Here is a 113780-nt window from a genome sequence, read left to right on the forward strand (position 1 = left end):
GGGCCAGGCGCCGGAGGCCGAGCCCCCGGTGCTGGCTGTACCGGCGGTCAGGCGTTCCGCCGAGGGGGCGTCCGCACCGTCCCGGGCCGCCGGGTCGCCGGTGCGCCTGGCGTTCGTCGGCGCGGGGAACTACGCCACGTCGATGCTGCTGCCGCACCTGGTGCAGCGCGAGGGCGTCGAGCTCGCGACGGTCGTCACCACGACGGCGCTGTCCGCGGCCAACGCCCAGCGCAAGTTCGGCTTCGCCGAGGCGACCACCGACCTCGACGCCGTGCTCGGCGACAAGTCGATCGACGCGGTGTTCGTGGTCACCCGGCACAGCTCCCACGCCGAGCTGACCCGGCAGGCGCTGCTGGCCGGCAAGACGGTGTTCGTGGAGAAGCCGCTCGCGCTCACCGAGGACGAGCTGGCCGGTGTGCTCGCGGCGGTGGAGGAGTCCGGCAACGACCGGCTGCAGGTGGGCTTCAACCGCCGGTTCTCGCCGCTGCTCCAGGAGGCCCGGAAGCGGTTCGGCACCCGGACCGGTCCGGCGAGCCTGCGCTACCTGGTCAACGCGGGCCGGCTCCAGCACGGCAGCTGGTACCTCCAGCAAGGCACCGAGGGCTCCCGGTTCGCCGGCGAGGGCGGGCACTTCATCGACACGGCGAGCTGGCTGCTGGGCGCCGACCCGGTCTCGGTCTACGCGACCGGCACCGCCGGCAACGAGGACCTCCAGGTCCTGCTGCGCTACCCGGACGGCTCCACCGCCACCGTCAGCTACGTCACCACGGGCGCACCGGGCTTCCCGAAGGAGACCCTCGACCTGGTCGCGGACGGCAAGGTGCTGCGCCTCGACGACTTCGTGCGCGCCTCGGTGTACGGGCCCAAGCGGTGGGTGAGCTCGCGGCTGCCCCAGGCCCGGGACAAGGGCCAGCTCGCCGAACTGGCCGCGTTCGTCAGGGCGGTGCGGACGGGCGGACCGATGCCGGTGCCGCTGGAGTCGTTGGTCGCCACGACGGCGGCCACCCTCGCCGTGCAGACCGGACTGGCCGGCGGGGTGCCCGTGACGCTGGCGGACGCCCGATGAGCATGAGCGCGGGCTGGTACCTGCGGCGGCTGTCCAGGATGGGGCCGCAGGAGGTCGGCGGCCGGGCCGGCGACGCGGTGCGCAGGCGGCGGTGGCGGACGTCCGCGCCCGACGCCCCCGCCGTGAGCGGCGCCCGGTTCACCGCGGTGCTTCCCGCGGGGACCCTGGACGCGGTGCCGCCGGACGCCGCCAAGCGCCTGGTCGCCGAGGCGGACCGGCTGATGGCCGGGCACGGCCGGTTCTTCGGGGTGGACCGCGAGGACCTGGTGGACCCGGACTGGTCGTGGGACCCGAAGACCGGGCGGCGGGCCCCGCAGGTCTACGCCTTCGACGTGCCCTACCGGGACGAGGAGGCGGTCGGCGACGTCAAGCAGATCTGGGAGCCGTCCCGGCACCAGTACCTGACGGTCCTCGCCGCCGCGTACGCGGTCACCGGGGACGAGCGGTACGCCGAGCGGGTGGCCGCGCACCTGCGCTCGTGGTGGGAGGCCAATCCGCCGCTGAGCGGCGTGCACTGGACCAGCGGCATCGAGCTGGGCATCCGGCTGCTGTCCTGGGTGTGGGTGCGCCGGCTCCTGGACGGCTGGCCGGGGGCGGCCGGGCTGTTCGAGGAGAACCCGGTGGCGCGGGACCAGGTCTGGCACCACCAGCGGTGGCTGGCGGCGTTCCCCAGCCGGGGGTCCTCGGCGAACAACCACGTCATCGCCGAGGCCGCCGGGCAGTTCGCCGCCGCCTGCGCGTTCGGGTGGTTCCCCTCCTCGGAGCGGTGGCGGGCCGACGCGCTGCGGTCGCTGGAGCGGCACCTGCGCGGCAACACCTTCCTCTCCGGCCTCAACCGGGAGCTGGCCTCCGAGTACCACGGGCTGGTGCTGGAGCTGGGTCTGGCCGCGCTGGCCGAGGCGGACGCCGCGGGCGTGCAGGTTCCCGCGGCGGTGCGGCTGGTCCTGCTGCGGATGACGGACGCGCTCGCGGCGGTCGTGGACAACCGGCTGCGGCCGCCGCGCCAGGGCGACTCGGACGACGGGCACGGCCTGGTCGTGGACGGTGCGGGCACCGACCGCTGGGGCTCGCTGCTGTCCACCGGGGAGGCCGTGTTCGGCAGGCTCGACTGGTGGCCCGCGGTGACCGGCACCGACGTGCGGACGGCGCTGCTGGCCGCGCTCGTGCGGCCGGGCGCGCCGGCGGTGACCCGTCCGGCGAAGCGGCCGGTGCACTTCCCCGACGCGGGGATGACGGTGCTGCGCGGTCCCGGGGAGCTCTGGGTCCGCTGCGACGGCGGTCCGCACGGCTTCCTGTCGATCGCCGCGCACGCCCACGCGGACGCGCTGTCGGTGGAGGTCCGGCACGACGGGGTCGACGTGCTCGCCGACCCGGGGACGTTCTGCTACCACGGGCAGCCCGAGTGGCGGCAGTACTTCCGGTCCACCCTGGGGCACAACACCCTGGAGCTGGACGGCGCCGACCAGTCGGTCTCCGGCGGGCCGTTCCTGTGGACCCGGCACGCCCAGACCCGCGTCCTGGTCGCGGACACCTCCGACGAGCGGGTGTCGCGCTGGTGCGCCGAGCACGACGGCTACCGGCCCTCCGTGCACCGGCGGCGGGTGGAGCTGACGGGTGCGAGCCGGGAGGTGCGGGTGGTCGACGAGGTGAGCGGCCCGCGCCGGGCCGTGCGGCTGGCGTTCCACCTCGGCCCGGCGGTCAGCGCGGAGCTGGACGGCGACCGGGCGCTGCTCACCTGGAGCGTGGACGGCGAGGACCGCTCCGCGGTGCTCGACCTGCCCGGCCGGCTGTCCTGGCGGGCGCACCGCGCGGAGACCGGCCCGCCGCTGGGCTGGTACTCGGCCGGCTTCGGGCGCAAGGAGCCCGCCACGACGCTGGTCGGCACCGGATTCGCCGACGGCGGCGAGGGGTTCACGACCGTGCTCGGGTTCGGCGTCTAGAGGGAAGGGGGGGTGGTTCTGGTGATGAAGTGGCGGAAGTGGGGGTTACCCGCGGTGGCGCTGGTCGTGCTGGCGGCGGCCGGCTGTGACGCGGAGCAGGGCGCCCCCGAGGGCAAGCCGGCGTCCGGGCCGTCCGCGTCGGCGTCCGCCCCCGTGGCCGCCCGGGTCTGTTCGGCCCCCGCGGCCGGGCCGGCCGCGGCGCCCGCGGGCGCCGTCACGGTCGACCCCGCGGTGGCCGGGGACCTCGCCGCGAAGACCAAGAGCAGCCCCCCGAAGACCACGTTCTGGCTCATGCCGGGCACGCACCGGCTGGATCCGGACCGCTTCGCCCAGGTGGTCCCGAAGGAGGGGAACACCTACCTCGGGGCCCCGGGCGCGGTGCTGGACGGCGGGAAGACCAACCAGTACGCGTTCGGCGGCGGCGCCCCGGACGTGGCCATCCGCCATCTGACCGTGCAGAACTTCGTCGCTCCGCAGGACGAGGGCGTGGTCAACCACGAGTCGGCCGACGGGTGGGTGATCGAGCACACGACCATCCAGGACAACTCCGGGGCGGGGCTGATGGCCGGCGCCCGCCAGCAGGTCCGCGCGAACTGTCTGCGCGGGAACGGCCAGTACGGGATGAACGCGTACAAGGGCGGCGGCCCCCTCGGCGGCCTGGTGGTCGAGGGCAACGAGATCACGGGCAACAACAAGGACGACTGGGAGCGGCGCAAGCCGGGCTGCGGCTGTACCGGGGGCGTCAAGTTCTGGGCGGTCAACGGGGCCGACGTGCGCGGGAACTGGGTGCACGACAACCGCGGGGCCGGGTTGTGGGCGGACACCAACGACAACGACTTCCGCATCGAGGACAACGTGCTGGAGGCCAACGACGGTGCCGCGCTGATCTACGAGATCAGCTACAACGCGGTCATCCGGAACAATGTGATCCGGAAGAACAACTGGGTCGAGGGCCGCAGGTCCGCCGAGCGCGGCGACGACTTCCCGTTCGCGACGGTCTACCTGTCCGAGTCCGGCGGCGAGCCGCGGGTCCCGGCCCGGACGGACCGCATCGAGGTCTACCGGAACCTGCTGGAGAACAACTGGAACGGGATCACCCTGTGGGAGAACGCCGACCGGTTCTGCAACAGCCCCGCCAACACCTCGTCCGGGGTCTGCACCCTGCTGGTGGACCGTCCCGACCGCTGCGCGGCGCCGGCGATCGCGAGTGCACCGCTGTTCGCCGACTGCCGGTGGAAGACGCAGCGGGTGGACGTCCACGACAACCGGTTCGTGCTGGACACGGCCGTCGTCGACTGCACGGCGAAGTGCGACCGCATGGCGGTGCTGGCCAACTACGGCACCTACCCGGACTGGTCGCCGTACCAGGGCGAAGGGGTGGCCGAGGAGATCTCCCTCAAGCAGCAGAACCGCTGGCACGACAACGTCTACACCGGACCGTGGAAGTTCGTCGCCCACGACCCGAGCAAGGTGCTGGACTCCGCCCAGTGGCAGGCCCCGCCGTACCAGCAGGACCAGGGCAGCACCTTCGGTCCGCGGGCCGGTGGTTGAGATGGGCGAGAAGCGGATCGTCGGGATCGCCTGGGGGCTGCTGATCCTCAACACCCTCGGCTCGGCCGGCGCGCAGACCATCATCCCCCTCCCCCGGTCCCTGATCCAGATGGCCACCATGGGCGCGCTGGTCGCGGCCTTCGTTCTGGCTCTCTCGGTCAACCTCCGGCTGCGGGTGCGGCCCAGCGCCTACGTCCTCCTGCTCACCCTGCTGCTGGTGCCGAGCCTGATCTCCAGCGCACACCTGGCGTCCGGGTTCGGCGCGCTGTTCCGCTGCACCCGGCTGGCGCTGTTCGTCGGCACGCTGTGGCTGCTGACCCGCTGGTGGGACGGCGGCCTGACGTTCGTCCGGCACCACATCCGGATGTACCTGGCGGTGCTCGGGTCGGTGGCCGCGGGGCTGCTCGTCTCACCGGGCGCGGCCATGCCCGACCTCTACGGCGGCCGGCTGGTCGGCGCGCTGTGGCCGCTGACCCCGCCGCAGATCGGGCAGTACGCCGCGGTGATCATCGGGCTGACGGTGCTGCTCCTGCTGGGCCGCAGGACCGACCGGAAGAGCGCGGCGCTGGTCATCGTGCCGTCCCTGGTCCTGCTCGCCCTGACCCACACCCGGACGGCGACGCTCGGCCTGTTCATCGGGCTGGCGCTGGCGATCGGTTCGCTGATGCTGACCAGCTCCGCCGCCCGCCGGTTCTTCGGCTGGGCGGTGCTGATCGCCACGGTGGCCGCGGTGGGCTTCGCCTCCGCGCTCCAGTCGTGGTTCCTGCGCGGGCAGAGCCAGGAGAACTTCTCCAACCTCACCGGCCGGGCCAAGGTGTGGGACGCCCTGCTGGCGGCCCCCCGGACGGCCTCGGAGGAGCTGTTCGGCATGGGCCTGGGCGACAAGTCCTTCGGCGGGCTGCCGATCGACAACAGCTGGCTGGCCGTCTACAACGAGCAGGGGCTGACCGGCACCGCGATCGTGGCGGCGGTGTTCGTCGTACTGGGCGGCGTCGCGCTGCTGCGGCCGCCGTCGCTCCAGCGGGCCTGCGCGATCTTCCTGATCAGCTACTGCGCCATCGCCTCCTACACCGAGGCCGGGCTGGGCGACGCCTCGCCGTACCTGCTGCACCTGGCCGTGGCGGCCTCCCTGCTGGCGGCGCCCTCCGGGGCCGCCCCGCTCCCGGCCGCCGAAGGCCCCGCACGACGTGTCCCCCGCTGGATCCCGTACCGGGAGGTGACCTGACCATGCACGTCCTCGTGGTGCACAACCGCTACGCCTCGGCGCAGCCGAGCGGGGAGAACAAGGTGGTCGACCAGGAGGCGGAGCTGCTGCGCGCGGCCGGCCACCGGGTCGAGGTGTTCGAGCGGCGCAGCGACGACATCGGTGCGATGTCCCTGCCGGCCAAGGCCGCGCTGCCGCTGCTGGTGCCCTGGAACCCGGCGGTCCGCAAGGAGCTCGCCGCGCGGCTCCGCGCCGACCGGCCGGACGTGGTGCACGTCCACAACGTGTTCCCGCTGCTGTCGCCGGCGGTGCTGGCCGCCTGCGCCGACGCCGGGGTGCCGGCCGTCGCCACGCTGCACAACTACACCCAGGTCTGCCCGCCCGGCACGCTCCAGCGGGACGGCCGGCCGTGCACCGAGTGCGTCGGGGCGACTCCGCTGCCCGCCGTCCGGCACGGCTGCTACCGGGGCTCCCGGGCCGCCACGGTGCCGCTGGCGGTCAGCCTGTCGGTCAACCGGCGGCGGTGGTGGTCGGGGGTGGAGCGGTTCCTGTGCATCTCCGCGGCGCAGCGCGACGTCCTGGTGCGGGCGGGCATGCCGCCCGGGCGGCTGGCGGTGAAGCACAACTTCGTGCCCGAACCCGGCGTCCGCCGGGAGGGCCCCGGCGAGCACCTGCTCTACCTCGGCCGGCTGGCGGAGGCCAAGGGCGTCCGGCTGCTGATGGCGGCGTGGGACGAGCTGGCCGCGGCCGGCGGTGTGGGCGTACCGCTCGTGATCGCCGGAACGGGGCCGCTGGAGCAGGAGGTGACCGCCTGGGCGGCGGGCCGGGACGACGTGCGCTACGGCGGCCTGTACGACGCCCGGGAGTGCCGGAGCGCCGTCGCCCGGTCGGTGGCCGTGGTGGCCCCGTCGACCTGGATGGAGGCGTTCGGACTGGTGGTCGTGGAGGCGATGGCGGCCGGGGTCCCGACCGTCGCCGCCGGTCACGGCGCCTTCGTGGAACTCGTCGGGGACGGGGAGACCGGCCTGCTGCACCGGCCGGGCGACTCCGCCTCGCTCGCGTCGTGCCTGCGGCGCATCACGGCGGATCCGGCCCGGAACCAGGAGATGGGGCGGGCGGGCCGGCTCCGTTACGAGAAGGGCTTCAGTCCGGAGGTCGGGCTGGAGCGCCTGCTGGACGAGTACCGGGCCGCGATCGCGGGCCGGTCCGGTGGCGGGGAGGTCCCGCCACCGGTTGGGGAACAAGGAACCGGCCCGCGGCGGGACACCCCGCCGCGGGCGGGATGGGGGCAGTAGATGACACGATGCCGACTGTGCGGTTCGGCGGCGCTGGCGAGCGTCGTCGACCTGGGGGCGACCCCGCCGTGCGAGAGCTTCCTCGCCGCGGACCAGCTGGACCTGCCGGAGCCCGCGTACCCGCTGCACCTGCGGGTCTGCACGGACTGCTGGCTGGCGCAGATCCCTCCGCTGATCACCCCGGAGGAGACGTTCAAGGAGTACGCGTACTTCTCCTCCTTCTCGACCTCCTGGGTGGAGCACGCGCGGACGTTCGTCGCCGACGCCGCCGAGCGGGTGGGCCTGGGCCCGGACTCGTTCGTGGTCGAGGTCGCGAGCAACGACGGATACCTGCTGAAGCACGTGGTGGACCGGGGGATCCGCTGCCTCGGCATCGAGCCGTCGGTGAACGTCGGCGCCGCGGCCCGGGAGGCCGGCGTGCCCACGCTGACGGAGTTCCTGGACCCGGCCACCGGTGCCGGGGTCCGTGCCGAGCACGGCCCGGCGGACCTGGTCGTGGCCAACAACGTGTACGCGCACATCCCCGACGTGGTCGGCTTCACCCAGGGACTGCGCTCCCTGGTCGCCGACGACGGCTGGGTCTCGATCGAGGTGCAGCACCTGCTGACCCTGATCGAGGAGAACCAGTACGACACGATCTACCACGAGCACTTCCAGTACTACACGGTGGCGTCCGCGGTACGGGCACTGGCGAGCGGTGGACTCTCGCTGGTGGACGTCGAGCTGCTGCCCACGCACGGCGGCTCCATCCGGCTGTGGGCCCGGCCCGCCGAGGCGGCCGGCGAGCCCAGCCGGCGGGTGGCCGAGGTGCTGGACCGGGAGAAGGCGGCCGGGCTCCAGGAGCTGTCCGGGTACGCCGAGTTCTCCGCCCGGGTGGCCAAGGTGCGCCGGGACCTGCTGGGGTTCCTGATCGAGGCGGCCGAGCGCGGTGCGACCGTGGTCGGCTACGGCGCCCCCGGCAAGGGCAACACCCTGCTCAACCACTGCGGCATCCGGCCCGACCTGCTCGCGTACACGGTCGACCGCAACCCGTACAAGCACGGCAGGTTCACCCCGGGCACCCGCATCCCGATCCTGGCGCCCGAGCAGATCGCCGCCGACCGGCCGGACTACGTCCTCGTCCTCCCGTGGAACCTGCGGGCGGAGCTGGTCGAGCAGCTGTCCTTCGTGCACGAGTGGGGCGGCCGCCTGGTCTTCCCCATCCCGGAACTGAGCATCGTCGAGGTGAAGTCGTGAAGGTCGTACTGTTCTGCGGCGGTTACGGGATGCGGATGCGCAGCGGCGCGGCGGACGACGTGCCGAAGCCGATGGCGATGGTCGGTCCGCGTCCGCTGATCTGGCACGTCATGCGCTACTACGCGCACTACGGGCACAAGGAGTTCATCCTGTGCCTGGGCTACGGAGCCCACCACATCAAGGACTTCTTCCTCAACTACGAGGAGACGACGTCCAACGACTTCGTCCTGCGCGGCGGGCGGACCGAGCTGCTGTCCACCGACATATCCGACTGGACGATCACCTTCGCGCAGACCGGCGTCGAGTCCCCGATCGGGGAGCGGCTGCGCCGGGTCCGCCACCACCTGGACGGGGACGAGATGTTCCTGGCCAACTACGCCGACGTGCTCACCGACGCCCCGCTGCCGGAGATGATCGAGCGGTTCTCGCAGCGCGACGCCGGCGCCTCGATGACGGTGGTGCCGCCCCAGTCCTCGTTCCACTGCGTGGACCTGGGCGAGGACGGGCTGGTCGGGGGCATCACCCCGGTGAGCGAGCTGCCGCTGTGGGAGAACGGCGGCTACTTCGTGCTCCGCCAGGAGGTCTTCGACCACATTCCGGAGGGCGGGGACCTGGTCGCCGACGGCTGCGCCGGGCTGGCCAAGAGCGGCCGGCTGGTGGCGCACCAGCACCGGGGCTTCTGGAAGCCGACGGACACGGTGAAGGAGCGGGCCGCGCTCGACGAGGCCTACGCCCGCGGCGACCGCCCGTGGGCCGTGTGGGAGCGCGACGGCGCCGGGGCGGGGACCGCGTGATCAAGCTCAGTGCCGGGCGCGTGGACCGGGTCGTGGCGGTCGGCGCGCACTGCGACGACATCGCCATCGGCGCCGGCGGCACCCTGCTGACCCTGTGCGACGCCCGGCCGGGCATCCAGGTGGACGCGCTGGTGCTCTCCGGCGGCGGCAGCGACCGGGAGCAGGAGGAACAGGCCGCGCTCGCCGCGTTCTGTCCGGGTGCCGACCTGCGGCTGACCGTGCTCAAGCTGCCCGACGGCCGGCTGCCCACGCACTGGGACGAGGCCAAGGCCGCGGTCGAGGAGCTGCGCGGGCGGACCGATCCCGATCTGATCCTCGCCCCGCGCACCGACGACGCGCACCAGGACCACCGGGGCCTCGCGCAACTGGTCCCCACCGCGTTCCGCGACCACCTCGTGCTCGGCTACGAGATCGTCAAGTGGGACGGCGACCTCGGCCGTCCGTCGGCGTACCAGCCGCTGTCGCCGGAGACCGCCGAGCGGAAGGTGCGGCTGCTGCAGGAGCACTACCCCTCGCAGCGGCACCGCCCCTGGTACGACCGGGAGGCCTTCCTCGGGCTGGCCCGGATCCGCGGCATCGAATGCCACGCGCGCTACGCCGAGGCGTTCGCCGTCACCAAACTCACTCTGAACCTGGGGGATTGAACCTTGCGCGTACTGCTGACCGGACACCAGGGCTACCTGGGAACCGTGATGGCCCCGGTGCTCGCCGCCGCCGGCCACGAGGTCACCGGCCTGGACTCCGGCCTGTTCGCCGACTGCCTGCTGGGTCCGCTTCCCGCGGACCCGCCGGGGCGGCGGGTGGACCTGCGCGACGTCACGGCCGAGGACGTGGCCGGGTTCGACGCGGTGGTCCACCTGGCCGCGCTGTCCAACGACCCGCTGGGGTCGCTGGCCCCGCAGCTCACGTACGACATCAACCACCACGCGTCCGTGCACCTGGCGCGGCTGGCCCGCGAGGCCGGGGTGCGGCGCTTCCTGTACGCCTCGACGTGCTCGGTCTACGGCGCCGCGGGCGGTGACGCACTGGTGGCCGAGGACGCCCCGCTGCGCCCGGTGACCCCGTACGCGGAGTCCAAGGTGCGGGTGGAGGACGACCTGCACGCGCTGGCCGACGGGGACTTCAGCCCGGTGTACATGCGCAACGCCACCGCCTTCGGCTACTCCCCCCGGCTGCGCGCCGACATCGTGGTGAACAACCTGGTGGGCCACGCCCTGCTGTCGGGCGAGGTGCTGGTGATGTCCGACGGCACCCCGTGGCGCCCGCTGGTGCACGCCGCCGACATCGCGCGGGCCTTCACGGCCGCGCTGGAGGCGCCGCGCGAGGCGGTGCACGACCGGGCGTTCAACATCGGCAGCGAGACCAACAACGTCACCGTCGCCGAGATCGCCGAGCAGGTCGCCGACGCGGTGGCCGGCTCGAAGGTGGTGATCACCGGGGAGACCGGTGCCGATCCGCGCTCCTACCGGGTGGACTTCTCCCGGTTCCGGGACGCGGTGCCCGGCTTCGACTGCACGTGGACGGTGAAGCAGGGCGCGCTCGAACTCGCCGACGCCTACCGCGAGCACGGGCTGACCCGGGAGGCCTTCGAGCAGCGCTTCACCCGGCTGGCCGTGCTGCGCGCGGCGTCCGGGTCCGGCGCCGTCGACGACACCCTGCGGTGGCGCCGGTGACCGCGCCCGGCCGCGCGATGCACGCGCTGGTGGAGCGGCTGTACCCGCTGTGCCGGAGCATCACCGGCGACGGGGTGCGCGCCACCCTGGACGTCGTCGGCGAGTACCTCCCGCTGGAGGTGCACGAGGTGCCGACCGGGACGCAGGTCCTGGACTGGACGGTGCCGCAGGAGTGGAACATCCGGGACGCGTACGTCGCCGACGCGTCCGGGAAGCGGGTCGTCGACTTCGCCGCGTCCAGCCTGCACGTGCTCGGCTACAGCGTGCCGGTGTCGGCGACGATGCCGCTGTCGGAGCTGCGCCCGCACCTGCACACCCTGCCCGACCACCCGTCCTGGGTGCCGTACCGCACCAGCTACTACAAGCCGGCGTGGGGGTTCTGCCTGGCGCAGGAGACCCTGGACGCGCTGCCGGACGGCGAGTACGAGGTGTGCGTGGACTCCACGCTCGCGGACGGCCACCTCACCTACGCCGAGCACGTGGTCCCCGGGCAGGTCGCCGACGAGGTGATCGTCTCCTGCCACGTCTGCCACCCGTCGCTGGCCAACGACAACCTGGCGGGGATCGCGGTGGCGGTGTTCCTGGCCCGGTCGCTCGCGGAGCGGAACCCGTACTACACCTACCGGTTCCTGTTCGCACCCGGCACCATCGGGGCGATCACCTGGCTGGCCCGCAACGCGGAGCGGATCGACCGGGTCAAGCACGGCCTGGTGCTGGCCTGCGCCGGCGACCGCGGGCAGCTGACGTACAAGCGGAGCCGGCGCGGTGACGCGGAGATCGACCGGGTGCTGGGGCACGTGCTGGAGGCCTCCGGACGCCCGCACCGCATCAAGGAGTTCACCCCGTACGGCTACGACGAGCGGCAGTTCTGCTCGCCCGGGTTCGACCTGGGCGTGGGCTCGCTCAGCCGTACCCCGTACGCCGGCTACCCCGAGTACCACACCTCGGCCGACAACCCGGACTTCGTCACCCCGGAGGCGATGGCGGACACGCTGGCGCTCTGCGAGGAGGCGTTCTCCGTGCTGGACCGCAACCGGCGGTACCGCAACCTCAGCCCGTACGGCGAACCGCAGCTGGGCCGGCGCGGGCTGTACGACTCGCTCGGCGGCCGCAGCGACGCGAAGGAGGCCCAGATGGCCATGCTCTGGGTGCTCAGCCTCTCCGACGGCGAGCACGGCCTGCTGGACGTCGCCGAGCGGTCCGGGCTGGCGTTCGACACCGTGGCCGCCGCGGCCGGCGCGCTGCACGACGCCGGGCTGATCAAGGCATGACGGCGGTGCCCACCGAGGGGGAGACGGCGGCGGAACCGGAACGCCGGGGCGCGATGCGGGCCGTCGCCGGCCGGCTGTCCTGGGGGCTGGCCGACCAGGCCGTCTGCAGCATGACCAACTTCGCGGTGGGCATCTACGTGGCCCGCTCGCTGGGGCTGGCCGCGTTCGGCGTGTTCAGCCTGGCCTGGGTGACGTACGGCGTGGTGCTCGGCGTCTCCCGAGGACTGGCCACCGACCCGCTCGTGGTGCGCTTCAGCGGTGTGCCCGAGGCGTCCTGGCGGGACGCGGCGGGCCGTTCGTCGGGGACCGCGCTGGGCGTCGGTGCCGTCGTCGGCGCGATGTGCCTGCTGGCCGGGCTGGGTATCGGCGGGACGGTGGGAACCGCTTTCGCCGCGCTCGGCGTCGTGCTGCCCGGACTGCTGCTCCAGGACGCCTGGCGGTTCTCGTTCTTCGCCGCCGGCGCCGGGCGCAAGGCGTGCACCAACGACCTCCTGGGCGGTGTCGCCCTGGTCCCGGCCATGCTGGCGGCGGACCGCGTGGGCACCGTGGCGGCCTTCGTCCTCGCGTGGGGCTCGGCCGCCACGGTCGCCGCGGGGTACGGCTGCCTGCAGTCGGGGATCCGGCCCCGGCTGGGCCAGGCGCGCACGTGGCTGCGCGAGCAGCGCGACCTCGGCTCCCGGTACCTGGCCGAGAACGTCGGCGTCAGCGGCGCGGCCCAGCTGCGCGCGTACGGCCTCGGCCTGATCGTCGGGGTGAGCGCCGTCGGTGTGGTCCGGGGCGCCGAACTCCTGCTCGGGCCGTTCCTCGCCGTGCTGATGGGGCTGTCGCTGGTCACCGTGGCGGAGGCGGCACGTGTCCTGCGGCACGCCCCGCACCGGCTGGGCCCGTTCTGCCTGTTGCTGGGCGGCGGGCAGGCCGTCGCCGCGCTGCTGTGGGGCGGGGCACTGCTGCTGGTCCCGGACCGGGCCGGGGAGCTCGTGCTCGGCGGGGTCTGGCAGGCCGCCTCGGAGCTCATCGTGCCGGCCACCCTCGGCGTCGCGGGCGCGAGCCTCGGCGTCGGCGCGGCGGCCGGGCTGCGCGCGCTCGCCGCGGCCCGGCGCAGCCTGCGCTGCCAGCTGTTCGCCTCCGCCTGTTACGTCATCGGCGGGCTCGGCGGGGCGGCCGTGGGCGGCACCGTCGGCTCGGCCTGGGGCGTCGCCGCCGCGACGCTGAGCAGCTCGGCCGTGTGGTGGCTGCAGCTGCGCGCCGCCCTGCGCGAGCGCACGCATTCGATCCGCGAAGTGAGGACCACATGAACGACCGTCCCAGGCTGAGCATCGGCCTGCCCGTGTACAACGGCGAGGAGTACCTCGCGGAGTCGCTCGAAGCCCTGCTCGGCCAGACCTACGAGGACTTCGAGCTGGTCATCTCCGACAACGCCTCGACCGACGGAACCCGGGACATCTGTCTCAAGTACGCGGCGCGCGACTCGCGCATCCGCTACCTGCGGCTGCCCCGCAACATCGGCGCCGCGCCCAACCACAACCACGTGTTCACCGAGTGCCGCGGCGAGCTGTTCAAGTGGGCCTCGCACGACGACCTGTACGCCCGGGACCTGCTGAAGCGCTGCGTGGAGGCGCTGGACGAGCGGCCCGACGTGATCCTCGCGCACAGCGGCCAGGCCGTCATCGACGGCGACGGCCGGGTGAAGGTCCCCTACGAGTACGGGATCGCCACCGACTCGCCGCGCGCCCCGGAGCGCTTCCGCAGCTTCCTGTTCGAGCCCGGCGGCGACGACTTCTACGGGGTGATGCGGGCCGACGTGCTGCGCCGGGTGAAGCCGCACGACAGCTACCACCACGCGGACCGCACCTTCGTCGCCGAGATCGTCCTGAACGGGCCCTTCCACCAGGTGCCGGAGCTGCTGTACTTCCGCCGCGACCACCCCACCCGCGCCGAGCGGGCGAACCCCGGCAAGCGGTCCCGGTGCGTCAACCTGGACCCGCGCCGGGCGGGCGCCCTGCACCCGACGCCCCGGCTGCTCGCCGAGTACGTCCTCGGGTTCCTCGGGGCGATCGGGCGGGCACCGCTGTCGGCGGCCGACCGCCGGGCCTGCTACCGCCACCTGGCCGTCTGGATGGCCAGCCGGTCCCGGCCGGGCGCCGGTGAGCGGGTCGAGGACCGGGCCCCGGTCGTCCCGGCCCGGCTCGCGGTGTCCGTCGACGACCTGGTGGCCGGCCGCGAGGGGAGGGGCGCATGAGGCCCGCGGACGGATCCCCGGTGCGGGTGGGGGTGTTCGGCCTGCTCGGCTCCGGGAACCTCGGCAACGACGGGTCGCTGGAGGCCGTGCTCGGGTACCTGCGCGAGGCGCACCCGGAGGCCTCCGTGGACGCCCTGTGCGGCGGGCCGGAGGTGGTCGCGGCCCGGTACGGGATCCCCGCGACGCGGCTGCACTGGTACCGCGGGGAGTACCGGACGGCGTCCCGTGCGGGCGCGATCGCCGGCAAGGGGCTGGGCAAGCTCGTCGACGTGTTCCGCACCGCCTCCTGGGTGCGCCGGCACGACGTGGTGATCGTGCCGGGCATGGGCGTCCTGGAGGCCACCCTGCCGCTGCGGCCGTGGGGCTTCCCCTACTCGCTGCTCCTGCTGTGCGCGAGCGGGCGGCTGCTCGGCACCCGGGTCGCGCTGGTCGGTGTCGGCGCCGCCCCGATCGCCGACCGGCCGACCCGGGCGCTGGTGCGCTGGTCGGCCCGGCTGGCCGCGTACCGGTCGTACCGGGACGGCCTGTCCCGCGACGCGATGCGGGAGATGGGCGTGGACACCTCGCGCGACGAGGTCTACCCGGACCTCGCGTTCGCCCTGCCGACTCCGTCGGCGGGCACGCCCTCGGACGCGGAGGCGCCGGGCCCGGTCTGCGTGGGCCTCATGGACTTCCACGGCGGCAACGACGACCGGGCCCGGGCCGAGGAGATCCACCGGCGCTACCTCGACGGGACGATCGACTTCGTCCGCGCGCTGGTGGCACAGGGCAGGACGGTCCGGCTGCTCACCGGCGACGCGTGCGACGCCCCGGTGGTCGCCGCGGTCCTCGAAGCGGTGGACTCGCCGCTGGTCACCGCCTCGGAGGCGGCCTCGCTGGCCGACCTGATGAAGGAGGCGGCGGCCGCCGACTCCGTGGTGGCGACCCGCTACCACAACCTGGTCTGCGCGCTGAAGGCCGGCACGCCGACGCTGGCCCTGAGCTACGCGGCGAAGAGCGACGCGCTCATGGCCCGCATGGGCCTGGACGCGTACCGGCACCCGGCCCGCGAGGTCGACGCCGGCCGGCTGCTCGGGCAGTTCCGGGAGCTGGAGGAGCGCGCGGCCGAGCTGCGCCGGACCCTGGCCGAGCGGAACCTGGTCGCCGCCCGGCTCCTGGAGGACCAGTTCGCCGCCCTGACTTCGGCCCTGTTCCCGGCATCCGGCCGGGCCCGCGGCCACGTCCCTGCACACGCCACACGGGAGACCCCATGAAAGCCACCGAAGTCCCGGCGATCGCCGGCGCGTACCTCTTCGAGCCGACCCCGTACGCCGACGAACGCGGCTTCTTCTGCCGGACCTTCGACGCCGACGTGGTGCGCTCGGTGGGCCTCGACCCGGACGCCTTCCTCCAGGACAGCGTCTCGCGCTCGGTCCGGGGCGTGCTGCGGGGCCTGCACCTGCGGTCCGGCGCCGGTGAGGCCAAGCTGGTGCGGTGCTCGTACGGGAGCATCTTCGACGTGGTCGTGGACCTGCGGCCGGACTCGCCGACGTACCTGAACCGGGCCTTCTTCGAGCTGTCCGGGGAGACGCAGGCGACCCTGTACATCCCCGCGGGGTGCGCGCACGGTTTCCAGGCGCTGACGGAGACCGCGGACACCTCGTACCGGATCGACCGCCCGCACGACCCGGCCGAGGACGTGACGATCGCCTTCGACGACCCGGAGCTCGCCATTCCGTGGCCGCTGCCGGTCACCCTGATGTCCCGGCGGGACCGGGAGGCGCCGAGCCTCGCCGAGGTCCTGAAGCAGATCGAGAGCTGAGGTCGGCGTGGAAACCGAAGAGAACCGAGAGTTCGCCCTGCCCCGGTCGCGGGCGGCGAACGAGCGGCTGCACGCCCTCGTTCCGGGCGGCGCGCACACCTACGCCAAGGGCGACGACCAGTACCCCGAGGGCCTGGCCCCGGTGATCAGCCACGGCCGCGGCGCGCACGTGTGGGACGTCGACGGCAACCGCTACGTCGAGTACGGCTCCGGCCTGCGGTCGGTCAGCCTCGGCCACGCCCACCCGCGGGTGACCGAGGCGGTGCGGCGCGAACTCGACCGCGGCAGCAACTTCGTGCGGCCGTCCATCGTGGAGGTCGAGGCGGCCGAGCGCTTCCTCGCGACGGTGCCGACCGCCGAGATGGTGAAGTTCGCGAAGAACGGCTCCGACGCCACCACGGCCGCGGTGCGCCTCGCCCGCGCCGCCACCGGGCGCCGGCGGGTGGCGATCTGCGCCGACCACCCGTTCTTCTCCACGGACGACTGGTTCATCGGCACCACGCCGATGTCCGCGGGCATTCCCGACGCGGTCACCGAGCTCACCGTGTCCTTCCCCTACGGGGACCTGGCCGCCACGGAGGAGCTGCTCGGCCGGTACGGGGACGAGATCGCCTGTCTGATCCTGGAGCCCGCCACGCACACCGAGCCGCCGCCCGGCTACCTGGCCGGCCTGCGCGAACTGGCCGACCGGTACGGCTGCGTCCTGGTCTTCGACGAGATGATCACCGGCTTCCGCTGGTCCGAGGCGGGCGGGCAAGGTCTGTACGGCGTGGTCCCCGACCTCTCCACCTTCGGCAAGGCGCTGGGCAACGGGTTCGCCGTCTCCGCACTGGCCGGTCGCCGCGACCTGATGGAACGGGGCGGCCTGCGCCACTCCGGTGACCGGGTGTTCCTGCTGTCCACCACGCACGGGGCGGAGACGCACTCGCTCGCGGCGGCGATGGCCGTACAGGCCACCTACGTGGAGGAGGGGGTCACGGCCCGGTTGCACGCCCTCGGCGAGCGGCTGGCCGCCGGTGTCCGCGAGGCGGCGGCCGGCATGGGCGTCGCCGACCACGTCGTCGTCCGGGGCCGGGCCAGCAACCTGGTCTTCGCCACCCTCGACGAGAACGGGCAGCCGTCGCAGGAGTACCGCACCCTGTTCCTGCGCCGGCTGCTCGCGGGCGGGGTGCTGGCCCCGTCGTTCGTGGTGAGCAGTGCGCTCAGCGAGGCCGACATCGAGCACACCGTCGAGGCGGTGGCCCAGGCCTGTGCGGTGTACCGCAAGGCCCTGGACGCCGGCGACCCCTCCGCCTGGCTGGCGGGACGGCCGGTGAAGCCCGTCTTCCGCCGCCTGGCGTGAGCCGGGGCGGTCCGGTGCGGGCGGCGCGGTGCGTCAGCGGCGCTCGCGCCGGCCCGCGCCGGCCGTCCGGTCGACCAGCCAAGCCGTCGCCGGCACCACCGCCAGCGCGGTGCACCAGCCGCCCAGGACGTCGGTCGGGTAGTGGGCGCCCAGGGTGACCTGCGCCCAGCCCATGGCGGCGCCGGCGACCAGCGCCGCGGCGAGCACGAGGGCCGTGCCGGCCGTTCTCCCGAGGCCGAGCCGGCCGGTCGCGAGCAGGGCCACCGCGAGGGCGAAGGCGGTGGCGAAGGCGGTGTGCCCGCTCGGGTAGGAGAGGTTGTCGTCGCCGTGGATGGTGCGGCCCACCACGGGCTTGAGCAGCGTCGCCGTCCCCACGGTCAGGGCGGCTCCGGCCACCACGAGCACCGCGGCGCGCGGCCGCCGGACCAGCAGGCAGCCCGCCGCGGCGGCCGCCACCAGCACCGCCGCCCCCACGGGCTCCCCCAGGAAGTCCACGGCCAGGGCGGCGTACCGCACGGCAGGCCCCGCCCCGTACAGGGCCTCCCCGATCCGGCCGTCCACCGCGCCGGGCTCACCGGTGCCGGCGTACCGCACCCCGAGGACGAGGACCGCCAGGGCGGCGAGGGCGGCGATCAGGGCGAGCGGCGCGCGTAACGACGGGGGCAAAGCCGGGAGCCCCGGCCGGCCGGCCGCGGGACCGGTCGGCCCGCTGTTCTTCTCCAGGATTCCAAACACGCCAAAACCCTAACCAACACCGCGTTTTCCGGGGCGGCATCCCGGAAACCGGCGGTGCGGGACCACGGACCGGCCCGGCCCCCGCGGGGGGCCGGGCCGGCGTCCGGCCGGCGTCCGGCCGACGGCTCGCTCAGGCGGTGCAGCGGATCATGGTCAGCGGGCGGTTGGCGGTGTACTCCGCCCAGTACTCCTCGCCGTACTTCTCGACCCCGGCGTCCGAGACCTCCAGGGTGACCCACTCGATCCCGGTGAAGCCGGCGGCCCCCAGGGTCTGCTCGTACGTCTCCTTCGAGGGGGTGGTGGCCTCGAAGGAGACCGGCGGGTCGAGCAGGGCGGTGAGGCGGATGCCGCTGCCGATCTCGTTGTCCTTGCCGGTCCCCTCGAAGAGGAAGCCGTACTTCTCCAGCGAGGGGCCGTCGAAGTCGTAGGCGGGGTCCTGGACGAACAGGTTGAAGGCGCCGCCGGGCACGAGGCTGCGCCGGATGTTGCGCATCATCCGCTCGATCTCGGCGACGTCGCCCGCGTAGTTGAACGCCTGCACCGCGATCGCCACGTCGAACGGCTCGTCGAACTCGCGCAGGGTGGTCGTGTCCGCGACCTCGTAGTCGATGCCGAGGGGGTCCGCACCCTCGATCGCCCTGGCCGCGTCGACCATCGCGCCGGAGATGTCGAAGCCGAGCACGCGGGACGCGCCGCGGCGCCTGAGCTCGCGGCTGTAGAAGCCGGTGCCGCAGGCGATGTCGAGCACCGACTTGCCGGAGACGTCGCCGACCAGGGCGAGGAAGCCCGGCACCTCGGCGTAGCGGATGATGGGCAGGGTCTTGAAACCTTCGAACGCCTCGCCGATACCGTCGTACAGCTGACCACTCATCGCAGTGGTTCCCCCATCGTTCTGTGGCGTCGGCTCCCATGACGAGCCGCGGCCCTCGGCGGGAAGTCTGGTCGGTCCGCGCGGGGACTTCGTACTGGCGAAATGCACGAACCTGCTGGTGGCGTGACCGAGGTGCGCACAAAGGAACGCGGGCCCAACGGGTGTGCCGGACACGGGGATTGACCAGCGACGATCTTCCGTTTCCCCTCAGGCGATCAAGGAACGCCCCGGGAAACGGGCCGCCCCGGCCCTCCGCTTCGGCGCCGCCCCGCCGCGCCCCCGGGGCGGTCCCGGCCCGGCGAACATACGATGGGGCCTATGGCACAGGCCGTGGAGACGGGGCGGACCGTCATCCTGACCGTGGACGACGACCCGGGTGTCTCCCGCGCCATCGCCCGTGACCTGCGGCGCCGCTACGGGCCCGGGTACCGGATCGTGCGCGCCGAGTCCGGGGAGTCCGCGCTGGAGGCGCTGCGCGAGCTGAAGCTGCGCGGCGACCTGGTGGCCGTGATCCTCGCGGACTACCGGATGCCGCAGATGAACGGCATCGAGTTCCTGGAACAGGCACTGAACGTGTACCCGGGCGCACGGCGCGTGCTGCTGACCGCGTACGCGGACACGAACGCGGCGATCGACGCGATCAACGTGGTCGACCTCGACCACTACCTGCTCAAGCCCTGGGACCCGCCGGAGGAGAAGCTCTACCCGGTCCTGGACGACCTGCTCACGGCCTGGCGCTCCAGCGACTACCGGCCGGTGCCCGCCACCAAGGTGGTCGGGCACCGCTGGTCGGCCCCGTCCTCGCGGGTGCGGGACTTCCTGGCCCGCAACCAGGTGCCGTACCGCTGGTACTCCTCGGACGAGCCCGAGGGCCGGCGGCTGCTGGAGGCCGCCGGGGCCGACGGGCACCGCCTGCCGCTGGTGGTCACCCCGGAGGGCACCGCGCTGATCGAACCGGAGACGGCCGACCTCGCGGCCCACGTGGGGCTGGCCACGACCCCGGCGGCCGAGTTCTACGACCTCGTGGTGATCGGCGGCGGCCCGGCCGGGCTCGGCGCGGCGGTGTACGGGGCCTCCGAGGGGCTGCGGACCGTGCTGGTCGAGCGGTCGGCGACCGGCGGGCAGGCGGGCCAGAGCTCCCGCATCGAGAACTACCTCGGCTTCCCGGACGGGGTCTCGGGCGCACAGTTGACGGAGCGCGCCCGCCGGCAGGCCGCCCGCTTCGGCGCCGAGATCCTGACGGCGCGCGAGGTCACGGGCCTGGAGGTCAGGGGTCCGGCGCGGGTGGTCCGCTTCTCCGACGGTTCGGCGGTCGCCGCGCACAGCGTCATCCTGGCGACCGGGGTCTCGTACCGGCAGCTGGGGGCGCCCGGCTGCGACGAGCTGACCGGCCGGGGGGTGTACTACGGCTCCTCGCTCACGGAGGCGGCCTCCTGCGCGGGGCAGGACGTGTACGTCGTGGGCGGCGCCAACTCGGCCGGGCAGGCCGCCGTGTACCTGGCGCGGGGGGCGAAGTCGGTGACGCTGCTGGTACGCGGGGAGTCGCTGACGGCCTCGATGTCGTACTACCTGGTCCAGCAGATCGAGGAGGCCCCGAACATCGCGGTGCGCGCCCGGACGGTCGTCGAGGCGGCCGAGGGCGAGGACCACCTGGAGCGGCTGGTGCTGCGGGACCTGGACGGCGGTGCCACGGAGCCGGTCGACGCCCAGTACGTGTTCGTGTTCATCGGCGCGGCCCCGCTGACCGACTGGCTGGACGGCACGGTGCTGCGCGACGAGCACGGCTTCATCCTGGCCGGACCCGATCTGACGACGGATGGGCGGCCGCCGCCCGAGTGGGAGCCGGACCGGCTCCCGTACCACCTGGAGACCAACGTTCCCGGCGTGTTCGTGGCGGGCGACGCGCGCGCCCGGTCCGCCAAGCGCGTCGCGTCCGCCGTCGGGGAGGGCGCCATGGCCGTGATGCTCGTCCACCGGTACCTGGAGCAGCCGTGAACGGGGCGGAGGTGAACGGGCAGGGTGAAGGCGGGCAGGTCATGCCCTGCGCACCGCACGAGATCGCGTCCCTGTTCCTGTTCGAGGAGCTGTCCCCGGAGCAGCTGGGGCGGCTGTGCCACGAGGGGCGGGTGGAGCGCTTCGAGTCCGGTCCCGTGTACACCGAGGGCTCCCCCGCCACCTGCTTCTACGTGATGATCGAGGGCACGGTCGTGCTGTCGCGGCGGGTCGGCGCCGACGACGTCGAGGTGAGCCGGACCTCGCAGCGCGGGGTGTACTCGGGGGCGATGCAGGCGTACCTGGGCGACCGGGTGCCCCAGACGTACACCAACTCCATGCGGGTGACGGAGCCGACGCGGTTCTTCGTGCTGCCCGCGCAGTCGTTCGCGGACATCATGCGCGAGTGGTTCCCGATGGCGGCGCACCTGCTGGAGGGACTGTTCTTCGGTTCGCGGAACAGCCAGCGGGCGATCGGCCAGCGCGAACGCCTGCTGGCGCTCGGCTCGCTGTCCGCGGGCCTCACCCACGAGCTGAACAACCCCGCCGCGGCGGCGGTCCGGGCCACCGCGACGCTGCGCGAGCGGGTCGGCAAGATGCGGCACAAGCTGGCGCACATCTCCCAGGGCCGGTACACGCGCGAGGCGATCGCGGATCTCATCGAGATCCAGGAGCGCACGGTGGAGCGGGTCGCGAAGGCCCCGGCGCTGAGCCCGCTGGAGGCCTCCGACCGGGAGGACGAGCTGGCCGACTGGCTGGAGGAGCACGGCTTCCCGGAGGGCTGGCGGGTGGCGCCGGTCTTCGTGCAGGCCGGGCTGGACACGGACTGGCTGGAGCAGGTCGCGGCGGCCGTGGCCGAGGACCTGCTCCCGGCCGCCGTCGGCTGGCTCGGCTACACGGTCGAGACCGAGCTGCTGATGAGCGAGATCGAGGACTCCACGGCCCGCATCTCCCACCTCGTGGACGCGGCCAAGCAGTACTCGCAGCTCGACCGGGCCCCGCACCGGGTGGTGGACGTCCACGAACTCCTCGACAGCACGCTGCTGATGCTGTCCGGCAAGATCGGGCCCGGGGTGCGGGTGGTCAAGGAGTACGACCGGTCGGTGCCGGACGTGCCCGCCTATGCGGCCGAGCTCAACCAGGTGTGGACGAACCTGATCGACAACGCCGTGGCCGCCATTGCGGAGACCGGGGGCGAGGGCACGCTGACCGTCCGCACGGCGCGGGAGGGGGACCGGCTGCTGGTCGAGTTCCGCGACACCGGCCCGGGGGTGCCGCCCGAGATCCGCAGCCGGATCTTCGACCCCTTCTTCACCACCAAGCCGGTCGGCGAGGGCACCGGCCTGGGCCTGGACATCTCCTGGCGGATCGTGGTCGGCAAGCACCACGGCAGCCTCCAGGTCGAGTCCTCCCCCGGCGACACCCGCTTCCAGGTGCTGCTCCCGCTGACCCCACCGGACCCCTCCGAGGAGACCGCATGACCGAGACCGACGGCATCGACCCGACCGCCGCGCCCTCCGGCACCGGCTGCGTGGAGTGCGAGGAGGTGCACGGCTGGTGGTTCCACCTGCGCCGCTGCGCGCAGTGCGGGCACATCGGCTGCTGCGACTCCTCGCCGGCGCAGCACGCCACCGCCCACTGGAAGGCCACCGGCCATCCGCTGGTGCAGAGCTTCGAGCCGGGCGAGGACTGGTTCTGGAACTACGCCACGAGCGCCCTCCACCCGGGCGGACCGGCGCTCACCCCGCCCACCGAGCACCCGCCGACCCAGTCGTCCCCGGGCCCGTCCGGGCGCGTCCCGCAGGACTGGACGGGTCGGCTGCACCGCTGAACGCCTCCAGCCGGGCCAGCTCCCCGCTGCTCAGCGTGAGCTCCGCCGCCCCGGCCGAGTCGGTGATCGAAGCGGGGCGGCCGGCTCCGGGCACCGGGACGACGGTGGCGGAGCGGGTGAGCAGCCACGCCAGGGCGACCTGCTGGGGACTGACGCCGCGCTCGGCCGCGACGCGGTGGAAGGGGGTGCCGGCGGAGGTGGCGCCGGAGGGCCCGTCCAGGGAGCTGCGGGAGATGCCGCCGAGCGGGCTCCAGGGCAGGAAGGCCAGTCCCAGCCGGGCGCTCAGCAGCAGCTCGGCCTCGCTGTCGCGGACGGCGGGCGAGTACCGGTTCTGGACGGAGACGAGGCCGTCGCCGAGGATCTCGTGCGCCTGGCGGATCTGGGCGCAGGTGACGTTGGAGATGCCGGCGGCGCGGATCGTGCCGGCGTCGACGAGGTCGCGCAGCGCGCCGACGGAGTCCGCCCAGGGCACGGCCGGATCGGGTTTGTGCAGCTGGTAGAGGCCGATGGCGTCGACGCCCAGGCGCCGGGCGGAGGCTTCGGCGGCGCGCCTGAGGTGTGCGGGGGTGGCGTCGACGGTCCAGCTGCCGTCGCCGGGGCGGCCGCGGCCGCCCTTGGTGGCCACCAGGACGTCCGAGGTGTCGCCGCCGTAGCCGGCCAGGGCGCGGGCGATCAGCCGCTCGTTGTGGCCTTCCTCGCCAGCGTGCCAGTGGTAGCTGTCGGCGGTGTCGATGAGCGTGACGCCGGCGTCGAGGGCGGCGTGGACGGTGGCGAGGGCCCGTGCCTCGTCGGGGCGGTGCTCGATGGACAGGGGCATCGCGCCGAGGCCGATGGCGCTGACGGTGGCGTGTCCGATGGTGCGGTGGCGCATGGTGGGGCTCCTGTTCCTCAGGCGCTGCTTCTTCTTCAGGCGCGGTGGGACGGATAGGCGGCGAGGGCTTCGGCGACGGCTCCGGGCAGCCAGTCGGCGGTGCGGGAGAAGCGGAAGCCCAGCTCCTTCGCGCGGGAGTTGCTCATGGCGTAGGGGCGGTCGAAGGAGAACGGCGAGGCGTCCGCGCCCGCCGGAACGGTCCGCAGGAGGGCCTCCCGGCCGGTCCGGGCGGTGATGGCGGCGGTGAGGCCGTGCACGTCGAGCGGGCCGTCGGAGCAGGCGTTGACGGGGCCGGTGAACTCGGCGCCGGCCGCCCACGCCAGCAGGTCCGCCAGCTCCTCGTGGTGGATGAAGACCGTGGGCAGCGGCTCCGCGTGCACGGCGATCTCCTCGCCCCGGGCGATGCGCCCGGTGTAGTGCGCCAGCCGGCCGGTGAAGTCCAGCGCGCCGCCCCCGAGCACGTGGGCGCTGCGCACACTGGCGAATGCGAAGCCGCCGGCGCCGGCGAGGACGGCCTCCGCCTGGCGCTTGCCCTCGGCGTAGTGCGCCTCCAGGTACGCCGGGTCGTGCCAGGGAAGGTCCGGGGCCACCCGCCAGGCGGCCGGGTCCACGACCGCTTCCGGCACGGGCGTGCCGGCGGGTACGGCGGGCAGGTCGGCGGTCGCGGGGTCGTAGACCTCGATCGTGGAGGTCATGACGTAGCGCCGGGTGCGGCCGGCGAAGGCGCGGGCGGCGATGGCGGCCTGCACCGGGGTGTAGCAGACCTGGTCGACGACGGTGTCGAAGGTCCGGCCGGCGAGGGCGGCGCCGAGGGCGGCCTCGTCGTTCCGGTCGACGACGAGGTGCTCGACCCCCTCGGGCGGTGGGGTGGAGCCGCGGTTGACCACGGTGACCCGGTGCCCCGCGGCGTGCAGGCGCTCGACCAGGAGCCTTCCGAAGTACCGGCTTCCGCCGATGACGATGATCTTTTGCATGGCCTCATCGTGGGGGCCTAGGGTCATCAGCAGAAGTCCCGATCTGCTGGTTGCGTATGAAGGAAAACTGTTGATCGATGTGCAGCGGCTCCGCGTCCTGCGGGCGGTGGCGGAGCACGGCAGTTTCAACCGGGCGGCCACGGCCCTGCGCCTGACCCCCTCGGCGGTCTCCCAGCAGATCGCCGCCCTGGAGCGCGGTCTCGGGGCGCGGGTCGTCGACCGCAGCACCCGGGGGGTGGTGCTCACCCCGGCCGGCCGGATCATGGTCGGCGCCGCCGAGACCGTCGCGGCCGAGCTCGCCCACGCGCGCCGACAGGTGGACCGGCTCGGCACGGGGCGCACCCAGCTGACCGTGGGCACGTTCACCAGCGGCGGCAGACTGCTGCTGCCGGACGTGCTGGCCCGGCTGACGGCGGAGCACCCCGGCACGGTGGTCCACGTCCGGGAGGGCGAACCCGAGGACACCCTGCCGCTGGTCCGCCAGGGCGCCGTGGACCTCGCCCTCGCCTACCACTTCGACGGCCCGCTGCCCGTCGGGCCGGGCTCCGGCTCCGGGCTGGAGTGGACCCCGCTCCTGGAAGACCCGCTGTACGTGGTCCTGCCGCAGGGGCACCGGTTCGCCGGGCGCGCGGCCCTGGACCTCTCCGAGCTGGCGGGCGAACCCTGGGTGCTCGGCTGCCTGCGCACCGAGGCGTACCTGCGCCGCTACGCCGAGCGGGCCGGGTTCGAGCCCGAGGTGCGCGGGACCACCACCGACTACTTCTTCGCGCGCTCGCTGGTCGCGGCGGGCACGGGGATCTCGCTGATCCCCTCCATCGCGCTCGGCCCGGAGGTCCCGGGCCTGCGCGCCGTCCCGGTCAGCGCGCCGGGACCGGTCCGCCACGTCGGGGTCGCCGTGCTCGCCCGCGGCGGCCGGCCCCACGTCACCGCGCTCGTCGAGGCCCTGCGCGAGCGGGCGGCGCGGCACGCGGGGGGCTGACCGGCCGGACCCGCTAGCGCGTGTACCTGCGGATGCGGTAGCGCAGCCCGGACGTCGAGGAGTGCCAGGCGCCGTCGCCGTCGGCCGTCCATTCCGGACCGGGTACGGGGGCGTGGGTGTCGCCCTGCACCTGCGCGTCGATCTCGGTGACCGAGAGGACCGTGGCGTGCTCCAGGGCGGCCCGGTAGATCTCGCCGCCGCCGATCACCCACGTCTCGGCGGCGCCGGCCGCCCGTTCCAGGGCCTCGGGGACCGAGCCGGCGCGCACCGCGCCCTCGGCCCGCCACTCCGGGTCGCGGGTGACGACGATGTTCAGCCGGCCGGCGAGCGGGCGGAACCGCGGGGGCAGCGAATCCCAGGTCTTGCGGCCCATCACCACGGGGTGGCCGAGGGTGGTGGCCTTGAAGTGCGCCATGTCCTCGGGCAGCCGCCACGGGATCGCGTTGTCCGCGCCGATGACCCCGTCGAGGGTCTGCGCCCAGATCAGTCCGACGGTCATACCGCCACCGGCGCCTTGATCGCCGGGTGGTGCCGGTAGTCGAGCACCTCCACGTCGGCGTAGGCGTAGTCGAAGATCGAGTCGGCCTTGTGCAGGCGCAGCTCGGGGAAGTCGTACGGGGTGCGCGACAGCTGCTCGGTCACCTGCGCGACGTGGTTGTCGTAGATGTGGCAGTCGCCGCCGGTCCAGATGAAGTCACCCGGTTCGAGGCCGGTCTGCTGCGCCACCATGTGGGTGAGCAGGGCGTAGCTGGCGATGTTGAACGGGACGCCGAGGAACAGGTCCGCGCTGCGCTGGTACAGCTGGCAGGAGAGCCTGCCGTCGGCCACGTAGAACTGGAAGAAGGCGTGGCACGGGGCGAGCGCCATCCGGGACAGCTCGGAGACGTTCCAGGCGGAGACGATCATCCGGCGGGAGTCCGGGTCGTTGCGCAGCGTGTCGAGCACCTCGGTGATCTGGTCCACGTGCCGGCCGTCGGGGGTGGGCCAGGAACGCCACTGGACGCCGTACACCGGTCCGAGCTCACCGTCCGCGTCGGCCCATTCGTCCCAGATGGTGACGCCGTGCTCCTGGAGCCAGCCGACGTTCGAGTCGCCGCGCAGGAACCACAGCAGCTCGTACACGATCGACTTCAGGTGCACCTTCTTGGTGGTGACCAGGGGAAATCCCTGAGAGAGGTCGTAACGCAGCTGGTGCCCGAACACGCTTCGGGTACCGGTGCCCGTCCGGTCGGCCTTCGCCGTCCCGGAGGTGAGCACATGCCGCAAGAGGTCTTCGTACTGGGTGTCCGCCACAACCGTCGAGTCTACGAGCCCGCGAGCGGTCGATCTAATCGGGGAGCTCCTCACCTGCGTCGCCACTCCTCCGCGAGCAGGCGGTAGGAGCGGACGCGGTCCGCGTGGTCGTGGGTGATGGTGGTGATCAGCAGCTCGTCCGCCCCGGTGGCCTCCTGGAGCCGCTCCAGGTGGTCGGCGACGGTCCGCGCGGAGCCGACGAACTGGGTCTCCACCCGGTCGGCGACGAGTGCCCGGTCCGCCTCGGTCCAGGGCAGGGCGCGCGCCTCGTCCGGGGTGGGGAAGGGGATGGCGCCCTCGGCGGTGCGGATGCTGCGCACCCAGGGCCCGTATCCGGTGGCCAGCTCGCGGGCGGTCGCGTCGTCCTCGGCGACGACGACGTCGGCGGAGACGGTCAGGTACGGCCGGTCCAGCCCGGCGGAGGGCTTGAAGGCGGCCCGGTAGCCCTCGGCCGCCTCCAGCACCGAGGCGGGGCTGACGTGGTAGTTGGCCGCGAACCTGAGCCCGTTGCGGCCGGCGGTCTCCGCGCTGACCCCGCCGCTGCTCCCCAGGATCCACACCTGTACGTCGGCCCCCTCCCCCGGGACGGCGTGCGCCTCCACCCCGTCCGGGGAGCGGTAGTCGCCCCGCAGCAGCGCGAGGACGTCGTCGACCTGCTCGGCGTAGTCCTGCGGCTGTGCTCCGGGCAGGTTCAGCAGCCGCTGCTGGAGCGCGACCCTCGGGTGGCCCAGCAGGTGCGCGAAGGAGAAGCGGGGCGGGATGCGCAGCCCGTTCGGCGTGTACCCCTCGAAGGGCTCGGCCGCCGCGGGGTCGCGCTGCGGCGGCCGGCCGGCGGAGCGGCCCAGGCCCAGGTCCAGCCGTCCGGGGTGCAGCGCGTCGATCAGTCCGAACTCCTCGACCGTGGAGAGGGCGGTGCGGTGCCCGAGCTGGACGGCTCCGGAGCCGAGCCGGATGGTGCTGGTCGCGGAGGCGGTGAGCGCGAGGACGACCGCCGGGGAGGTTCCGGCGACCCCCGGGTTGAGGTGGTGCTCGGCGAACCAGTAGCGGGCGTAGCCGAAGGCCTCCGTCTGCCGGGCGAGGTCGATGCTGTGGTGCAGGGCCGCGGCGGCGGTGCCGCCGGACGGGACGGGGACGAGGTCGAGGACCCCCAGGGGGATGCCGGACATGCCGGGCTCCTTTACAGGTCTTTACGCGTCGGGGAAGGCGGGGTCGGGGATCTCCCGGCGCAGCACGGGGGCGATCTCCGACTGGAAGAGTTCGAGGGAGGCCCGGTGCTCCGCCGGGGCGAGTCCGCCCGGTTCGGCCTGGAGGTGCAGGGCCGTGTGGCCGAACTCCTCGTGGTAGCGGTGGACCTTCTCGATCACCTGCTGGGGGCTGCCGACGAGGGCGGAGCTCCGCTCGACGAAGTCCTCCAGGGTGGGGAAGACGGGCGCCAGCCCCTGCCGCTCGTGGGAGTCCAGGTAGCGGGCGAAGGCCGGCCGGTACGCCGCCACCGCCCGCTGTGAGGTGGGGGCCGCGTGGTAGCCGGCCGTGCCCGCGCCGACGACGGCGTGCGCCGGGTCGTGGCCGTGGTGCTCCCAGCGTTCGCGGTAGTGGCGGACCAGTGCGGCGTACGGGGCGATCGGGTGGGTGACGTTGGCCGAGAAGAGCGGGTCCCCGTAGCGGGCCGCGAGGTCGACGGACTCCCGGCTGGTCGCGCTGCCGTGCCAGACCCGCAGGGCGGGCTGGAGCGGCCTGGGGAGCACCTCGGCGCCGTCCAGGGCGGGGCGGAAGCGGGGCTCGGCGGTCACCCGGTCCTCGCGCCAGATCCGCCGGAACAGCTCGTAGCCCTCGGCGTTGCGCTCCCACTGGTCCTCGGGGGTCACGTGGAACAGCTCCCGCTGCGCCGTGCCGTTGCCCTTGCCGATCATCAGCTCCAGCCGGCCGTCGCTGAGGTGGTCCAGGGTCGCGTAGTCCTCGTAGGCCCGTACCGGGTCCAGCAGGCTCAGGGTGGTCACGGCCGTGAACAGCCGGATCCGGCTGGTCAGGGCGGCGATGTGGCCGAGCACCACGGGGGGCGAGGAGGAGAGGAACGGCCGCTCGTGGCGCTCGCCGACGCCGAAGCCGTCGAAGCCGAGCTCCTCCGCGAGGAGTGCGGCGGAGACGACCTGCCGGAACCGCTCCCGGGTGGGTGTGGGGGCCCCGGTCACCGGGTCCGCGGAGTCCGTGATCAGGGTGACTGCCAGGAACTTCACGAGGCGGCGGCCTGCCGGGAGTCCGTTCGCGCGCCGGGGACGGAGAGCCCGAGGTGGTCGCGGAGGGTGGTGCCCTCGTACTCGGTGCGGAAGACCCCGCGCTCCTGGAGGAGCGGTACGACGGTGTCGGCGAAGACGTCCAGGCCGCCCGGGGTGATGTGGGGCACCAGGATGAACCCGTCGGCGGCGTCCGCCTGCACCAGGCCGTCGATCGTGGCGGCGACCGTGGCGGCGGAGCCGACGAAGGTCTGGCGGGCGGTGGTCGCGATGACGAGCTCGCGGATCGACAGGTTCTTGGCGCGGGCGAGCTCGCGCCACTGCCGGGCGGTTTCGAGCGGGTCGCGGAACTGGCGGACGCTGGCCCGGCCGAGGGCGATGGTGTTCTCTCCGGGGTCGGGGTCGACGTCGGGCAGCGGCCCGTCGGGATCGTAGGCGGACAGGTCGCGGTTCCAGACGTGCTCCAGGTACTTGATCGCGGTCTGCCCGCTCACCTGGAGGCGGCGCACCTCGTGCGCGGTCTCGTGCGCCTCGGCGTCGGTGTCGCCGAGGACGAAGGTGGCCGCGGGAAGGATCTTCAACTGGTCCGCTGTACGACCGTACTTGGGGAGGCGGCCCTTGACGTCGGCGTAGAACGCCCGCCCCTCGTCGAGGGTCCCGTACCGGCCGAAGATCGCGTCGGCGCCGGCGGCGGCGAACTCGCGCCCCTCGTCGGAGTCGCCCGCCTGGAAGACCACGGGCCTGCCCTGCGGGCTGCGCGGCACGTTGAAGTGGCCCTCGATGTCGAAGTGCCGTCCGCGGTGGGTGAAGGCACCTGCCCGGGCGTCGCGCAGGAAGGCTCCCGACACCGGGTCGGCGACGATCTCGGTGCCGTCCCAGGAGTCGAACAGCTCGGTGGCGGTGGCCAGGAACTCCTGCGCGCGGGAGTAGCGGTCCTCGCGGGGCAGGAACCCGCCCCGCCGGAAGTTCTCCCCGGTGAAGGCGTCCCAGGAGGTCACCACGTTCCAGGCGGCGCGGCCGGCGGACAGGTGGTCGAGGCTGGCGAACTGGCGGGCCACCTCGTAGGGCTCGTTGAAGGTGGAGTTGATGGTCCCGGTCAGGCCCAGGCGTTCGGTGACGGCGGCGAGCGCGGCGAGCACGGTGAAGGTGTCGGGGCGGCCGACCACGTCCAGGTCGTAGATCTGCCCGCCCTGTTCGCGCAGCCTCAGCCCCTCGGCGAGGAAGAGGAAGTCGAACTTCGCGCGCTCGGCGGTGCGCGCGAAGTGGACGAAGGAGTCGAAGTCGATGTGGCTGCCGGCCGCCGGGTCGCTCCACACGGTGGTGTTGTTGACGCCGGGGAAGTGGGCCGCGAGATGGATCTGCTTGAGCGGCTTGCTGCTCATGACGGAGGCCTTCCGGTCCGGGATCAGGCTGCGGGGTGGGTGGCGTACCGGCCCGCCGGGCGTTCCAGGCCCAGCAGTCCGCGCAGGGTGTCCGCCTCGTACGCGCGGCGGAAGGCCCCGCGCCGCTGGAGCTCCGGCACCAGCCCCCGGGTGATCGCGGGCAGGTCGTGGGCGAGGGCTCCGGGCCGCAGCCGGAAGCCCGTCAGGCCGGCCGTCCGCCAGTCCTGGAGCAGGTCCGCCAGCTGCGCGGGGGTGCCGGTGAAGACGGCTTCGCCGCCGTCGTGGGCGCCGCCCGCCAGGGCGTCGAGGCGGTCCCTGCGGGCGGCGGCCGCCGGGCCGTCCTCGTCCAGGTACACGGTGAGCTCCCCGAAGAGGTGCAGCGGCTGCGCCGGGGATCCGGCGGTCTCCCGGGCCCGCCGGATCCCCTCGGCCGCGGCACGGGCCCCGTCCGGATCGCGCAGGGAGAGGTAGCCGATGTCGGCGGCACGGGCGATGAGCCCGTACGAGGGGGCGCCGGCGGCGCCCGCTGCGGTGACCACGGGCTGCCCCTGGGGCGGGCGGGGGGTGATCGAGGGGCCCCGCACGCTGAAGTGGCGGCCTTCGAAGTCGATGTAGTGCAGCTTGTCGCGGTCGACGAACCGGCCGGTGGCCACGTCCCGGATCTCGGCGTCGTCGTCCCAGCTGTCCCACAGCCGCCGGACCACCTCGATGTGGTCCCCGGCCTCCTCGTACGCCTCGTCGTCGGGGAGGGCGGCCGCGCGCCGTCCGAAGTGCCGCAGTTCGTGGGCCGGCTGTGACACCTGGACGTCCAGGCCGGCCCGGCCCCGGCTGACGTGGTCCAGGGTGGCGATCGCCTTGGATATGTGGAAGGGCTCGGTGTGGGTGGCGGTCACGGTCGGGACGAGTCCGATGGTGCGGGTCAGCGGTGCGACGCGGGCGGCGGTGAGCACGGCGTCCAGCCGCCCGCGGACCCGGTCCGTGCGGCCGTCGGGCCCGTCGGCCGAGGAGGACTGGAGGGTCAGTGCGTCGTCGAAGGAGACGAAGTCGAGCAGTCCGGCCTCGGCCTCGGCCACGGCGTCGGCCCAGTACCCGGCCGTGAGGAGTTCGCCGGGCCGGGCGCCGGGCTCGCGCCAGGCGGCGGGGTGCCGGCCGGCGCCGTCGAGGGCGACGGCGAGGTGCAGCGTTCCGGAATCCGCCGGCCGGAACGTGCGGCCGGATGTGGACGGGGACGGGAATTCGGAGGTGAATTCGGAAGGGAATTCGGGTTCGGACACGTCGAATTACGCCTTTCCCGTCGACCCGACGAGGGGGCCGACGCCTGGTGCGAGATCCATTCGGAACGCTACGCCCGGTACCGGGGCCATACAATGACCGTGGTGTGAAGAGAACTTGGCAGCGGTGTTGCCGGGTGCGCCGCCGCCCGCGCCGGTGCTCAGGAGTTGCTCACCGGGAGGCCGGGCGGGTCGACCTCCGAGGTGGTGACGGCCTCGTCGGACAGGTTCCAGGCGGCGAGCAGCTGCGCGTACTGGCCGGTACCGATCAGGTGGTTGACCGCCTGGGCCACCGGCCGGGCGAGTCCGCTGTCCTTCTTGGCGGTCGCGGCGATCAGCCCCTGGAGCGACTCCCCGGCTCCGGAGAAGGTGCCGGCGCTGCGCGTGGCGGCGGCGCTCCCGGCCGTCTGGGTGACGTGGTAGGCGGCGGCCGGGTTGGGCCCGAAGCTGAGGTCGATCTTCTTCCCGCTCAGGGCCAGGTAGGCGCTGTTGACGTCGGGGAAGTACTTGACGGTGACGTCCTTGCCCTCCGCCTGGAGCTTGCGCTGCCACTCCAGCAGGATCCGCTCCTGATTGGTGCCCCTGCTGACCGCGACGGTCTTGCCCGCGAGGCCCCGGTAGTCGCCGCCGAAGTTCCAGGGGTCGTCGTTGCGCGCCTCGAAGGCCAGGTCGTCCTGCCGGTAGGAGGCGAACTCGTACTTCTTCTTGCGCTCCTCGGTGACCGTGACGTTGGTGAAGGCCACGTCCACCTTGCCGCTGTCGATGCCGACGAACAGGTTCTCCCAGGTGGAGTTCTTCACCACCGGCTTGAGCCCGAGGACGGCGGCCACCAGCCGGCCGAGGTCGGGTTCCGACCCGGTGAGGGTCTTCTGGTCGGTGCCGACGTACGCGAGCGGCGGGAAGCCCGCGGGCAGCGCGCCCACGCCGATCACGAGCTCGCCCCGGTCCCGGACCTCCTTCGGCAGCTGGGCCCGCAGCTCCTCCACGGCGGGGACGGTCAGTTCGGCCTGCCGGGCGGCGCCGTTGGACAGCGCGCCGACGGTGACGACGTCCCCGCCCGGCCCGTCGGCCTCGGCCTCGCCCCCGCACGCGGTGAGGCCCGCGGCGAGCGCCACGGTGGCGGTGGCGGCGCCGAGGCCGCGGACGAGTCGGGTGCGCAGGGTGCTTCGGCGGTGCATGGTCGGTGTTCCCTTTCGTTCTGGGTCGGAAGGCGGCGGGGTCACAGGACCCTGCTCAGGAACTCCCGCGTACGGGGGTGGGACGGCCGGTCCAGGACCTGTTCCGGCGGGCCCTGCTCGACGATGCGGCCGTCGTCGAGGAAGACGACCTCGTCGGCGACCTCGCGGGCGAAGCCGATCTCGTGCGTGACGATGACCAGCGTGGTGCCGCCGGTGGCGAGGTCCTTGATGACGGACAGCACTTCGCCGACGAGTTCGGGGTCGAGGGCGGAGGTCGGTTCGTCGAAGAGGATGACTCCGGGCCGCAGGGCGAGGGCGCGGGCGATGGCCACGCGCTGCTGCTGGCCGCCGGACAGCTGGCGGGGATAGGCGCCGGTCCGCTCGCCGAGGCCGACGCGCTCCAGGAGTTCGCGGGCCAGGGCCCGGGCCCGCGGCCGGGGCAGCCGGCCGGTGGCCACCGGGGCCGCGGCCACGTTGTCCAGGACGGTCAGGTGCGGGAAGAGGTTGAAGTTCTGGAACACGAAGCCGATCCGTCCGCGCTGGGCGAGGATCGCCCGCTCGCCGAGCTCCTTCAGCCGCCCGCCGTGCCGTTGCACGCCGATGAGCTCGCCGCCCACGCTGACGTATCCGGCCTCGGGCTTCTCCAGGTGGTTGATGACCCGCAGCAGGGTGGACTTGCCGGATCCCGAACGGCCCAGGACCGCGGTGACCGTGCCCGGCCGGAGCGTCAGGCTCACCCCGTCCAGGACCTGCCGGCCGCCGTACCACTTGTGCACGCCGTGGACCTCGATCGCGGCGGGCCGCGCGGCGGTGGTCATCGTGCCGTCTCCTTCCGGAAGCGGTGCCTCAGGTCGCGCAGGCCCGTCCGGGCCCGCTGGAGGGGGGTGGGCGGTACGGTGCGCAGCGCGCCGCGCGCGTAGTACCGCTCGACGTAGTACTGCACGACCGAGAGGACGCTGGTGAGGACCACGTACCAGCAGGTGGCCACCAGCAGCAGCGGCACCACGTCGCCGGGGTAGGTGGCGCCCAGGCTCTGCACGGAGCCGAACAGGTCGAGCAGCGACACGTAGAAGACCAGGGAGGTCGCCTTGACCAGCCCGACGAGCTGGTTGACGTAGGCGGGGACGATGGAGCGCAGGGCCTGCGGGAAGACGATCCGGGCGAACTGGTAGCGCCTGGGCAGCCCCAGTGCGGCCGCCGCCTCGTGCTGGCCCTGGTCGACGGAGAGCACCCCGGCCCGGACCACCTCGGCCGCGTAGGCCGCCTCGCTCAGGCTCAGCCCCACGACGGCCACGGCCATGTCGGTGGCGAGGCGGGACTCGTCGAAGGTGAAGAAGGCCGGCCCGAAGGGCACGCCGATGCTCAGGGCGGGGTAGAGGGCGCCGAGGTTGTAGAGGAAGAGCAGGACCACGATCAGCGGAACGGAGCGCAGCAGCCAGACGTACGTCCAGCTGACCGACCGCAGGACGGGGTTCGCGGAGAGCCGGCCGAGGGCGAGCAGGATGCCGCCCGCGAGGCCCAGGACCGCGCTGTACGCGGCCACCTGGAGGGTGACGGCCAGGCCCTCCAGGATCACCGGGCGGGCGAACCAGTACGCGAACCGGTCCCACTGGTAGAAGGGGTTGGCGACCAGCCCGTGGGCCGCCTGGGCGGCCAGCACCAGCACGACGGCGGCCGCGGCCCACCGGCCGGGGCGGCGCAGCGGGAGCACCCGCTCCGCGGGCTTCGGCGGCCCCGGGGGTGCGCTGAGGACGAGTGATTCGGTCAAGGGCGCTCCCACGGCATTCGATGGACCGGCGAAACGGTGAAAGGGTGAAACGGCGAAGGGGTGAAACGGCGAAAGGACGGAACGGTGAAATGACGGAACGGCACACGGCAGAACGGCGAAACGGCGCATCGAGAAGCAGCCGTCGTGTACCCGGCCGAGGAGGCCGCTGATGTGGATTTCTGCGGCGTAAGCTAGGCAGCCCGCAGAAGGGCTGTCAACGGCCCTGATATCGGAATGGGCCCCGGCCCGCGGCGATTTCATCGGCCGTACACACAACGCCTTCCGGTGAAACGAATCCGCCTTCCCGGGGCGGGCCGCCGGACGAACTCCCCCGGTCCACGGGCCGCCTGACGGGGGGTCCCGCCGCGCCCGCCTCCCCCGACCGCCGCGAACAGGCCGCTGACCTGTGACGTCTTTCATCGCGAGACCGGCCTGTCCACGATCCGGTCGCCGTCTTGCCGGAAGGTCGCTTCGGGGCGAGTATTCCTATCAATCCGATGGGAAAAGTGGGGATCCGGGCGCCGCCCGTCCTCCACCCCTCGCGCGCCTCCGGGCAACCGGCCGGCGCCACCGACGACGTCCCGGAGCAGCCGACATGACCACCGCCCTCCCCCCTGGCAGCGACCTCCGCAGGCCCCCCGTGCCGTGCCGCGGCGCGCGGGCCTGTCGGTGACCCCCGTGCCGGCGAACCCGAGCACCCCGGCCCCTGCCTCCGAGGCCGCGCGGCGCCGCGCCCTCCTGCGCACCGCCCGCGACGTGGCGGAGGACCTGGCCGCCGACTCCCCGGCCCGTGAACGGGCGGGCAGGCCGCCGGCCGACGAGACGGCCCGGCTGCGCGACGCGGGACTCCTGGCCGCCCTCACCCCGCCCCGGCCGGGCCGCGGGGCGGACTGGCGTACCGGATGCGCCGTCATACGGGAGATCGCCGCGGCGGACAGCTCGCTCGGCGAGCTGGTCGCCCGCCACTACGTCCACGCGTGGGGCGGCCGGTTCTACTCGGCCGACCACCGCGCCACCGCCCTGGAGGAGGAGTCGGCCCGCGAACAGTGGCTGTGGACCGGCGCGGTGCACGCCCCCTCGCCCGACGACGAGGCCGGCCGGCCGGACCTCACGCTGAGGCCGCGCAGCCCGGGCTACGTGCTCAGCGGACGCCGCCCCGTGGACACCGCGGCGGCCGCGGCCGACCAGATCGTGGTGGACGCCGTGTGCGCCGTGACGGGCGACGTCCTCGTCGTACGGATCCCGCCCGGCGCGCGGGGCATGACCGTCGAGCCCGCCCCCGACCGGCTCGGCCAGCGCGTCGCCGGCGCGGGCACGGTCGTCCTCGACCGCGTCGCCGTCGCGCCCGCGCAGGTGCTCGGCCGGCGGCCGCACGACGAGGAGTCGACCGCTCCCTTCACCGCGCTCGCCGAGCCGGCGCTCCGGCTCGCCCTCTGCCACGTCGCCCTCGGCATCACCGAGGGCGCCCTGACCGAGGCCCGCGACCTCAGCAGGGGAGGCCGCGCACACCGGCCGCCCGGCGAGGACCCCGACCTCTTCCTCGCCTACGGGGAGCTCGCCACGGCCGCCCAGACCGCCACGGCCGTGGCCGACCGGGCCACGGAGGTGATGGCCCAGGCCCTCGACGCGGGCGAGCAGCTGGACGCCGAGGAGCCCGCGGCCGTCGCCGCCCTGGTCGCCGCGGCCGAGACCGTGACCTCGAAGGCCGCCCTGCACATCACCGCCAGGGTGCTGGAGTTCGCGGACGCCCCGGGCCTGGACCGGTTCTGGCGCAACGCCCGCGTACTGACGGCCCACCGGCCGGTCGCGCACCGCCTGCGCTCCATCGGCGAGCACTACCTCAACGGCTCCCACCGCGCCGTCGCGGCGGCCTTCCGCTGACGCGGGGCCGCGCGCGACGCGCACCGGGACGGTACGGGATAATGTCCGCATGCGGATCTCAGCCAGGGCGGACTATGCGGTACGGGCCGCGCTGCAGCTTGCCGCGTCGCAGGACGACGGGCCGCTGAAGGCCGAGGCCATCGCCGACGCCCAGGACATCCCGCACAAGTTCCTCGAGGGCATCCTGAACGACATGCGCCGGGGCGGCCTGGTACTCAGCCAGCGCGGCGGCAACGGCGGCTACCGGCTGGCCAGGCCGGCCCGGTCCATCAGCATCGCGGACGTCATCCGCGTCGTGGACGGACCGCTCGTCTCGGTGCGCGGGGTCCGCCCGCCCGACCTCTCCTACACCGGGCCCGCCGAGTCGCTGCTCCCCCTGTGGATCGCCCTGCGGGCCAACGTGCGCGAGATCCTCGACGGCGTCTCGCTGGCCGACGTCGCCTCGTCGGACCTGCCCGCCTCGGTGTCGGCGCTGGCCGAATCCCCGGGCGCCTGGACCAACCCCTGAGCATCTGACCTGCGCTTTCTCGGATCACGAGACAGTAGCGTCCACGATCTGGTCACCCCCTTGGGGCGGGTCCCCCGTTCTGCCAAGATGCCTACCAACCAGGTGGGAAAACTAGGGATTCCGGGAGGGCGACCGTGCGAGCACTGCACCACGTACACCGGATGCCGTCCCTGATCTCCCGTCGGCACATCGATCTGGTCCGTACGTCCAGCGCCATCTGTCAGTCCGTCTGACAGCCCTGACCAGGTCTGATCAGGTCTGAGACCGCCAGGCCCGACCGACCGGCGGAACGCGGCCCCGGCGCCGCGCCGCCCGCTCTCCGCGCCGGCCGTACCCCGTTCCCCGGGGCCGCCCGACGACCCGCCGTTCCCCAGCCTGCGACCGTGATCCGGCCACCGACCGCCGCGCGCGGGTGCCGTGTGTACCGGTGGCTTTTCGAGACGCCCGTCTCGTCCTTCTGAAACCATCCCGTGAAAGGACACCTCCGTGTCTGCCGCAAGATCGCTCACCGCCCTGCGCGCCGTCGCCCTCACCGCCGCGCTCCCGCTGCTGCTCACCGCTTGCGGCTACGGCTCCGAGGCCGAGAAGACCGCCGACAAGGACGCCCAGCCGGCCGCCGCCGACGGCGCGAAGAAGCTCTCCGCCTCCGAGGTCCGCATCGGGTACTTCCCGAACCTGACCCACGCCACCGCCCTGGTCGGCCTCCAGGAGGGCCTGATCGAGAAGGAACTGAACGGCACCAAGGTCAAGCCGCAGTCCTTCAACGCCGGCCCGTCCGAGATCGAGGCCCTCAACGGCGGCTCCCTCGACATCGGCTTCATCGGCCCCTCGCCGTCCATCAACGGCTACGTCAAGTCCAAGGGCTCCAACCTGCGGATCATCTCCGGCTCCGCCTCCGGCGGCGTCAAGCTGGTGGTGAACCCGGACAAGATCAAGACCCTCGACGACCTCAAGGGCAAGAAGATCGCCACCCCGCAGAAGGGGAACACCCAGGACGTCGCGTTCCTCAACTGGATCTCCGAGAAGGGCTGGTCGGTCGACCCCGAGTCCGGCAAGGGCGACGTCTCCGTCGTCCGCACCGACAACAAGGTCACCCCCGACGCCTTCAAGCAGGGCTCGATCGACGGCGCCTGGGTACCCGAGCCCACCGCCTCCAAGCTCGTCTCCGACGGCGGCTCCGTCCTCCTCGACGAGGGCAGCCTGTGGCCCGAGAACAAGTTCGTGATCACGAACATCATCGTGTCCCAGAAGTTCCTCAAGGAGCACGCGGACGTCGTCGAGGCCGTGCTGCGCGGCACCGTGAAGACCAACGAGTGGATCCACGCCAACCAGGACAAGGCCAAGGCCTCCGCCAACGCCAAGCTCAAGGCGGACACCGGCAAGGAGCTGGAGCCCAAGGTCATCGACCCGGCGTGGCCGAGCATCGCGGTCACCGACGACCCGCTGGCGAGCACGCTGAAGAAGCAGTCCGACTGGGCGGTCAAGGCCAAGCTCATCGAGCAGCCCGAACTGGCCGGCATCTACGACCTGACGCTCCTGAACAAGGTCCTCAAGGCCGCCGGCAAGCCCGAGGTCTCCGACGCCGGCCTCGGCGCCAAGTAGGGCCCCGGGCACGCCCGGCACGCCACCGTCAGCGGCACCGGTTCCACCGAGGCTTCGTCCTCCGCGGGGCCGGTGCCGCCGTGCGTGGCGGACGACGGCGCGCAGCCACCCGGCCGGGACGGCGGTCTTGACACCGCCCGGACGCGCGCCGACACTCCAGAACGGCGAATCCTGGTGAACCGGTAGGGAATCATGGGTTGTTCTGCGCTGGACCGCGGTACCGACGGCGTCCGCGACGCCGTCCTGCCGCTGCTGACCTCCCGCCGCCACATCGACCTCCTGCGCGTGTGCAGTGCGGCCAGTACCCCGCACCGCGGCGGCCCCTCGCGCGCCCGCCGCTGACCTGCGCGCACTCGCCCTCCGGGTCCCGGCCGCGCCGATTTCCCACGCCGGCCGCCGTCGTCGCATGCCCCGTGCCCGAGCACTCCCAGGGAGAAGCATGGCCACCACCCGCCCGACAGCCGCCCCGTCCTTCCGCAGCAGGATCGGCCGTGACGCGCACAGCGGCTACCCCGCCGTCCCCCACCGCTACCGGCTCCACCTCTCGCCGTCCGGCCCGTCCTGTCTGCGGATCGCGGTCACGCACGGTCTGCTCGGCCTGGAGGACGCCCTCCCGATGACCCTGCTGCCCGCGGTGCCCGACGCACCCGACGGCGGGCACCTGGCCCTGCGCCCCCTGTACCAGGCCAGCGCGCACCGGTACCCCGGACCGGCCGTGGCGCCGGTGCTCAGCGACCGCTGGACCGGACGGATCGTCAGCACCCACGCCCCGGACATCCTCCAGGACATGGGCAGGCGGTTCGACGCCGACGGCCCCCGGCTGTACCCGGCGGGCGCCGACGAGCGGATCGAGGCCGTCGGCCGGCTCTGCGAACAGGGCATCAACGCGGCGGCGCAGCGCGCCGGCCAGTCCGGCACCGACCCGGAGCTGCGCGCGAGGGCACTCACCACCCTGCTGCGCGCGCTGGGCGCGCTGGAGCGGCGGCTCACCGTCTCCGAGTACCTGCTGGGCGGCGAACTGACCGCCGCCGACGTGCAGTTGTGGACCACGCTGGTGCAGCTGGACACGGTGCACCGCTGGCACCTGGACGCGGCCGCGGTGTACCGCCTGACCGGCCACCCGCACCTGTGGTCGTACGCGCGGCGCCTGGCGGCCCGTCCCGCCTTCGCGGCCCACCTCGACCTGGACGGCATCGCCCTGCGCCACCACGCCCAGTGCCGGGGCACCGAGGCCGCCGGTGCGGCCGTACGCATCGTGGACTGGGCGGGCCACGTACCGGACAGCGGAACCGGAGTGGTCCGCCTGTCCGGGCACTGACCGGCACCGACCGGCACCGACCGCCGCCGGACGGCCCCGCGCGCCCCCCGAGGCGCCGGGGCCGTCCGCCATTTCATCCGCCGTACATGGAACCGGCGTTCCGCTGCCCCTACTGTCGTGGCCATGGCAGCAGGAATCCTCACCTCGCGCCGCCACGTGGACCAGGGGCTCGTGTCCAGCTCCCTGTGTCCGGCCGCGTCGGCGCGCTGAGCGCGCCCCCTCGCCCTCACGGGATCCCCACCCGGCGCCCCCGCCCGGCTCCCGTCCCTCCCCCTCGCGCACCGCGGCCCCGCCGCCGTGCGCCCATGCGCCGAAGCACCCAGGAGGAACAGACACCATGAGCGAGAACAGACGACACCCGGTGAGCCGCCGGGGCTTCCTCGGCGGTGCCGCCGCCGTGGCGGCCACCACGGCCCTGCCCGTCGCCGCGCAGGTCGCCGCGGCCGGCCCGGCCGCCGCCGCAGGCCGTCCGAACATCCTGCTGATCGTCACCGACGACCAGCCCAAGCACACCGAGTGGGCCCTCCCCAAGACGGTGGCCTGGCTCGCCGGCCAGGGCGTGAAGTTCACCAACGGACACGTCACCACCCCGCTGTGCGCCCCTTCACGCTCCAGCGTCTTCTCCGGCCGGCACGCCCACCACCACGGCGTGCGCAACAACAAGGCCTCGCACGCGCTCGACCAGGGCACGACCGTGCAGAAGTACCTCAAGCAGGCGGGCTACCGCACCGGCCTGTTCGGCAAGTACCTCAACTCCTGGGCGCTGGCGGACAGTCCGCCGCACTTCGAGGAGTTCGCCCTCCTCCAGCCCGGGTACGTGGACGCGCAGTGGAACGTCAACGGAACCGTCCAGGCCATCAACGGCTACACCACCACCGTCATCAAGAACCGCACCCTGGCCTTCCTCGACAAGGCCGCCACCGACACCCGGCCCTGGTTCGCCTACGTCACCCCGTACGCCTCCCACGGCCCGCGCACCCCCGAGGCGAAGTACGCGGGCACCGCCGTCCCCGCCTGGAACGGCCGCCCCTCGGTCCCCGAGGCGGACCGCAGCGACAAGCCGGCGTACGTCAAGAACGCCACGGGCACCCTCGCCGACGGCCGGGCCATCCGCGCCGAGCAGCTGCGCACCCTGCTCTCCGTCGACGACGCGGTGCAGGCCTTCAAGGACAAGCTCCAGGCGCTCGGCCAGCTCGACAACACGCTCGTCGTCTACATCGGCGACAACGGGTTCAGCTGGGGCGACCACGGCTGGACCGCCAAGTCGGTGCCCTACCGCCCGGCGCACGAGGTGCCCTTCTACCTCTCCTGGCCGGCCGGGGGCCTGGGGGCGGGGACCCAGGACGACCGGATCGTCGCCAACATCGACATCGCCCCGACCCTCCTCGACGCGGCGGGCATCACCCCGGCCGCGCCCCAGGACGGACGCTCCCTGCTCTCCTCCCACAGCCGCGACCACCTGCTCGTCGAGTGGTGGAAGCAGGGCAACGGCGCGGGAGGGGTCCCGACCTGGTCCTCGTACGTGGCCAAGGACAAGCAGTACACGGAGTACTACGACCTGACGACCGACGCGAACGGCACGGTGTCGGGCACCGGCCAGGTCACGTTCCGCGAGTACTACGACCTGGCAGGCGACCCGCACCAGCTGGTCAACAAGCTGTACCAGGCCACCCCGGCCCAGGAGCAGGCCCTCGGCATCCCCGCGCTGGCCGCGCAGCTCCACGCCGACCGCACCTCCTGATCCGGACAGCCCGCCCCGCACCGCCGGCCGGGCACCCCGCCACCAGGGGTGCCCGGCCGCCCATCGTCCCCACGGAGCCGACATGCCCGCCTGCTGCACCCCCGGCCACGACCACGCCCCGGTGCTCACCCTCGCGCCACCGCCCCCCGCGGCCCCGCCGTCCCGGGTGGCCCGGCAGCTGCTCGCCCTGCCCGGCGGGCGGTTCCTCATGGGCACCGAGGACCCCGACGGCTTCCCCGCCGACGCGGAGGGCCCGGTCCGGGAGGTGGCCGTGGAGCCGTTCCGGATCGCCGCCACGACGGTGACCAACGCCGGGTTCGCCACCTTCGTCAAGGCCACCGGGCACGTCACCGAGGCCGAGCGCTTCGGGTTCTCCTTCACGTTCGGCGCCTTCCTCACCGGCGAGGTCGCCGCCGCTTCCCGCCCGGTGCCGGGCGTTCCGTGGTGGCGGGCCGTGGAGGGGGCGTCCTGGCGCAGTCCCGAAGGGCCCGGCTCCCACGTGACCGACCGGCAGAACCACCCCGTCGTCCACGTCTCCTGGAACGACGCGCAGGCCTACTGTGCCTGGTCCGGCACCCGCCTGCCCACCGAGGCCGAATGGGAGTACGCCGCGCGCGGCGGGCTGGAGCAGCGGCGCTACCCGTGGGGGGACGAGCTGACGCCCGGCGGCCGGCACATGTGCAACATCTGGCAGGGCGAGTTCCCGGTGCTCAACACCGGCGCCGACGGCCACGTGTCCACCGCTCCCGCGAAGTCCTTCCGGCCCAACGGCTTCGGCCTCTACAACGCGGTCGGCAACGTCTGGGAGTGGTGCGCCGACCGGTTCACCCCGGGCGAGGAGGGCGCGCGGGCGATGCGCGGGGGCTCGTACCTCTGCCACGACTCCTACTGCAACCGCTACCGGGTGGCCGCCCGCAGCTCGAACACGCCGGACAGCTCGACCGGGAACATCGGGTTCCGGGTGGCCGCCGGTCCCGCGTAGGCCACCCGGAACGCCGGTTCAGGAGACGGTGACGCGGGCCAGCGCCCAGGAGGTGTGGTCGAAGGAGGTCCGGTCGTTGGCGTCCTCGACCACCAGCCGCAGGACCCGTACGCCGCGCACGTCGAGGTCGACCGCGGCGGGACCGCCCGCCGCCGTGAGGACCGGGGTGGTCAGCAGCAGGCGGCCGTCGCCGTAGACCTTGGCCCGGGTGGCGCCGGCCGTGCTCTGCTTCGCGGAGAAGTCGTCGATGCCGACGAGCGAGGTGAACCGTACGGCGGCCCCGCCGAGGTGGTAGGCGATGTCGCTGGGCGCGTGGACCCCGAGGCCCTTGGGGTACGCGGTGCCGCCGAAGGAGATCGGGGGGCCGTCGCCGGCGGCGTTCTTGCCGTTCGAGGCGTCGCGTTCCACCGGTCCCCAGCCGTTCGCGGCGCTGATCCAGGTGAGGTCGGAGAGGTAGGAGTCGGCCGTCGGGGCCGGCGGCGGGGTCGCCGTGCTGCCCGTCGCCTCGTACCGGACCGGGCCGCCCGGGGCGACGGCGCTGCCCTCCGCGGTGAGCGTCCAGGCGGCCCGGGGGGCGGCGGTCGCCGGCGCGGTGACCCGCCAGGACGTGGCGAGCCGGCCGCCCGCGGCGAGCTGCTCGGCGCCGGTGGGGGACGCGGGCGCCACCGTCCATCCGGCGGGCGCGCGCAGGGTGAGCGCGGCGGCGGTCCAGGGCCGCGCGGAGCCGTTGTCGAGGGTGGCGGTCACGGTGAACGCCTCGCCCGGGACGGCCAGGGCGGGCAGGGTCAGGCGGGTGCCGAACGGGGTGCGCGGGTACGTGTCCTTCCAGGAGGCGCGCATCAGCGCCACCAGCTCCGCGGCACGGGCCGGGTGCGCGGCGGCGAGGTCGCGGGTCTCGCCGGGGTCGGCGGCCAGGTCGTACAGCTCCACCTGCCACCTCGTGTCCGGGAGGTTGCGGTCGCGTTCGGGTGCGAAGCGCACGGCCTTCCAGTGGTCGCGGCGGAGCGCCTCGGCGAGCCAGGTGGCGCGCTTGGCGTCCTGGGCGTTGGCCCGGCTGGTGACGCCCAGTTCGTCGCGGAACCAGTACAGGTGGCCGTGGCGGGCCGCGTCGGGGCTGCCGGCGAGGAGGGGCGCGGCGGACAGCCCGTCCACGTCGGCGGGGGCGGGGGCGCCGCCGAGCTCGGCGAGGGTGGGCAGGACGTCGGTCAGGGGGGTGGGGCGGTCGCTGGTGCCCTGCCGGACCCGGCCGGGGCCCCAGGCGATGAGGGGGACGCGTACGCCGCCCTCGTAGAGGTTGCGCTTGTAGCCGCGCAGCGGCCCGTTGGCGTCGAACAGGTCGGGGTTGACCCCGCCCTCCTCGTGGGGGCCGTTGTCGCTGGTGACGAGGAGGACGGTGTCCTGCTCCAGGCCGAGGGCGCGCAGCCGGTCGACGACCTTGCCGACCAGGGCGTCGAACCGGCTCACCTGGGCGGCGTGCCCCTTGTTGGCGGCGGTCCAGGGGCGGTCGGCGTAGGCGCTGGTGTCGGGGACGTCGCTGGGGGCGTGCGGGACGTTCGGGGTGAGCAGGAGCAGGAAGGGCTGCCCGGCGTTGTCCGTGATGAACTCCAGCGCGCTCCGCTCCAGCAGGTCCGGGGCGTACACCGCCTTCGCACCGCCGGCGTTGGCGGGGACGGGCTCCTTGGCGTCGTTGTGCCAGAGGTATTCGGGGTAGTACTGGTGGGCGTGGCCGTGGTCGATGTACCCGCGGAACTCCTCGAAGCCGCGGGCGGCCGGGTGGCTTTCCTGTCCGGCGGCCTCCGGCCCGAAGCCCCATTTGCCGATCACGGCGGTCCGGTAGCCGCGGGCCCTGAGCACCTGGGCGAAGGTGGTGTCGGCGGCGGTGAGGGAGCCCTGTCCGCCGGAGGAGGGGTTGGCCCGGACAGTGGCGTGGCCGGTGTGCAGCCCGGTGAGGAAGGAGGCGCGCGAGGGCGCGCAGACGGCGGCGGTGGAATAGGCGTCGGTGAACCGGAGCCCCTCGGCCGCGAGCCGGTCCAGGCGGGGCGTGGCGATCAGCTTCTGCCCGTACGCGCCGAGCTCGCCGTAGCCGAGGTCGTCGGCGAGGACGACGACGAGGTTCGGCGGCCGGCTGCCGGAGCCGGCCGCGGTCACGGCGGGAGCGGCCCGGGCCACGGGTACGGCGGCGGCGAGCCCGAGGGCGGCGGTCGAACCGGCCAGGAACGTACGGCGGCTGGGCATGGCGGGGTGCTCCTCGTGTACGGGGGACCGTGCGTGTCCGCCGATCATGAGCGGCCCGGGTCCGCCGGAACCATGCACGGGACATGAAGACCTTGTGACGGCCCCCGTCCCGGGATCAGCCAGCCCGGGTTCCCCCGTTCGGCCCTAGTGCGCCGCGAGCCGCTCCACCAGGCCGATGCCGCGGGCCAGCAGTTCCCGCTCCTCCCCCGTCAGTTCCGCTTCGATCGCTCGCGCGAGCCAGTCGGCCCGGCGACCGCGCTCCTCCTCCAGCAGGGCGTGGCCCGCGGAGGAGAGTTCGACCAGGCTCTTGCGGCCGTCGGTCGGGTGGGCCCGGCGGGTGAGCAGGCCCTGTTCCATGAGGAGTCCGACGGCCCGGGCCATGGACTGCGGGCGCACGCGCTGGTCGGCCGCCAGTTCGCTGGTCGTCATCGCGCCGCTGCGGTCCAGCGCGCCGAGCACGGAGGCCTGGCCGAGCGGCATCTGGTCCTCGAGCTTCACGCGCCGCGTGAGCTTCCCCATCGCGGTGCGCAGTTCGGCCGCGACCGCGGCGGATTCCGGAATGGGCATACCGAACCTTAACGCAGCAGAACTGCGCAGCACGACTGTACAGCATGACTGCGCAGCACAACTGAACAGCAGAACTGCACAGCATTGCTGTAGAGTCTTGTCCTGCCGGGTCGGCCGCCAGCGCCACCGTCGCCGCAGCCCGAGCCAGAACCCGGCACGCACGCGCAACGGGAAGGACTTCCATGACCGCCATCACCGCCGTCACCGGCCGCCGCATCCTCGACAGCCGGGGCAACCCCACCGTGGAGGTGGACGTGGAGCTCTCCGACGGATCCGTCGGCCGGGCCGCGGTCCCCTCCGGCGCCTCGACCGGCACCCGCGAGGCCGTCGAACTCCGCGACGGCGACCCGGCCCGCTGGCACGGCAAGGGCGTCGACCGGGCGGTCGGCCACGTCAACACCGAACTGGCCGCCGCCGTCACCGGCCGCGAGGCCGAGGACCAGGCCGGCCTCGACGCGGCCCTCATCGCCACGGACGGCACCCCCGCCAAGTCCCGGCTCGGTGCCAACGCGATCCTCGGCGTCTCCCTGGCCGCCGCCAAGGCCGCGGCCGCCGCCCACCGCCTGCCGCTCTACCGCTACCTCGGCGGCTCCGGCGCGCGGCTGCTGCCCGTGCCGATGATGAACATCGTCAACGGGGGCGCGCACGCCGACAATCCCCTGGACTTCCAGGAGTTCATGATCGCCCCGATCGGCGCGGAGTCCTTCGCCGAGGCCGTGCGGATGGGTTCGGAGGTCTTCCACACCCTGCGCCGCGACCTCCTCGCCGCCGGGCACTCCACGGGCGTGGGCGACGAGGGCGGCTTCGCGCCCTCCCTGCGCACCGCCGAGGAGGCCCTCGACTTCGTGGTGGCCGCCGTCGAACGCACCGGCTACCGGCCGGGCACCGACATCGGCCTGGTCATGGACCCGGCGTCGTCCGAGTTCTTCCGCGACGGCGTCTACGACTACGCCGGGGAGGGAGTGCGCCGCACCCCCGCCGAACACGCCGACCACCTGGTCAAGCTGATCGACTCCTACCCCGTCGTGTCGATCGAGGACCCCATGGCCGAGGACGACCTGGAGGGGTGGCGGGACCTGACCGCACGGGTCGGTGCGCGCTGCCAGCTCACCGGCGACGACGTGTTCTGCACGAACGAGGCCATCCTGCGCGAGGGCATCGGGTCCGGGGTCGCCAACTCGGTCCTGGTGAAGGTCAACCAGATCGGCACCCTGACGGAGGCCCTGGCCACCGTCGCCACCGCCCACCGGGCGGGCTACACCGTGGTCATGTCGCACCGCTCCGGGGAGACGGAGGACACCACGATCGCCGACCTGGCGGTGGCCACGGGCTGCGGGCAGATCAAGACCGGATCCCTGTCCCGCTCCGACCGCACCGCCAAGTACAACCAGCTCATCCGCATCGAGGAGCAGCTGGGCGACAGCGCCCTGTACGCGGGGGCGGCGGCCCTGCGCCGATAGGCACCGTCCCCGGTACGGGCCCCGGCGGCCCGCCCCGAAAGACCTCCGGTTCGCGGGAACTCCCGCGCCCGGCCGCCCGACTACCGGTACGTGGGCGGCGAGGACCCGTCGTTCCACGCGGCGCGGAACGACGGGAGGGCGCGGATGGGCGGGCTGGACGTGCGCATGAGGGCGGTGGCCTGCCGGCACGGCCGGGTGGAGGCGGTCTCGGAGGTGGACCTGGAGATCGCCGCCGGTGAGCGCGTGGCACTGACCGGAACCAACGGCTCGGGCAAGACCACCCTGCTGCGCGCCGTGCTCGGGCTGCACCGCCAGACCACCGGCTCCATCTCGGTCGGCGGGCGGGAGACCGGGTCCGCCGCCGAGTGGGCCTGGCGGCGCCGCGCCTGCGCCTGGATCCCCCAGAAGCCGGCCGCCGGCCGCTTCCCCCTGCTCGGGCGCGAGCTCCTCGCCAGCAGTACGGCGCCGGGGCCGGCGCACGAGGCCGCCGGCCGGCTGGGTGTCGGGGCCGTGGTCGAGCGGCCCCTGCACACCCTGTCCGGCGGCCAGTTGCAGCGGATGTACCTGGCCCGCGCCATCGGCTGCGTCGCCGCGGGCGCCCAGGTGCTGCTGGCGGACGAGCCCACCGCCGCCCTCGACTTCGACGGTCAGGCGGAGGCGGCGGACGTGCTGACCTCCCTTCCCGTCACCCTGGTCGTGGTCACCCACGACCGGGCGCTGGCCGACCGCTGCGACCGCGTCCTGGAGATGGCCGCGGGCCGGCTGCGGGAGGTCCGGTGACCTCCGCGACCCTCGCCACCGCCGACCTCGGCGCCCTGCTCCAGCTGGCGTCCGTCCAGCGGGCGGGGCTCGCCCTGCTCCTGGCGGCGGTCGGGCTGCCCGTCATCGGGGTGGTCATCGTCGGGCTCGACATCATGCCCGTCCGGTTCGCGATGATGCACGTGGCCCTCCTCGGCATCGCCTTCGGGCTGCTGACCGGACTGGACCCGATGCTGTGCGCGCTCGTCGCCTGCGCGCTGGCCGGAGCGGGGGTCGCCCCGCTCGCCCGCACCCCGGACGGGCTGTCCGGGGCCATGGGCCTGCTGATGAGCCTCGCCATCGCCGCCGCGCTGCTGCTGCTCGCCGTGTCGGGGGTGAACGCGTCGGGCGCCTTCGCCCTGCTGTGGGGGTCCATCCTCTCCGTCGGCACGCCCGACCTGCTCGTGCTCGGGGCGCTGGCCGCCGTCGTGCCGGGCCTGTTCTGGTGGCGGCGGCGCGACGTCGGGCTGCTCCTGCACGACCGCGAGCTCGCCCAGTGCTCCGGTGTCCCGGTACGGGCCCTGACCGCCGCCCTCCTGGTGCTCGTCGCGATCGCCGTCGCCGGGGCCATCAAGCTCACCGGCGCCCTGCTCGTCGACGCCCTGACCCTGCTGCCCGCACTCGCCGCGCGGCGCCTCGGCAGCTCGCTGAGGTCCATCACCCTCTGGGCGGTCGGCATCGGCATCACCGTCAACGCGACCGGGTTCCTGCTGGCCCTCTGGCTGGACTGGCCCCCCGGCCCCGTACTCGTCCTGACCGCGGGGGCGCTCGTCCTCGTGGTGCACTTCATCCCCGAACGGAGAATCAGCTCATGGCGCGCACCCGCGTCCGCACCGCTTCCCTCGTCGCACTGAGCGCGGCACTCGCCCTCGTCGCCGGCTGCGGAAACAGCACCGACCCCGAGCCCGCCGACGCCGCCCCCGCCCGGGCCGGCTCCCCGGCCGCCGCGAAGGGCAGGCCCGTCGTGGTCGTGACCACCACCTGGGAGGGCGCGTTCGCGAAGGCCGCCGGGGCCGAGGACGTCAAGGTGATCGTCCCGCAGTCCGTCCACCACGCCCCGGACTACGATCCCAAGCCCTCCGACCTCGCCGCCGTCGCCAAGGCCGACTTCGTGCTGTACGCGCCCTTCGAGCCGTACGCCGCGAAGATCAAGGAGGCCGCCGGTTCCAAGGCGAAGCTGGTCGAGGTGAACCTCGACAACGACCCCGACAAGGTCAGGGCCGAGGTGGAGAAGCTGGGCGCCCTGTTCGGCACGAAGGACGCGGCCGCACAGTGGAAGAGCGGCTTCGACACCGAGTACGCGAAGCTGAACAAGGAGGTCCAGGCCGCCTGGCCGGGCGGCAAGAGCCCCTCCGCCGTCACCCAGGTGTTCACCGCCTGGGCCGGGAAGCTCGCGGGCACCACCACGGTCGGCAGCTACGGGCCCGAGGCCGTCACGCCCGCGCAGCTGGCCGAACTGTCCGCGAAGAAGCCGGCCCTCGTGCTGGACAACGCCCACATGTCGACCGGGACGGTGCTGCCCGACTCGGGCGCCCGGCAGATCAAGATCGTCAACTATCCGGGCGAGGACCTCGACCTGCTGCCCGTCTACCGCAACGCGGCGGCGGAGCTGAAGAAGGCCATGGGCGCCTCCTGATCCGGACGCCCGCCGAAAGGGCCCGGCAGCCTCGCGCTGCCGGGCCCTTTCGGCCGTCCGGTCGCGGTCATCCCGCCTGGGCGAGGGACTCCGTCCGGGGCAGCTCGTACCGGGCCGCCGGCAGCACCTGCGCCGCGCGCTCCCGCAGGGCGGCCCGGTCCGGCTTGCCCGCGGCCGTCAGGGGCACCGCCTCCAGCAGCAGGAGCCGCTCGGGGTGCTTGCGCCGCTCCAGGCCCCGCTCGGAGAGGTGGGCTCCGAGCGAGTCGAGGCCCGGGGCCTGGGGACCCCTCGGCACCACACAGGCCGCCAGGCGCTCCCCCATCAGCGGATCGGGGACGCCCACGCACACCACGTCGCGGACCTGCGGGTGCGAGCTGAGTTCACGTTCCACCTCGGCCGGGCTGATGTTGGCGCCGCCGCGGATCACGATGTCCTTCAGCCGGCCCACCACGTGCAGGACGCGTTCGGTGTCGAGGTAGCCGAGGTCGCCGGTGCGCACCCAGCCGTCGGGGGTGCGGTAGCGGGCGTCCAGGTCTGGGGCTCCGACGTAGCACAGCGGCGTCATCGGGCCCCGGGAGATGATCTCCCCGATCTCGCCGTCGGGGAGCGGGGCGTGGGTCTCGGGGTCGGCGATGCGGATCTCGGCGACCCGGGGGTCGGGGTGGCCCGCCACGACGCCCGCCGCGTCGGTCGGGGGGACTGTGTGGGCCAGTCCCGTGTGGCAGTTGACCCCGTCGGCGGAGCCGTAGAGGTTGACCACCGGGCAGCCGAACGCCTCCGCCGCCGCGGCGGCGGTGGTCTCGTCGAGGGGAGCGCCCCCGAGGACCAGCGCGGTGGGGGCGGGCAGCCGCTCGCCCGTGGCGTCGAGGCGCTCGATCATCATGCGGACCATGGTGGGCACGCCGAGGACGTGGGTCGGCCGGTGCTCGCGGACCGCCGCGAGGGCGGCGTCCGGCGAGAAGTGGTCGAGGAGGACCAGCGTCCCGCCGTGCCGGGCGAGGGTGACGGCGGTCCCGTTGGAGCCGAAGGCCGAGGCCAGCGGCACGAGGAACAGGCAGCGCGGCGGGGTCGCGTCGGGGATCAGGGAGGCGAGGAAGTTCCCCCGTCCCCCGGCCAGCGCGTTGTGCGAGTAGGCGATCATCTTCGGCTCGGCCTCCGAGCCCGAGGAGACCAGGATCCGGGCGGCGCCGTCCGGGTCCGGGCGGGCCGGGACGAAGCCGGCGGGATCGCAGCGCAGCAGGTCCGACCACGCCGTCGTCCCCGCGGGTGCGCCGCCGGGGCCGACCGCGACGACGTGCCGGAGGGCGGGCAGGGCCCGGGAGAGGGCGTGCAGGTCGGCCGCGTGGTGGAAGCCCCGGTGCTCGGTCGCGGCGATGACGGCGACGGCTTCGGCCCGGCGCAGCAGGCACTCCGCCTCCAGGATGCCGCGGCCGACGGGGAAGGGCAGGGCGACGGCGCCGAGGGCGGCGAGGGCCAGGTCGGCGATGACGGCGTTCCTGGTGTCGGGGAGCTGTACGCCGACCACGTCGCCCTCGCGTATGCCGAGGTTTCTGAGGCCGGTGGCCAGACATCGCACCTTGCGGTCGAGTGCGGTGTAGCAGAGCGTGCCCTTGGCGTCGACGACGGCCGTGTGGTGCAGGTTCGCGATCTGGCGGGCCCGGAAGAGGCTGTAGAGGTCGAGGTCGGGACAGGTGCCGTCGACCACCCAGGAGCGGCGGAGTTCGGCGGGCAGCAGGTCGTGCAGGTCGACGGTCATGCGAAGCTCCAGGGTTCGGGGACGGCGGGGGCGCCGTGGGCGTCACGGCTGATCGAGCCGGTGAAGCGCGCGTCGTGGTGCAGGTCGGCGAGGTCGGTGGTGACGGCGGTGGCGGTGAGGCCGTGGGCGCTCAGCCGGGCCAGGGCGTCGGCCGTGCAGAGGTCGCGCAGGTCGTGCGCGGCCGCGGCCCCCGCGCTCGCGTCGGCGGGGGCGATCCAGCCGTCGGCCGTCGGCAGCGGCCGCCGGAAGCCGGCGGGCCGGCGGGGGTCCTCCCCGGCCGCCGCCCTGCGCAGGGCGGGGCCGGTCAGGGTGTCGGCGGCGCCGAGGAGCGAGGAGTCCACCCGGACGCCGTGGCCGGTGCGTTCGCGCAGCAGCAGTCCCGCGAGCACGGCCTCGGCGCCGTGCAGGCCGCCGAGCACGTCGAGCAGGGTCATCAGGGAGGGGGCCGGGGGCTCGCCGTGGGGGCGCACCGCCTCGCCGACTCCGGTGCGGGCCTGCACCATGAAGTCGGTTCCCATGGGGGCGTCGGGGAGCCGGTCGGCCCAGCCGCTGGTGTAGGCGTGGACGAGGGCGGGGTTGACGCGGGCGAGGTCCTCGGCGTCCAGGCCGAGTTCGGCGGCCTTGCCCGGCGCCCAGTTGTGCAGGAAGACGTCCGCCTGTGCGGCCATCTCCCGGAGCCGTCCGCGGTCGGCCGCGTCCTTGATGTCGATCTCGACCGCCTTCTTGCCCCGGTTGAGGGCGAGCCAGCGCGCCGAGATCCCGGAGCAGGCGGGCGGCATGCCGCGCAGCGGGTCGCCGCCCGGCGGCTCGATCCTGACGACCTCGGCTCCCAGCAGGCCCAGCAGGTGCGCCGCGAGCGGAGCCTGGATGCGGCGGCCCGCCTCCAGGACCGTCAGGCCGGCCAGCGGCAGCCGGGCGTCGGGGGCGGCCGGGGCGCGCGGGGCCGAGGGGGCGGGGGCGCCGGGCAGCGGGTGCAGCGGGTGCAGCGACCAGGGCGCGGCGCCGTCGGTCTCCAGGGCGCGTTCGGCCAGGGTGCGCAGGACGCACACCTCCGCGCCGGAGGCCGCCGCGGCCTGCCGGATCCGCGGGAGGGGATGGGAGCGGGTCACGGCGTGGAGGGCCTGGGGGAAGGGGGCGCAGGCGGTGGCGTAGCGGAACTGGAAGGGCCGCCATCCGGCGCGCAGCGCGTCGGCGGGGGCTCCCAGGGCCCGCCAGAACGCGGCCCAGGCACCGGGATCGAGGGTCTCCAGCTCGAAGAGCACCCCCTCGGCGGAGGTGAAGGGCGGTCCGCCCGGGGCGAGTTCGGCGGCCTCGCCCTCGTCGGCCCCGGCCGCGGCGAGGTACTGGGACACGGCGAGCAGCCCGGCCCGGTCGGCGCGGGTGGTGACGTGGGCGGGCTCGGCGCCCCGGGCCTGCCCGACGAGGCCGGCGAGGAGGCCCTGGACGGTGAGGACGGCGGTGGCCGTCGCCGCGTAGTCGGCGGCCAGGCCGCGCGGGGCGCCGTCGCGGCGGCCGTGGACGGCCATCATGCCGGTGGCGGCCTGCACGGTCGCCTCGTCGACGAGTCCGCTGCCGGGGTCCGCCCAGGCGGCGGTGGCCCGGGCGGGCCCGAAGCCGCCCCCGGAGAGGGTGATGCCGCCGGACGGGCCGCCGGCGGACGGGCCCTCCGGGCTCGCTCCGAGCAGCCGCAGGTGCTCGGTGACGAGGTCGGCGATCTGCGGGGGCCCCGACGCGGTGAAGGCCATCGTGTCGAGCGGCCGGACCGTCTGCGTGGTTGCGGGGGACGCCATGCCTCTCCTCTCCCGGCGCGGCGGTGGCCGTCGCCCAGGTCGAACGGAACGCGGGAACTCGCGGGGGTGCGCACCCGACCAGTTCCTCGGACAGGGAGTCGGACAGCAGTTCCCGTGGGTTCCCGGGAATGAGGAGGAACGCGGTGACGGATTCAGCCACGGTGCACGGGGTCTCGGCTCAACAGGGCGTAGGTGACGCCGAGTTGAGGGAACGGGTCGGCAGGTTCGTCCGTACGCGGGTGATCCCGTCCGAGCCGGTGCTGGACGCGGGCGGGGAGGCTGCCGCGGCCGTCCTCAAGGGGTTGCGGGCCGAGGCGCGGGCGGCCGGGCTGTGGGCGCTGCCGCTGCCCTCACGGCTGGGCGGCGGCGGGCTGGGCTTCCCCGCGTACGCGGCGCTCGCCGAGGCCGAGGGGGCCAGCGACCACGGTCCCGCCGCACTGGGCTCCGCCCCGCTGCTCGACGTCACCATGCTCGACCGCCACGGCGGCGACCGGGTGCGCGCGGAGTACCTGGAGCCGTTGGTCGCGGGCGACCTGCGGGCCTGTTACGCGATGACCGAGCCGGACGTGCCGGGCACCGACCCGTTCCTCACCGGTACGCGGGCCGAGGCCCGGCCGGGCGGCGGCTGGTGGGTCAGCGGGCGCAAGTGGTTCACCTCCGGCGCGGCGGGGGCCGATCTCGTCACCGTGCTGGCCCGCACGGGCGGGGCGCCGGGCGACCGGGAGGGCCTGTCCCTCCTGCTGGTCCCGACCGCCTCCCCCGGGTTCCGGGTCGTGCGCGAACTCCCCGTCCTCGGGGCGGCGGGCCAGTTCGAGATCGAGCTCGACCGGGTGCCCGTACCCGCCGACCACCTCCTCGGGGCGGGCGGCGACGCCCTGGACATCGCGGGCGAGCGGCTGGCGCTCGGCCGCACCCTGCGCTGCCTGCGCTGGCTCGGGCAGGCCCAGCGGGCCTTCGACCTCATGTGCGAACGCGCCGCCACGCGCGGCGGATCGCGGGGACCGCTGGCCGGCCACCAGCTGGTCCAGCAGCACGTCTTCGACGCGCTGCTCGCGCTGCGCACCACCCGCCCCCTGGTGCACGAGGCCGTCGCGCTGATCGCGGCCGGACGGGACGCCCGTACCGAGGTGGGTCTGGCGAAGGTCGCCGCCGCGCGGATGCTCCAGCAGGTCACGGACTCCGCCATCCAGGTCCACGGGGCCGCCGGGCTCGGCCCCGACACCGCACTGCCCGCCCTGTTCCGGGGCGGGCGGGCGGCCCGGCTCCTCGACGGTCCCGACGAGCTGCACATCACCTCGGTGGCCCGCCGGGTGCTGCGCGGGTACGGGAGGGCCGCTACACGCGGGTGAGGTCGACGAGGCCGTCGAGCGCGGCCAGTCCGAGGGCGAGGAAGAAGTCCCCCCAGATCAGTTCGTGGCGCACCGCCAGGCCCTTGGCCGCGTCGTAGCAGCCGTCCAGCAGCATGCCGGCCGGACGGCCACCGTCCGGCTCCGGTGCGGTGAGGTGGGCCCCGGCCAGCCGGCGCAGGACCGCGGCGGCCCGGGGCGCGCAGGCCCCGGCCCGGGGGACCCGCGTCCGGGACAGCTTCAGCAGGGCCACGGCGGTGATCGCGGCGGCCGAGGTGTCCAGGGGGCCCCGCGGCCGCGTCGCGTGGTCGGGCGGGACGAGCCGTCCCGTCAGCACCCCTTGCTGCGAGAGCAGTTGCCGGGCCGCGGAGGCGAGCCGCACCGGCCGGTGGCGGGCCACCTCCGGGTGGAGCAGGGCGTCGGCCACGGCCAGCAGCAGCCAGGCCTCCCCGCGGCTCCAGCCCGGTGCCGGGTCCTCGCAGGGGTGCCACCCGGTCGCCGGGTCGAACCGCCAGGCGGGACGCGGGCGCCCGGGGTGCCCCGCCCCCTCCGCGCCGAGGCAGAGGTCCAGGTGCCGGTGCAGGTGGGCCGCCGCCGCGCCGGGTCCGTCGGGCCCCGCTCCCGCCAGCAGGGGCACCAGCCCCGGTACGGCGTCGGCACGGGCCAGCAGGCGGGGCCCGCCGAGCGCCGAGCCCCAGGGGACGACGCCGGCTCCGGGGTCGTGGTCGGCCAGGCAGGAGCGGGCCGCCGCCGCCCGGACCGGGCCGGCTCCGGAAGCGGCGGGGGCGAGCGCCGTCCCGTACCAGAAGATCAGTCCCCGGGTGGCGGTGTCGGCCCCGGCCCACGGGGCGAGCCGGGCGGTGCACCGCTCCGCGGCCGCCCGGTCGGCGGCACTGCCCGTACGCAGGGCCCGCAGCCACAGCAGTCCGGCCCAGAAGCCGCCGGTCCACGAGCCGCGGCCGGTCGTCTCCCACCGCCCGTCGGCGGGGTGGGCGTACAGCGGGAACCGGTCGCCGACCTCGGCCTCCGTCGCCGTGACCCGGTCGATGACGGCCGCCAGGGCCCGGCCCGCCCAGTCGTCGGAGGTCATGCCGCCTTCTCCGTCCGTGCGCGCCGGTCCCGTACGGCCCACAGGACCGCGACCGCCCCCGCCGCCGCGAACTCGGCCGCGACCAGCAGCCAGCCGGCCCCGTACCGCCCGCTCTGCGCGAGGAGCCCGAACAGCGGCGGACCCACCGCGAACCCGGTGAAGAACCCGGCCGCGACGAGCGCCGAGTCCTGCCCGGCCCGGCCCGCTGCGGAGCGCTGCATGACCAGCACCATCGAGACGGCGTTGCCGGACACGGCGAACACCCCGACCGCGACGGCGCCGGCCCACGCCAGCGGACGCGCCGTCAGCCCCCCGGCCAGCAGGGCCGCGGCGCCCACGGCACCGCCGGCCAGCAGACCGGGCAGCCACTCGGCCCGGCCCGGCCGGGCGGCCCTCGACCACCCGACGCGGCCCAGGACGCCCGCCACGCCGAGGACGGCGACCAGGGCTCCGGCCGTCGTGGGGCCCATCCCCAGACCGCGCACCCCGTACAGCGCGAGATAGGTGTTCACGGAGGCGATCCCGGCTCCCAGGAACACCGAGAACCCCGCCAGCCAGGCCGTCGTCCCCCTCGGCACGAACGACCCGCCCACCGGCGGCGCCGGCCGCACGGGCGGGTCGGCGGGCAGCGCCCGCAGGGCCCACGCCCCGGCGAGGAGGGCCGCCCCGGAGGCCGTCCAGACCGCGCCCCGCCAGCCGAGTCCGCCCGCGAGGGCGGCGAGCGGCAGTCCCGCGGCGAACGCCCCCAGCTGCACACCGGACTGCTTGACACCGGTGACCGCACCCCGCCGGGCGGGCGGGACGACGGCCAGGACCGCCTTGTTGGTGGCGGGGTTGGCCAACGCCTGCGGTACGCCGCCCAGGGCGACCGCGCCCAGCAGCAGACCCGCGCCCGGGGCGGCGCCGATCAGGGCGAGCGCGACGGCCGAGACGACGAGCAGGAACACCAGGGAGCGGCGCGGCCCGATGCGGTCCACCAGCCGGCCGCCGAACGGGGACAGCACGGCGGCCGTCCCGAACCCGACCGTGGTCGTCAGCCCCAACACCGTCGGGGAGACGCCCAGTTCACCGACCAGGCGGGGCCCCAGCGCGCCGAGCAGGAACAGCTGGAGCATCGAGAACGCCATGGCGCAGGTGAGCAGTGCGGTCAGGCGGCGGACCGCCCGGTTCCCCGGGCCCGCCGCCGCGGCGGCTACCGCCGCCGTTCCCTCTGCCGCCACGGAAATCCCCACTCCCCCGATGTTGAACGTCACGACCGACCGGGAAAGGAGTCGGACGGACCGGCGCCGGAGTTCCCCCGCCCCCCTGTGTCCCGCACCACACCGGCGGACGGTTTCAAGGCACGCCACAGGCACGGTCGAGAACTTGTCAGGAAGTGCGCACCCCCCTACGCGTCCCGGAAGGCCGGTGCGAGGATGAACCCGCCATGACGCCAGGTCACTGTTTCCGAGCCGGACGGGCCGCGATGTTCGCGGCCGTCTGCGTCCTGCTCGCGAGCGTGGGCCACGTGCTCATGTCCGGCATGGGCGTGCCCTGGTGGGCGATGTCCGCCGCGTTCGCGGGCACGGCGGCCACCGGCTGGTGCCTCGCGGGCCGGGAACGCGGTCTGCCCGCCGTGATCGCGGCGACGGTCGCCGTCCAGGCCGCGCTCCACTCGGGCTTCTCCCTGGCCCAGTCGGTCCTGAACCCCTCCCTGCCGTCCGGCACGTCCTTCGCCCGCCAGTGGGCCGCGTACCTGATGTGCGGGGAGGGCACCGCGTCGGCGCTGTCCGTCCAGGAGGCCCGCAAGGTCGTGGACGACGCGGGGCTCGGCTCCCTCGTGTACGAACCGCCGCCGGGCACCGCCCTCGCGGACACCGCCGCGCACGCCCACCACGGCATGCACGGCATGCACGACATGCCGGGCATGGCCGACGCCGCGTCCTCCGCCACCGGCGTCCTCCTGCCGGCGGGCGGGCACGACATGGCCGGCATGTCCCCGGCCGGAATGCTCGCCGCGCACCTGCTGGCCGCCCTGCTCTGCGGCCTGTGGCTGGCCTACGGCGAACAGGGCGCCTTCCGCGTCCTGTTCGCCGTCGCGAGCCTGCTCTGGACTCCACTGCGGCTGCTCTTCGGCGGCCTCACCGCGGCTCCCGTGCGCCCGCGCGCCCGCGTACGCCGGGTGCGGAGCGACCACGCGCTCCCACAGCTGTTCCTGGTCCACGCCATCACCTCACGGGGTCCGCCGACGGGAACCGCTGTCCTGTGACAGCCGGTTCCCCGAGCGTGCGCTGACGACCCTTCCGCGGTCCGTCGCCCCTCGGGCATCGGCCGTGCCCTCCGGCCGGCCGTACTCCCTTCACCGGCGCCGCCGCGCGCGGCGCCGGACACCTTGACCCTGAGGACCTGTGGCGATGACTCCTGCCCTGACCACCCAGCACCGTCCCGCCGGCGAAAGGCCGGCCCGACGCACCCCGGACTCCGACGCGGAGGTGACCCGTCTGGCCCTCGCCGCGCGCGACGGGGACCCCGCGAAGGCGGACCGGTTCGTACGGGCCCTGCACCGCGACGTGTGGCGGTACGTGGCGTACCTCAGCGCGGACGCGCAGGCGGCCGACGACCTCACCCAGGACGTGTTCCTGCGGGCCCTCGCCGCGCTCCCCCGCTTCGAGGGCCGCTCCTCCGCCCGTACCTGGATCCTGTCGATCGCCCGGCGCACCGTCGTCGACAGCGTGCGCCACGCGGCCGCCCGGCCGCGGCTGTCGGACCGCCACGACTGGCAGACCGCCGCCGAGCAGAGCCAGCCGCACGACCTCCCCGGCTTCGACGACGGCATCGCCCTCGCGGAGCTCCTGGCCGCCGTCCCGGCCGAGCGGCGCGAGGCCTTCGTCCTCACCCAGCTGCTCGGACTGCCGTACGCGGAGGCCGCCATCGCCTCCGGCTGCCCGATCGGCACGGTCCGCTCCCGCGTGGCCCGCGCCCGCACCACGCTGATCGCCCTGCTCACGGACACCGGACCGGCGGCGGCCGCGACGGGCCGGCCGTCCCCCGACGACCCGGGACGGGTCGGCCCGCCGGCGCGGTCCGCCGCGCTGGCCCCGTCGCCGGTCTGACGCACGTAGGCCGTACGGGGGAGGGACCGGCGACGGACGGTCCCTCCCCCCGCGGCGTCCGGCAACATGGTGTTCACCACAGCGCGCACCTGGGGAAACAACCGCTTCCTAGCGTGACCGGTCGACCGACCACCCTCACGAACAGGGCGGCGTGCAGCGCTTCATGACGATCCGTCACCCCAGTCCGGCAAAGGCGCCACACGGGGCTCCGCACCGCAGCACCCGCATCCTGCACCCAGCCCCACCGGGAGGCGCGCATGAGCACCACCGAGTCACCACGGACCACCGCGGGCACGGCGGGCACCGCCCCGGCCGCGGGCCAGGCCGTCAAGGAGACCCTGGAGGACTACACCCTCCGGTTCGCACCGCGCAGCTACCGCAGGTGGACCCCCATGGTCGTGGCCACCACGGCCCTGGGCGGCATCGCCTACATGGCCGACTTCTCCATCGGCGCCGGCATCGGCCTGGCCCACGGCACCGGCAACGCCCTCGTGGCGATCGCCGTCGCCGCGGTCGTCATCTTCGTCACCGGCTTCCCCCTCGCCTACTACGGCGCGCGCTACAACATCGACCTCGACCTCATCACGCGCGGCGCCGGCTTCGGCTACTACGGCTCGGTCCTCACCGGCGTCATCTTCGCCAGCTTCACCTTCATCTTCTTCGCCCTCGAAGGCGCGATCATGGCCCAGGGCCTCGAACTCGGCCTCGGCCTGCCGCTGTGGCTCGGGTACGCCGTCTCCACCCTCATGGTGATCCCGCTGGTCGTCTACGGCATGAAGGCGCTCAGCAGGCTCCAGGTGTGGACCACCCCGCTCTGGCTGCTGCTCATGGTCGGTCCGCTGGTCTACCTGATCGCCAACGATTTCGGCACCGTCGACCGCTTCCTGTCCTACGCCGGCACGGACGGGGAGGGCGCCGTCAACACGGCCTCCGTCATGCTCGGCGCGGGTGTCTGCCTGTCCCTGATCGCGCAGATCGGCGAGCAGATCGATTACCTGCGCTTCATGCCGCCCAAGACGGAGGCGAACCGGCGCGCCTGGTGGACCGCCGTGGTCATGGCCGGCCCCGGCTGGGTGCTGCTCGGGGCGCTCAAGCAGGCCATCGGCGTCTTCCTCGCCGTCCACGTCATCGCCGAGGTCGGACCGGCCGCCGCGCCCGAGCCCATCCAGCAGTTCCGCGGCGCCTTCGAGGAGATGATGCCCTCCTGGACGGTCGTGCCGCTGGCCGTGGCCCTGGTGGTCATCAGCCAGATCAAGATCAACGTGACGAACGCGTACTCCGGCTCGCTCGCCTGGACGAACGCCTTCACCCGCGTCACCCGGCACTACCCCGGCCGCATGGTCTTCGTACTGGTCAACCTGGCCTTCGCGCTCGCCCTGATGGAGGCCGACATGTTCAGCTTCCTGGGCGGCGTGCTGGGCTTCTACTCGAACTGCGCGATCGCCTGGGTGGTCACCGTGGCCACCGACATCGGCGTCAACAAGTACCTGCTGAACCTGTCCCCGCGCCGGCCGGAGTTCCGCCGGGGCATGCTCCACGCGGTGAACCCGGTCGGCGTCGTGGCCTTCACCACCGCCTCCGGGCTGTCGATCGCCCTGTACTTCGGCCTCCTCGGAGACGCCCTCCAGCCCTACTCCCCCGTGGCGGCGGCGGTCATCGCCTTCGCCGTCACCCCGCTGATGGCCGTGGCCACCAAGGGCCGCTACTACCTCCGCCGCACCGACGACGGCATCGCCGAGCCCCTCCTGGACCCCGAGGGCAACCCGAGCGGGGTCACCCTCGACTGCCACGTCTGCCTCCAGCCGTACGAACGCCCCGACCTCGCCGCCTGCGTCGCCCACGACGCGGTGGTCTGCTCGCTGTGCCTGAGCACGGACCAGGCGGGGGAACACGTGCTGCCGGCGGGGGCGTAGGGGGGTTACGGGGTGCGGGGGCCGGACGGCCGCGGTGCCCCGTAGCGGGTGTAGGTCGGGGTCTGCCGGGTCCGGCCGCGCCTACGCAGTTCCGCGAAGCGCTCGCGCAGTTTCGCAGCCAGCGTGAACGGCGTGTCCTCGTCCCAGGGAGAGACCTCGTGGAGCACCTCCAGCAGCTGGAGGGAGAACAAGCCGCCCTGCCCCGGCACTTCGATCGCGTCGTTCTCCGGCCCGGATGCCATGTAGACGTGCTGATGGCGGCCGGGCCGGAGTCCGTAGGGGCCCGCAGGGTCGGTTGCCCCGGTGGTGTCCGCGTCCTCCGCAAAGGGGGACCTCGGAGAGGCGCAGGCGTCGATGAACCAGAACTGCTCGTCGCACGTGGAGCCCTCCGGCGAGCGAAACCGGCGGAGCAGGTTCGTGAGCGATACACCCGCCCACGCCGGGGCATCGGAGGTCCCAAGATACGAACCCTGCTCGTCCGTGTACCCGTGCCCGCTCCAGAAGACGAGGAGGACGTCCGCGTCAGAGCGCGCCGCCGTCTCCCCGAACAGTGCCGTCGTCACATTGGCGGTGGTGGCTTCGCGCGTCGGGACTCCGGTCTCCGCCACCACCCCACGGTTGTGTTCCACCGGGGAGACGAGCGCCGTGATGTTGCCCGGAGGCACGCCCTGCGCGAGCAGCCAGTCGGTGATGCGGCGGACGTCGTGCGCGGGGCCGTCGAGATCGATGGAGTTTTCGGTGGCATACGTCTCCACCCCGACGACCACGGCGTACGTGCGGCTGCGGGAGGGTGTCGGCGCCACCGGCTCCGGTGCGGCAGCCGTGTACGGCTCCAGCGCGGGGTCGTTCCACACCAGCACCACGGAGGCGAGTTTCTGCGACTCCTGCCAGGATCTCCGGTGGAGGGCCTGCAGGTTCTCGGGCAAACCACCGGCCATGCCGAGCAGGACGCTGACCTCCTCCCTGAACCGGGCCGGGTCACCCTCGTTGCGGTTCCACAATACGACCGGGACGCCCGCCGTCTGGGCGAGCCGGAAGTGAGTGGCGTAGAGTCCGCTGCCGGTCGGGGGGCCGTCGAGCACGGCGCAGAGGACATGGTCCTTGCGTAGATCCGACTCGAACGCCGACGACACGCCTCGACCCAGGCCCCAGAACACATCGGAGGGGCCGACCCGTCCACCGGCCGCGAGCAGGCGGTTCCAGCGCCTGCTCCATGCGGATCGGTCAGGGTCCGGCGGGGGGCATCGGAACACCACGGGGTGGAGCACCGCGTACGGCTCGCCATCGGAGTCTGACCACGTGTCAAGGTGCAGGTCCAGCAGTTCCTGGGGCACCTCGAACGTGATCGTGTACGGAGGCGCCCCCGAGATGTACTCCGCCCGGCCGGAGTACATGGCGCCCGCCACATGCCTCTTGAGCGAGTCGAGTCCCTGGTCGTGGTACGCGACGATCAGCCGTCGGTCGCCGAGCGTCGATGCCTCCAGGGTGTAGGGGTCCGGGCCGGCCCCGCTCCTGCCGATCCTGAGCAGCAGGCCGTCCCGCGGGACCGCCGCGCCAACGACCGGTTCCGCCCCCAGCAGCCGCAGCACCGCCCGGCTCGCCGCGGCGAACGGCCGCAGGCCGTCCGGGATGCGGGCCGGGCCCTGTGGCGCGGCGACCGCGACGGGGTGGCCCGTGCCCGGGGCGGCCTCCGCCTCGGCGAAGCGGTTGAGGGCGAAGTGGACCTGCCAGGCGTCCTCCGCCGACAGGGAGGTGCGGAGCTCCGCGGCCACGCCGGGGCGGAACCGGAGGCGGAGTTCTCCGGACTCCGTACCGGGGACGTGCTCGAAGAGGTCGCTCACGACCAGTTCGGCGAGGACGTCCACCCCCGAGCCGGGTTCCATCGCCGCCTGCACGGCCCGCATGACCGGCAGCGACAGCTCGCTCTGGGGGCTGCACAGGACGGCCAGCCGGTGGGCCTGCGGGGACGAGACCCGGCGGAAGGCGTCCACCAGGCGCTCCGGTTCCTCGGCCGGAGGCACCGGGTACGGGTCGTCGGGGTACGGGTACGAGTCGTCGTCGTCCTCCTGGTCGGGCGGGCGGCCGCCCGGGGGGATCAGGACGCCCTCGCAGGCCGCGTCGCCCACGGCCATCAGCGTCCCGGCCCAGGCCTGCGCCGCCGCGGCCGAGATCCCGGCCACCGGGCAGGGCAGCCAGGGGCCCGTCACCTCCGGGTAGGCGGCCGTCAGGAGCCGCCGCAGCCCGTCGGGGACCCCGGGGGCCAGGTCGGCGGAGCGGGCGCCGCGCTCGCGGGCCGGGAGGGTCACGAGGGGGCCGTCCAGACCGGTGTGGGGCCACAGGGTCCGCGGCAGGGGGTTGAGCAGGACCGTCGCCGTGGACCGCGTCCAGTCGCGCAGCATCAGCCAGGTGTCCGGTTCGTGCCAGCCGTCCGCGACGCAGTCGGAGAGCACCAGGAGCAGCGCCCGGCCCCGCGCGTCCCGGAGCCGCTCGGGCGGCACGGACCCGCCGGCCGGGCCGAGGAGGACGGGTGCGCGGCCGGGCCCGGGGTGCAGGGTCCAGCGGCGGACGGTGCTGAAGGCCCCCAGGCGTTGCAGCAGGGCCTGGAGGTCGTCGGCCACGTCCCGCCAGACCTGCATGGAGGGCGAGGCGTCCACGACCAGGTCGAGCCCGAACCACGGCTCGGGCCGCGGCGCGAACACCGGGGTCACCTCGCCGGTCCGCGCGTACAGGGCGACGGTCGCCTCCACGTCCAGCCCGCGTTCCCGGCCGCCGGGGCGGCGCCGGCGCAGCGGGCGCAGGGCGCGCGCGAGGGCGGGCGCGTCGGGGAGTGCGCTGCCGCGCCGGATCCGGCCCGTGACGGCGGCGAGGGCGCCGGGGCCGTCGGGGCCGCCGCCCGTGTCGTAGGTGCCGGGTTCGGGCCCCGGCGGGTAGGGCCCGGGACCGGGCGGCTCGCCGGGGGCGGCGGGCCCGTCGGCCGGTGCCGGGGCGGGGTCCGGGTCCGGGTCCGGGGCCGCGGTGGGCGGCGGGACCGTCCCGTCGTCGGATTCCGCCATGGCACGGGCCAGCCAGAGGGCGTCGGCGAGTGCGACGGGGTCGACGTCGGCGTCGACCCGCCGCAGTGCGCGGATGAGGGCTTCGAGCACGTCAGGGAGCGTTCAGGTCGTCGAGGAGGAGGTCGACCAGACGGGCGCGCAGCGGGTCGTCGGGGGCGAGGTCGCCGGTGACGAGGTGGACGGCGTTGAGGAGTTGGTCGGTGGCCAGGCTCTCGCGGCGGGTGATCCTGGCCTCGAACTCGGCCAGGACTCCGGCCGCGTCCCGGGCGGCGTCCTCGCCCAGGTGCGCGGCGACGATCCCGGCCAGCCGGCCGTGGGCGGGTTCGGGCATCCGGAAGCGGATGCAGCGGCGCAGGAAGGGCGGCGGGAAGATGCGTTCGCCGTTGCTGGTCATGACGATGAACGGGAACTCGGTGCTGGGGACGATGCCCTTGCTGATGGTGGCGGTGGCGTCCGACCCCCAGAGCCGGACGTCGATGTCGCTCTCCGGGTGCCGGGCGAGCTCGGGGATCTCGAAGCTGCCCGACTCGATGACGTTGAGGAGGTCGCCGGGCAGGTCGATGTCGCTCTTGTCGATCTCGTCGACGAGGAGCATGCGGGGCCGGTCCCACGGCATCAGGGCGGTGCCGAGCGGCCCGAGCTGGAGGAACCGGCCGATGTCGTCGTCCTCGTTGCGGCGGGTGGCGTCCAGGCGGCCGAGGGCGTCGTAGCGGTAGAGGGCTTCGGTGAGGGTGCTGTGCGAGGTGACGTGCCAGTTCAGGACGGGGCCGAGGCTCAGTTCGTGGGCGACGGCCGCGGCGACGGTGGACTTCCCGGTGCCGGGCGATCCGGTGAGGAGCAGGGGGCGGCGCAGGCACAGGGCGGCGTTGACGGCTTCGGGCAGTCCCTCCGGGGGCCGGAAGGTGGCGGCGGCGGAGGCGGGGTCGGCCAGGCGCCAGGTCGGTGGCTGGGGCAGGGCGTCCGTGCGGGCCTCGCCGTCGCCGCGGTAGTAGGGGGTCCAGTTCATCGTCGTCCTCTCGTGCGGGCGTCGGCGGCCGTTCCGATGCGGGCCGTGTGCGTGCTGGTGGTGCGGCAGAAGGCGAGCCAGTGCCCGTCGTCCCAGACGGCGCGGAGCCGGGCCAGGGGCGGCACCGCTTCCTCGGCGCAGTGCCAGGCGGTGCGGTAGGCGTCGGTGAACCCGCCGGGCAGGGTCACCCACCGGTCGCGCACCTCCTCCTCGACGGCCGGCCAGCCGGTCACGGCGCGGTCCGGCCACAGGAGGATCGGGAACCGGGCGAGGAGCACCTCGAACAGGTGGTCCGGGTCGGTGTCGGCGGGTGCGAAGCGCAGGCCGAGGGCGCCGGGGTAGTCGTTCCTGACGAGGCGTTCCTCGAAGTCCTGCCGGTTCTCGGCGGTCTCGGGGTCCACCCAGTCGACGCTGCCGTACACGGCGTCGCCCCGGTCCTCCAGGTGGCGCAGCCGGTACGGGGCCTGGCGGGACAGCCGGCGCAGGTGGCGGGGCGGGTGGATGCGGGCGCCCCAGTGCAGGACGACCTGGTGGTGGGCGCCGAGCCGGATGCCGACGTCGGCTTCCTCGGGGCGCCATTGCAGGAGGGTCCTGGCGGGCAGGGCGATGTCCACCCGGTGCAGCAGGGCGGCGCCGAGGACGCCGTCCGCCCATTCGAGGACGTCGGCCAGGACGTCGGCGAGGTCGCCGGTGCCGGGCGGGCAGGGCGCGGTGGGGCGGGTGTGGGTGGGCCGGCCGCGGTCGTCCAGCAGCCAGGCGTCGGCGGAGCCGGGCCGGTCGTCGGCCGGGGTGGTGGCGCGCAGGTGGACGACGAGCCGCCGCCGGGCGTCGTCGGCGAGGTTCCGGAACCGTCGGTGCAGCAGTTCCGCCGTGGCGAGGTCGTGGCCGGCCCGGCGGCACCAGTCGGCGAAGGCCGCGTCCCCGATGTCCATCCCCGCGGTGGCCGCGAGGCGGACGACGAAGCGCAGCAGGGTCGCGCGGCCGTCGGGGTCGCCGACGGGCCGGTGCAGGGCGGCGGTGTCGAGGTGCTCGGCGAGTCCGTGGGGCCGTAGTCCGCGGGGGTCGGCCACGCAGTCGAGGAGGGCGCGGCGCAGGGCGGCCGGCTGGGCGGCCCGGGGCATCCAGGCCCTGGTGAAGGCGTGGGCGTCCAGGGCCAGGGCGATCACCCCGGCGACCTCGCGCAGCCGGAGGGTCTCCGGGGTGGCGGGCGCGGTGCCGACGGCGTCGATGAGGCGCGCCAGGTCCCCGGGGGTCCGGTGGGGCCGGTCGAGGTGGGCCGCGAGGACCGGGTGGGCCGCGGCGGCCCGGCTCAGGGCGGTGTCCAGGGCGTGCTCAGCGAGTGCGCTGGGCCGCACGGAGCGGTCCGGGCCGGGGGCCGGTGCCGCGCCGGCGGGGTCCGCGGGTCCCGCAGGGGGTGGCGGGGCGGGGACCGCATAGGGGCTGTAGGGGCCGTGGCGCTGCTGGTAGACGATGTCGACGAGGCCGGCCAGGCTCCCCCTCCCGAGGCGGTCCAGCCCTTCGGTGACCGCTTCCTCGAAGGTCCGGTGCGGGGAGGGCGTCCCCGGTCCGCCGTCGGCCGTGACGCCGGTGCATTCGACCAGGAGGTACTCCCCCTCGGCGACGAGCCGCGTCAGGGTGTCCCTGGCGGCCGTGGCGCCGATGGTCCAGTCGAGCAGGCCCCCGTCCATGAAGTGGTGGTCGTGCGGCCCGGGGCGGCCGCGCGGCCACACGGCGTCGAGGTCGTCACGGAGCCAGACCGCCGCCAGGGCGTGGTCCTCCAGCAGGACGACGAGGGTGCGCAGTTTGCTCGCCTGGCACAGGCCGGCGAACAGCAGCGTCAGTTCGAGGCAGTTGCCGCCCTGCGCGGCGACCTCGGCGGGTGTGCGGACGACCTGCTCGGCGGGGTGGAAGCGCCGGAAGTCGATCGCGGCGGTCTCGTAGCGCAGCCCCTGCGCGGCCAGCCGGTCGTAGACCGTCCGGACGGCCTTGCGGCGGTCCTCCGCGCGCTCCGGGTACGTGGGCACCGGCCCCTCGTACGTGCGGGCGATCTCCTCGGAGTCCACGTAGCAGGCGAGGCGGGCCGGTTCGGTCTTCTTCCACTTCTCCCACCGGCCGGGCGGCGGTGCCTGCGTGGTCACCAGACCTCGAAGACGTCGGTGACCGTCCGGCCGTCGAAGGACGCCGTGGCCTCGTGGACGCCGGGGGCGAGGCCGGTGACGGTCCAGCGGGCCGCGCCCTCGTGTTCGTCGAGGGTGACGCGGTCGGGCGGGCAGGGCGGTGAGAGCGTGAGCACGGGCGGGCGGGCGCCCGTGGTGACGCCCCGGCCCCGGCAGGTCACGACGACGGGCTCGCCCTCGGCGTGGACGTCGTCGACGTCGATCCCGAGGGCGAGGGGGTCCGGCCCTGCGGGGAAGGCCCCGCACGGGTCGTCCGTCCCGGGCTCCGGCCCGCCGGCAGGCGCCTGTAGGTCCTCCAGCCCGCTCCCGAGGGAGGCGAGCAGGCGCAGGAGGCGTTCCAGTACCCCGTCCGTGGCGTGGATCGTGGAGTGCGTGGCGTTCTCCCAGCCCCAGGTGGGGCGTTCGGACAGCTCGACGGGGATCGCGGCCACGGCCGGGACGCTGCGGTCCCCGGTGGCGAACCGGTGCCGCTCCTCGCCCAGGGCCTCGGGGTCCGTCGTGACGCGCAGCCGGCTCCCGTCGAACACGGCCGTCTGCGCGGTGCGGTGGCCGTACCCGACGACGGGCAGCAGCGGGACGGCCGGGCCGGGTGCGTGGGCGTCCATGCGGAGGTGGAAGTCCTCGTAGGCGGCCTTCGCCCGCGCGGGGTCGAGCGAGCCGAGGCGGACCGGGGAGCGGTGGACGTGGAGGGGGGCCTGCCCGGCGGGTGTGCCGGGGCGCCGGTCGAGGAGCACGGGGTAGCGCGGGAGGAGCTGGTGGACGGAGGTGAAGGCGCCGAGGACCTCGGAGACGGCGTCCAGGCGGACGCCGGGGGCGCGCACCCCGTTGGCGAGGACGTCCAGGGCCGCGAGGGAGCCGCGGAAGGGGGCGCCGAAGGTGATCGCCGTCCGGCAGTGCTCCCAGCCGCCGAGGACGTCGAGGTAGTACTTGGCGACGAGGCCGCCCATGCTGTGGCACAGCAGGACGACCTTGGGGCGGCCGTAGGGCAGGGTCCGGGCCCATTTGGGCAGTTCGCGGTCGACGAGGGCCTTCAGCCGCAGTGCGGAGACCCGGTTGTCGCGCCGCCAGTCGTACGCGAACTCGAAGAGGTTGGCCGGGCCGCCGTCGACGGCGCAGTCGCCCGGGACGAGGTCGAAGCAGCCGTGGAGGGCGCGGCGCAGTCTGCCGTACTGGTTGAGCTTGGCGAGGCCCGGGATGGCGACGGGGAGGCCGATGAGGCCCGTGGGGACGATGCCGTCGTCGTGGTCGGGGTCGTCGAGGAGGCGGGGGTCCCCGGCCAGTGCCTCCAGGGCCCGGCCGGAGCGGCGCAGCAGGCCGCCCAGGGCCAGCGGCGGCTGCCACACCGGGACACCGTCGCGGTGGAGCGTGCTGCCGCCGATCCCGGGCAGCACCACGATGAGGTCGTCGAAGCGCAAGCGGCCGTGCACGGTTCCCCCCAGGTACTCCGCCGGGCGCCCATCATGCCGTGCCCGGGGGTGTGCGGGCAGGTCCTTCGCCGATCCGGCGGCGGCCGGACCCCGGTGTTCCTCAGGACCGCAGCCAGATCGGGTTGGTGAGGGCGGCCGGTGCTCCGGGCAGGGGCGGCGCCTGGGGCGGGTGGCGGACCTCCGCGCGGACGTAGGCCGTGCGGGCGGGTGTCGTGCGCCATTCCAGGGAGGTCGCCGCGGGCACGGTGAGCACGGTGCCCTGGTCCGTGACCAGGCGCAGCTCGCCGCCCTCCGCGCCGGTCACCGACAGGCGTACGAGGACCTCCGTGTCCGGACCGGCCGCCTCCAGGGTCTCCCCGATGCCGGCGTGGGCCCCTCGGGGGGTGACGGCGGTGAAGTCCACGGAGACGGCGGAGGATTCGGCGGCGTAGGCGCGTCCGGCGCGCAGCCCGGCCAGGATCGCCCGGCGGGACAGGTCGTCGGCCAGGACGACGGTCTGGGGGCCGCCGATGCGGTCGGGGTCGCGGTGGTAGTCGCTGTGCGCCAGGGCGGGCAGCCAGCGGCCTCCGTCCGCGGCGCACAGGGTGGCGTCCCAGGAGGCCAGGGACACCTCGTCGTCGGGTGTCCAGGGGCCGTTCCACACCTCGACGGCGTCGGCGTCGGCGAGGCCGAACTTCCAGGCGCAGCCGATGCAGGTGGCGTGCGGGTGGGCGGGGACGACGAGGCCGCCCGCCTGCCGGACGGCGCGGGCGAACCTGCCGAAGCGGCCGTCGCGGGCCCGGTAGCGCCAGTCGACGAAGGTGCCAGGGTCGGTGCCGACGGCCAGGACGTGGCCGGTCCGGGTGGTGATCTCCTCGCCGGTGAGGACGAGGAGCCCGCTGTCGGCGGCGCCCGCCCAGGCGGTGTGGGAGCTGTGGGTGTTGTGCTCGGAGGTGTTGACGAAGTCCAGGCCGGCGGCGCGGGCGAGGGCGGTGATCTCGGCGGGGGTGCGGCGGCCGTCGGAGTGCACGGAGTGGACGTGGCAGTCCCCGCGATACCAGGCCCGGCCGCGGCCGGGGATCCGCTCGGGCGGGTAGGCCGCCGGGGCGGGGGGCGCCGGTTCCCCGTACGCGAAGGTGACGGTGATCTCGTAGGGCAGACCCTGCGGGGCGACGGTGTAGGGGCCGAGGGCTATGTGCCAGCGGCCGCGCTCCAGCGGTCCGGGCAGGTAGCCGGGGGTGGCCCCGTCCGTCCGGAGGAAGAACTCGCTGCGGGCGCCGCCGGACCAGCCGCGGAAGCCGCGGCCGCCGAGCGCGGTGCCGCGCTGGTCGAACAGGCCGATGTCGAGGGCGTTGCCGGGCGTGCCCGGCGGGGTGGGCGGCTTGTCGTAGCGGTAGGAGACGCGCAACTCGCGCACGCCGGACGGGACGTCGACCGGTACGTACACGAAGTCCGGCGCTCCGGGCGGGATCGTGCCGCGCAGGGTGGTGGTCGTGGTCGGCTCGGGTTCCCCGGCCGCCCCGGCGGCGGGTGAGGGGGGAGGGCCGGCGACGGCGCCGGCCGACGCTGCCGCCTGTGCCAGGAGTGCTCGTCTGCTGAGGGCCATGGGCCCAGGGTCCCGGGGGCAGGTGAATCCTCCGTTAACACCGGTGTGCCGGTCCCCGGCCCGCCCTCACGTCACCAGCCGTGACGGAATGGTGACGCTCCGGTCACGGCGGCTCGTCAGACTGGGCGGGAGACGACAGTGAGAGGGGGGCCGGACGTGCCCGTCAACCCCACCTTCCCGGGTGTGTACATCCACGAGGTCAAGAGCGCCGTGCACACCATCACCGGGGTGCCCACCTCGGTGACCGCGTTCGTCGGGGCGGCCGTCCGCGGGCCCACCGACCGGCCGGTGCACATCACGAGCTTCGCCGACTTCCAGCGCCTGTTCGGCGGGGTCGTCCCGCGCAGCCCCCTCGGGTACGCCGTCCACCAGTACTACGCCAACGGCGGCAGCGAGGCCGAGATCGTCCGGCTCGTCCACACCGGGGACGGCGACGACACCGAGAACGCCAAGGCCTCCGTCATCGTTCTTGGCGGACCCCGGACGGTCACGCTCGTCGCCCGGGGCGAGGGACGGTGGGGCGACGCCCTGCGGGCCCGGGTCGACCACGACACCGGCGAGGTGCCCGCGCCCGGCACCACCCGGACCCGGTACAACCTCACGCTGTTCGACAAGGGCACCGGGACGGTGGAGCGCCACCTCAACGTGAGCTCCGACCCCGAGGACCCGAACTCGCTGGACAGGGCGCTGAGTTCCTCGGCCCTGGTCACCCTGCCCGCCACCGGCCCGGTGCTCGACGCCGTACCGGCCGCGCACGAGGCGGTCGCACCCGCCGACGCGAGCCAGGATCCCTTCGACGACGCCAGGCCGAACCGGTACGAGCAGGCTTCGGGCGGCGCGGACGGAGCCGTGCCCGCGCTCGCGGACTACCAGGGCGGGCCGACCGGCCAGGCGTCCAAGACGGGCCTGTACCAGCTCCTGAAGACCGACATCTTCAACCTCCTGTGCCTGCCCGGCGCCCCGCAGTCCGCACTGGCCCCCGCGGCGGCCCTGTGCGGGGAGCGGCGGGCCGTCCTCGTCGTCGATCCGCCCGCCGGCTGGACGGGCGTCGACGCCGCCGTCGCCGGGATGGCCACTCCCCCGGTGACCGGCGACGCGGCGAAGAACGCCGTGCTGTACTTCCCGGACCTGGTCATCCCCGACCCCGCGGCCGGCGGCGTCCCCACGACCGTTCCGCCGTGCGGCACGGTGGCCGGGGTGATGGCCCGCACCGACGTGCAGCGGGGCGTGTGGAAGGCACCCGCGGGCACCGACGCCTCGCTGGCCGGGGTGAGCGCCCCCACGGTGGCCATGACCGACCTGGAGAACGGCAGGCTCAACCAGCTCGGCGTGAACTGCCTGCGCTCGTTCCCCGTGCTGGGTCCGCTCGTCTGGGGCGCGCGGACGCTGCGGGGCGCGGACCGGCTGGCCGACGAGTGGAAGTACCTGCCGGTGCGGCGGCTCGCCCTGTTCGTCGAGGAGAGCCTCTACCGCGGTACGCAGTGGGTGGTGTTCGAGCCGAACGACGAACCGCTGTGGGCCTCGATCCGGCTCAACGTCGGCGCGTTCATGAACGGCCTCTTCCGGCAGGGGGCCCTGCAGGGCGCGACGGCCCGGGAGGCGTACCTGGTCAAGTGCGACCGGGAGAACAACCCGCAGAACGACATCGACCGGGGCATCGTCAACATCGTCGTCGGCTTCGCGCCGCTCAAGCCGGCCGAGTTCGTGATCGTCCACATCGAGCAGCTCGCCGGGCAGCTGCAGGTCTGAGGAGCGAGACGATGGCAACGACCGCGCGGGTCGACCCGCTCAAGAACTTCCGCTTCCGCGTCCGGTACAGCGACAGCACCGTTCCGTTCCTCGGGGTGCACAAGGTCTCCGGGATGAAGCGGACCGTCGAGGTGGTCAAACACCGCGACGGCGGCGCCCCGTCGAACAGCGCCAAACTGCCCGGACGGGTGGAGTTCGACCCGATCGTCCTGGAACGCGGGGTCACCGTGAACGGCCACGAGTTCGAGAAGTGGGCCAACAAGACGTGGAGCCACGCCAATGCGGCGGGCGGGCGGGAGACCTCCCTGAAGGACTTCCGCCGGGACCTCGTCATCGACGTCCACGACGAGACCGGCCAGAAGGTGCTCTCCTACCACGTCTTCAACTGCTGGGTGTCGGAGTACCAGCCCTTCTCGGACCTGGACGCCAACGCGAACGCCGTGCTCGTCCAGCACGTCAGGCTGGAGAACGAGGGCTGGGTGCGCGACATCGCCCTGCCGCCCGCGGCCGAGGTCTCGTTCGACGACCCGGCGGTGTGACGGATGCCGGCGCTCACGCAGGCCCGGCTCCTCCGGGAGTGGGAGGGCGCCGCCGGGCAGGGGCCGGTGGCGCGGGCCGTGACCCTCGCTGCCGCGATGGGCGGGCACTCCTTCGACGAGGCCTGCGCTCTGCCGCTCGGGGCGCGCGACGCCCTGCTCGTCGGGCTGCGGGCGGCGTGCTTCCGCGGTGATCTGGCATGCCTCGCCGACTGCCCCGGCTGCGGGGAGGAGCTGGAGGTTTCGGTTCCGCTCTCGGACCTGTGCCCTCCCGCCGGAGGCGCGGACGGGGCCGGCGAGGGCGAAGTGTCCGTCGGGGGGCGCCTCGTACGGTTCCGGGCGCTGACGAGCCGGGACGTCCTGGCGGTGGCGCCGGACGGTGCGACCCGCCCCGACGCGCGGCGGCGGCTCGTCGGCCGGTGCGTGCTCTCCGTCGACGGGGAGGCCCGGGAGGACGAAGCCCACGAGGACGACGAGGAGGACGAGTTGCTCGCCGCCGTCGCGGCCGCGCTGCCCTCCCTGGATCCGCGGGCGGACATCCGGCTCGACCTGACGTGCGCCGCGTGCGGGCACGCCTGGGCCGCTCCGTTCGACGTCCCGGCACACGTCTGGGCCGAGGTCGACGCCTGCGCCCGGGGCCTGCTGGCCGACGTGCACGCGCTGGCCACGGCGTACGGGTGGCGCGAGGGCGACGTCCTCGCCCTCGGCGCGGCCCGGCGCCGCTACTACCTGGAGGCGATCGGGACATGAGGGACTTCGTCGACCGCGTCCTCGGCCTGCCCGATCCGTCGGCGGTCCGGCCCAGGACCCCGTCGTTCTTCGACGTGCCGCCGGTGCTCGACCCGCCGCCGCCCGGACCGGACGGCGAGGACGGCGAGGACGGCGCCGGAGCGCCGAGGCCCCGGGAGCGGCACCGCGCAGCCGGGCCGGAGGCGGTCGCGGGCCGGTCCCCGGAGCCGACGTCGGCCCCGGCTCAGGCCCCGGCCCCGGCCCCGGCCGGGATCCCGTACGTGCCCGCTCCGGCCGGCCGGCGCCCGGAGCACGTCCCGGCGCCGGACCCCGGCCGGGAGGCCGGCCACGAGCACGGCCCCGGCCACGGCTCCGGCCGCCCGCCCGGTGCGGGACCGGCGCGGGAGCGCGGCGGCGGGGCGGCCGCCCCGCCGCCGGTGCCCACGGCCGCCCCGGCCCGGCCCGCCGGGACCCGCGCCCCCGCTCCCCCGCCGCCGCAGCCGCCCCGCTCACCGGGGGAACCGGCCGGCCAGGCGCCGCCGGCGCCCCGGGCGCAGCGGCCCCGCGGGCCCGCCGCCGCGCCGGCGCAGGGGACCACCGTCCACATCACCATCGGCCGCCTGGAGGTCCGCTCCGCCCCGCCGCCGCGCGCCGCAGCCGCGGAACCCGCCGTCACCCGCAGGCCGCCTCGCGAGCCCGCCGTACCGCTCGACGACTACCTGCGGCGCCGCTCGGGCGGTGCACGATGAGCGACGCGCGGGCCATCGAGGCGGTCACCGAAACGCTGCGGGCCCTGGTCGACGACGGGATCAAAACGGTCCTGCCGGGGGCCACGGCCGTGGTCCGGCCGCCGGACCAGGTCAACGCGACCGCGCAGGAGGCGCAGGTCAACCTGTTCCTGTACCAGACCGGGACGGCCCCGGAGCTGCGCAACGAGCCGCCGCCGCAGCTGCTCCCCGGGGAGAGCGCGGAGCCCGCGCTGCCGCTCGTCCTGCGCTACCTGCTGACCCCGTACGTGCCGGACCACGACGACCTCGTGGCCCACCGGCTGCTCGGCGCGGCCCTCCGCGCGCTGCACACCCGGCCCGTGCTGGCGCGGGGCGAGCTGGCCCGGACCGCGCCCTACAGCGACGTCGCGCGGCAGGTCGACACCATCCGGATCACCTGGCACGCCTTCGAGGAGAAGGACATCTTCTCGCTGTGGAGCGTCTTCCAGACGCCCTACCGGCTGACCACGGCCTTCGAGGTGCGGGCCGTCCTGATCGACTCCGGGCGTCCCGCGCGCACCCCGGCCCCGGTGCTCACCCGCGGTGCGGACGGCCGCGGCCCGCGGGCCGCCGCCGACGTCCGCTCGACGGCGCCGCGGATCGACGGCGTGCGCTACCCCGGCGACCAGAGCGCCGCCCGGGCCGGGGACTCCGTGGAGCTGCACGGTGCGAACCTGTCCGGGGTGGGCACCGTCCGGCTCGCCCATCTGACCTCGCCGCTCGCCGTCGACGTCCCGGTACCCGCAGCGGCCCGCTCCGCGCGGGGCCTGGTCCTCACCCTCCCGTCGGGGCTGCCCGCGGGCATCTGCGCGGTGACGCTCAAGTCCGGTTCCCCTCCGGCCGAGCTGCCGGCCGGCCCCTGGTACCTCGCCCTCGCCCCGCGGATCACCAGCCCGATGCCCGCCGCCGCGGTGCGCGACGCCCGGGGCGACGCCGAGGTCGTCGTCCGTGCCGACCCGCCGTTCGCCGCCGGACAGCGGGTGGCCCTGCTGCTGGGCGGCGATGCGCACGCCGCCCGCGAAGTCGCCGGGGACACCGCCCGGTTCACCGTCGTACGGGCCCGCCCCGGCCGGCACCTGATGCGGCTGCGGGTGGACGGCGTGGACAGCCTGCTCGTCCTGGACCGCGCCGCGAACCCGCCCGTGTACGACCCCACCCAGCTGCTGACGGTGACCTGATGCACGCGACCGACGGTGACAACGCGCGGTTCCTCACCGCCTCCCTGGAGTGGCTACGCCTGGTGCTGCGCCGGTACGCCGAGGACCTGCCGCGCCCCGGACACCCCGCCCCTCCCCCCGGCCCGCCCCCGGAACCGGAGCCCGTGCCGGCGGCTGCCGGCCGGCGGACGGCGTCGGCGTGGGTGCGCGGGCACCGTGCCGCTCCGGCGCCCGTCCCCACCGGGGCTCCGGCACCCGCGGCCGCGCGGGCGGACCGCGGGCCCACGGCCGAGGAGGTCGCCGCGGCCGCCGCGCGGGTCGCGCATGCCGAGGCGGCCGTACCGGCGCCCCCGCTGGTGGCGCTCGCCCGGCAGCTGGGCCTGAGCCGGTTCGAGCGGGACGTCCTGCTGCTGTGCCTGGCCGAGGAACTCGAACCTGCCATGGGGGCGCTGTTCGCGGCCGCGCACGGCAGCGGGGCGATGGCCTTCCCCACGTTCGCGCTGGCCCTCGCCGTGCTGCCCGAGCCGTCGTGGGAGGCCCTCTCCCCGCACGGCCCCCTGCGGTTCTGGCGGCTCGTCGAGATCGGCCGCGCCGCCGGGTCGGCGCTCGTGACGAGTCCGGTCCGCGCCGACGAGCGGATCGTCGACCACGTCAAGGGCCTCCGGCACCTCGACGAGCGGCTGTCCGTCCTCGTCACCCGGCTGCCGCCCGGGATGCGGGCGGCGCTGCCCGCGTCCCAGCAGGCCGCCGTCGCCCGCTGCGCGCGGGCCTGGGAGGGCTCCCCCGCGCCCGTCGTCCACCTCGTCGGGGGCCGGCCGGACAGCAAACGGCTCGTCGCGGCCCGCGCGGCCGCCTCGTTCGGGCTGACGGCCTACCGGCTGCCGGCGCCGCTGCTGCCCGAGCGGGCCGCGGACGCCGACCGGCTGGCCCGGCTGTGGGAGCGGGAGGCCGGGCTCATACCCGTGGCGCTGTACGTGGACGCCGACGACGACCACGGGCACGGCGGGTTCGACCCCGCGGTGCTGGGGCGGTTCCTCGCCCGGCTGGACGCGCCCGTGTTCGTCGCCTCCCGGGACGCGGGGGGCGGTCTCGGAAAGGCAGCCGAGGTCGTCGACGTCGGGCCGCCGACCCCGGGCGAGCGGGCCGCGGCCTGGCGCGAGGCGCTCGGTCCCGCGGCGGACCCCGTCCAGGTCGGGCTGCTCGCCCGGCAGTTCGAGCTGGACGTGCCGGCGATCGTGGAGGCGGCCGGGACGGGCGGACCGGACCGGGTCCGGGAGGCGTGCCTGGCCCGGAGCCGGCCGCGGCTCGACGGCCTGGCCCGGCGGGTGCGCCCCGAGGCGGGCTGGGACGACATCGTGCTGCCGGAGCACGCCGGGGCCCTGCTGCGGCAGATCGCCGGCCAGGTGGCCCGGCAGGAGACCGTCCACGACACGTGGGGCTTCGGCGAGCGGCAGACCCGCGGGCTCGGGGTGACGGCGCTGTTCACCGGGCCCAGCGGGACGGGCAAGACCATGGCCGCCGAGGTGCTGGCCCGGGAGCTGGGCCTCGACCTGTACCGCACGGACCTGTCCGCCGTGATGAGCAAGTACATCGGCGAGACGGAGAAGAACCTGCGCCGGCTGTTCGACGCGGCCGAGGCGGGCGGCGCCGTGCTGTTCCTGGACGAGGCGGAGTCCCTGCTCGGCCGGCGCAGCGAGGTCAAGGACGCCCACGACCGGTACGCGAACGTCCAGGTCGACTACCTCCTGCAGCGCATGGAGTCCTACCGGGGGCTGGCGATCATGGCGACGAACATGCGCTCGGCGCTCGACGCCGCGCTGGTGCGCCGGCTGCGGTTCGTCGTCGAGTTCCCGTTCCCGGACGTGGCGCAGCGCCGGGAGATCTGGCTCAGGGCGTTCCCGGAGCGCCTGCCGGGCCGGAACGGGCTGGACTACGAGCGGCTCGCGCGGCTCGACGTCAGCGGGGCCACGGCCCGCACCATCGCGCTCAACTCCGCCTTCCTCGCCGCGGCGGAGGGGGGCGGGATCACCATGCCGCTCGTGCTGCGGGCGGCACGGGAGGAGTTCCGCAAGCTCCAGCAGCCCGTGCGGGAGCGGGACTTCGTCTGGCCGCGGCCCGCCGATCCGGACAGTGAGGTGCCGTCATGAGGGTGGAAGTGCACATCGAACGGCTGGTGGTGGACGGTGCGGAGCTCGGGGAGCGTCTCCCGGGGCCCGGGCACCGGCTGCCGGCGCACCGGGAGGAGGCCTTCCGGGCCGCGCTCGTCGGCGAGCTCTCCGCGCTGTTCGCGGCGCCCGGCGCGGAGCTGCCGCGGGCCCCGCGGGCGGCCGGTCCGGTCGTGGTCGCCCTGGCCCCGCCGGAGGGCTCCGCCGGGGCCGCGGCGACCGGCAGGGCGGTCGCCCGGTCGGTGTACGCGGCGCTCGTGCCGGGCGGCGGGCGGGGGCGGGCATGACCGGGTTCCCCGGAGCGCCCCGGGTGGTCCGCGGCGGCTTCGTGCTGCTCGACGCGGACACGGGCCGGCCGCTGCGCACGGTCCCCTTCCAGTTCAACCCCGACGCGCTGACGCGGACGGTGCAGCCGCAGGGCATCGGCCCCGAGCCCGGGGACCGGCTGGAGGCGTTGCGGCTCAAGGGACCGCCGCACGAGACGTACAAGTTCGAGGCCGAGTTCGACGCCGCCGAGCAGCTCGGCGATCCCGACGCGCATCCGGTGGAGGCGCGGAGCGGGCTGTTCCCCGTCCTGGCGGCCCTGGAGAGCGGCATGTACCCGAGCGTCGCGCAGCTCCTCGCCGAGGACCGGATGGCCGGCCTCGGCATGATCGAGGTGGCGCCGGTCGAGGCTCCGCTGACGGTGCTCGTGCTCGGGCGCAGCCGGGTGCTGCCGGTGCGGATCACGGAGTTCACGGTGGCCGAGGAGGCCTTCGACGCGGCGCTGAACCCGATCCGGGCCAGGGTCTCCGTGGGCGCCCGGGTGCTGACCGTCGACGACCTCGGCTTCCGCCACAAGGGCGGGCTGCTCTACCTCCAGCACCACCGGGCCCGCGAGCTGTTCGCCGCCCAGGTGACCCGTACCCCCACCGACCTCGGCCTGACGAGTCTGTGAAGGAGCCGGCGTGTTCTCCGCCACCAGCCGTTACCGGAACGTCCCGACCGCCGGGTTCACGCTGCCCGGCGGCCGCACCGTCAGCTACGTGCGGCGCCGGTTCCCGCCGGACCCGGACAGCCTCACCACGCTCACCACGCACACCGTCGCGCCGGGCGAGCGCCTGGACCACGTCGCCGCCCGGGAGCTGGGCGATCCCGAGCAGGCCTGGCGGATCGCCGACGCGCACCGGGTCCTGGCCCCCGGGTCGCTGACGGCGGTGCCGGGCCGGCGGCTGCGGATCACCCTGCCCGCCGGGATGCCGCAGGGCTCCGGTGTGCCCGACGCGGGCGGGGGCCTCGGTGGCTAGCGACCTCCGGCTGATGCTCCTGATGGGCCCGGTGCTCGCCGTCCCGGTGCCCGCGCCGCTGGCCGACGCCCTCCAGTCGGTCCGGGTCACCACGTCCTCGGGGCGGGCGAGCGGCTTCCAGCTGGCCTTCGCCGTGAGTGCCCGCTCGGTCGTCCAGCGGTCGCTGCTGCCGCTGGGCTTCTTCGACCCGGGGATCCGGGTGGTGCTGGTCGCCGTGGTCTCCGGCACCCCGACCGTGCTCGCGGACGGGATCGTCACCCAGCAGGAGCTGTCGCCGAGCGCCGAGCCCGGGGCCGGCGTGCTGACCGTCACCGGCGAGGACCTGTCCGTCCTGATGGACGTGCGCCACGAACGGGAGTGCTTCCCCGGACTGCCGCACCAGGCGCGGGTCGTGGCGATCTGCGCCAAGTACGCCGCGTACGGGATCGTGCCGGCCGCGGTGCCGCCCGTGCTCGCCGACGTGCCGGACCCGCTGGAGCACATCCCGGTCCAGGCGGGCACCGACCTGGAGTACCTGAGGGCCATGGCCTCCGAGGTCGGTCACGTCTTCTTCCTGGAGCCCGGCCCGGTCCCGGGGAGCAGCCTCGCCTACTGGGGTCCCGAGGTCCGCACCGGGCCGGTCCAGCCGGCCCTGACGCTCGGGGCGGGCGCCGCCGCCACCGCCGAGTCGCTGTCGTTCACGTACGACGGGCTCTCCCGCACCCAGTACGCGGTCGACGTCACCGAGCCCGTGAGCAAGGTGCGGATCGGCCTGCCGGTCCCCGACGTCAGCCTCCTGCACCCCCCGCTCGCGGCCCGTCCGGCGGTGGCGCTCAAGCAGGAGCCGGTGCCGGACCTCGGCGGCCGGTCGGTGGCCGAGGCGCTGCTGCTGGGACTGAGCCGCACGGCCTCGTCGGCCGACGCGGTCCGCGGCAACGGCAGGCTCGACGTGCTGCGCTACGGGCACGTGCTGCGGGCCCGCCGGCTGGTGGGCGTGCGCGGGGCCGGCCCGGCGTACGACGGGCTGTACTACGTCTCCAGCGTCACCCACGACATCAGACGCGGCGAGTACAAGCAGAGCTTCACCCTCACCCGCGACGGCCTCGGCCCGCTGACCCCGGTGGTGATCCCGTGACGAAGGACGCGAAGAAGTACCACGGCCCGTACCAGGGGGTCGTGGCCTCCAACCTCGACCCGCTGCGGTCCGGACGGCTCCTGGTGCGGGTCGCGGACGTGCTCGGCGACGACCCGTGCATCTGGGCGGATCCGGCGACGCCGCTCGCCGGACCCGCCAGCGGGATGTACGTCGTCCCGCTGGTCGGTTCCGGTGTCTGGGTGCAGTTCCTGGACGGCGACCCCGACCGGGCCGTGTGGACGGGCTTCTGGCGGGGCGGGGCCGGCGAGGTGCCGGCCGCGGCGCAGGCCGCGCCGGACGGCGTGCCGCAGGTCGTGATCGGGACGCCCGCCCAGAGCTGTCTGCTGATCTCCGACTTCGCCGGGCCCACGGGCGGCATCCTGCTGCAGCTGAAGGGCCCGGCGGGTCCGTACATCCGGCTCTACGAGGGCGGGATCGAGATCGGCGCCTCCGCCGCCGGACCGACGATCAAGGTGACGCAGGCCGGGATCGACCTCGGCAACGGCGCGCTCACCGTGCTGCCGGGGTGAGCGCGGTGCCCGGTGTGGTCGTGACGACCGCGACGGCGGTCACCTGCGGGCACCTCGCCCCGGTGCGGAACACCCCGGCCCAGACGCGGGTGCTGGCCGGCGGCGCGCCGCTCGCCACCTCCCTGGACCAGCTGGTCGTCACCGGCTGTCCGGGCGTGTCCGGTTCGCCGCCCTGCACGAAGGTGCTCTGGACCGGGCTCGCGGCGCGGGTGCTGGCCGGGGGGCGGCCCGTCCTCGTCCAGGAGGTCCCGCCGGCCGGTCCGGTGCCCGGTTCGGGCGTGTGCGCGGGGCCGCCGCCGACGACGCCGGTGGTGCTCGCCGGCCAGCTCCGCGTGACGGCGGGGTGAGGGCGGTGGACGTCGGCTTCCCGTTCGGGATCGCCGGTACCGGGCGCACCCGGCTCACCGGCCCCGAGGACCACGTGCGCGACATGGTCGAGCAGGTCCTCTTCACCAGCCCCGGCGAGCGGGTGAACCGGCCCGACTTCGGGTGCGGTCTGCTCGACCTGGTCTTCGAGCTGAACGGCCCCGACCTCGCGGCCGCGCTCCGGGTGACCGTCCAGGGCGCCCTGCACCGCTGGCTCGGCGACGTCATCGCCGTCCGCTCGCTCGACGTCACGGCCGGGGAGGCCGTGCTGCGGGTCGAGCTCTGCTACGTGCTCCTGGCCACCGGCGGCGTCCGGACCGAGACCTTCGACAGCGGGGTGACCAGGTGAGCGGTGAGCGCGCCTTCGCGGTGCGGGCACGGGACGCCCGCGCCGCCGGTCTGGGCGGGATCGAGGCCGTGACGGTGGACGCGAGCCGGACCCGGCTCTCCGTCTCCCTGTTCGGTCCGGCGCCCGGGGGGCTGGGGCCGGCCAACTTCCGGATCGACGGCGGGGTCGCCGCCCGGGACCTGCGGGTGGTCTCGGTCTACGCCGGCCCCGATGCCGGTGCGGATGCCGGTCCCGGTCCGGAACCCGGAGCGCCCGGCCGGCTGCTGCTGGAGCTGGACCGTCCGGGGGACCTCTCGGCCTACCGCCTCCGGCTGGTGCGGACGGACCCGTCCGGACGGCCGGGCACGGAGCCCCTGCCGGGTTTCGACCCCTTCTTCGCCTCCGCCGAGTTCACCTTCGGCCAGGACTGCCCGGCACCGGTGGACTGCCGGCCGGGACCCTGCGGGCCCGCGGCGTTCCCCGAGCCGGTCCTGGACTACCTCGCCAAGGACTACGCGAGCCTGCGCCGGGTCCTGCTGGAGCGGCTCGGCCTGACCGTGCCCGCATGGGGCGAGCGGCACGCCGCCGACCTGATGGTCACGCTGGTCGAGCTCCTCGCGTACGCCGGCGACGAGCTGAGCATGGAACAGGACGCCGTGGCCGCCGAGGCCTACCTGGACACCGCCCGGCTGCGGACGTCGGTGCGCCGGCACGTGCGGCTCGTCGACTACCCGATGCACGACGGGTGCGCCGCGCGGGCCTTCGTGTGCCTGTCCGCGGACGCGGAGGTCACCCTGCCCGCCGGGACCTTCCGCTTCCGGGCCGGCGGGGAGGTCTTCGAGCCCGTGCGCGCCGAGCGGGTCACCGTCCGCCCCGCGCACGCCCGGATCCGGCTGTGGTCCTGGGGGGAGCCGGAGTTCTGTCTTCCGGCGGGGGCGACCTGCGCGGCCCTGCGCGACGGGGAGGCCGGACGGCGGCTCTCCCTCGAACCGGGTGACGTCCTCGTCTTCGAGGAGGTCCTCGGGGCGGCGACCGGGCTGCCCGCCGACGCCGACCGCAGCCACCGGCAGGCGGTGCGGCTCGTCGCGGTCCGGCGCCGCACCGACCCGCTCTACGGACAGCGGCTGCTGGAGGTGGAGTGGGCGCAGGAGGACGCACTGCGGTTCCCGCTGCGCGTCAGCGCCGTCGGGGGCCCCCGCTGCGCCCCGCTCGAAGTCGCCGTGGCCCGGGGCAACGCCGTACTCGTGGAGCACGGGGCGAGCCGCACCTGGTGCGGGGCCGACCCGGAGCGGGTGGTGTGGCCCGGGGCCCCGGCGGGGGTCCCGGGGTGCCCGTGCCCGCCGGAGGACGGGTGTGCCGGGCCCGGCGGCCCCGCGCTGCTGCCCGCGTACCCGCCGCTGCCGGACCGGTTCACGCCGCGGGTGCCGGGCGACGGCACTGCCGGGCCGGTCACCTGGACGGTGCCCTTCCCGCTGCCGGCCGACGTCGCGCGGGCCCAGGCCGGACGGCTGGACGGGGTCGCGGTCCGGGCCCGGGAGCGGCTGTCGGCCCTGCTGCGCGCCGCCGAGGAGGGCCGGGTCCCCGACGAGGCGGCGCTGGCCTGGCTGACGGCCGTGTTCGGCGCGGCGGTGCTGCGCCGGGTGCGGCTCGGCACCGACCCGGCCGGCGCGCTGCGGACCCTGCTCTCCCGCTTCGACGAGCTGCTGGCGCGCAAGCTGGCCCGGCTGGGTGAACTCGCCCGCCGGGCCCGCGCCGGGTACGTGCTGGCGGCCGGTGACGAGGGCTGGGAGGTCGGTCAGACCTGGGGCCCCGCCGAGGGGGACGCGCTCGATCCGGGGCGCGCCGTCTTCTCCGGTCCGGCCGCCAGGGCGCTGGCGCCCGATCCCCGGGAGGCGCTGCCCGCCGTGGAGGTCACCGCGGACGGCGACGGTGCGGGGGCCTGGCTGCCGCGGCGCGACCTGCTCGACTGCGGGCCCGCCGACCGCGCGTTCGTGGGCGAGCTCGACGACGAGGGCGTGCTCGGGCTGCGCTTCGGCGACGGCCGGGCGGGTGCGCGGCCCGCCCCGGGCTCGGTGCTGCGGGTGCGCTGCCGGCTCGGGAACGGTACGGCCGGGAACGTCGGCGCGGAGGCGGTCGACACCGTCGAGCTGTGCGGGGTGGAGGGCGTGCCGGTACGGGTGCGCAACCCGCTGCCCGCCACCGGCGGCGTCGACCCCGAGCCGCTCGCCCTGGTGCGCCGGCGCGCCCCGGGGCACGCCGCCCGGCGGCTGCTGCGGGCCGTCACCGAGGCGGACCACGCGCAGCTGGCCGGGGAGGTGCCGGGGGTGCAGCGGGCGGGCGCCCGGCTGCGGTGGACCGGGTCCTGGTACGAGGCGCAGGTGGCGGTGGACGCGCTGGGAGCGGGCACGGCGCCGGAGCGGCTGCTGGACGAGGTGCGGGAGCGGCTGCACCGGGTGCGGCGGATCGGGTACGAGGTGCGCGTGGGGCCGGGCCGGCAGGTGCCGCTGAGGCTCGCCCTGTGCGTCGGGGCCGAACCGTCGGCGGTGGCCGGGCACGTGCGCGCGGCCGTGTCCCGGGTACTGGGCTGCGGGCTGCTGGCCGACGGCACGCCGGCCCTCTTCCACCCCGACGCGCTGACCTTCGCGACGCCGGTGCGGGTGAGCCGGATCGTCGCGGCGGTCGCGGGGTTGCCGGGGGTCCTGTCGGTGTCGGTGACCGCGCTGGAGCGGCTGTTCGAGCCGTCGCCGGACGCGCTGCGCGACGGCGTCCTGCGGCTGGGGCCGGACGAGATCGCGCGGCTCGACGCCGATCCGGCCCGGCCGGAGAACGGCGTACTGGAACTGCGGATCGGGGGCGGGCGATGAGCGGGGACGGCGCGCACGGGGGAAGTCCCGGCGGCGGGAGCGGCGGGTGCGGGTGCGGCGGGTGCGGCCGCCGGTGCGGGTGCGGCGGCGGGTGTGCGGGCGGCGGCGGGTGTGCGGGCGGCCTCCCGACACCCGCGTCCACGTACAACCCGCCGGGCCTGTCCGCGCTGGAGTACCGCACCGGCACGCACGGGCGGTTCATGGCCTCGATGCTCGAACGGCTGGCGAGCCGGCCCGAACTGGCCCGGCTGACCGCACGGACGGCCGACGACCCGGCCGTGGCCCTGCTCGACTGCTGGGCGGTGGTCGCGGACGTCCTGACCTTCTACGGGGAACGCCACGCCCAGGAGGGCTACCTGGCCACGGCCGTCGAGCCGGAGTCGCTGCTGCTGCTCGGGCGGCTCGTCGGCCACCGGCCGCGCCCCGCCCTCGGCTCCGGCGCGTACCTCGCCTACACCCTCGCCCCGGGCGCGCGGGCCGTCGTGCCCGCCGGGTCGCAGGCCCGGAGCGTGCCCGCGCAGGGACAGCTGCCGCAGGCCTTCGAGACCTCCGAGGACCTGCCGGCCGACGCCCTGTGGAACACCCTCGCGGTACGCACGACCGCGCCGCCCCGGCTGGAGGCCCGGACGGCGGACCTGACGGGGCGGCTGACCTTCACCGGTTCCGCGCTGGGCATCAGGCCCGGCGACCGGCTCCTGCTGCTGTTCGGCACGGCCCACGCGCCGGCCGTCCGGGTCGCGGCGGCCGCCACCGCCGACTACGCGGCCGCGCTCACCGTCGTCAACCTGGTCCCGGTCTCCCCCGCCGCCCCGGCCGGGGCGGCCCGGGAGGCGCTGGAGACCGCCTCCGTCACCGGCCCGGCGGTACCGGCCGCGGCCGTGCTGCGGGCGGCGCTCGCGGCGGCGCTCGATCTGGTCCCTTCCGGCGGGGACGGCGCGGGCCCCTCGTACCGCGGCCTCGCCGAGGCCTCCCGGCTGCTCGGCGAGGCCGTCTCCTTCACGGCCGCCCGCCCGAACGCGGCCCTGGCCGGGTGGCTCGCCGGGGAGGTCGCCGCCGCGGTACGGGCGCTGCGCGCCGCGCTGGTGGGCCTGGCCGCCGCGCGGCGCCGGAGCCTGCCCGAGGTCGAGTACCTGCGGGCGCTCGCGCACGCCCTGGCCTGCCCGGACCTCGGCGAGGGCCGGGCCGGGGAACCCCGCGGGGCCGAGGACTGCGGCGAGGCCGGCTGCGACCGGGCGACGGCCCTGGTCGCCACCGCAGCCGTGCTCCCCGCCCTGCGCCGCACCCCGCCCCGGCCCCCGGCGGCGGGGCGCGACCTCGCGACCGGGCTGTGCGAACTGTGGGACCCGTCCTCCGACTCCGTGCCGGGGCTGCTCGCCGCGGCCGACCCCCGGCTCGCCGGCGCCGTCCACCGGGCCTGGGCCACGCAGCGGATCGCCCGCCCCCGGCAGAACGCGGGGGTACAGGTGCTCCGCGTCAAGGCGCGTCCCGTGGACCCGGCGGTCGACCCGGACCGCGGGACGCCTCCCGAGGGCACCGAGCTGCTGTACCTGGAGGGGCACCACGACGGTGTGCTCCCCGGCACCCTGGTGGTCTGCGAGCAGGCCGGCACGACGCCGTCCCGGCACGTGGCCGGGGTGGTCGGGGCGGCCCAGCTGAGGGTGCCGTTGCCCGCACCGGCCGGCACGCCGCCCGTCTTCGTGCCCGTCACCCGGCTCGTCGTCGACGGCCCGTGGCACGCCGGCGGTGACGGCTCCGTCCCGTACGGGGAGATCACCGTGTGGGGGGCCGGCGAGCCCCTCGGCCTCGCCGAGGACCCGGTCACCGACGACGTGGGCGGCGACCGGATCGAGCTCGCCGGGGTGTACCCCGGGCTGCTGCCCGGCCGCCGGCTGGTCGTCTCCGGCGAACGCACCGACGTGCCGGGCACCACGGGCGTCCCCGGCAGCGAACCGGCCATGATCGCCGCGGTCCGCCAGGGCATCGGCCCGGACACGGGCGGGGACACCGTGCACACGACGCTCCTGCTCGCCGCGCCGCTCACCTACGCCTACCGCCGCGACACCGTGACCGTCCACGGCAACGTCGTGCCCGCCACGCAGGGCGAGACCCGCTCGGAGGTGCTCGGCAGCGGGGACGCCACCCGCGCCGGGCAGTCGTTCGCACTGCGGCAGGTCACCGCGGCCGCACCGCTGACGCACCTGCCGGCCGGCACCCCCGGCGGCGCCGGACCCGCGCTGACGGTACGGGTGGACGCGGTCCGGCGGCACCCGGCCGAGGACCTCTCGCTGCTCGGACCCGCGGACGGCTCGTACGTCCTGGAACGGGCAGCGGGCACGGGGGCCGACGGCGTGGCGGTCACCTTCGGGGACGGGGTGCACGGGGCGCGGCTCCCGACCGGGGTGGAGAACGTCACCGCCGTCTACCGGGTCGGCGCGGGCCCGGAGGGGAACCTGCCGCCCGGCCGGATCACCCAGACCGTCAGCCGGCCCCTCGGGGTGAACGCGGTGACCAACCCGCTGCCCGCCACGGGCGGCACGGCCGCCGACGGTCCGGGCGACACCCGGGCCGGGGTCCCGCTGCGCACCCGGGCCCTGGACCGGCTGCTGTCCGTGCGCGACCACGCCGACTTCGCTCGCGGCCGGGCCGGGATCGGGCGGGCCGCGGCCACCCGGCTGTTCGACGGGCGGCGCGAGATCGTGCACGTCACGGTCGCCGGTGCGGGGGACGCTCCGCTGTCCGCCGGGGATCCGCTGACGGCCGGTCTGGCGGCCGCGTTCACCGGCTTCGGGGACCCGCACCTCCCGGTCCGCGTCGACGTCCGGGAGCTGGTCCTGCTGGTCCTGTCGGCGGGCCTGAAGGTACTGCCGGACCACGCGTTCGAGACCGTGGAGCCGGCGGTGCGGGCCGCCGTGCTCGGCGTCCTCGGCTTCGCCGCGCGGGACCTCGCCGAACCGGCCCGGCTGAGCCGGGTCCTGGCGGCGATGCAGGCGGTGCCGGGGGTGGACTACGTCGACGTCGACGTGTTCACCGGGATCACCGCGGCCACGGACCCGACGGCCCTGGTCGGCCTGGCGGACCGCCTGCGGGGCGCCGCGTCCGCCGTGGAGGCGGTGCCGGCCCGCACCGCACCGCAGGTGCACGTCGTCGGCCACGACCCGACCGGCGCCGCCGACACCCTGACCTCGATCGCCGTGCGGTACGGCGTACGGGTGGAGGAGATCGTCACCCTCAACCCGGGCCTGCGGTCGCCGGTGCTGGAGCGGGGCCGGCGCCTCGTGGTCGCCACGGCCGTCCGCCCGGCCCAGCTCGCCGTCATGACCCCCGACCTGCCCGAGACGCTGATCCTGCGGAGGCTGCCGTGACCACCGGTGCGGAACGGAACCTGTACGAGCTGCTGCCGGCGGTCCACCGGCGCCGCGACGCCGAGGAGGGCTTCCCGCTGCGGGCGCTGCTGGCCGTCGTGGAGGAACAGCGGGCCCTCGTACGGGATTCGGTGCGCGGGCAGTACGCCGACTGGTTCGTGGAGACCTGCCAGGACTGGGTGCTGCCCTACATCGGCGCGCTCGTCGGGTACGAGGCGCTGCCCGGCCACGAGGAGGCGCTGGCCCGCGGGGGCGAGGAGGCCGCGCGGCTGGCCGCGGTGGTCGCGCCCCGGCGGGACGTCGCCCGTACCTACGCGAGTCGGCGCCGCAAGGGCACCCTCGCCGTGCTGGAGGACCTGGCGCGCGACGTCGCCGACTGGCCCGCCCGGGCGGTGGAGTTCCGTACCCGGCTCGGCCGGGACCAGCCCGTGCGGCGGTACTCGGCGTACCCGCCGGACGCCGGGGACCGGCTGCGCGAGGGCGGCCTGGCGGACCTGCGCCGGGGAGCGGAACTCGACCTGGTCGACGGGCCGTTCGACCGGCTGGCGCACACGGCCGGGGTGCGCCGGGTCGCGTCGGCGTACGCCCCGGGCCACGAGGGCGTCGCGGGCGTCGGGTTGTTCGTGTGGCGGCTCGGCGCGCACCCCCTGACCCGGGCGCCCGCGCACTGCGTCGACCGCGACCGCGGCCACTACACCTTCGGCGTCCTCGGCAACGACACCCCGCTGGTGACCCGGCCGGTGCGGGAGCCCGCGCCGACGCACGTCGCGGACGAGACGAACGTGCCCGCCTTCATCCGGCGCCGCGCCTTCGAAGAGCGCACGGCGCACTACTACGGGCCGGGCAAGAGCCTGTGCGTCTGGACCGACGGGGACGCTCCGGTGCCGCTGTCGGCGATCGTCGCGGCGGACCTCTCCGACTGGGGCCGGGTGCCCGGGCGCGGTCAGGTCGCCGTGGACCCGGTCCTCGGCCGGATCGCCTTCCCGGCGCGGTCGGCCCCCGAGTGCGGGGTGCGGGTGAGTTACCACCACGCCTTCTCGGCGCCCATGGGCGGCGGGGAGTACCCGGTGGCCGCCGCGCCCGCGGGTCCGGACGCGGCGCACTACCGGGTCGGCCCCGGGGAGGAGTTCGTACGGCTGACGGACGCGGTCGCGCGCTGGTACGAGGAGAAGCGGGCCCGTCCGGCGCGCCGCGAGGCGGTGATCGAGCTCGTCGGGTCGGTGGCCTTCCAGGAGCAGGTCGAGATCCGGCTCGACCACGGCGACCGGCTCACCGTGCGGGCGGAGTCCGGGAGCAGGCCGGTGCTGCGGCTGCTGGACTGGTACGCCGACCGCCCGGACGCGCTGCGGCTCACCGGCACGGGCCGGGGCCGGGGTCCGCTGCCCTCGGTGCGGCTCGCCGGACTGCTGGTGACCGGCCGGAGCGTGCGCGTGCGGGGTCCGGTCGGGCGGGTGGAGGTCAGCCACTGCACGCTCGTGCCGGGGTGGTCGCTCGGCGGGGACTGCCGCTGCGAGCACCCCGGGGAGCCGGCCCTCGAACTCGTGCGGACCCCGGCCTGTCTGGAGGTCCACCACAGCATCGTCGGGCCCGTCGTGGTGGAGGCGGACGGGGCCCGCACCGGGCCGAACCGGATCTTCGTCGACGACTCGGTCCTCGACGCCACCTCGGAGCGGCTGCCCGCGCTCGGCGGCCCCGGCGGCGGGTGCGCGTACGCCGAACTGTCCGCGCGGCGCACGACGGTGTTCGGCTCCGTGCGCGCCCACGAGGTCGGGCTCGTGGAGAACTGCCTGCTGACCGGCCCGGTGCACGTCTCGGTACGCGGGCGCGGCTGCGTACGGTTCAGCTACCTGCCGCCCGGTTCGCGGACGCCCGCGCCGTTCCACTGCGAGCCTGCCGCTTCCGGGGATCCGGCGCGCGTCGTGCCCCGGTTCACCAGCACGGCGTACGGCACCCCCGGGTACGGGCAGCTGTCCGCGGCGTGCGCGCCGGAGATCCGGCGGGGGGCCGACGACGGGTCCGAACTCGGCGCGTTCCACGACCTGTTCCAGCCCCAGCGGGAGGACGGGCTGCGCCGGAGGCTGGCGGAGTACACCCCGGCCGACGCGTCGGCCGGGGTCCTGTTCGTCACCTGACCGCCCGCCCCGCCCCCGCGGCCCGCCCGTACCGTCCCACGTCGTGTCACCGAGGAGGCACCTCTTGTCCGTCGACATCTCGCGCGTCTCGTTCGACCCGTTGAAGCACTACTCCCGGATCGTCCACCAGCAGGGCCGCGTGACCCTCGACGCGGACGCGAACGAGCAGACCGCCGTCCTGCTGCACTACCTGCGCACGGTCGTCGCCGACGTGCTCGGGCCGGCGGCGGCGCCCCTCGGCGCGCCGGGGTTCACGGTGACCCGGATCGCCCGGGACCCGGACCGCGACCTCGCGATCGGCGCCGGGCGCCTGTACGTGGACGGCGTGCTCGTGGAGAACGACGCCCCGACCACCTATCTGACCCAGCCCGAGGGGTACGTGGACCCGGAGACGGCCCCCGTGCCGGAGGGACCGGCACTCGCCTACCTGCGGGCCTGGGAGCGGGACATCACCGTGATCCAGGACCCGGCGATCCGCGAGATCGCCCTCGGCGGCCACGGCCCGGACACGGCCGCCCGGGCCAAGGTCGTCTGGCAGGTGGCGCTGCACGCCTTCGGGGAGCAGGAGGATCCCGGGGGCGCCGAGGCGACCGTCTGGTTCCGTTCCTGGCTGGACGGTCTGTACGCGCCGCGCGGGCTGCTGGCCGCGCGGGCCCTGCACGAGCCGGAGGCACCGGCGGACGCGTGCGTCACCGCCCCCCGGGCCCGGTTCCGGGGGCCGGAGAACCAGCTCTACCGGGTGCAGATCCACACCTCGGGGGTCGGCGCGTTCCCCGGGGACGACGGGCGGCGGGTGGTGCGGCCCCGCCGCAGGGGCGCCGGCCGGGACCTGCGGCCCGAGGCGCCGCAGGCCACGTTCGTGTGGTCGCGGGAGAACGCCTCGGTGGCCCTGCCGGTGGCCTCGGTCGCCGGACCGGTGGTGACCCTCGCCTCGTGGGGCCGCGACCACCGGCTCGGGGTGGACGTCGGGGACCTGGTCGAACTAGTCGACGACGCCACCGCGGTGCACGCCGCGGACGAGGTGCCGGGCACGCCGCCGCAGCGCGTCCACCGGGTCGTGGCGGTCGACGTGCCCGGCCGCACGGTGACGCTCGACGCCGATCCGGGCGCCGGCCCGCCCGGCGGGCGGCCGCCGCTCGGCGTCGGCGGGGACCCGGAGCTCCACCCGTACCTGCGGCGCTGGGACCACCGTCCGCAGGGGGGCGCGGGCGCGCTGCCCGTCGTCCTCGACACGTGGATCGCCCTGGAGGACGGGGTCGAGGTCCGCTTCGGCGTTCCGCAGGACTGCGGCCCGGCGCGGGAGGGCTCCGGGGAGCGGGCTCCCGGGCGCTTCCGGCGGGGCGACCACTGGCTCGTGCCGGCCCGGACCGTCCCCGGCGACGTCGTCTGGCCGCAGGACGAGGAGGGGCCGGCCGCGGTGGCCCCGCACGGCGTGGTCTACCACTACGCGCCGCTCGCCTACCTGCCGGGCGGGGCGGGCGACCCCGTCCCGCTCGTGGCCCGGTTCGCACCGCTGCCCCCCGCGGCGGGGTGAGCGGTGGCCGCGCGCGAGGCGCCCGCCGTCACCGCCCGGCCCGGACCGCGGGGCCTGTGGCGCGCCCCCGGCCCGGAGGGGCCGGCGGCCCCGGGGCCCGACGAGCGGCTGGAGGCGGCGGCCGACCGGTTCGCCGAGGGGTACGAGTCCCTCGCGCGGGGCAGCGTACGCCCGATGCCGCGGCTGGAGCCGGCGGTCTCCCCGACGGGTACCGCCGGGGAGCCCCTGGACCCGGCGACCCGGGCGGCGATGGAGCCCCGGCTGGGCTGGGACCTGTCACAGGTACGGGTGCACACCGGGCGCGGGGCTGCCGACTCGGCCGCGGCCCTGGGCGCGCGGGCCTACACGGCCGGCCGGCACGTCGTCCTCGGGGAGGGCGTCCGGCCCGGTTCGGAGGCGGGGCGGCGGCTGCTGGCGCACGAGCTGGCCCACGTGGCGCAGCAGGCCCGCGGGGAGGGCCTGGGCAGGCTCCACCTGAAGCGGCTGCCGCCGGCCGGGACGAAACCGAAGGCCAGGGGCGGGGGCGAGCCGTTCTGGGTGAAGCTGACCCGGGAGCTGGACCCGGCGGAGCTGCGGAGCGAGTTCGTCGCCCAGTACTACCAGGACCGGGACCCGGCGGCGGTCGCCCGACGTCTCCCCGCGTGGCAGTGGAGCAGGCCCGGCGGGCTGTCGGCGACCGCCTCCGACGTGCGCAGCGGCGGGATCTGGCTGACCGTCACCGACGCCACCCGGGCCGCACTGGACCGGCTCCCGCAGGCCGAGCGGGAGCAGATCGACGCGGAGGCCGACCAGCGGTTCCGGCAGCAGCACGGCCTGGCGCCGGGCACGAGGCTCGGCACCGGTCCCGAGGACGCCGTCCTGCGGGCCCGGTGGCGCGGGACCCGTGCCGACGTGGTGGCGGAGCACGAGCTGCTCCGGGAGATCCAGGCCCTGCCCGAGGACGTCAGGGCCGTCCTCTTCGCCGGGCCGGACCCGCTGGTCCCGGCCGACTACGAGGACGTGCTGCGCCTCGGCCGCAGGTTCGCCGCCCTGGCCCCGGACCGGCGTGCGGCGTACCGGGACAGGATCACCGGGGCGACGGCGGACCTCCGGGAACTCGACGCGTCCCTCAGCCGGTTCGAGGCCGAGGAGCGCGTGCGCGAGGCCGGCGCGGAGGCCACCGAGGCGGCCGCGGGCGCGCTGTTCGGGTCCGAGGAGCCGTACCGGCTGTGGAAGCGCAGGAACGCCGCGCGCCTGGAGAGCGCCCGCACCGCGCCGTACCACGCGTACGTGCCCGGGGCGGCGCGTGCGGCGGCGGAGGCCGGCGCCGCGTTCGACGCGGCGCTGGCGCGTCAGGGGTTCGCCGACGAGGCGGCGTTCCTGAACGCGGTGGAGGCCTACCGGGTGCGGTTCCGCGAGGAGGCCGTCGGCATCGCCCTCGACGTCCTCGCCCACTACGACCGCCTCCTGTACGTGGAGCGGGGCAGGCTGCGCACTCCCGGCTACGTGGCCGGCCTCGTCGCCCGGATCGCGGGGTCGGGCGCGGCGGGCCTGTACGGGCGGGCCGCGCGCGCCTCGCAGATGGCGGACACCGTCCGGGCCGGCGCGGACCCCGAGTCCGGGACCGAGCGGCTCCGGGCCGCCGCGGAGGCCGCCGCCCACCGCAGGGAGGCCGCCGGCCTGCGGAGTTCGGCCGAGACGGCGGTGGTGACCGCGGGCGGTGGCGATCCGCTGATCGATCCGGGGAAGCTGGGCCGGGCCACCGACCGCGAGAAGCTCTCCGGGCTCGGCGAAGGCGCCGCGGCGCAGTACCTGTTGGAGGTCCTCGACGCGCGGCTGGCGGACACGGCCCGGGCCCGCCGGGAGTTCACCGACGACCCCGAGCGCGTGTTCAGCCTGCCGGACCTGGTGGAGGCGACGAAGCAGGTCCAGGGGGCCGAAGCCGGCACGGTGTACGGCGCGATCGTGGACGACCACGTCGAGGCCGTGCGCAGCCGGCACGTGTTCACGGCCGTGGCCCTGACGGTCATCGCCCTGGTCCTGGCGGCCCTCGTGCCCGGCGGCGGGTGGGTGGCGGCGGCCGCGCTGGTCGGGAACACGGCGCTCGGCGTCCACCAGGCGGTGAAGGCGGTGGAGGAGTACCGCGAACAGGCCGTCGACCACCGGCTGTCGTTCCTCCGGGAGAGCCCTTCGCTGACCTGGGTCGTGGTCGCCGTGGCGGCCGCGGCCCTGGACGCGGGGACGACGACGGTCGCCCTGCTCAAGCTGTCCGCGAAGGGGCTCACCTCCCTCGAAGGCCCGCTGCGCGAGTTCGCCGCCGCGTCGGACGCGGAATCGGCCGCGGCGCGCTTCGAGAAGCTCGCCGCGCGGATCGACGAGGCGGAGGGGCTCGACCGGAGGGTCAAGGAGGCCCTCACGACGCACGCTTCGGCCACCGCGGGCCTGCAACAGGCGATCGGCACGTTCTTCGGCAGGCCCCTGGCCTTCGCCGGCGCGGTGGACGTGCCGCTGCTCATGCGGGGCCTGTTCCACCTCGTCCGCAAGGGCGCGAGTTCGCTGACGAAACTGCGCAAGGAGAAGCAGCTCCTCGACCTGATGGGCGACGTGACCCGGCTGACCGGCGCGGGCAGGGCCGAGCTCGAAGCCGCGTTCAAGGAGGTCAGGGAGATCGTCAAGATCGGCCGGGCCCGCCGGATGGACGAGTCCGCGATGCTGGGGTTCGTGGACCGGGCCGCGGCCGCGCGGAAGGTCGGCGCCACGGGCGAGTTCGAGTCGATCGTCGCGGACATGCGTGCCTGGCAGGCCCCGGTGCCCGGGCAGGAGGCCGCGGAGAAGGCCTACGTCAAGGCCTGGGAGGAGCTCCAGGCCCTGCGCCGGGACAAGGAGGACGTCCGGGCCGAGCTGAGGGCCGGGCCGAAGACCGCCTCCGGGGCGACGGACCACGCGCGGGTCAAGGAGCTGAACGACGAGCTCAGGACGTTCGACGACGTGGTCCGCACGGACCGGCACGGCAGGACGTGGACGGAACCCGGGCGGATCGCGGCCGCGCGGCGGGAGCTGCTGGCCGCCGAGGCCCTCGCCGACGCCGCCCGGGTCAGCCCGGTCAAGCGCATGCGGGTGGTCTTCAACGGCTCCGCCGAGCGGGCCGAGGTCGCGGCGGCGCACACGGTCGACCAGGTCGGCACGCTGCGCAGGTCCTCGGGGGCTCTGCAGGTGGACCACGTCGTCTCGCTGGACCGCATGTCCCGGATGGAGGGCTTCGGGAAGCTCAAGCCGCTGGAGCGACAGCAGCTCGCGGTCCGCAGGGACAACCTCGTCCTGATGGACGCGTCCGCGAACTCCTCCAAGGGGCCCCGGAGTTGGTCGGCGTGGGAGTACGCCTCCAACTACTACCCGGATCCCGCGGAAGTCGCGAAGTGGACGGCCCGGGACGCCGAGCTGACCGCGACGATCCGGAAGTGGATCCTCGACACGGTCCGCGGCCGCTGAGACCTGCGGGAACGTCCGCCCGCGCACCGGGACACCACCCGGACGAGTGAGTTGGGCCGCCCGGGCGCGGGGAAGGGGAAGGGGGGCACAGGGAGGGGGGACCGATGCCGTACGACACGTCGCTGCCGACGCCCGTACTGCGGCTGCTGGGCACGTTCCGGTTCGAGGTGGCGGGTGGCGCGGTCGCCGTCGAGGCCCCGGGGCAGCGGTTGCTGGCCTTCCTCGCGCTCAACCGGGACGTCAGCCGCGGGAGCACCGCCGGGACGCTGTGGCCGGAGGCCGGGGAGGTGCACGCACAGGGCAGTCTGCGGACCGCGCTGTGGCGGCTGCGCCGGGGCGGCCACCACGTCGTCGACAGCCGCGGCGAGATGCTCGCGCTCCGCGAGGAGGTCACGGTGGACGTGCACGCCTTCCTGCGGACGGCGCTGCGCGTGGTGGACGGCGACGGCGACCCGGGCGAGGACCCCTTCCCGGGCCTGCTGTTCGCCGGGGACCTGCTGCCGGGCTGGGACGACGAGTGGGTGCTCGTCGAGCGGGAGCGGCTGCGGCAGTTGCGGCTGCACGCGCTGGAGTCACTGAGCGCCCGGCTGACCCGGTGCGGGCGCCACGCCCTCGCACTGGACGCGGCCCTCACGTGCGTGGGCATCGAGCCGCTGCGGGAGAGCGCGCACCGGGCGGTGGTGGCGGTGCACCTGGCCGAGCACAACGCGGTGGAGGCGGTCCGCCAGTACGGGGCCTTCCGCCGCCTGGTGCGCGCCGAACTCGGCCTCGAACCGTCGGCCCGCTTCACGGCGATGCTGCCCCCGGGATCACTCGGCGCGTGACGCCGCCCGGCCGCGCCGGGCGGGGCGGGACCCGGAGGTCACCTGCCCCGGCTCCGCATCACGAGCGCACCGCACAGGCCGCCGATCACGAACATGATGAGCAGCGCCAGGTACAGGGGCATCGTGACCACCGGAACGACCAGCCTGATCGTCACCTGCTGGGTGTTCTCGACGATCAGGACGATCGCGAGCGCGACCAGCAGCAGGGTGGTGACGCGCGCACGCGTCAGGGCCGAACGCCCGCCGGAGCCCCCGTGCGACCGGGACCGGCCGTCCTTGCCTGTCATGCGGCCATCATCCGCCGGACCGGCCGGCCGCACCCCGTGGAGGCGGCCGAACGGACCACCGCGGGCGGTGGCGGCCCTGCCTCGCGGGGCACCGGCGTGCCGCGCATGCTGGGAGGAGGCGCCGTCGGCGCGAGACGTGTCCTCGTCCTTCCAGGAAGCCGGAACCGGCGCCTGACGGGAGGAGAGCCATGCATGCGCGAAAGCTGGGCCTGGCCCTGGCCGCGGCGGTCCTCGCGGGCATCAGCGCCCTGGGTGCCGTCGGCGCCCAGGCCGCCTCGTCCCCGGACATCACCAGGGACGAATGCACCGCCGCCGGCGGGCAGGTCAAGTCGGTCCCCTACGGCGGCGACGTCTGTACGCTGCCGGACGGGACCAGGGAGACGATCACCTGACGGGCGCGACGTCCGGCTCCGGGCCCTGTTCCACGGGCCCGGAGCCGGCCATCGCGACGGACCGTGTCCGTTCCGGTCCGGTCACCTCGGTTCGAGCGCCGCGAGCCGGCAGGCGCCGCCGGCCGCGCCTCCCGGCACTCCCGCCTGGGTCAGCCCGTCCACGCAGCCCGTGAGGTCGCCGGACACCCCGCGGGTGCAGGCCGCCGTGACGGCCTCGGTGGCGCCGGCTCCCGCCTGCGCCGCCATGTTCACGCAGGCGGGGATGTCGGCCCGCACGGCCGGGGCGGCGACCGCCGTGACCGCCGCGCCGCCCAGCGACAGGGCCAGGCCGGTGAGGACACCGGCGATCCGGGTGGGCGTACGCATGGCACACACCTGCTTCCGTGCGGCTACCGGGACTGGACGGCGAACAGTTCGACGGCGAACTGGCCGTTCGTGCCGATCCCGGTCTCCTTGTACTGGCAGTTCAGGATCGTGGCGCGGTGGCCCCGGTCGCTGGCCATCCAGCCGTCGACGTGGGCCTTGGACGAGTCGTAGCCCGGCCCCGAGACGTTCTCGGCCGACGGGCCCATCGGGTCGTAGCCGGCCCGCTGCATCCGCGAGAGGGCGGTGGAGCCGTCCGAGCCGTCGTGGGCGGTCAGGTTGTTGGCCGCCATGTCGTCGGCGTGGGCCTGGGCGGCCTGCATCAGCCTCGGGTCCTCCTTCAGCGGTTCGCAGTTGGCCTTGGCCCGTTCCGCGTTCACCAGCGCGAGGATCTCGCCGGGCGAGGACTGCTGGACGGCTCGGGTGACGGTGGCGGTGTACGGGGCCGCGTGGGCGGCGCCCGCGAAGGCCACGCCGCCGAGCAGCAGCAGCGGGGCCGTGCAGGCGGCGGCGCACACGCGGCGCAGCCGGGTGTTCCTGGTACCCATGGGTCATCCCCCTCGTCAGGGGTCGCGAGGAGCCGCCCACGTCACCCGGCCCCCGTCGGCGCCGCCCTGGGGCGGCCCACGAGGTGGCGCGCGGCCTGTGGCGGGGCGAACGCCGCCGCAGGGGTCTGCGCGGCCGACGCCTTCCGCTGCCTCCACCGTACGACCGGGGCGCCCCCGCCACGACCGGACCGCCTGCCTCAGCCGTCCGGCCCATCAAGCGCACCGGCCACCGCGCCGAAGAGGATCGGGCGGAGTCGTCTCCGTGCCCCCGCAGCCGGCCGCCCAGGCCCGGAGGAGACCCCGTATGCGCGCCTTCGTTCCGCTGACCGCCGCCGCGGCCGCCGCCGTCCTGCTCGCCACGGTCACCGCCGCGGCTCCGGCCTCGGCCGACCCGGGCGGCGGCTCCGGCGGCGCGCCCCTGGTCAGGGTGTCGCACGGCGATCCGTACGCGGACTGCACCATCGGTGCGGTCTCCCCCGACAGCGTCGTCTACCCGGGCAGCGAGGTGGAACCGTACCTGTCCGTCGATCCGCACGACCCGAAGCGCGTGGTCACCGTCTACCAGCAGGACCGCTGGAACGACGGCGGGGCCCGCGGCCTGGTGGCCTCCTGGAGCACGGACGGCCGCACCTTCCGGCAGAGCACCCTCCCGTTCAGCCTGTGCGCCCCCGGCGGCGCGGACTTCGAACGGGCCACCGACCCCTGGGTCTCCACCGGACCGGACGGCATCGTCTACGCCGGCGGGGAGGGCGTCGACTTCGTCAAGAGCACGCGCACCGGCCTCCTCGCCGCGACCTCCCGCGACGGGGGCCGCAGCTGGCAGAACGTGACCACCACGCACGTCGACGAGCAGCCGTTCTTCAACGACAAGCCCTCCATCACCGCCGACCCGGTCCGCAAGGGCACCGCCTACCAGGTCTGGAACCGCCTCGACAACGATCCGCCGGGGCCCGGCTCCCTCGACGGCCCGGGCTACATCTCCCTCACCCGCGACGGCGGCCGCACCTGGAGCAGGGCACGGAAGTTCGTCGACACCGCCGCCGTGCCGAACACCCAGACCATCGGCCACCAGATCGTCGTGAACCGGCAGAGCGGTGCCCTGTACGACTTCTTCGACCGGATCACCTACTCCGCCGACCTGGGCACCGTCGTCGAAGCCCACTACCAGGTGGTCACCTCGGCCGACGCGGGAGAGACCTGGAGCGCCCCCGTCACCGTGGCCCGGGACACCTCCGTACCGGAGGTCGACCCGAACGACCCCGGCAAGCCGCTGCGCGCCGGGTCCACCCTGCCCAGCCCGGCCGTCGATCCGAAGACGGGCACGCTGTACATGGCCTACGAGGGCGCCGACTTCTCCGGCGGGAGCTTCAACTCGGTCCAGCTGGTGCGCTCCCGCGACGACGGCCGCACCTGGACGGCTCCGGAGCTGATCAGCCCCGGGGCCGTCCCGGCCTTCTCCCCGTCCATCGCGGTCGACGAGCGGGGCACCGTCGCGCTCACCTACTACGACCTGCGCTTCCTCAAGCCGGGCGACACCACGACCCTGCCCACCGCCTACCAGCTGGCCACGCTCCCCCACGGGGACCCGGGCCGACGCACCGAGCGGCGGATCTCGCGCGTCTTCGACTGGCTGCAGGCGCCGTTCGCCGGGGGCTACTTCCTCGGCGACTACCAGGGCCTCGTGGCATCCGGCAAGGGCTTCCGTGCGGTCCTGACCGAAACCCGCGCGAACGCCCCGCAGAACCGGACGGACGTGTACACCACCACCCTCGGCCCCGACACCGACTGACCACGGCGGTGGCCCGCCAGGGAACCCCGGGGCGTCAGCCCAGCGGGAGTTCCAGCCTGGCCTCGCTGCCGCTCACGGAGCCGACCGTGGTCGTGGTGAGGACGGGGAGGTCCGAGCCCGCGTAGGAGTACAGCGGGTCGCGGCTGTTGACGACCAGGGCGAGGCGGTGTCCGACCGGCAGGTCGTAGGAGGCGGCCTGGAGGTCCCAGGTGACGGTGGTGTTCACCTGCGGGGTCAGGTCGGTGACGGTGTACGGCTCGTGGGTGATGATCCGGGCGGTGCCGTTCGGGGCGACGTCGTACAGGTACGCGACCACGGTGGCGGCGTCCACGCTGCTGCGCACGCCGAGCCGCACGGTGGCGGCGCCACGGATCCGGCGGGCGACCTCGCCGGGGCCGGTCAGCGGGTCGGTCGACCAGACCAGCAGCTGGTCGCGCTCGAACTCCGTGAACTTGTAGGTGCCGGGGTTGCCGAACCACTCCCGCTGCCCGGCCTTCAGCAGCTCGCCGGCGACGGAGGAGGTCAGGGCGCCGGCCTCGAACTCCCGCGACCAGCCGACGGCCGGCTTGTCGGCCAGCGCGCCGTCGCCGGTGTCGCCGGCCCCGGTGAGGTACCAGGTCTCGCTTCCGGTGGTGGCCTCGTGCCACGACGGGTGCGCCTCCCGGCGGGCCGGGACGGTGATCAGGTTGGTGCCGCCCGGGATGGCGACCGTCTGGTAGCTGAACATGCTCTGGCTCTTCACCGCGGCCCAGTCCGGCACCTCGTTGGCGATGCCGAGCAGATGGTGGTCCAGCCACGCGTAGGCCTCCCGGGTCGGCTCCGCCAGCCCGGGGAACGGCACCCCGAGCACCAGCCCGGCCAGGCCGGGGCCCTCGGGGGCGCCGTGGTCGCCGATCCACAGGTTCAGGCGCTTCGGGACGGTGAGCCGCTCGAAGAGGTCGAGCACCGGGTTGACCGGGAACAGCGTCTCGTGCCAGGTGTTCGAGATGAACGTCGGGATGCCGCGCGCGTTGGTCCGGTCGACGTACGTCTCCGGGGAACGCCTGGTGCCCCACTCGACCACCTCGTCCAGGTTGCGGCCGCTCAGGAAGTCCTTGAGGAACTGCTGGGTCTCCGCGTCGAACTTCTGCTCCATCGGGCCGCCGGTGAAGGCGATCAGCGCCTGCACGGCCTCCAGGTGACGGGTGCCGTTGTGGTAGAGGCTGGTGGCGAGGTTCCCCCAGGTGCTCAGCGCGACCACGGCGTCGACCCGGGCGGCCGGGTCGTGCGCGGCGACCAGCTGGCTGATCCCGGAGCCGTAGGATTCGCCGAGGAAGCCGATCCGGCTGGGCTCCAGGGTCTGCTGCGCGTAGTCGATCACGCACGTGCCGTCGGCCCAGTCGTTGGGCCCGGCCACGTCGACGAAGCCCTCGGAGGTCGACGGCCAGCCCTCGATGCCGATGCCGCGCGGCGAGTAGGCGAGCACGTGGTAGCCGCGCTGGGCCAGCCTGAGGTACGCGTAGAGGAAGGGCAGCCAGCCGTACGGGTTCCAGCCGGCGGGCACGATCACCACGGGGTGCGGGGCGTCGTCGTTCAGCTTGATCCGGAACGACGAAAGCCGGACGCCTTCGTGCCCCGTGATGCGGGGGAGCCCGATCGTGCCGATCCGCCGCACGTCGGCGACCAGCTCGGCGAGCTCCTGCGGGAGTTCGACACCCTCCTCGCCCTGGAGGGCGGCGAGCAGCGCCCGGGACACGTCGACGACGGCCTGGCTGACACTGTGGCCCGGGCCCCAGATGCCGTTGGTGGCGATGTCGGTGAGCGTCGCTTCGGTGACCGACGGAGTCGTTTCACTGGTCATTCGGGACCACCTTCTCTGTGAACGGATATCGATCGGCATCATGATCAGCCCAGTCGGGAGCAAACTGACATGCCATCAATCTTCATCAGAATCGGTGGTGTTGGGGTGAAATGCCCGCACCCGCGCCCCACTCGAGCTAAGGAGCCCGAGCGGGGACGGGCGAGGGCCGCGCATCGCGGAGGATGCGCGGCCCTCGTGGTGGTGCGGGGGGATCAGGCGGCGGAGAGGGAGACCTCGGTGGCCTTGATCAGGGCGACGACGGGGGTGCCGGCGGACAGGCCGAGGGCCTCGACGGCGTCCTTGGTGATCGCGGCGGTCAGTTCGCCGCCCGCGACGGACACCTTGACGGAGCCCATGGCGCCGCCGGTGGCGACGTCGGTGACGGTGCCCGCGAGCTGGTTGCGGATGGAGATGCCCTCGACCGGGCCGGTCGCCAGCGCGACCTCGGTGGACTTCACGAGCGCCTTGACGGCGGAGCCCTCCGCCAGGCCCAGGTCCTTCACCGCGTCGGCGGTGATCGCGGCGGTGATGTCCTGGCCGCCGGCGAGGCGCACCTTCACCGAGGCCATGGCCTCGCCCGTGGTGACAGCGGTGACGGTGCCGGCGATCTGGTTGCGGATGGACAGGCTCATGGAAAACACGCCTCACAAAGTCGGAAACGAAACAGCAGGCACTCCTGTGACCTGCGTCATGTTCGACATTACCCGACGGGAAATCGCGACCGGTCCACGCCGGTCGTATTCTCCAGCCGAATGGCCGCAATGGTCCGGCATATTCGAGCAAGGCCTGAAGGCCTCGGATTCCGACGACCGATGACCGTACTGACCTGGGGCTTTCGACCCATCCGGCGGGGCGTCCCGCCGGATGGGACCGCCTTTCGCATTAGTGCAGATGCAGTGCCAAGGGTGGTCGAGCGGTGGCAGATGCCCTGCCGATTCCGCCCCTTCGCCCGGCATTTACACGAGGGGGGGAGAACCCGATCGGAGCGGCGTTTTCGCCCCGTGGAATCCCGGTCACCGGGCAGCGGGCGGGCACTCAGTACGATGGGCCGCGATCACCGGCGGGCAGGGCGCCGGGTGCACAGGAGGTCGACGGGTGGACGTGCGCAGCGGGGGCGGTGACGACCGGCAGTCGCGCAGACGCGGACAGGGCGAGCTGGAGGTCCAGGTGCTGGCGGCTCTCGGGGACGCCCCGGGACCGGTCACCGCCGCGTGGGTGCAGGAGCGGATCGGCGGCCCGATCGCCTATACGACGGTCATGACCATCCTGACCCGGCTGCACGCCAAGGGCGCCGTGGCCCGTGAGCGCGTCGGGCGGTCGTTCCGGTGGACGCCCGAGGCCGACGGCTCCGGGCTGGCGGCGCTGCGGATGAGGAAGGTCCTCGACGGCGAGGCGGACCGGCAGGCGGTCCTCGCGAGCTTCGTGACGGCGCTCCCCCCGGGTGACGAGCAGCTGTTGCGCGATCTGCTGGCCCAGGCGGCCGAGGAGGAGGAAGACTGACGCCATGGGGGTCTTCGTCTTCCTGCCGCTGGTCCTTCCGTTCACCGCGTGGCCGATCGCCCGGCTCGCCGAGCAGCACCTGCACCCGCGTACCGCCACCCGGCTGCTGACCGTCATCGCCGCCGTACTGGCCTGTTGCAGCACCCTGTGCCTCGCCCTGGTCATGGTGGTGGGCACGGCGCAGCTCCCGGGCAACCCGCTGCCGGACGGCTGGTCCGACCCGGAGGTGCGGGAGGCCGTTCCGTACGACGAGGTCGCGGGCCGGCTCGCCATCCCGGCGCTGCTCACCGTGCTGGTGTCGTGTGCCGGCACCACGTGGCGCCACCGCCGGGTCCGCCGCCGGGCCGAGGAGGCGCTGGGCACGGCCCGGCCGGGACCCGTGGTGGTCCTGCGGGACGCCGCCCCGTACGCGTACGCGCTGCCCGGTCCGGCCGGACGGGTCGTGGCCAGCACCGGCATGCTGTCGGCCCTCACCTCGCGGGAGCGGCGGGCCCTGTTCGCCCACGAGCGCGCGCATCTGACGGGGCGCCACGACCGCCTGCTGCTGACCGTACGGCTGGCCGCCCGGGCCAACCCCTTCCTGCGGCCCCTGCGCACGGCGGTCGCGTACACCGCCGAGCGGTGGGCCGACGAGGTGGCCGCGACGCAGGTCGGCAGCCGGAGGACGGTGGCGCGGGCCATCGGCAAGGCCGGTCTGGTCTCCCGCGGAGCGCCGGTGTCCGCGCTCGCCCACTTCGCGGTGGCCGGCCCGGTTCCGCGCCGCGTCGCCGCCCTGCTCGCGCCCGCCCCCGCCGCACGGGCCTGGCCGCCGGCCTGCACCGCAGCCGGGCTGGCCGTGTGGACGGCCGCGGGCGGGGCGACGGCCTCGGCCCTGTCCTCGGCCAACGCGGCCGTCACGCTCGGCCTCATCCTGCACGCGGCGACGTTCTCGCCCTGACGGTCCGGGGCGAGGGCGGCGGCCCGCCCGTCGGGTTCAGGCCCCCTTGGCGAAGACGAGCACCTCCGTGGTGGCCACGCCCATGGGCGCCAGGAAGCTCGCCTCCAGGGTGCAGCCGAGGGTGCCGAAGAGGTCCACGCACGTCCCGCGCGGGATGGGGGTGGGATAGGTGTCGTGGCCGGCCCCGCCCCGGGTCGCCCAGGTGCGCACCGTGGCCGGGTCCAGACACCTCTCCGTCATCACGTCGAAGACGATCCGGCCGCCGGGCCGGGCGACGCGGGCCATCTCGAAGAAGTACCGGGAGGCGCAGAGGAAGGTCACGGTGTTGAAGACCTTGTGGGCCTGGACGAGGTCGATGCTGGCGTCGGGTGTCGGCGCCAGGCTGGATCCTTCCGCCGGCCGGGCGACCGCCCCGAACGTCTCCACGAGGTAGCCGGCCCAGGGTGCCGCCGTCTCGTAGATCTCGTAGCGCTCCGGCGAGCACTCCTTCAGCGTCTTCTCCAGGTACCGCCCGGATCCGGGGCCGATCTCCAGCACCGTGCGCGGCCCGGCGGCGTAGACGCCGAGGGACCGCAGTTCGTCGATGGTGAACTGCGTGGCGCCGGGCGTCCCGTTCATGACCGCGTCGATGTGGTCACCGACCGACAGGCCGCTCGCGCGTGCGGCCCGGATCGTCGCCTCGAACGGGATGAAGTCGTCGACGCCACCCCTGTTGTCGGTGCTGCGCACGATGTCGAACCCCGTGCGCCTCACGAGCCGCCTGACGCCCGCCTTCAGCGCCGACGATCCCCTGCTCACTGCCCCCATGAGGCGTGCCCCCTCAAGCCGTCTCCCCCTACGGCGTCAGCTTAGGATCGACGGCCCGGACCCGCAGGGAGATGGCCGAATCGCCCGCCTCCTCCCCTCCGTTCCGTCAGGACTCGTCCTCGTCGCCCTCGAAGAAGTCGCCGATCTCGTCGACGGCTTCGGCGGCCACCATGCCGCCGACCACGCCGACGGCGAGACCCGCGGCGCCGGCCGCGATCGCGGTGCCGGCACCGGGGCCGGAGCGGTGGCCGCCGGGTCCGTGACCGTGCTCGTCCCCGTACGGGGCGTGGCCGTGCGCGGTGCGGGTCGCGTGGGCCTCGGCCAGGGCGCGGATCCAGGCGTCGACCTCGGCGTTCCAGTCCGTGTGGGCGAGCTGGTCGTGGCGGACCGTGTGGCGGGCGAGGGCGTCGTGCCCGCCCGTGAAGGGGCCGCCGCGCCGGTCGGCCTCCAGGATCACGTCCATGCCCGCGGGGTTGGCGAGGAAGGTGACCTCGATCTCGTTGACCCGGTCGGCGTACCGGGCGGCGGGGGCCAGTTCGATCTCCTGGTGGAAGGGCAGCTCCTGGCCGGTGCCGCCGATGTGCCCGTACTCGAGATCGGCGGACCTGAAGGCGAAGCCGAGCTGCCCCAGGGCCTCCAGGACCGCTTCCTGGACGGGGAGGGGACGGACGGTGAGGGCGTCGAGGTCGCCCTTGTCCTTGGCGCCGGCCACACCGAGTTCCGTGCGCACGCCGAGGACGATGCCGAGCGGCCGGCCGTGCAGTTCGGTGACGGGGGTCTCCCAGGGCAGGTCCACCGCGAACGGCACGGTGCGCTTCTCGCCCTCGTCGAGGCGGAAGCCCCCGCCGACGGTGAAGCGCTCGAAGGCGACGGTGCCCTCGTGCTCGCCGTGCCCGGTCTCCGCCTCGACGCGGGCGACGAGTTCGAGGGTGATGTGCTCGATGTCGAAGGCCGCGCGGCCGCCGGTGAGCCGGACCTCGCCGGTCAGGCTGCCGCCGGGCACGGCACCCGCGGGGTCGAGGACCGTGTCGACGCTGGGACCACCGATGCCCATCGAGCCGAGCAGTCGCTTGAACACCATCGTGGCGCTCACTCCTTCAGTCATGGTTCGCGAAACGAAGATCAGCCTGGCAAAATCTACACACATGTAGAAGCATGGCCGCAGCACCCCCGCCGCACGGCGCCGCCGCCTCCGGGCGACGGAACGATGCACGCGGCACTTTGCTTGCCCTTTACCAAAAAGTCGCGGATACTGTCCGTGACCGAACAACAGTCCGGGCCCACGGCCCGCCGAGCGCGAAACGGAGCAGCAGACCCGCAATGGGTGAACCTCCCAGTCCCTGCCGTGCCACGACCTGCCCGAAGATCCACGAGCCGGGAGCGGGGGTGGCACGGTGACCGAGTTCCTGCTGCTGCTCGTCGCGCTCGCGCTGACACTGGCCTGTGCCGTGTTCGTGGCCGCCGAGTTCTCCCTGACCACCGTGGAGCGGAGCGAGCTCGAACGCGCCGCCGCGGCCGGTGAGCGGGGCGCCGAGGGCGCCCTGAAGGCCGCCAAGCGGCTCACCTTCCAGCTCTCGGGCGCCCAGCTCGGCATCACGGTGACCTCCCTGGTCATCGGCATGCTCGCGGAGCCCTCCGTGTCCGTGCTGCTGCGCGGCCCGCTGGAGGCCGCCGGCCTGCCGTCCGGCGCCGTGTCCACCACCGCCACCCTGCTCGGCGTGGCGCTGTCGACCATCGTCCTCATGGTGGTCGGCGAGCTGGTCCCGAAGAACTGGGCGATCTCCCGTCCGCTGGCGGTGGCCAAGGTCGTCGCGGGCCCCCAGCGCGCCTTCACGGCCGCCTTCGCCCCGCTGATCCGGCACCTGAACAACACGGCCAACCGGCTCGTGCGCCGGTTCGGCCTGGAGCCCGCCGAGGAGCTGGCCTCCGCGCGCACGCCGGAGGAGCTGGTGGCACTGGCCCGGCACTCGGCCCGCGAGGGCGCCATCGAGGCCGACTCGGCCGAGCTGTTCGTCCGTACGCTCCGCCTGGGCGAGCTGACCGCAGAGAACGTCATGACCCCCCGCGTGGACGTACAGGCCCTGGAGGCGCACGCCACCGCCGCGGACGCCGCGAACCTGACGCTGGCGACCGGCCTGTCCCGGTTCCCGGTCTACCGGGACACGCTGGACGAGGTCGTCGGCACCCTGCACATCCGCGACGTCCTGGACCTCGACGAGGACAAGCGGATGCTGACCCCGGTCACCGAGCTCATGACCTCGGCCCTGCTGGTGCCGCACTCCCTGCCCGTCGACACCCTGCTGAGGCGGCTCCGCAAGGCGCGCACCATGGCCGTCGTCATCGACGAGTACGGCGGCACCGCGGGCGTGGCGACCGTCGAGGACATCGTCGAGGAGGTCGTGGGCGAGGTCCGCGACGAACACGACCCGAAGGAAGTCCCCGACCTCGCGCCCTGCGCCCCGGCCCCGGACGGGCGCGCGGTGTGGGAGGCCGAGGGCAGCGTCCGCACGGACCAGCTGGAGGAGATCGGCTTCGCCGTCCCCGAGGGCCCGTACGAGACCCTGGCCGGCCTGGTCGCCACCCGCCTGGAGCGCATCCCCACGACGGACGACCGCGTCGACGTCGAGGGCTGGCAGCTCGCCGTCCTGCGGATAGAGCACCACCGCGCCGACCGCGTGCGCATCACCGCACCCGAGTCCACCCCCGCCGACGAGACCGAGGAGGAGAACCGATGACCACGATCCAGCTGCTGATCGGCGCCCTGACCCTGGTCACCAACGCCTTCTTCGTCGGCGCCGAGTTCGCGCTGATCTCCGTGCGCCGCAGCCAGATCGAGCCGGAGGCCCTCAAGGGCAACCGGCGGGCCCGGACCACGATCTGGGCACTGGAACACCTGTCGGCGATGATGGCCACCGCCCAGCTCGGCATCACCGTCTCCTCGCTGGTCCTCGGCGCGGTCGCCGAGCCGGCCATCGCGCACCTGCTGGAACCGCCCTTCGAGGCGATCGGCGTACCCGAGGCGCTGATCCACCCGATCGCGTTCGTGATCGCGCTCACCCTGGCGACGTACCTGCACATGCTGATCGGAGAGATGGTCCCGAAGAACATCGCCCTCGCCGCGCCCGCGCCGACCGCCCTGTTCCTCGGCCCGCCGCTGGTCGCCCTCACCCGGGCCCTGCGCCCCGTCGTCTTCGGCATCAACGCCTTCGCCAACGCCCTGCTGCGCCTGCTGAAGGTCGAGCCCAAGGACGAGGTCTCCGCCGTCTTCACCGACGACGAGCTGGCCCGCCTGGTCAAGGACTCGCGGGACGCCGGACTCATCGACCCCGAGGACAGCGAACGCCTCCAGGACGCCCTGGAACTCGGCACGAGGAACGTCGGCGAGATCATGATCCCGCGTGCCGGGTTCGTCACCGTGGACCGGGACGTCACCCCGCGCGGACTGGAGCGGACCGCCGCCGAGCACGGCTACTCGCGCCTGGTCGTCACCGGCCCGGACGGCGCGATCCTCGGCTTCCTGCACATCAAGGACGCCCTGGCCGCCACCGACCGGACCGCGCCCTTCCCGACGGAGGCCCTGCACACGGTCACCACCGTCGCGCTGGACACCCCTCTCGACGACACCATGACCGCCATGCGGACCGCCGGCACGCACCTCGCCGCCGTGACGGACGCCCAGGGCGCCGTCGTGGGTTTCGTCACCATGGAGGACGTCCTGGAGGAACTGGTCGGCGAAGCCGCCCCCGACCCCGTCTGACCCGCCGGCGGCTGCGGGGGGGCCTCGCGCTCCCCCCGCAGCCGCCGCCCCCGAGCGGGACCGGATACCGTCTTTGTCATGAATCCGCACATCTCTTCACTGCTTCACCGGGAGAATCCGTGACCGACAGCAAGAACATCAACAACCCCGTGGGCCAGGGCGGCGGCCAGCGCAAGAGGCAGTCCCGCGCCGAGCGCCAGAACAACGGCCCGCACCGCAACCTCGACCGGCAGGGTGCCGCCGACCGCAAGGCCGAGCTGGTGCGCAAGATGCGCGCGAAGGCCCGCCCGGCCGAGGAAGCCGGCCAGACGGGCGACGACACCGCGCAGAGCTGACGCGCCGGCCCTCGGCGTGCGGGGCCGGGTCAGTCCTGCGGGGGCGGCAGGAGTCCGGTCACGCCCAGGCCGGGGTCCGTCGGGAGGTCCAGGGCAGGTCCGCGGTAGGCGGCTCCGCCGCGGACCGGGGAGGCGCCCAGCCACAGCGGCGCGTCCAGGTCGACGTAGGTGACCGCCGAGCGCGCCGAGACCACGCTCGCGGCGGCGGTGACGGAGATCTCCGTCTCCAGGGAGCAGCCCACCATGCAGCCCAGACCGGCGGCCTCGGCGATGGAGATGATCCGGAGCACGTTGCGGATGCCGCCGCACTCCTGGAGCTTCAGGCTCAGCACGTCGGCGGCCTCGTGCCGTACCACCTCCAGGGCGTCCCGCGCGGTCTGCACGCTCTCGTCGGCGACCACCGGGGTCGCGACCCGTTCCCGTACGAAGCGGAGCGCGGCGAGGTCCCGGGCCGCGACCGGCTGCTCGATCAGCTCGATGTCCGCGCCGCCGTCCTCCAGCCGCCGGACCGCCCGCACGGCCTCCTTGGCGGTCCACCCCTGGTTGGCGTCCAGGCGCAGCCGGACGCCGGGGCCCACCGCCTGCCGGACCGCCTCGACCCGGCGGACGTCGAGTTCGACGGCGTGTCCGACCTTCAGCTTCAGGGCCGTGAAGCCGTCCGCCACCAGTGCGTGCGCCCGGTCGGCCATCTCGTCGGCCGTGCCGAGCCCCACCGTGATGGCGGTCTCCAGCTCCTTCTGCGATCCGCCCAGGAGGCGGAAGACCGGGATCCCGAGCATCTGGGCGAAGGCGTCGTGCAGGGCGATGTCCACCCCGGCCTTCGCCCCGCCGTTGCCCGCCACGGAGCGGTCGACGCGGGCGCAGTTCTCCCCCAGGTCCTCGACCCGCCGGCCGACGACGGCCTCGCGCAGCGGGCCGTGCAGGAGCGCCGCCGCGCTCTCGGGCGTCTCACCGGTCACCGCGGGCATGGACACGGCCTCGCCCCATGCGGAGCGCCCGTCCCCGTAGACGAGTTCGACCAGGGTGACCCGGGCCTCGCGGACGGTGCCGCGCACCACCGACTTGTAGGGGACGCGCAGGGGTACGCGGCGCGGGTGCACGACGAGGTCGTGAATGAGCATGGTCTCTCTCCTGTGAGGGCTTGCTTGTCGCTACGGGTGACCGGGCTTGTTCCGCACCGGGCGGGCCAGCGCGTGGTATCCGAACTCGCGGCGGGCGGCGGCCAGTGAGCGGCCCGCCAGGGCGGCGGTGACGATCCGCTGCTCGCGGTCCCGGATGTCCGCCGCCAGCTCCGCCACCCGCTCCGCGTGCCGGCGGTCCACCACGACCACGCCCGACTCGTCCGCGCAGACCAGGTCCCCGGGTGCGACCGCGACGCCGCAGACCTCGACGGTGGCGCCGACCGCGCTCAGCCGTACGCGGTTCTTCCCCGAGCGCATGAAGACGCCCCGCGCCCAGACCGGGTACCCGGTCTCGCGGGAGCCGCCGATGTCCCGGCACACGCCGTCGATGACGGTCCCCGCCACCGCCCGGTGCCGGGCGACGCGGCTGAGGACGTCGCCCCAGACCGTGGCCCCGGTGCGGCCCGCGTTGGCGATGACGACCACGGACCCGGGGGGCACGTCGTCGAGGAAGTCGCCGGCGGGCCCCGGCTCGCCCTCGTCCACGGGCTCGTAGCGGAGCGTGAAGGCGGGCCCGGCCACGAACCCGCGGCCCGACAGGTGGCTCAGGCCCGGGAGGCAGCCGTCGAGCCCCAGCATGTCCAGGGCGTCGCTGACCGCCGCCGTGTCGGCGACGGCGAGGCCGGCCGGTACCGGGCTGCCGGATCCGGCCGCGGTGGGTCCGGTGGTTCTGGTCACGGCTGGTCTCCTGACACGCGTACCGACAGTTTCCGTCCGCCCTGGAACACGTTCACCCGGTCCGAGGTCGACGCCTTGGAGCCGAATCCGACGAAGCGTCCCGCCCAGACGAACGAGTCCAGGCTCACGGCCATGGGCACGGTCCGGCCGTCCTCGCGCAGGACGGGGACGCCGACCGGGGGCACGTACTCCTGGAGGAGGAACCCCTCCCGCCCGCCCAGCGCGACGGCGGCGGCCCAGTGGTCCGCGCGGGCCGAGCGGCCGACCAGGACCCCGTCGCCCCTGATGTCGTAGGGCTCCTTGATGACGAACTCCGGGGCGCGGGCGCGGATCTCCGCCTCGTCCGGCAGGTCGGTGCGGGCCCGCAGGGAGCGGGACCACGGGAGGAGTTCGGCCACCAGGGCGCGCTCCGCGGGGTCGAAGTGCCCGGCGAAGGCCGGGGTCTGCACCAGGGCGAGGGCGGTCTTGTTCTCCGCCACGTAGCGGGCGGCCATGGGGTTGAGGTGCAGGAACCGCTCGGAGGCCAGCGCCCGGCACCAGAGGTCGACCAGACCGGGCGAGGACTCCACGAGCCGCTGCCACAGCACGGTGTTCACCTTGTTCCAGCACAGGTCGGCCCGGCGGCCGGCGAAGGACACCTGCCGGCCGTCCACCTCCAGGTCCCGGGGGTCGGCCAGGAAGGCGGTGGCGCCCAGGGAGGACAGCTGGGCGACCAGCTCGACGGATTCGACGCCGGCGGCGTCCCGGGGCTGGAGCACCGCGATCCGGGGGGCCGCGACGGAGGAGCCGTGGCGCCGGGCCTCCTCCAGGAGGAGCGAGGCGAAGGCGCGGTCGTCGCGGAAGGGGTACGCGGCGCCGGCGTCCCCGTCCAGGCCCAGCCTGCGGTGGACGGCGGCCACCGCGGTGTTGATGCGGGGGGTGAAGACGGCTCCGGCCGGGGCGTCCGCGTTGTTCTCCAGGACGCGCAGCCGGCCGGACTCCAGGTCCAGATAGCCGTCGATCCGCGCGACCGTGACCCGGTCCAGGGACTCCTCACCCGCGCGTACCAGCCGCTCGGCCGCGGCGGAGAGGCCGAAGAACTCCCGCACGCGCGGGTCCGAGCGGTACAGGGCGAGCAGTTTGTCCAGCAGGGCGACGTAGGACTCGACCCGCGCAGCGTGCGCTCGCGCGCCGGATGCTTCGAGGAAGAGGGCGGTGGGCGACAGGGCGAAGGGCCGGTTGCGCAGCGGCGGCGCGGCCGCCACCTCCTCGGCGGTGACGGCCAGGGCGTGCTGCGGGTCCCCCGCCAGCACCGCCGTCGCCGTGCCCGTCCGGATCCAGTCAATCAACGGAACTCCAGCCCACCTCGGTGCCCCGGGTCTCGCCCCGGGCCTCCGCGAAGTACTTCTCGGCCAGCCGGGACATGACCGGGCGGCGCTCCCAGTCCGGGACGGTCACCGTGTCGACGGCGCGCACCGGGGCGAACTCCAGGCCCGTGCCGCACAGGAACACCTCGTCCGCCGCGTGCAGCCGCGCCACGTCCGTGCTGCGCGGCCCCGCCGCGATCCCCAGGTCCCGGCAGGCGGCGAGGACCCAGGCCCGTGTCACGCCGGGCAGTACGCCGTCGGTGAGGGGCGGGGTGCCGAGCGTGCCGCGGTGCACCGTGCACAGGGTCGCGGTCGGAGCCTCGGCCACGTTGCCCTCGGGGGTGGTCAGCAGGCAGCCGTCGTACCCGGCGGCCTTCGCCTCGGCCAGCGCGATGCGCGAACCGGCGTACTGGGCGATGCTCTTGGCGTGCGTCGGCAGGGTGGCGGCGGGCGGCCGCTGCCACCGGCTCACGCCGAGCCGCATGCCCTCGGCGCCGCTCAGCCAGCGTTTGCGGCCCATGGGACGCAGGGTGACGCTCAGCACGGCTGCGACCTCGTCACCGATCGTTCCCGGCCCTTCCGCGCTGACGCTGATCCGGCAGTAGGCGTCGTCCGTGATGCCGTTGCGGGCGGTGAGTTCCGCGATGATGCCGGGAACGGCGTCGATCCCCGGGTCGGGCAGCAGCATGGCGGCCAGGGACGCGCGCAGCCGGTCGAGGTGCTGGGCCGGCAGCCAGGGGCGGACCCCGCCGGCGGTCTGGCGGTAGACCCGGACGCCCTCGAAGACGGACAGTCCGTAGCGCAGGGCCATGCTGTCCACCCGCAGGGTCGCCTCGTGGGCGGGGACCAGGCGCCCGGCGTGGAAGACGGTGTCCGGGGGCGGGGTGCCGGGCGGGACGTCAGACGGTGGCATGCGCGGCGTCCGCTTCGTATCGGAAGGGCTGGTCGGCGGAGTCGTACGAGCTCGCGAGGATCATGTCGAAGTGCCGGTGGCGCAGTTCGAGTGCCCGGGCCAGTGCCTCGCGTGCCGCTCCGCGCAGTTCGTCGGTCGTGCAGTAGCGGCGCAGCAGTTCGCGCGCCGCCTCGGCGTGCTCGTCCTCCAGCTCGCTCACCCCGTCCGCCCCTTCGTCGGCGGAGGCGTGGTGGACGAAGAACTCCAGTGCCTCGGCGGGGAGCCGGTACACGTCGCGCATCACCGCGAGCATGCTGCCGCCCTGCTCGTCGACGATGGGGGGCTGGCCCTCCATGAGCAGCAGGACGGAGGCGACACCCGCGGTGAAGTGCGCCCGGGAGGAGTTGCACACCGAGATGTTGTGGTCGACCACGGCCCTGGTCTCCGGCCGGGGGTCGTCCGTGGTGAGCGAGTCGCGGTCGACGCCCACGGCGGTGCCGAAGTCGGCGAACGTCTCCAGGTGGCGCTTGCTGCGGCTGAGGGCGCCGGTCTCCTCCTCGTACACGTTCTCCACGAGCAGGGCGCGCAGCCGGTAGTCCTCGACACCGGAGGCGATGCCCAGGATGTTGCGGGTCCACATGCTCTTGATCGGCCAGCGGTGGCGTACGAATCCTTCGAGGAGCGGCTGTGACGCCCGGCCCGCGAGGATCGTCCGGTACAGCGGGCTGGTCATCTTGCGCCGGGCGCGGATCATCTGGTCGAGGTCGTCCACAAAGTCGGTCATGTCAACTCCGATACGGGGAGGGGTCGGGGGGTGGGGTCGGGAAGGTGGTGGCAGAGGGGCGCGGCCGGGCTACCGGCGCGCCGCCGGGGAATCGACGAAGGCCAGGACCTCGTCGAGCGGGAGTCCGAAGACGGGGGCCGCGCGCTCCATGTCGAGGTCGAGCAGGCCGGCGGCCCACGCGCCCGGCTCCTGGCTGCGCTTGACCGCCGTCTCGGCGTCCAGGACCTGCGCGAGGGGGGCCAGCGGCCGGAGGGTGAGGTCGTCGCGGCCGGCCGACCGCAGGGCGCCGAGCAGCAGTTCCAGTACGAGGTTCCCGCCGCCCTTGCCGAGGCCGGCGAAGGAGGCGTCCACGTGTACGGCGCCCGCCGCGAGCGCGGCCAGGGTGTTGGCGAAGGCGAGCCGCAGGTTGTCGTGGGCGTGGAAGCCGAGCGGAACCGGCACCGACGCGTGCAGCGCCCGCACGAGCTCGCCCACGGCGTCGGGGGTGAGGCTGCCGTTGGAGTCGGCTACGTACAGTGCCTGCGCCCCCAGCTCGGCGGCGCGGACGGCGGCTTCCACCGTCAGGTCGAGGGGGTGGGCGCTGACCCGGATCAGGTTGACGACCGCCTCCAGCCCTGCTTCCCGGGCTCCGGCCAGCAGTGCTGCGGCCTCGTCGACGCGGGTCACGGGGAGCGGGATGCGCACCCCTCCCACGCCGCGGGCGGCCAGGGCCTTCCAGTCGGGGGCGCCGGTGCCGGGTTTCACCATCATCAGGACGGTGGCGGGCGAGGCGGCGTCGACGAGGGCGTCGAGCAGCTCCGCCGGGGGGAGGCCGCCCGGGGTGCGGCGGGCGTCCGGGGCGGCGGCTCCCGTCGCGTAGCCGACCTCGATGCGGGGGACTCCGCAGGCGGCGACGGCGCGGACGACCGCGAGTGCCTGCTCGTCCGTCCAGGTGTGGCCGTTCAGGTATCCGCCGTCGCGCAGGGTCACGTCGGTCACGAGGACGCGGGAGGCCTGCTGGACGGGCTGCCGGGCGAGGGTGGGTGCCGTCATGGGGCGAGCACCTGCTTCAGCAGGTGGAAGGCTTCGAGGAGTTCGCGGCGGCTGACGCGTTCGCCGGGGCCGTGTGCCAGCTCGGGGTCGCCCGGGCCGTAGTTGGCCGCGGGGACGCCGAGCTGTGCGAGCCGGCCTGCGTCGGTCCAGCCGAGTTTCGGCCGCACCCTGCCCTCGGCCAGGGTGCTCAGCCGGCGCAGCACCGGGTGCTCCAGGGAAGGCCGGGCGGCGGGTGAGTCCAGGGTGACCACGAGTTCGTCGGCCTCCGGGCCGAGCAGCTTCTCCACCTCTGCGAAGGCCTCCTCGCGGCTGCGGTTCGGGGCGTACCGGGAGTTGACGTGCACCACGCACCGGTCGGGCACCACGTTGGAGTCGCCGCCGGCCTCGACGCCCACGATCTGGAGGGCCTGCGGATAGGTCAGGCCGTCCAGCGTGACGGGCTGCGGCCGGTGGTCCGCGCAGCGCGCCAGGGCGGGCAGGGCCCCCTCCACGGCGTTCGTCCCCTGCCAGGGGCGGGCGGTGTGCGCGGCGCGCCCGGGGAAGGCCGCGCGGACGCGCAGGCTGCCCTGGCAGCCGGGTTCCACCCAGCCCCCGGTCGGTTCGAGGAGGACCGCCGCGTCGGCCCGGAGCAGTTCGGGGTGGCGGGCGGC

At 74.8% G+C, this 113780-nt stretch carries 99 protein-coding genes (2 of these 99 cut by a window edge); 61 read left to right on the forward strand and 38 right to left on the reverse strand.

All coding sequences use genetic code 11. From position 1 onward, the window contains the following. The 15 genes in view from ACIPW5_RS22035 to ACIPW5_RS22105 are tightly spaced (at most 24 nt apart) and all read left to right on the forward strand, a layout consistent with a single transcriptional unit that may run on beyond the window. Window positions 1-1066, forward strand: partial view of a bi-domain-containing oxidoreductase gene (locus ACIPW5_RS22035; protein ID WP_401247356.1) — the end only. Its footprint begins 1118 nt before the window's first position; the window shows 1066 of its 2184 coding nt (coding positions 1119-2184); the start codon falls outside the window, past its left edge; the stop codon is at window positions 1064-1066. Continuing rightward, window positions 1063-3006, forward strand: coding sequence for an alginate lyase family protein (locus ACIPW5_RS22040; protein ID WP_401247359.1), 1944 nt, complete (start codon window positions 1063-1065; stop codon window positions 3004-3006). The genes ACIPW5_RS22035 and ACIPW5_RS22040 overlap by 4 nt, the downstream gene beginning before the upstream one ends. 24 nt (window positions 3007-3030) lie before the next feature. Continuing rightward, the gene (locus ACIPW5_RS22045) at window positions 3031-4557 is read left to right on the forward strand and encodes a right-handed parallel beta-helix repeat-containing protein (RefSeq protein ID WP_401247362.1); all 1527 of its coding nucleotides are present in this window, start codon (window positions 3031-3033) and stop codon (window positions 4555-4557) included. 1 nt (window position 4558) lies between these two features. Further along, window positions 4559-5782 carry an O-antigen ligase domain-containing protein gene (locus tag ACIPW5_RS22050; RefSeq protein ID WP_401247364.1) on the forward strand — a complete coding sequence of 408 codons (1224 nt, stop codon included), beginning with the start codon at window positions 4559-4561 and terminating at the stop codon, window positions 5780-5782. A gap of 2 nt (window positions 5783-5784) precedes the next feature. Then, window positions 5785-7056: a glycosyltransferase gene (locus ACIPW5_RS22055; protein ID WP_401247367.1), complete on the forward strand. Its 1272-nt coding sequence runs from the start codon at window positions 5785-5787 to the stop codon at window positions 7054-7056. Next, on the forward strand, window positions 7057-8292 hold the full coding sequence (locus tag ACIPW5_RS22060) for a class I SAM-dependent methyltransferase (protein ID WP_401247370.1): 1236 nt from the start codon (window positions 7057-7059) through the stop codon (window positions 8290-8292). Beyond that, on the forward strand, window positions 8289-9086 hold the full coding sequence (locus ACIPW5_RS22065) for a glucose-1-phosphate cytidylyltransferase (protein WP_401247373.1): 798 nt from the start codon (window positions 8289-8291) through the stop codon (window positions 9084-9086). The genes ACIPW5_RS22060 and ACIPW5_RS22065 overlap by 4 nt, the downstream gene beginning before the upstream one ends. Beyond that, window positions 9083-9730, forward strand: coding sequence for a PIG-L deacetylase family protein (locus tag ACIPW5_RS22070; RefSeq protein WP_401247376.1), 648 nt, complete (start codon window positions 9083-9085; stop codon window positions 9728-9730). Before ACIPW5_RS22065 ends, ACIPW5_RS22070 begins: the two co-directional genes overlap by 4 nt. 3 nt (window positions 9731-9733) lie before the next feature. Further along, the gene (locus ACIPW5_RS22075; RefSeq protein ID WP_401247378.1) at window positions 9734-10759 is read left to right on the forward strand and encodes an NAD-dependent epimerase/dehydratase family protein; all 1026 of its coding nucleotides are present in this window, start codon (window positions 9734-9736) and stop codon (window positions 10757-10759) included. Continuing rightward, window positions 10747-12030, forward strand: a complete 1284-nt coding sequence (locus ACIPW5_RS22080) for a DUF4910 domain-containing protein (protein ID WP_401247381.1) — start codon at window positions 10747-10749, stop codon at window positions 12028-12030. The genes ACIPW5_RS22075 and ACIPW5_RS22080 overlap by 13 nt, the downstream gene beginning before the upstream one ends. Further along, a complete protein-coding gene (locus ACIPW5_RS22085) occupies window positions 12027-13325 on the forward strand; it encodes a hypothetical protein (RefSeq protein WP_401247384.1) in 1299 nt (432 codons plus the stop codon). Before ACIPW5_RS22080 ends, ACIPW5_RS22085 begins: the two co-directional genes overlap by 4 nt. Next, entirely contained in the window at window positions 13322-14269 is a 948-nt protein-coding gene (locus tag ACIPW5_RS22090) for a glycosyltransferase family 2 protein (protein WP_401247387.1), read from the forward strand. Before ACIPW5_RS22085 ends, ACIPW5_RS22090 begins: the two co-directional genes overlap by 4 nt. Continuing rightward, entirely contained in the window at window positions 14266-15522 is a 1257-nt protein-coding gene (locus ACIPW5_RS22095) for a polysaccharide pyruvyl transferase family protein (RefSeq protein ID WP_401247390.1), read from the forward strand. The genes ACIPW5_RS22090 and ACIPW5_RS22095 overlap by 4 nt, the downstream gene beginning before the upstream one ends. Next, the gene (rfbC, locus tag ACIPW5_RS22100) at window positions 15519-16070 is read left to right on the forward strand and encodes a dTDP-4-dehydrorhamnose 3,5-epimerase (protein WP_401247393.1); all 552 of its coding nucleotides are present in this window, start codon (window positions 15519-15521) and stop codon (window positions 16068-16070) included. The genes ACIPW5_RS22095 and rfbC overlap by 4 nt, the downstream gene beginning before the upstream one ends. A 7-nt stretch (window positions 16071-16077) precedes the next feature. Further along, window positions 16078-17412: a glutamate-1-semialdehyde 2,1-aminomutase gene (locus tag ACIPW5_RS22105; RefSeq protein ID WP_401247396.1), complete on the forward strand. Its 1335-nt coding sequence runs from the start codon at window positions 16078-16080 to the stop codon at window positions 17410-17412. A 33-nt stretch (window positions 17413-17445) separates the two neighbouring features. Here ACIPW5_RS22105 and ACIPW5_RS22110 read toward each other — a convergent pair whose 3' ends face one another. Further along, window positions 17446-18138: a phosphatase PAP2 family protein gene (locus ACIPW5_RS22110; protein ID WP_401247760.1), complete on the reverse strand. Its 693-nt coding sequence runs from the start codon at window positions 18136-18138 to the stop codon at window positions 17446-17448. Window positions 18139-18277: 139 nt separating this feature from the next. Continuing rightward, window positions 18278-19018 carry a class I SAM-dependent methyltransferase gene (locus ACIPW5_RS22115; protein WP_401247399.1) on the reverse strand — a complete coding sequence of 247 codons (741 nt, stop codon included), beginning with the start codon at window positions 19016-19018 and terminating at the stop codon, window positions 18278-18280. Window positions 19019-19336: 318 nt separating this feature from the next. On the opposite strand from ACIPW5_RS22115, the gene ACIPW5_RS22120 reads away from it, so the two are divergent. The 3 genes from ACIPW5_RS22120 to ACIPW5_RS22130 are packed head-to-tail and all read left to right on the forward strand — an operon-like array spanning window position 19337 to window position 22841. After that, window positions 19337-21013: an FAD-dependent oxidoreductase gene (locus tag ACIPW5_RS22120; protein ID WP_401247402.1), complete on the forward strand. Its 1677-nt coding sequence runs from the start codon at window positions 19337-19339 to the stop codon at window positions 21011-21013. A 41-nt stretch (window positions 21014-21054) separates the two neighbouring features. Continuing rightward, complete coding sequence (locus ACIPW5_RS22125) at window positions 21055-22491, forward strand: ATP-binding protein (protein WP_401247404.1); 1437 nt, start codon at window positions 21055-21057, stop codon at window positions 22489-22491. Next, window positions 22488-22841, forward strand: coding sequence for a UBP-type zinc finger domain-containing protein (locus ACIPW5_RS22130; protein WP_401247406.1), 354 nt, complete (start codon window positions 22488-22490; stop codon window positions 22839-22841). Before ACIPW5_RS22125 ends, ACIPW5_RS22130 begins: the two co-directional genes overlap by 4 nt. Here ACIPW5_RS22130 and ACIPW5_RS22135 read toward each other — a convergent pair. Both ACIPW5_RS22135 and ACIPW5_RS22140 read right to left on the reverse strand, forming a co-directional pair. Further along, complete coding sequence (locus tag ACIPW5_RS22135; protein WP_401247409.1) at window positions 22750-23712, reverse strand: aldo/keto reductase; 963 nt, start codon at window positions 23710-23712, stop codon at window positions 22750-22752. The two genes, ACIPW5_RS22130 and ACIPW5_RS22135, sit on opposite strands and share 92 nt — an antisense overlap. A 35-nt stretch (window positions 23713-23747) precedes the next feature. Further along, window positions 23748-24686, reverse strand: coding sequence for an NAD-dependent epimerase/dehydratase family protein (locus ACIPW5_RS22140; RefSeq protein ID WP_401247411.1), 939 nt, complete (start codon window positions 24684-24686; stop codon window positions 23748-23750). Between the two features lie 70 nt (window positions 24687-24756). Between ACIPW5_RS22140 and ACIPW5_RS22145 the strand changes: the two genes are divergently transcribed. Next, window positions 24757-25665, forward strand: a complete 909-nt coding sequence (locus ACIPW5_RS22145; protein WP_401247414.1) for a LysR family transcriptional regulator — start codon at window positions 24757-24759, stop codon at window positions 25663-25665. A gap of 13 nt (window positions 25666-25678) precedes the next feature. Here the strand turns inward: ACIPW5_RS22145 and ACIPW5_RS22150 are convergent, their stop codons facing one another. The 9 genes from ACIPW5_RS22150 to ACIPW5_RS22190 form a co-directional block, all read right to left on the reverse strand. Beyond that, window positions 25679-26164 (reverse strand): dihydrofolate reductase, encoded by a 486-nt coding sequence (locus ACIPW5_RS22150; protein WP_401247417.1) that lies wholly within the window; start codon window positions 26162-26164, stop codon window positions 25679-25681. Further along, the gene (locus ACIPW5_RS22155; RefSeq protein ID WP_401247420.1) at window positions 26161-26958 is read right to left on the reverse strand and encodes a thymidylate synthase; all 798 of its coding nucleotides are present in this window, start codon (window positions 26956-26958) and stop codon (window positions 26161-26163) included. Before ACIPW5_RS22155 ends, ACIPW5_RS22150 begins: the two co-directional genes overlap by 4 nt. A 50-nt stretch (window positions 26959-27008) precedes the next feature. Then, entirely contained in the window at window positions 27009-28124 is a 1116-nt protein-coding gene (locus ACIPW5_RS22160; RefSeq protein WP_401247423.1) for an LLM class flavin-dependent oxidoreductase, read from the reverse strand. A 21-nt stretch (window positions 28125-28145) separates the two neighbouring features. Beyond that, window positions 28146-29192: an LLM class flavin-dependent oxidoreductase gene (locus ACIPW5_RS22165; protein WP_401247426.1), complete on the reverse strand. Its 1047-nt coding sequence runs from the start codon at window positions 29190-29192 to the stop codon at window positions 28146-28148. Further along, on the reverse strand, window positions 29189-30571 hold the full coding sequence (locus ACIPW5_RS22170) for an NtaA/DmoA family FMN-dependent monooxygenase (protein ID WP_401247429.1): 1383 nt from the start codon (window positions 30569-30571) through the stop codon (window positions 29189-29191). Before ACIPW5_RS22170 ends, ACIPW5_RS22165 begins: the two co-directional genes overlap by 4 nt. 23 nt (window positions 30572-30594) lie before the next feature. Then, window positions 30595-31752, reverse strand: a complete 1158-nt coding sequence (locus ACIPW5_RS22175; RefSeq protein ID WP_401247763.1) for an LLM class flavin-dependent oxidoreductase — start codon at window positions 31750-31752, stop codon at window positions 30595-30597. Between the two features lie 251 nt (window positions 31753-32003). Then, the gene (locus tag ACIPW5_RS22180) at window positions 32004-33020 is read right to left on the reverse strand and encodes a transporter substrate-binding domain-containing protein (protein WP_401247431.1); all 1017 of its coding nucleotides are present in this window, start codon (window positions 33018-33020) and stop codon (window positions 32004-32006) included. 41 nt (window positions 33021-33061) lie between these two features. Continuing rightward, window positions 33062-33838, reverse strand: a complete 777-nt coding sequence (locus tag ACIPW5_RS22185) for an amino acid ABC transporter ATP-binding protein (RefSeq protein WP_401247434.1) — start codon at window positions 33836-33838, stop codon at window positions 33062-33064. Continuing rightward, entirely contained in the window at window positions 33835-34788 is a 954-nt protein-coding gene (locus ACIPW5_RS22190) for an amino acid ABC transporter permease (protein WP_401247437.1), read from the reverse strand. The genes ACIPW5_RS22185 and ACIPW5_RS22190 overlap by 4 nt, the downstream gene beginning before the upstream one ends. 678 nt (window positions 34789-35466) lie before the next feature. On the opposite strand from ACIPW5_RS22190, the gene ACIPW5_RS22195 reads away from it, so the two are divergent. From ACIPW5_RS22195 to ACIPW5_RS22230, 8 genes are all read left to right on the forward strand, one after another. Then, a complete protein-coding gene (locus tag ACIPW5_RS22195; protein ID WP_401247439.1) occupies window positions 35467-36669 on the forward strand; it encodes an acyl-CoA dehydrogenase in 1203 nt (400 codons plus the stop codon). Window positions 36670-36718: 49 nt separating this feature from the next. Then, window positions 36719-37177 (forward strand): RrF2 family transcriptional regulator, encoded by a 459-nt coding sequence (locus tag ACIPW5_RS22200; RefSeq protein WP_401247441.1) that lies wholly within the window; start codon window positions 36719-36721, stop codon window positions 37175-37177. Between the two features lie 161 nt (window positions 37178-37338). Then, window positions 37339-37410, forward strand: coding sequence for a putative leader peptide (locus ACIPW5_RS22205; protein ID WP_401247766.1), 72 nt, complete (start codon window positions 37339-37341; stop codon window positions 37408-37410). A 253-nt stretch (window positions 37411-37663) separates the two neighbouring features. Beyond that, entirely contained in the window at window positions 37664-38779 is a 1116-nt protein-coding gene (locus ACIPW5_RS22210; RefSeq protein WP_401247444.1) for an ABC transporter substrate-binding protein, read from the forward strand. Between the two features lie 192 nt (window positions 38780-38971). Further along, window positions 38972-39121, forward strand: a complete 150-nt coding sequence (locus ACIPW5_RS22215) for a hypothetical protein (RefSeq protein ID WP_401247446.1) — start codon at window positions 38972-38974, stop codon at window positions 39119-39121. A 97-nt stretch (window positions 39122-39218) separates the two neighbouring features. Beyond that, a complete protein-coding gene (locus ACIPW5_RS22220; RefSeq protein ID WP_401247449.1) occupies window positions 39219-40097 on the forward strand; it encodes a glutathione S-transferase C-terminal domain-containing protein in 879 nt (292 codons plus the stop codon). Window positions 40098-40434: 337 nt separating this feature from the next. Then, window positions 40435-41838 (forward strand): sulfatase, encoded by a 1404-nt coding sequence (locus ACIPW5_RS22225; protein ID WP_401247451.1) that lies wholly within the window; start codon window positions 40435-40437, stop codon window positions 41836-41838. 82 nt (window positions 41839-41920) lie between these two features. After that, a complete protein-coding gene (locus ACIPW5_RS22230; RefSeq protein ID WP_401247454.1) occupies window positions 41921-42820 on the forward strand; it encodes a formylglycine-generating enzyme family protein in 900 nt (299 codons plus the stop codon). Between the two features lie 18 nt (window positions 42821-42838). On the opposite strand, the gene ACIPW5_RS22235 is transcribed toward ACIPW5_RS22230, so the two are convergent. After that, window positions 42839-45055 (reverse strand): sulfatase-like hydrolase/transferase, encoded by a 2217-nt coding sequence (locus tag ACIPW5_RS22235; protein WP_401247457.1) that lies wholly within the window; start codon window positions 45053-45055, stop codon window positions 42839-42841. A gap of 144 nt (window positions 45056-45199) precedes the next feature. Then, complete coding sequence (locus ACIPW5_RS22240; protein WP_401247460.1) at window positions 45200-45622, reverse strand: MarR family winged helix-turn-helix transcriptional regulator; 423 nt, start codon at window positions 45620-45622, stop codon at window positions 45200-45202. A 182-nt stretch (window positions 45623-45804) separates the two neighbouring features. On the opposite strand from ACIPW5_RS22240, the gene eno reads away from it, so the two are divergent. The 4 genes from eno (at window position 45805) to ACIPW5_RS22260 (ending at window position 49516) form a co-directional block, all read left to right on the forward strand. Beyond that, the gene (gene eno, locus ACIPW5_RS22245; RefSeq protein WP_401247462.1) at window positions 45805-47082 is read left to right on the forward strand and encodes a phosphopyruvate hydratase; all 1278 of its coding nucleotides are present in this window, start codon (window positions 45805-45807) and stop codon (window positions 47080-47082) included. A 144-nt stretch (window positions 47083-47226) separates the two neighbouring features. Then, window positions 47227-47862, forward strand: a complete 636-nt coding sequence (locus ACIPW5_RS22250; protein WP_401247769.1) for a metal ABC transporter ATP-binding protein — start codon at window positions 47227-47229, stop codon at window positions 47860-47862. Beyond that, window positions 47859-48734, forward strand: coding sequence for a metal ABC transporter permease (locus tag ACIPW5_RS22255; RefSeq protein ID WP_401247465.1), 876 nt, complete (start codon window positions 47859-47861; stop codon window positions 48732-48734). The genes ACIPW5_RS22250 and ACIPW5_RS22255 overlap by 4 nt, the downstream gene beginning before the upstream one ends. Continuing rightward, complete coding sequence (locus ACIPW5_RS22260) at window positions 48692-49516, forward strand: metal ABC transporter solute-binding protein, Zn/Mn family (RefSeq protein ID WP_401247468.1); 825 nt, start codon at window positions 48692-48694, stop codon at window positions 49514-49516. The genes ACIPW5_RS22255 and ACIPW5_RS22260 overlap by 43 nt, the downstream gene beginning before the upstream one ends. Before the next feature lie 67 nt (window positions 49517-49583). Here the strand turns inward: ACIPW5_RS22260 and ACIPW5_RS22265 are convergent, their stop codons facing one another. Together ACIPW5_RS22265 and ACIPW5_RS22270 are read right to left on the reverse strand one after the other, a co-directional pair. Continuing rightward, entirely contained in the window at window positions 49584-51272 is a 1689-nt protein-coding gene (locus ACIPW5_RS22265; protein WP_401247471.1) for a class I adenylate-forming enzyme family protein, read from the reverse strand. Continuing rightward, on the reverse strand, window positions 51269-53062 hold the full coding sequence (locus ACIPW5_RS22270) for a CoA transferase (RefSeq protein ID WP_401247474.1): 1794 nt from the start codon (window positions 53060-53062) through the stop codon (window positions 51269-51271). The genes ACIPW5_RS22265 and ACIPW5_RS22270 overlap by 4 nt, the downstream gene beginning before the upstream one ends. A 143-nt stretch (window positions 53063-53205) precedes the next feature. Here ACIPW5_RS22270 and ACIPW5_RS22275 point away from each other — a divergent pair, with 143 nt between their 5' ends. After that, window positions 53206-54411: an acyl-CoA dehydrogenase family protein gene (locus ACIPW5_RS22275; RefSeq protein ID WP_401247477.1), complete on the forward strand. Its 1206-nt coding sequence runs from the start codon at window positions 53206-53208 to the stop codon at window positions 54409-54411. On the opposite strand, the gene ACIPW5_RS22280 is transcribed toward ACIPW5_RS22275, so the two are convergent. Both ACIPW5_RS22280 and ACIPW5_RS22285 read right to left on the reverse strand, forming a co-directional pair. Next, the gene (locus tag ACIPW5_RS22280; protein WP_401247480.1) at window positions 54398-55498 is read right to left on the reverse strand and encodes a sugar ABC transporter permease; all 1101 of its coding nucleotides are present in this window, start codon (window positions 55496-55498) and stop codon (window positions 54398-54400) included. The two genes, ACIPW5_RS22275 and ACIPW5_RS22280, sit on opposite strands and share 14 nt — an antisense overlap. Beyond that, window positions 55495-56718, reverse strand: a complete 1224-nt coding sequence (locus tag ACIPW5_RS22285; protein ID WP_401247482.1) for an MFS transporter — start codon at window positions 56716-56718, stop codon at window positions 55495-55497. Before ACIPW5_RS22285 ends, ACIPW5_RS22280 begins: the two co-directional genes overlap by 4 nt. A 206-nt stretch (window positions 56719-56924) precedes the next feature. Between ACIPW5_RS22285 and ACIPW5_RS22290 the strand changes: the two genes are divergently transcribed. The 3 genes from ACIPW5_RS22290 to ACIPW5_RS22300 all read left to right on the forward strand — a co-directional run bounded on the left by ACIPW5_RS22290 (window position 56925) and on the right by ACIPW5_RS22300 (window position 60503). Next, window positions 56925-57746 (forward strand): hypothetical protein, encoded by an 822-nt coding sequence (locus ACIPW5_RS22290; RefSeq protein WP_401247485.1) that lies wholly within the window; start codon window positions 56925-56927, stop codon window positions 57744-57746. Window positions 57747-57891: 145 nt separating this feature from the next. Next, entirely contained in the window at window positions 57892-58590 is a 699-nt protein-coding gene (locus tag ACIPW5_RS22295; RefSeq protein WP_401247487.1) for a sigma-70 family RNA polymerase sigma factor, read from the forward strand. A gap of 257 nt (window positions 58591-58847) precedes the next feature. Continuing rightward, window positions 58848-60503 carry a purine-cytosine permease family protein gene (locus ACIPW5_RS22300; protein WP_401247490.1) on the forward strand — a complete coding sequence of 552 codons (1656 nt, stop codon included), beginning with the start codon at window positions 58848-58850 and terminating at the stop codon, window positions 60501-60503. 5 nt (window positions 60504-60508) lie between these two features. Here ACIPW5_RS22300 and ACIPW5_RS22305 read toward each other — a convergent pair whose 3' ends face one another. From ACIPW5_RS22305 to ACIPW5_RS22325, 5 genes are all read right to left on the reverse strand, one after another. Continuing rightward, complete coding sequence (locus ACIPW5_RS22305; RefSeq protein WP_401247493.1) at window positions 60509-63646, reverse strand: SAV_2336 N-terminal domain-related protein; 3138 nt, start codon at window positions 63644-63646, stop codon at window positions 60509-60511. A gap of 1 nt (window position 63647) precedes the next feature. Beyond that, window positions 63648-64562 (reverse strand): AAA family ATPase, encoded by a 915-nt coding sequence (locus ACIPW5_RS22310; protein WP_401247496.1) that lies wholly within the window; start codon window positions 64560-64562, stop codon window positions 63648-63650. Beyond that, window positions 64559-66700 carry a hypothetical protein gene (locus ACIPW5_RS22315; protein ID WP_401247499.1) on the reverse strand — a complete coding sequence of 714 codons (2142 nt, stop codon included), beginning with the start codon at window positions 66698-66700 and terminating at the stop codon, window positions 64559-64561. The genes ACIPW5_RS22310 and ACIPW5_RS22315 overlap by 4 nt, the downstream gene beginning before the upstream one ends. After that, window positions 66697-68166 carry an esterase/lipase family protein gene (locus ACIPW5_RS22320; RefSeq protein ID WP_401247502.1) on the reverse strand — a complete coding sequence of 490 codons (1470 nt, stop codon included), beginning with the start codon at window positions 68164-68166 and terminating at the stop codon, window positions 66697-66699. The genes ACIPW5_RS22315 and ACIPW5_RS22320 overlap by 4 nt, the downstream gene beginning before the upstream one ends. Before the next feature lie 100 nt (window positions 68167-68266). Next, window positions 68267-69751: a CehA/McbA family metallohydrolase gene (locus ACIPW5_RS22325; protein ID WP_401247505.1), complete on the reverse strand. Its 1485-nt coding sequence runs from the start codon at window positions 69749-69751 to the stop codon at window positions 68267-68269. A 156-nt stretch (window positions 69752-69907) separates the two neighbouring features. Between ACIPW5_RS22325 and ACIPW5_RS22330 the strand changes: the two genes are divergently transcribed. The 19 genes from ACIPW5_RS22330 (at window position 69908) to ACIPW5_RS22420 (ending at window position 94662) form a co-directional block, all read left to right on the forward strand. Continuing rightward, window positions 69908-71500: a phage tail sheath family protein gene (locus ACIPW5_RS22330; protein ID WP_401247507.1), complete on the forward strand. Its 1593-nt coding sequence runs from the start codon at window positions 69908-69910 to the stop codon at window positions 71498-71500. Between the two features lie 11 nt (window positions 71501-71511). After that, window positions 71512-72039, forward strand: a complete 528-nt coding sequence (locus tag ACIPW5_RS22335) for a phage tail protein (RefSeq protein WP_401247509.1) — start codon at window positions 71512-71514, stop codon at window positions 72037-72039. 3 nt (window positions 72040-72042) lie between these two features. Continuing rightward, entirely contained in the window at window positions 72043-72786 is a 744-nt protein-coding gene (locus tag ACIPW5_RS22340; protein ID WP_401247512.1) for a hypothetical protein, read from the forward strand. Next, window positions 72783-73514 carry a hypothetical protein gene (locus ACIPW5_RS22345; RefSeq protein ID WP_401247515.1) on the forward strand — a complete coding sequence of 244 codons (732 nt, stop codon included), beginning with the start codon at window positions 72783-72785 and terminating at the stop codon, window positions 73512-73514. The genes ACIPW5_RS22340 and ACIPW5_RS22345 overlap by 4 nt, the downstream gene beginning before the upstream one ends. Then, window positions 73511-74710, forward strand: a complete 1200-nt coding sequence (locus ACIPW5_RS22350) for a DUF4255 domain-containing protein (RefSeq protein ID WP_401247517.1) — start codon at window positions 73511-73513, stop codon at window positions 74708-74710. The genes ACIPW5_RS22345 and ACIPW5_RS22350 overlap by 4 nt, the downstream gene beginning before the upstream one ends. Continuing rightward, complete coding sequence (locus ACIPW5_RS22355; protein WP_401247520.1) at window positions 74710-76836, forward strand: ATP-binding protein; 2127 nt, start codon at window positions 74710-74712, stop codon at window positions 76834-76836. Before ACIPW5_RS22350 ends, ACIPW5_RS22355 begins: the two co-directional genes overlap by 1 nt. Next, the gene (locus ACIPW5_RS22360; RefSeq protein ID WP_401247522.1) at window positions 76833-77141 is read left to right on the forward strand and encodes a hypothetical protein; all 309 of its coding nucleotides are present in this window, start codon (window positions 76833-76835) and stop codon (window positions 77139-77141) included. Before ACIPW5_RS22355 ends, ACIPW5_RS22360 begins: the two co-directional genes overlap by 4 nt. Continuing rightward, a complete protein-coding gene (locus tag ACIPW5_RS22365) occupies window positions 77138-77791 on the forward strand; it encodes a hypothetical protein (protein WP_401247525.1) in 654 nt (217 codons plus the stop codon). The genes ACIPW5_RS22360 and ACIPW5_RS22365 overlap by 4 nt, the downstream gene beginning before the upstream one ends. A 10-nt stretch (window positions 77792-77801) precedes the next feature. Further along, window positions 77802-78140: a LysM domain-containing protein gene (locus ACIPW5_RS22370; protein WP_401247527.1), complete on the forward strand. Its 339-nt coding sequence runs from the start codon at window positions 77802-77804 to the stop codon at window positions 78138-78140. Continuing rightward, entirely contained in the window at window positions 78133-79254 is a 1122-nt protein-coding gene (locus ACIPW5_RS22375; protein ID WP_401247530.1) for a hypothetical protein, read from the forward strand. Before ACIPW5_RS22370 ends, ACIPW5_RS22375 begins: the two co-directional genes overlap by 8 nt. After that, the gene (locus tag ACIPW5_RS22380; RefSeq protein ID WP_401247533.1) at window positions 79251-79784 is read left to right on the forward strand and encodes a phage baseplate assembly protein V; all 534 of its coding nucleotides are present in this window, start codon (window positions 79251-79253) and stop codon (window positions 79782-79784) included. Before ACIPW5_RS22375 ends, ACIPW5_RS22380 begins: the two co-directional genes overlap by 4 nt. 20 nt (window positions 79785-79804) lie before the next feature. After that, complete coding sequence (locus ACIPW5_RS22385; RefSeq protein WP_401247536.1) at window positions 79805-80131, forward strand: hypothetical protein; 327 nt, start codon at window positions 79805-79807, stop codon at window positions 80129-80131. Window positions 80132-80136: 5 nt separating this feature from the next. After that, window positions 80137-80499 (forward strand): GPW/gp25 family protein, encoded by a 363-nt coding sequence (locus ACIPW5_RS22390; RefSeq protein ID WP_401247539.1) that lies wholly within the window; start codon window positions 80137-80139, stop codon window positions 80497-80499. Further along, window positions 80496-83342 (forward strand): putative baseplate assembly protein, encoded by a 2847-nt coding sequence (locus ACIPW5_RS22395; protein WP_401247542.1) that lies wholly within the window; start codon window positions 80496-80498, stop codon window positions 83340-83342. Before ACIPW5_RS22390 ends, ACIPW5_RS22395 begins: the two co-directional genes overlap by 4 nt. A gap of 200 nt (window positions 83343-83542) precedes the next feature. Further along, a complete protein-coding gene (locus tag ACIPW5_RS22400; protein ID WP_401247545.1) occupies window positions 83543-86704 on the forward strand; it encodes a putative baseplate assembly protein in 3162 nt (1053 codons plus the stop codon). Continuing rightward, window positions 86701-88836 carry a hypothetical protein gene (locus tag ACIPW5_RS22405; protein ID WP_401247548.1) on the forward strand — a complete coding sequence of 712 codons (2136 nt, stop codon included), beginning with the start codon at window positions 86701-86703 and terminating at the stop codon, window positions 88834-88836. Before ACIPW5_RS22400 ends, ACIPW5_RS22405 begins: the two co-directional genes overlap by 4 nt. Before the next feature lie 64 nt (window positions 88837-88900). After that, entirely contained in the window at window positions 88901-90370 is a 1470-nt protein-coding gene (locus ACIPW5_RS22410; RefSeq protein ID WP_401247551.1) for a DUF6519 domain-containing protein, read from the forward strand. Between the two features lie 3 nt (window positions 90371-90373). Beyond that, the gene (locus ACIPW5_RS22415) at window positions 90374-93838 is read left to right on the forward strand and encodes a DUF4157 domain-containing protein (RefSeq protein WP_401247553.1); all 3465 of its coding nucleotides are present in this window, start codon (window positions 90374-90376) and stop codon (window positions 93836-93838) included. Window positions 93839-93942: 104 nt separating this feature from the next. Beyond that, window positions 93943-94662 carry a BTAD domain-containing putative transcriptional regulator gene (locus tag ACIPW5_RS22420; RefSeq protein WP_401247556.1) on the forward strand — a complete coding sequence of 240 codons (720 nt, stop codon included), beginning with the start codon at window positions 93943-93945 and terminating at the stop codon, window positions 94660-94662. 38 nt (window positions 94663-94700) lie between these two features. Here the strand turns inward: ACIPW5_RS22420 and ACIPW5_RS22425 are convergent, their stop codons facing one another. Further along, complete coding sequence (locus ACIPW5_RS22425) at window positions 94701-94949, reverse strand: LapA family protein (protein WP_401247559.1); 249 nt, start codon at window positions 94947-94949, stop codon at window positions 94701-94703. Between the two features lie 188 nt (window positions 94950-95137). On the opposite strand from ACIPW5_RS22425, the gene ACIPW5_RS22430 reads away from it, so the two are divergent. Continuing rightward, the gene (locus tag ACIPW5_RS22430; RefSeq protein ID WP_401247562.1) at window positions 95138-95341 is read left to right on the forward strand and encodes a hypothetical protein; all 204 of its coding nucleotides are present in this window, start codon (window positions 95138-95140) and stop codon (window positions 95339-95341) included. Between the two features lie 81 nt (window positions 95342-95422). Here ACIPW5_RS22430 and ACIPW5_RS22435 read toward each other — a convergent pair whose 3' ends face one another. Both ACIPW5_RS22435 and ACIPW5_RS22440 read right to left on the reverse strand, forming a co-directional pair. After that, window positions 95423-95707, reverse strand: coding sequence for a hypothetical protein (locus tag ACIPW5_RS22435; protein WP_401247565.1), 285 nt, complete (start codon window positions 95705-95707; stop codon window positions 95423-95425). A gap of 23 nt (window positions 95708-95730) precedes the next feature. Beyond that, window positions 95731-96252, reverse strand: a complete 522-nt coding sequence (locus tag ACIPW5_RS22440; RefSeq protein ID WP_401247567.1) for a CAP domain-containing protein — start codon at window positions 96250-96252, stop codon at window positions 95731-95733. Between the two features lie 304 nt (window positions 96253-96556). On the opposite strand from ACIPW5_RS22440, the gene ACIPW5_RS22445 reads away from it, so the two are divergent. Then, complete coding sequence (locus tag ACIPW5_RS22445; RefSeq protein WP_401247570.1) at window positions 96557-98041, forward strand: neuraminidase (sialidase); 1485 nt, start codon at window positions 96557-96559, stop codon at window positions 98039-98041. Between the two features lie 34 nt (window positions 98042-98075). Here the strand turns inward: ACIPW5_RS22445 and ACIPW5_RS22450 are convergent, their stop codons facing one another. Then, on the reverse strand, window positions 98076-99881 hold the full coding sequence (locus ACIPW5_RS22450) for an alpha/beta fold hydrolase (RefSeq protein WP_401247572.1): 1806 nt from the start codon (window positions 99879-99881) through the stop codon (window positions 98076-98078). Between the two features lie 212 nt (window positions 99882-100093). Continuing rightward, window positions 100094-100513: a molybdopterin-binding protein gene (locus tag ACIPW5_RS22455; protein WP_401247575.1), complete on the reverse strand. Its 420-nt coding sequence runs from the start codon at window positions 100511-100513 to the stop codon at window positions 100094-100096. 463 nt (window positions 100514-100976) lie between these two features. Here ACIPW5_RS22455 and ACIPW5_RS22460 point away from each other — a divergent pair, with 463 nt between their 5' ends. Continuing rightward, window positions 100977-101381 (forward strand): BlaI/MecI/CopY family transcriptional regulator, encoded by a 405-nt coding sequence (locus ACIPW5_RS22460; RefSeq protein ID WP_401247578.1) that lies wholly within the window; start codon window positions 100977-100979, stop codon window positions 101379-101381. A gap of 4 nt (window positions 101382-101385) precedes the next feature. Further along, the gene (locus ACIPW5_RS22465) at window positions 101386-102318 is read left to right on the forward strand and encodes a M56 family metallopeptidase (RefSeq protein WP_401247581.1); all 933 of its coding nucleotides are present in this window, start codon (window positions 101386-101388) and stop codon (window positions 102316-102318) included. A gap of 36 nt (window positions 102319-102354) precedes the next feature. On the opposite strand, the gene ACIPW5_RS22470 is transcribed toward ACIPW5_RS22465, so the two are convergent. Together ACIPW5_RS22470 and ACIPW5_RS22475 are read right to left on the reverse strand one after the other, a co-directional pair. Further along, window positions 102355-103125, reverse strand: coding sequence for a methyltransferase domain-containing protein (locus ACIPW5_RS22470; RefSeq protein WP_401247584.1), 771 nt, complete (start codon window positions 103123-103125; stop codon window positions 102355-102357). Window positions 103126-103231: 106 nt separating this feature from the next. After that, window positions 103232-104206, reverse strand: a complete 975-nt coding sequence (locus tag ACIPW5_RS22475) for a sporulation protein (RefSeq protein ID WP_401247772.1) — start codon at window positions 104204-104206, stop codon at window positions 103232-103234. Window positions 104207-104519: 313 nt separating this feature from the next. Between ACIPW5_RS22475 and ACIPW5_RS22480 the strand changes: the two genes are divergently transcribed. The 3 genes from ACIPW5_RS22480 (at window position 104520) to ACIPW5_RS22490 (ending at window position 107217) form a co-directional block, all read left to right on the forward strand. Next, window positions 104520-105860 carry a hemolysin family protein gene (locus tag ACIPW5_RS22480; protein ID WP_401247587.1) on the forward strand — a complete coding sequence of 447 codons (1341 nt, stop codon included), beginning with the start codon at window positions 104520-104522 and terminating at the stop codon, window positions 105858-105860. Continuing rightward, window positions 105857-106882 carry a hemolysin family protein gene (locus ACIPW5_RS22485; RefSeq protein WP_401247590.1) on the forward strand — a complete coding sequence of 342 codons (1026 nt, stop codon included), beginning with the start codon at window positions 105857-105859 and terminating at the stop codon, window positions 106880-106882. Before ACIPW5_RS22480 ends, ACIPW5_RS22485 begins: the two co-directional genes overlap by 4 nt. A 119-nt stretch (window positions 106883-107001) precedes the next feature. Further along, window positions 107002-107217, forward strand: a complete 216-nt coding sequence (locus ACIPW5_RS22490; protein WP_401247592.1) for a DUF6243 family protein — start codon at window positions 107002-107004, stop codon at window positions 107215-107217. A gap of 29 nt (window positions 107218-107246) precedes the next feature. Here the strand turns inward: ACIPW5_RS22490 and ACIPW5_RS22495 are convergent, their stop codons facing one another. From ACIPW5_RS22495 to dapE, 7 genes are all read right to left on the reverse strand, one after another. After that, complete coding sequence (locus tag ACIPW5_RS22495) at window positions 107247-108338, reverse strand: dipeptide epimerase (protein WP_401247594.1); 1092 nt, start codon at window positions 108336-108338, stop codon at window positions 107247-107249. A gap of 30 nt (window positions 108339-108368) precedes the next feature. Then, window positions 108369-109076: an RraA family protein gene (locus tag ACIPW5_RS22500; protein WP_401247596.1), complete on the reverse strand. Its 708-nt coding sequence runs from the start codon at window positions 109074-109076 to the stop codon at window positions 108369-108371. After that, entirely contained in the window at window positions 109073-110404 is a 1332-nt protein-coding gene (locus ACIPW5_RS22505) for a hypothetical protein (protein WP_401247599.1), read from the reverse strand. Before ACIPW5_RS22505 ends, ACIPW5_RS22500 begins: the two co-directional genes overlap by 4 nt. Further along, window positions 110397-111335, reverse strand: a complete 939-nt coding sequence (locus ACIPW5_RS22510) for an aminotransferase class IV (RefSeq protein WP_401247601.1) — start codon at window positions 111333-111335, stop codon at window positions 110397-110399. Before ACIPW5_RS22510 ends, ACIPW5_RS22505 begins: the two co-directional genes overlap by 8 nt. Continuing rightward, the gene (locus ACIPW5_RS22515; RefSeq protein ID WP_401247604.1) at window positions 111322-112098 is read right to left on the reverse strand and encodes a TenA family transcriptional regulator; all 777 of its coding nucleotides are present in this window, start codon (window positions 112096-112098) and stop codon (window positions 111322-111324) included. The genes ACIPW5_RS22510 and ACIPW5_RS22515 overlap by 14 nt, the downstream gene beginning before the upstream one ends. A gap of 69 nt (window positions 112099-112167) precedes the next feature. After that, window positions 112168-113130 carry a hypothetical protein gene (locus tag ACIPW5_RS22520; protein WP_401247606.1) on the reverse strand — a complete coding sequence of 321 codons (963 nt, stop codon included), beginning with the start codon at window positions 113128-113130 and terminating at the stop codon, window positions 112168-112170. After that, a protein-coding gene (gene dapE, locus ACIPW5_RS22525; protein ID WP_401247609.1) for a succinyl-diaminopimelate desuccinylase crosses the window boundary here: on the reverse strand, window positions 113127-113780 show its 3' portion. 405 nt of this gene lie beyond the right edge of the window; the window shows 654 of its 1059 coding nt (coding positions 406-1059); its start codon lies beyond the right edge, outside the window; the stop codon is at window positions 113127-113129. Before dapE ends, ACIPW5_RS22520 begins: the two co-directional genes overlap by 4 nt.

It is taken from the genome of Streptomyces sp. NPDC090077 (assembly GCF_044747545.1).
Taxonomy (GTDB): Bacteria; Actinomycetota; Actinomycetes; order Streptomycetales; family Streptomycetaceae; genus Streptomyces.

What these genes read in the sequence shown, in the direction of transcription:
- ACIPW5_RS22040 (WP_401247359.1), top strand. Translation starts at nt 1,063, where the DNA reads ATGAGCATGAGCGCGGGCTGGTACCTGCGGCGGCTGTCCAGGATGGGG.
- ACIPW5_RS22045 (WP_401247362.1), top strand. Translation starts at nt 3,031, where the DNA reads ATGAAGTGGCGGAAGTGGGGGTTACCCGCGGTGGCGCTGGTCGTGCTG.
- ACIPW5_RS22050 (WP_401247364.1), top strand. Translation starts at nt 4,559, where the DNA reads ATGGGCGAGAAGCGGATCGTCGGGATCGCCTGGGGGCTGCTGATCCTC.
- ACIPW5_RS22055 (WP_401247367.1), top strand. Translation starts at nt 5,785, where the DNA reads ATGCACGTCCTCGTGGTGCACAACCGCTACGCCTCGGCGCAGCCGAGC.
- ACIPW5_RS22060 (WP_401247370.1), top strand. Translation starts at nt 7,057, where the DNA reads ATGACACGATGCCGACTGTGCGGTTCGGCGGCGCTGGCGAGCGTCGTC.
- ACIPW5_RS22085 (WP_401247384.1), top strand. Translation starts at nt 12,027, where the DNA reads ATGACGGCGGTGCCCACCGAGGGGGAGACGGCGGCGGAACCGGAACGC.
- ACIPW5_RS22090 (WP_401247387.1), top strand. Translation starts at nt 13,322, where the DNA reads ATGAACGACCGTCCCAGGCTGAGCATCGGCCTGCCCGTGTACAACGGC.
- ACIPW5_RS22095 (WP_401247390.1), top strand. Translation starts at nt 14,266, where the DNA reads ATGAGGCCCGCGGACGGATCCCCGGTGCGGGTGGGGGTGTTCGGCCTG.
- rfbC (WP_401247393.1), top strand. Translation starts at nt 15,519, where the DNA reads ATGAAAGCCACCGAAGTCCCGGCGATCGCCGGCGCGTACCTCTTCGAG.
- ACIPW5_RS22115 (WP_401247399.1), bottom strand. Translation starts at nt 19,018, where the DNA reads ATGAGTGGTCAGCTGTACGACGGTATCGGCGAGGCGTTCGAAGGTTTC.
- ACIPW5_RS22120 (WP_401247402.1), top strand. Translation starts at nt 19,337, where the DNA reads ATGGCACAGGCCGTGGAGACGGGGCGGACCGTCATCCTGACCGTGGAC.
- ACIPW5_RS22125 (WP_401247404.1), top strand. Translation starts at nt 21,055, where the DNA reads ATGCCCTGCGCACCGCACGAGATCGCGTCCCTGTTCCTGTTCGAGGAG.
- ACIPW5_RS22130 (WP_401247406.1), top strand. Translation starts at nt 22,488, where the DNA reads ATGACCGAGACCGACGGCATCGACCCGACCGCCGCGCCCTCCGGCACC.
- ACIPW5_RS22135 (WP_401247409.1), bottom strand. Translation starts at nt 23,712, where the DNA reads ATGCGCCACCGCACCATCGGACACGCCACCGTCAGCGCCATCGGCCTC.
- ACIPW5_RS22140 (WP_401247411.1), bottom strand. Translation starts at nt 24,686, where the DNA reads ATGCAAAAGATCATCGTCATCGGCGGAAGCCGGTACTTCGGAAGGCTC.
- ACIPW5_RS22150 (WP_401247417.1), bottom strand. Translation starts at nt 26,164, where the DNA reads ATGACCGTCGGACTGATCTGGGCGCAGACCCTCGACGGGGTCATCGGC.
- ACIPW5_RS22160 (WP_401247423.1), bottom strand. Translation starts at nt 28,124, where the DNA reads ATGTCCGGCATCCCCCTGGGGGTCCTCGACCTCGTCCCCGTCCCGTCC.
- ACIPW5_RS22170 (WP_401247429.1), bottom strand. Translation starts at nt 30,571, where the DNA reads ATGAGCAGCAAGCCGCTCAAGCAGATCCATCTCGCGGCCCACTTCCCC.
- ACIPW5_RS22180 (WP_401247431.1), bottom strand. Translation starts at nt 33,020, where the DNA reads ATGCACCGCCGAAGCACCCTGCGCACCCGACTCGTCCGCGGCCTCGGC.
- ACIPW5_RS22185 (WP_401247434.1), bottom strand. Translation starts at nt 33,838, where the DNA reads ATGACCACCGCCGCGCGGCCCGCCGCGATCGAGGTCCACGGCGTGCAC.
- ACIPW5_RS22200 (WP_401247441.1), top strand. Translation starts at nt 36,719, where the DNA reads ATGCGGATCTCAGCCAGGGCGGACTATGCGGTACGGGCCGCGCTGCAG.
- ACIPW5_RS22215 (WP_401247446.1), top strand. Translation starts at nt 38,972, where the DNA reads ATGGGTTGTTCTGCGCTGGACCGCGGTACCGACGGCGTCCGCGACGCC.
- ACIPW5_RS22220 (WP_401247449.1), top strand. Translation starts at nt 39,219, where the DNA reads ATGGCCACCACCCGCCCGACAGCCGCCCCGTCCTTCCGCAGCAGGATC.
- ACIPW5_RS22225 (WP_401247451.1), top strand. Translation starts at nt 40,435, where the DNA reads ATGAGCGAGAACAGACGACACCCGGTGAGCCGCCGGGGCTTCCTCGGC.
- ACIPW5_RS22230 (WP_401247454.1), top strand. Translation starts at nt 41,921, where the DNA reads ATGCCCGCCTGCTGCACCCCCGGCCACGACCACGCCCCGGTGCTCACC.
- ACIPW5_RS22235 (WP_401247457.1), bottom strand. Translation starts at nt 45,055, where the DNA reads ATGCCCAGCCGCCGTACGTTCCTGGCCGGTTCGACCGCCGCCCTCGGG.
- ACIPW5_RS22240 (WP_401247460.1), bottom strand. Translation starts at nt 45,622, where the DNA reads ATGCCCATTCCGGAATCCGCCGCGGTCGCGGCCGAACTGCGCACCGCG.
- eno (WP_401247462.1), top strand. Translation starts at nt 45,805, where the DNA reads ATGACCGCCATCACCGCCGTCACCGGCCGCCGCATCCTCGACAGCCGG.
- ACIPW5_RS22250 (WP_401247769.1), top strand. Translation starts at nt 47,227, where the DNA reads ATGGGCGGGCTGGACGTGCGCATGAGGGCGGTGGCCTGCCGGCACGGC.
- ACIPW5_RS22260 (WP_401247468.1), top strand. Translation starts at nt 48,692, where the DNA reads ATGGCGCGCACCCGCGTCCGCACCGCTTCCCTCGTCGCACTGAGCGCG.
- ACIPW5_RS22265 (WP_401247471.1), bottom strand. Translation starts at nt 51,272, where the DNA reads ATGACCGTCGACCTGCACGACCTGCTGCCCGCCGAACTCCGCCGCTCC.
- ACIPW5_RS22270 (WP_401247474.1), bottom strand. Translation starts at nt 53,062, where the DNA reads ATGGCGTCCCCCGCAACCACGCAGACGGTCCGGCCGCTCGACACGATG.
- ACIPW5_RS22280 (WP_401247480.1), bottom strand. Translation starts at nt 55,498, where the DNA reads ATGACCTCCGACGACTGGGCGGGCCGGGCCCTGGCGGCCGTCATCGAC.
- ACIPW5_RS22290 (WP_401247485.1), top strand. Translation starts at nt 56,925, where the DNA reads ATGACGCCAGGTCACTGTTTCCGAGCCGGACGGGCCGCGATGTTCGCG.
- ACIPW5_RS22295 (WP_401247487.1), top strand. Translation starts at nt 57,892, where the DNA reads ATGACTCCTGCCCTGACCACCCAGCACCGTCCCGCCGGCGAAAGGCCG.
- ACIPW5_RS22300 (WP_401247490.1), top strand. Translation starts at nt 58,848, where the DNA reads ATGAGCACCACCGAGTCACCACGGACCACCGCGGGCACGGCGGGCACC.
- ACIPW5_RS22310 (WP_401247496.1), bottom strand. Translation starts at nt 64,562, where the DNA reads ATGAACTGGACCCCCTACTACCGCGGCGACGGCGAGGCCCGCACGGAC.
- ACIPW5_RS22325 (WP_401247505.1), bottom strand. Translation starts at nt 69,751, where the DNA reads ATGGCCCTCAGCAGACGAGCACTCCTGGCACAGGCGGCAGCGTCGGCC.
- ACIPW5_RS22335 (WP_401247509.1), top strand. Translation starts at nt 71,512, where the DNA reads ATGGCAACGACCGCGCGGGTCGACCCGCTCAAGAACTTCCGCTTCCGC.
- ACIPW5_RS22340 (WP_401247512.1), top strand. Translation starts at nt 72,043, where the DNA reads ATGCCGGCGCTCACGCAGGCCCGGCTCCTCCGGGAGTGGGAGGGCGCC.
- ACIPW5_RS22345 (WP_401247515.1), top strand. Translation starts at nt 72,783, where the DNA reads ATGAGGGACTTCGTCGACCGCGTCCTCGGCCTGCCCGATCCGTCGGCG.
- ACIPW5_RS22350 (WP_401247517.1), top strand. Translation starts at nt 73,511, where the DNA reads ATGAGCGACGCGCGGGCCATCGAGGCGGTCACCGAAACGCTGCGGGCC.
- ACIPW5_RS22355 (WP_401247520.1), top strand. Translation starts at nt 74,710, where the DNA reads ATGCACGCGACCGACGGTGACAACGCGCGGTTCCTCACCGCCTCCCTG.
- ACIPW5_RS22360 (WP_401247522.1), top strand. Translation starts at nt 76,833, where the DNA reads ATGAGGGTGGAAGTGCACATCGAACGGCTGGTGGTGGACGGTGCGGAG.
- ACIPW5_RS22365 (WP_401247525.1), top strand. Translation starts at nt 77,138, where the DNA reads ATGACCGGGTTCCCCGGAGCGCCCCGGGTGGTCCGCGGCGGCTTCGTG.
- ACIPW5_RS22400 (WP_401247545.1), top strand. Translation starts at nt 83,543, where the DNA reads ATGGCCTCGATGCTCGAACGGCTGGCGAGCCGGCCCGAACTGGCCCGG.
- ACIPW5_RS22420 (WP_401247556.1), top strand. Translation starts at nt 93,943, where the DNA reads ATGCCGTACGACACGTCGCTGCCGACGCCCGTACTGCGGCTGCTGGGC.
- ACIPW5_RS22425 (WP_401247559.1), bottom strand. Translation starts at nt 94,949, where the DNA reads ATGACAGGCAAGGACGGCCGGTCCCGGTCGCACGGGGGCTCCGGCGGG.
- ACIPW5_RS22430 (WP_401247562.1), top strand. Translation starts at nt 95,138, where the DNA reads ATGCATGCGCGAAAGCTGGGCCTGGCCCTGGCCGCGGCGGTCCTCGCG.
- ACIPW5_RS22435 (WP_401247565.1), bottom strand. Translation starts at nt 95,707, where the DNA reads ATGCGTACGCCCACCCGGATCGCCGGTGTCCTCACCGGCCTGGCCCTG.
- ACIPW5_RS22440 (WP_401247567.1), bottom strand. Translation starts at nt 96,252, where the DNA reads ATGGGTACCAGGAACACCCGGCTGCGCCGCGTGTGCGCCGCCGCCTGC.
- ACIPW5_RS22445 (WP_401247570.1), top strand. Translation starts at nt 96,557, where the DNA reads ATGCGCGCCTTCGTTCCGCTGACCGCCGCCGCGGCCGCCGCCGTCCTG.
- ACIPW5_RS22450 (WP_401247572.1), bottom strand. Translation starts at nt 99,881, where the DNA reads ATGACCAGTGAAACGACTCCGTCGGTCACCGAAGCGACGCTCACCGAC.
- ACIPW5_RS22455 (WP_401247575.1), bottom strand. Translation starts at nt 100,513, where the DNA reads ATGAGCCTGTCCATCCGCAACCAGATCGCCGGCACCGTCACCGCTGTC.
- ACIPW5_RS22465 (WP_401247581.1), top strand. Translation starts at nt 101,386, where the DNA reads ATGGGGGTCTTCGTCTTCCTGCCGCTGGTCCTTCCGTTCACCGCGTGG.
- ACIPW5_RS22470 (WP_401247584.1), bottom strand. Translation starts at nt 103,125, where the DNA reads ATGGGGGCAGTGAGCAGGGGATCGTCGGCGCTGAAGGCGGGCGTCAGG.
- ACIPW5_RS22475 (WP_401247772.1), bottom strand. Translation starts at nt 104,206, where the DNA reads ATGGTGTTCAAGCGACTGCTCGGCTCGATGGGCATCGGTGGTCCCAGC.
- ACIPW5_RS22485 (WP_401247590.1), top strand. Translation starts at nt 105,857, where the DNA reads ATGACCACGATCCAGCTGCTGATCGGCGCCCTGACCCTGGTCACCAAC.
- ACIPW5_RS22495 (WP_401247594.1), bottom strand. Translation starts at nt 108,338, where the DNA reads ATGCTCATTCACGACCTCGTCGTGCACCCGCGCCGCGTACCCCTGCGC.
- ACIPW5_RS22510 (WP_401247601.1), bottom strand. Translation starts at nt 111,335, where the DNA reads ATGCCACCGTCTGACGTCCCGCCCGGCACCCCGCCCCCGGACACCGTC.
- ACIPW5_RS22515 (WP_401247604.1), bottom strand. Translation starts at nt 112,098, where the DNA reads ATGACCGACTTTGTGGACGACCTCGACCAGATGATCCGCGCCCGGCGC.
- ACIPW5_RS22520 (WP_401247606.1), bottom strand. Translation starts at nt 113,130, where the DNA reads ATGACGGCACCCACCCTCGCCCGGCAGCCCGTCCAGCAGGCCTCCCGC.